The organism is Curtobacterium sp. PhB130 (assembly GCF_003755165.1).
Classification (GTDB): domain Bacteria; phylum Actinomycetota; class Actinomycetes; order Actinomycetales; family Microbacteriaceae; genus Curtobacterium.
In genome coordinates this window covers 56,293-169,030 of the sequence record NZ_RKII01000007.1, presented here as the reverse complement: position 1 = coordinate 169,030, position 112,738 = coordinate 56,293, and the positions used below count along the sequence as shown (strand labels likewise).

Below are 112,738 nucleotides of genomic sequence, written 5' to 3'. Positions count from 1 at the left end.
GGGCGACCGACCTCGGCTGGCACGTCACGGTCGAGCGGATCGGCTGACCGGCTCTGCAGCGGCGGCTGCGGCCGGGGTCACGGCCGGACCCGTGCCAGCCCCATCGGCAACGCCGCGCGCCCGCCGCCGGAGCATCCCCGACGCCAGCGCGATCCCGAGCAGGATCACCACGCCGCCGACCGGCTCGTTCCACCGCACCCGCTCGCCGAGCACCAGCACGCCGAGCACCACGCCCACCACGGGCGTCAGGTACGTCACGGTGGACGCCCGCGCCGCGCCCCATGCCTGCACGAGCCCGGTGTTCCACGCGTAGGCCAGCCCCGTTCCGAGGCACCCGAGCGCGACCATCGCGGCCACGATCCTCCAGTCCAGGTGCACGGCGCCGGTCGCCGTGAACGGCGCGACCAGCAGCATCAGCCCCGCACCCAGCGTGAGCTGGACGGTCGTCAGCGTGATCGCGTCGTACCCGCTGCCGGCGACGAACCGGCGCATGTAGGCCAGGCCGAACCCGTAGCAGGCGGTCATCCCGATCAGCGCGACCTGCCCGGGCACGGTCGCGAGGACCGCGGGGTCGCCGACGAGGCTCCACGGCCCGACCAGGACGAGCACGCCGAGGATCCCGATGAGGACGCCGGCGAGCTGCCGTCCACGCAGTCGCTCCGCCGGTAGCAGCAGGGGCAGCGCGAGCAGCACCATGATCGGCGTGGTCGCGTTGTAGATGCTCGCGAGGCCGCTCGGCACGGTCTGCTCGGCCCACGCGACGAGGGACGACGGCACCGCGTTGAGGAACACCGCGACGACGAGCAGGTGCCCCCACAGCCGGATCGACCGCGGCCACCGGCGACGCGTCACGAGCAGGATCGCGACGAGCGTGAGGGCGCCGAGGAGCACCCGGCCGAGCGCGACCTGCTGCGGGGAGAGCCCCTCGAGGCCGATCTTCATGAAGAGGAAGCTCGATCCCCAGGTGAGCGCGACGAGCACGAACAGGATGCCGTTCATGCCGCTAGTGTCGAGGCAGCGAACCGCATGAGGCAAACGCATCTGCTTCATGCGCTCATGAGGAGATCACATGCCCGTCACGATCGCGCAGCTCCGCGCCCTGGTCACCACCGTCGACCGCGGGTCGTTCACGCTCGCCGCATCGGCACTCGGGGTCGGCCAGTCCGCCGTCTCGCACGCCGTCGCCGGGCTGGAACGCGAGGTCGGCGGTGCCGTCCTCCGCCGTGGCGGCGTCGCCGCACCGACTCCCCTCGGGGAACGCCTGTTGCCGCACGCCCGCAGCGTGCTCGCCTCCGTCGACAGCCTGGAGGCCGTGGTCCGGCCCGGCACGGCGCGCGGCACCGTGCGCCTCGCCGCCGTCCCCACCGTCTGCCAGGGCCTGCTGCCGCGGCTCCGCGAGCTCTGGGCGGTGACGCTGCCCGACGTCGACGTGCAGGTCTACGAGGGCGACGACGACGAGATGCCGGAGTGGCTGGAGGCCGGCACCGTGGACGCCGCCGTGCTGGTCGACCCCGCGACGATGCCGGACGGGTCGGTGGTCGTCGCGCGGGACGAGATGGCCGCGGTCGTCCGCCGCGACCACCCGCTCGCCGAGGCCACTGCGCTGACGCTCGACGACCTGCACGAGGACGGCCTCGTCGCGGGCGGTGGCGGGTGCGAGTACCAGATCGAGCGGATGCACGAGCTCGCCGGGCAGCCCTTCCGGTACGCGCACCGGGTCCGGGAGATGAGCACGATGTTCGGCATGATCCAGCGGGGCGAGGGCGTCTCGATCGTGCCGACGCTCGGCCGCGTGATGCTGCCGCCGGACCTCGTGATGGTGCCGACGCTCCCCCGGCTCGAGCGCACGCTGGTGCTCAGCGGCCCGTCGTCCCGCCCGTGGAACCCGCTCACGCAGGCCCTCGTCGACGCGGTCTGACGCGGCGCGGAGGGTGCGTCGGCAGGATGGGGTGATGGCCGAGACGCACGTGAAGACCTTCACCGACCCGAACGAGGCCGCGGCCGAAGCCGCCGGCCTGGAGTGGCTCGCCGAAGCCGAGGAGCACGGCGGGACCCGGATCGCACGGGTCCTCGGACGCCCCCGCCCCACCGTGCTCGACCTCGAGCTGATCTCCGACGGCTCGCCGACGAAGCCCCAGGCGGAGCGCTTCGGTCGGTCGCTCGCGCACACACACGCGGCGGGAGCGTCGCACTGGGGAGCGCCGCCGCCCGGGTTCCCCGCGGTCGGACCGCTCCGGATGGGCCGCTCGCGCACCCCCTTCGTCAGCGCGGCAGACGCCCCCGCCACCTGGGGCGCGTTCTTCGCCGAGTACCGGATCCGCGACTTCGTCCGCCGCATCGTGGACACCGGCGGGTTCGACACGGCCGAGGCCGCCGTGTTCGACCGCGTCGCCGACCGGGTCGAGGACGGCACGCTCGGCTCCGCGCAGCCCGCACTCGTCGGCGACGGACCGGCGCGGCTGCACGGCGACCTGTGGGCGGGCAACGTGCTGTGGCCGACCGACGCCTCGGAGCCGACGGGCGCGGTGCTCATCGACGCGACACCGCACGGCGGGCACGCGGAGACGGACCTGGCGCTGCTCGCGCTGTTCGGGCTCCCGCGCCTCGAGACGGTGCTGGCGGCGTACGACGCCGAGTCCCGGTTGGCGTCCGGGTGGCAGGAGCGCGTCGAGCTGCACCAGCTGGCCCCGCTGCTCCTGCACGTGCTGCTGTTCGGCGGCTCGTACACGGGGGCAGCGCTGCACGCCGCCCGCCGCTACGCCTGACGGGCCCCGCGGCCGCACCGCCGCCCGCCCGCCGCTCCGCGCGCCGCAGTCCTTAGACGCGCCACAGGGAGCACATGGCGGCGTTCGGGGAACACCCCGGATGCTCACGGACATGACCACGTACCCGATTCCCGTGACCGATCGAGGCGACCGTGCGCACTCGGGTGCGCCGACCCGTCGCCGAGCCGCCGCGCGGCTCTTCCTCGGCGAACGCGAGGACGCCCGCTGGCTCCGGCCGGCGTTCTGGCTGCTCCTCGTCGTCACCGCCGTCGTGTACCTCTGGAACCTCAGCGAGTCCGGGTACGCCAACAGCTTCTACGCCGCCGCCGTCCAGGCCGGCACGAAGTCGTGGGAGGCCTTCTTCTTCGGCTCCCTCGACTCGTCGAACTTCATCACGGTCGACAAGCCGCCGGCATCGCTGTGGGTGATGGTCATCTCCGCCCGGCTGTTCGGCTTCTCGAGCTTCAGCCTCCTGCTCCCCCAGGCGCTGATGGCCGTGGGTTCGGTCGCGCTGGTCTGGGGCACGGTGCGGCGCACGCTCGTCCGGCTCGGCTCGAGCACCGCGAACGTCGGTGCCCTGCTCGCCGGGTTCGTCGTCGCGGCGACCCCGGCTGCGGCGCTGATGTTCCGGTTCGACAACCCGGACGCACTCCTCGTGCTGCTGATGACCGCGGGCGCGTACTGCACGGTGCGGGCGCTCCCGAGGGGCAGCTGGAAGTGGATCGCCCTCGCCGGTGTCGCCCTCGGCTTCGCGTTCCTGACGAAGATGCTGCAGGGACTGCTGGTCCTGCCGGCGTTCGGCATCGTGTACCTCATCGCGGCGCGCACGACCTGGCCGAAGCGCATCGTCGGCCTCCTGATCGCGGCGGGGTCGCTCGTCGTCGGTGCCGGCTGGTGGGTCCTCGCCGTGGCGCTCTGGCCCGCGGACGCCCGGCCTTACATCGGCGGCTCGACGAACAACACCGTCCTCGATCTCGTCTTCGGGTACAACGGCCTCGGCCGGATCTTCGGCGGCTCGGGCAACGGCGGCGGCGCGACCGGCGGCACCGCCGGGTCGTCGTTCGGCGGGTCGACCGGCCTGGACCGGTTGTTCTCCTCGGAGATGGGCCTCGAGATCTCGTGGCTGCTGCCCGCGGCACTCGTCGCGCTCGTGCTCGGCCTGGTCGTCGTCGGGCGTCGGAAGCTCTCCGACCCGGTGCGCGCGGGCCTCGTCCTCTGGGGCGGCTGGCTCATCGTCACCGGGCTCGTGTTCTCCTACATGTCCGGCACGATCCACCCGTACTACACGGTCGCGCTCACCCCGGCGATCGCGGGACTCGTCGGGACCGGTGGCGCCCTGCTCTGGCACGCCCGGGACCGGATGCGAGGCCGGATGGGCCTCGCCGCGATGATCGGCGTCACGGCGTTCTGGGGCTGGTGCCTGCTCAACGAGAACCCGACGTGGCTGCCGTGGCTCCGCTGGGTGATGCTCGCCGGCGGCCTGCTCTCCGCGATCGCCGTCATCGTCGGCAGCGTCCCGTCGCTCCGGAAGCTCGTCGCCGTGGGCGTCCTCGCCGGCACGCTCTTCGGGCTCACCGGCACCACCGCCTACGCCGTCGCCACGACCACCGTCGCGCACACCGGCTCCATCCCGAGCGTCGGTCCGTCGGGGTCGTCCGGTTCCGGGATGGGTGGCGGCGGCATGCCGGGAGGCTCGGGTGGACCCGGCGGGACCGCCCCCGGTTCCGACACCGACGGCTCCGACAGCACCGGTTCCGACAGCGCCGGACCGCCGGCCCTGCCGGACGGGACGTCCGATGCGGAGTCGGGGACGGGCCTCCCGGCCGGTGGTGACGCGACCGGTGGCGGTGGCGAGAGCGCCTCGACGTCGTCAGCGCTCGCGAAGCTGCTCGAGGCGACGGACACGAAGTGGGCCGCAGCGGTGGACGGATCGCAGTCCGCCGCGCAGCTGGAGCTCGACACCGACACCGCCGTGATGGCGATCGGCGGTTGGTCGAGTGACCCGACGCCGACCCTCGCCGAGTTCGAGGCGGACGTCGCAGCTGGTGACATCAGCTACTACATCTCCTCCGGGACGGGTGGCGGGATGGCCGGCGGATCATCAACGGCCTCGGCCATCTCGGCGTGGGTCGCGGCGAACTACAGTGCGACGACCGTCGGCGGGCAGACCGTCTACGACCTGTCGAGCGGTGAGTAGGCTCGGCCCCGATGGCCGACCGACCGCTGCAGCGCACCGACGGGACACCCGTCCGTGCCCTCGTCGTCGATGACGAGCACGCCCTGGCCGATGCCGTCCGCCTCGCGTTCGAGGCGGACGGCTGGGTCGTGCGTGCCGTGCACCGGGGACGGGACGTCCTGTTCGCGGCCCGGGAGTTCCAGCCCGACGTGATCGTGCTCGACGTGATGCTGCCGGACATCGACGGGTTCGAGGTGCTCGACCGGCTCCGCGATGCCCGCGACGACGTCCGGGTGCTGTTCCTCACCGCACGGGACTCCTCCGAGGACCGGCTCGCCGGACTCACCCGTGGCGGCGACGACTACCTCACGAAGCCCTTCGGCGTCGCCGAGCTGCTGGTGCGGGCGCGGATCCTGGCGCGGACCTCCGCCAGGGTCGCATCGACCGCCGCCGCGGGGATCGCCGTCGGCGACCTCGTGCTCGACGAGGACTCGCGCACCGTGACCCGTGCCGGGGACGCCATCGAGCTGACCCCCACGGAGTTCGAGCTGCTGCGCTACCTGGCGCGGAACGCGAACCGGGTGCTGTCGCGGGAGAACATCCTGACGAACGTGTGGGGGATGGACTTCGGGTCGTCGTCGAACCTCGTCGACATGTACGTGTCGTACCTGCGGCGGAAGGTCGACGCCGGGCGGTCGCCGCTCGTGCAGACCGTGCGCGGTGCCGGGTACGTGCTGCGGCCGGTCGCGTGAACGGATCTGGGGCGCGGCGGGTGCCTGGCGCTCGTCGGGTGCCATCGCTCCGGTGGCGGATCGTCGGGGCGGTGGCGCTGCTGCTCGTCCTGACCAACGTCGTCGTCGGGGTCGTCACCGTCGTGGCGTACCGGGGGTACCTGGTCGACCGGCTCGACGCGGAGCTCTCGACGGCGGCGAACCGGACGCTCGGGCCGGGTGACGGGACGCCGCCGGGCGCTCCCTCGGGTTCGTCTGGTTCGTCTGGTTCCGCTGCGGACCGGCCTGACCCCTCGAACGCGTTCATCGGGGCGCCGGGGCAGGCCGCCGGGACCGTCGTCGCGATCTACCGGGACGGCTCATCGGTGCTCGCCGGGTACACCGACGCGACGGGCGAGCAGCACGGCCTGACCTCGGCGCAGAAGTCGACGCTGGCGGCGGTGGACAGCGACGGGGTTCCCGTGACGGTCACGCTCGGCTCGCTCGGCAGCTACCGTGCGCAGGCGATCGGCTCGGACGGCGACGTCTACGTCACGGCGCTGCCACTCGGCGACCTCCGCGCCTCCATCGTCCGGCTGGTGGCCGTGATCGGCAGTGTGACCCTCGTCGGGCTGCTGGTCGCGGTCTGGGCCGGCGCGATGCTCGTCCGCCGGTCCCTGCGGCCGCTGGAACACGTCGCCGCGGTGGCGTCGAGCGTGACCTCGCTCGACCTCGAGCGCGGCGACACCGACATCCCCGTCCGGGTCGCGTCCGCCGACCTCACTCGGAACCGCGAGGTCGGGGCCGTCGGATCCGCACTCAACCGGCTGCTCGGGCACGTGGCCCGTGCGCTCACCGTCCGTCGCGACGCGGAGGCCGGGATGCGGACGTTCATCGCCGATGCCTCGCACGAGCTCCGGACGCCGATCGCCACCGTCCGGGCGTACGCCGAGCTGTCCTCCGCCTCCGACGACGTCGACGCCCTGCACCAGAACGTCGACCGGATCCAGCGCGAGGCCGTCCGGATGGGGTCCCTCGTCGACGAGCTCCTGCTGCTCGCCCGGTTGGACACGGCCGCCGCCCCCGTCCCCGCATCGGACCCGGTGGACCTGACGTCCGTCGTGGTCGAGGCGACGATGGACGCCCGCGCCACCGCACCCGAGCACCGGTGGACGCTGCAGGTCGACAACGAGCCGATCGTCGTCACCGGGGACGAGGTGCAACTGCGCCGCGTGGTGACGAACCTGCTCGCGAACGCCCGGACGCACACACCCGCCGGCACCGCCGTCGTGGTGTCCCTGCAGCGGGTGGCCGACGAGGTCCGCTTCGTGGTGACGAACGACGGGCCACCCATCCCCGCGGACGCGCTGCCGACCCTCTTCGACCGGTTCACCCGGGGCGAGGCGTCGCGGTCCCGGGAGCACGGGACGAGCGGCCTCGGGCTCGCGATCGTCCGCGCGGTCGTCGAGTCGCACGGCGGCGCGGTGCGCGTGGCATCCGAGCCGGGACGGACGGCGTTCACGGTGTCGTTGCCCGGGTCGCGCCCCGATGCACTGTCGCTTTCGCCGACCTCTTCCCGCGATCCACACCCTCGGACGAACTGATATGTAGTGTGGGAAGCGACTTCGGAGGTGCGGCCTGGACGAGCATCACGGGCCCCGGCGGCTCATCCTCATCGACGAGTCGAAAGCGCGTGACTACCTGCTGGCGACCACTGCGATCGACCCGACGTCCATCGGGATCGCTCGGAAGACCATCCGCGGGCTCGTGCTCCCCGGCCAGAACCGTCTGCACATGACCAAGGAGAGCGAGAGTCGCCGACGCCTCATCCTCGACCGGATCGGGACGCTCCCCCTCGACACGCTGATCTACCGCGCACCGAAGGACGGTCGGAGCGAAGTCGAACGTCGCGCGCAGTGCATCGACGCGCTCGTGACGGACCTCGCTGCTGCTCCGGCGTCATTGCTCTGCTTCGAGCGCGACGAGACACTGGTCGCGCGGGATCGACGACGTGTCGTCGAAGCGTCGCATCGGATCCGCCAACCGATCGAGCACCGGCACGCATCGGCGACGGACGAGCCACTGCTCGCCATCCCGGATGCCCTCGCCTGGGCTTGGGCCCGAGGCGGTCCGTGGCGACGACGGTGTCGTGGGACATCTGAACGCCGACCGTCGGTCTGATCCGAGGTGAGAAAGCGCAAGACCCGAGCGCCCAACCGTCCGGATGGGTCTCGGGTCCACTTCTCGAAGCTCAACGCAACGAGCAATGCCGAGCGTAGCAGCGCGGCATGTGACACACCACCCCGCGCTGGCGGGGTTCTTACCGGCGGCACAGGACGCTGCATCGGTCCCCGCAGGCCCGCTGCCGAGCATCAGCGGTATGACGGAGACGAACCAGACCCTCGACATCGACATCGTCGTCCCCTGCTACAACGAGCAGGACACGCTGGCAGCGCACGTCCGACGCCTGCACACGTTCTGCCGGACGTCGCTGCACCACACCTGGCGCATCACGATCGCCGACAACGCCTCGACGGACGACACCGCGCGGATCGCCGACGACCTCGCCGCGATGCTCGACGGCGTCGACGCGGTACACCTCCCCGAGAAGGGTCGGGGTCGGGCACTCAAGGCCGTCTGGGGCGCGTCCGAGGCGCACGTGCTCGTCTACGTCGACGAGGACCTGTCCACGGACCTCGCCGCGCTCGAGCCCCTCGTGGCCCCGCTGCTGTCCGGACACTCGGACCTGGCGATCGGCACCCGCCTGGCGGACTCGGCGCGGGTGGTGCGCGGCGGGAAGCGCGAGTTCATCTCCCGCTCGTACAACCTGCTGCTCCGGACCACGATGGGCGTCTCGTTCTCCGACGCACAGTGCGGCTTCAAGGCGATCACGCGCGAGGTGGCCGAGCACGTGCTGCCGCTCTGCGAGGACGACGCGTGGTTCTTCGACACCGAGCTGCTCGTCCTGGCCGAGCACGCCGGCCTCCGTGTCCACGAGGTCCCCGTGGACTGGGTGGACGACGTCAACTCGTCCGTGCAGATCCGGGCGACCGCGACGGAGGACCTGAAGGGCATGTGGCGGGTCTCCCGGGGTCTCGCGACCGGACGCGTCCCCGTCAGCGACGTCTACGACGCGATCGGGCGTCGGCCGTTCACACCGCCCCACGTCGGGATCGTCGGGCAGGTGCTGCGCTTCGGCGCGATCGGTGTCGCATCGACGGTCGCGTTCGCCCTGCTCTACGCACTGTTCCGTCCGACGATCGGTGCGCAGACGGCGGACTTCCTCGCGCTGCTGCTCACCGCGATCGGGAACACAGCGCTGAACCGCCGCTTCACGTTCGGGGTGCGCGGGCGGGCCGGCGCGGGGCGGCACCACGTGCAGGGCCTCGTCGTGTTCGGGATCGCGTGGGCGATCACCTCCGGGTCGCTCGTGGTGCTGCACGCCGCGGACCCGGGGTCGTCCCACGGGGCGGAGATCGCCGTGCTCACCGCGGCGAACCTGGTCGCCACCCTGGTCCGTTTCGTGCTGTTCAAGGCGTGGGTGTTCCGGGCCCGGCGTCGCCCGGAGATCATCCGCGCGGGCACCACCCCCGCTGCCGAGGCGAGCAGCGAGGCCGTCACCGAGGTGCTCCCGGTCACGGACACCGCGTCGCGCTGAGGACGCCGCGGGACGTTGAGGACGCCCGCGTACCGTGAGGATCCCGAGACCCCCTGCGAAGGAGCAGCACATGACCGACACGAGCACACCGGACCCGGACGGTACCGAGAAGGCGGACGGCCTCGGCAAGGACGGCACGATCCCGAACGACCCGGACGGAGTCGCCGCCGGCATCACCGACGAGGACTCGCACTTCAACCCCGAAGAGGACGAGGGCGCCGAGTAGCGCAGCACGACGGAAACCGATCCGAACCGCGAACGACCGCGGTGCGGATCGGTTTCCGTTGTTCGGCGCCGAACCGCACCACCGCACCGTCCGGGCGGGATGTTGCGCGCGCGGTATACCGCGCCGTAGCATCGCCTCACCGCACCACAACCCCACAGGGCCCGACTGCCACCACCGGTCTGCCCGCGGCGAGCGCTCCACCGTTGCAGCCTCCGTCGTCCGCTGCCGGCACTCGCTCCACTGGACCCGCTCGTGAACCCCTCCCCCTTCGGTCTCTACGACCCTGCCCGCGAATCCTCCGACTGCGGCGTCGGCTTCATCACCCGTCTCGACGGGACGCCGAGCCACGACGTCATCCGCAAGGGCGACGAAGCGCTCTGTGCGATCCCGCACCGCGGCGGCAAGTCGGCCGAGGGCGTCGGCGACGGCGCGGGTGTGAGCATCGACCTGTCGGTGGAGTTCTTCAGCGCGATCACCGGCGAGGAGCTGCGCGCCGGCCACTTCGGCGTCGCCAACTGCTTCGTGCCGAGCACCCCCGCCGAGCGCGCGGACGCCGTTCGCACCGTCACCGACGCCATCGAGCACGAGGGCTTCGAGCTCCTCCTGGTCCGCGACGTCCCGGTCGACCACACCGTCGCGCGTCCCGAGGCCGAGCAGTACCAGCTCCCCATCGTGCAGTGGGTCTTCCGCGCGCCGGAGGACTGGACCCGGCAGGACGTCGACGCCGCCGCGAACCGCGCCCTGCTCGCCGTCGAGTCGGTCTCCTACGGCCAGGCAGCCGAGCAGCACGCCGAGCACGCCGCCCTGTACCCGCTGTCCCTCAGCGCCCGCACCCAGATCCTCAAGGGCCGCCTGAACTCCGGCGAGGTCATCGGCTACTTCACGGACCTCCGCGACCCGCGGCACTCGGTGCGGACGCTCTACTTCCACACCCGCTTCTCGACGAACACCGAGCCGCACCCGACGATGGCGCAGCCGTTCCGCCTGATGGCGCACAACGGCGAGCTGAACACGGACCGGAAGAACCGGCTGTCGGACGAGGCCCTCGCGCAGGCCCGCACGCGCAGCATCGTGCGTCCTCCCGGGCAGTCCGACTCCAGCCGCCTCGACCAGACCCTGCAGAGCCGGGTGTTCGACGACGGTCTGGAGATCGTCGAGGCCGTGGTGTCGCTGATGCCGCCGGCGTGGGAGAACGACCACACCCTGACCGACGACGTCCGCGCGATGCTCGAGTACTTCTCCCTGTACGAGGAGAAGAACGACGGACCGGCGGCCGTGATCTTCAGCGACGGCGACGTCGTCGGCGCGCGCCTGGACCGGCTCGGCCTGCGTCCGCTGCGCTCCGTGCAGACCGACGAGTACCTGATGGTGTCGTCCGAGGCCGGCCAGGTCACCGTCCCGGACGCCGAGGTCACGCACCGCGGCCGCATCGAGGCCGGCGGCATGCTCGTCGTCGACCACCGCACCGGCTCGCTGATGCGCACCGGCGAGGTCCTGGAGATGCTCGCCGCCCGCCGGGACTACGGCACGCTGCTCGAGGCTGCCCGGGTGAACCTCGACGACCTCCCCGCGCCCGCGTACGACCGCACCACGTCGACCCTCGGCTACGACGGCGACCTGTCGCTGCAGGGCCGCTACGTGGCGTACTCGCTGAACCAGGAGAGCTTCCGGTTCATGCTCGACCCGATGCTCCAGAACGGGTCGGAGCGGATCTCGGCGATGGGCTACGGCAACGCCATCAACGCGCTCAGCGACACCGAGGGCGGCATGGCGAAGTACTTCTCGCAGCGCTTCGCCCAGGTCACGAACCCGCCACTCGACTCCATCCGCGAGGCCGACGGCATGAGCATGCGGGTCGCACTCGGTGCCAAGCCGGACGGCACCGGCACCGCGACCCGGCAGCTCGTCGTGCAGTCCCCGGTCCTCGGGCACCTCGACATGGTCCGCCTGCGCGACCAGGACATCGTGCCGCTGGAGCGCTTCGACATGCTCTACGTGCCGGTGCTCGGCGACGAGCAGGCGAACGCGGACGCGATGCGGTCCGCCGTCGACGCCCTGAGCAGCGCGGTGGAGCGGTTCGCGAAGGAGACCGGTGGCATCGCCGTGCTCTCCGACCGTGCCGTCTCGTCGACGCACGCGGCCCTGCCGGTGATCCTCGCCGTGGCCGCCGTGAACCAGCGCCTCATCGAGACCGGCTTGCGACTGCGGGTCTCCGTGGTCGCCGAGAGCGGCCAGCTGCCCTCGTCGCACCACGTCGCGACGGCGCTCGGCTTCGGTGCCGCGGCGGTCTACAGCCTCTCCGCGCGGCTCCGTGCCGAGGAGAAGTACCCCGCTGCTGCGGCTCCGGCCGGTGAGTACACCGCGACCGACCAGGCGCTCGCGAAGTTCCGGAAGGCGGCGGAGAAGGCCCTCGCCAAGACCATGGGCCGCGTCGGTCTCTGCACCGCGGAGAGCTACATCGGCGGCGAGTTCTTCGAGCCGAACTACCTCGACACCCGTGACGACCTGTTCGCGACGGTGTTCCCGCACATGGACGCCCCGGTCGGCGGTGTCGGCTTCGCCCGCATCGCGCAGGCGGCGACGGATTGGCACGAGCGCGCCCGGTCGGTACAGGGCGACGCACAGGTGCCGCTCCTCGGCCTGTTCAAGGAGCGCTCGGACGGTGCCGGGCACTCGTTCGGTGTCGCGAGCGTCCGCGGCTTCGGCGGCATGACCGAGGAACGGCCGACCTTCGAGCGCTCCGGCGACTCCGAGGCGCTCCGGCTCCTGACGCTCGGCCAGCTCGACGACGCCTTCGGCATCACGGACGCGGCGTACCGGAACACCGGCTACGACCGCCTCAGTGAGTCCGAGATCGACGACTTCCGCATCACGCCCGGCTACCGGACGTTCCTGCAGACCACGCACGACGAGCGGTCCCGCCGTCCGTCCGCGCTCCGTGACGTGCTCGCGCTGCCGGCGGACGTCACGGGCATCGACACGGCGGAGGACTTCGCCCGCGAGCTCGGCCGGTTCTCCCTGACGGGCAACAGCAGCGTCACGGTGCGCGGGCTGCTCGGCTCGCGTCCGTCTGCTGACGACGAGCAGCCGGGAGGCCCGGAGCGGTTCCGTCTGCAGCTCACGTCGACGGGGTCGCTCGGCACCGAGCGCCACACGGCCCTCGCACACGGGCTCGGCCTGCTCTTCCCCGGCCAGGTGGACGTCGACGCCGTCGACGCCGACCAGGTGACGCTCCGCGCCACCGGCTTCGCCGCGGACCTGCTCGCCCTGCTCGAGAGCGCCCCGGAGAGCGTCGGACTCGACGAGGTCCAGCCGGCCCACGAGATCACCCGCACGTTGGCATCGGGCGCGATGAGCCACGGCGCGCTCGTCGCCACCGCGCACGAGGCGGTGGCGCACGGCACGAACATGGTCGGCGGCATGTCGAACAGCGGCGAGGGCGGCGAGCACCACTCCCGCTACGGCACGATCCGCGGTTCCCGCATCAAGCAGTTCGCCTCGGGCCGGTTCGGCATCTGGGCGGGCTACCTCGCCGACCCGATGCTCGAGGAACTCGAGATCAAGATCGGCCAGGGCGCGAAGCCCGGCGAGGGCGGCCAGCTGCCCGCGCCGAAGGTCACCGTGGACATCGCCGCGGCCCGTGGTGGCACGCCAGGCGTCGAGCTCATCTCCCCGCCGCCGCACCACGACACGTACTCCATCGAGGACCTCGCGCAGCTCATCCACGACTGCAAGGCCGCCCGCGTCCGGGTGATCGTGAAGCTGGTGTCCTCCGAGGGCATCGGCACCATCGCCGTGGGTGTCGCGAAGGCCGGCGCCGACGTCATCAACGTCGCCGGGAACACCGGCGGCACCGGCGCCGCGGCGGTCACGAGCCTGAAGTACGCGGGCCGGTCCGCGGAGATCGGCGTGGCCGAGGTGCACCAGGCCCTCGTCGCGAACGGCCTCCGGCAGAAGGTCACGCTCCGCTGCTCCGGCGCGCACCAGACCGGCTCGGACGTCGTCACGAGCGCGCTGCTCGGCGGCGACTCGTTCGAGTTCGGCACGACCGCGCTGATGATGCTCGGCTGCGTGATGGCGAAGAACTGCAACGTGAAGTGCCCGGCGGGCCTCACCACGAACGCCGAGGCGTTCGAGGGCGACCCCCGCGCGCTCGCGCAGTACCTGCTGAACATCGCGCACGACGTCCGGCAGATCCTCGCCCGCCTCGGCCTGCGCTCCCTGCGCGAGGCCCGCGGGCGCACGGACCTCCTGCAGCTCCTCGACCACCCGGCGAGCGTCGGGCGGCTCGACGTCCGGAACCTGCTCGCGCGGGTGCCGGAGAAGATCGTCACCGACCCGGAGTACCTCGAGAAGGACTTCCGGACCGACGACGCCCTCATCGAGCAGGTCCGCGCCGCGCTCCTGACGCGCCACGAGCACACCCTCACCATCGACGGCGTGCACCTCGGCAACGCGGACAAGTCCGTCGGCGGCCAGTTCGGCATCGACGTCGAGCGCATCCTCAACCACGAGCTCCGCGACGCGTCGTTCGACGACGTGCCCGCGGTCACGACCGACGACCGCGGTCGCCGCCGTCTGGTCGACGGCGCGGTGACGATCCGCACCAGCGGTTCGGCCGGCCAGTCCTACGGCGTCTTCAACAACGACGGTGTCCTGCTCGAGCACACCGGCACCGCGAACGACGGTGTCGGCAAGAGCCAGAGCGGCGGTCGCATCGTGGTCCGCGCGCCCGGTGGCGGCAGCGCCGTCCGCGGCGGCAACGTCCTGATCGGCAACTTCGCGCTGTTCGGCGCGACCGGTGGCCGCACGTTCGTCGAGGGCGAGGCGGGCGACCGCTTCGCCGTCCGGAACTCGGGTGCGACCGCGGTCGTCGAGGGTGTCGGCGACTTCGGCTGCGAGTACATGACGGGCGGCGCGGTGTTCAACCTCGGCGGCTTCGGCAAGGGCCTCGGCAACGGCATGTCCGGCGGGTTCCTCTACCAGTACGACCCGTCCGGCCAGGTCGCGGAGCGTGCCAGCACCGACTCGCTCCTCGTCTTCCCGGTCACCGACACGACGCGGGGCGCCTTCCACGAGGACGCCGCACGGCTGCTCCTCGAGTGGCACCTCGAGGCCACCGGCTCCGAGCTCGCGGGCCGCCTGCTCGCGGACTGGGACACGACCCGGACGCACGTCTTCGTCGGGATGCCCCGCGCGCTCCTGCTCACCCAGGACGCCGAGGCGATCCTCGCCGCAGCGACCCGCAACGAGCTCCTCGACGAGCTGGCCACCTCGACCGCGACCGACAAGCTCCGCGCGTTCAAGGTCGACTACCGCGACCGCCGCACGGTGCTCGACGGCCGCGCCCCGGCGCTCGGCGACCAGGGCGACGACATGTTCTCGCTCCTGTCCTCGTACACGGTGCTCGGCGTCGCCCAGGACCTCGCCCTCGAGCGGGTCCCCGGTGCGACGAGCCCGAACGACCCCCGCGTGGCCGAGGCCGTGAAGAACCTCGTGCTCACCGAGGACTTCTTCGTGAAGCAGCGCGTGGTGAAGTACCTCCGCGGCACCCTCGAGCGGTTCACCGACGACGAGCTCGCGACCCTCATCGCGATCAAGCGCCTCGACGACTACAAGCGTGCGCTCACGCAGCGGAACAACCGCAGCATGGACGCACCCGGAACGACCGGCTGGATCATGCACCAGAACGCCAAGAACGACGGTCGCGTCCGCGCGGCCCGCTTCGACGAGCTGCTCGCGACCGCGGCGCTCGAGGACATCGCCGGCCGTGCACCGCAGGCGCCCGTCGAGGCGGTGACCGCGTGAGCCTCCTGCCCCCGACCGGTTCGCTGATCCCGGTCGACGCCCCGTTCTCCGCCGCGCAGGAGTCCTGGCTCGCCGGGTTCATCGCGGGCATCGCCGCCGCGGGCAAGAAGTCCGCCGCACCGGCACCGACGACGACGATCGACGTGCTGTTCGGCACCCAGACGGGCAACGCGGAGTTCCTCGCGGACCAGCTCGTCGCCGGCGCGAAGGCCCGCGGGCTCGGCGGGCGGACCACCGCGCTCGACGACGTCTCCCCCGAGCAGCTCGCCGGGATGTCGCACGTGCTCGTCGTCACCTCGACGTACGGCGAGGGCGAGATGCCCGACAACGCCGGTCTGTTCTGGGACGCGGTCCAGGCGAGCACGGTGCCGCGCCTGGAGGGCCTGCAGTACGCCGTCCTCGGGCTCGGCGACACGAGCTACGACGAGTTCTGCCAGGCCGGCAAGCTCATCGACACCCGCTTCGAGCAGCTCGGCGCGACCCGCGTGCACGAGCGTGTGGACTGCGACGTCGACTTCGAGGACCCCGCTGCGCTCTGGACCGCAGCCGTCCTCGACCGCATCGCCGCGGAGACCGGCGCCCAGCCGGGCGGGACCCAGGCTGGCGGAGCCGGCCCCACGACCACCGCAGCCGACGGGGCGGGCGCGAGCCGTGCCTCCCGGCCGGGTTCCCAGTGGAACAAGCGCAACCCGTACCGTGCCCGCCTGGTGGAGAACCGGCTGCTCTCCGACCCGCGCAGCGCGAAGGAGATCCGGCACTACGAGTTCGACCTCGGCGACAGCGGCATCACGTACGCGGCCGGCGACGCCCTCGCCGTCGTGCCCCTGAACGACGGCGGACTCGTCACCGAACTACTGACGCACCTCGGTGCCACCGGCGACGAGGTGTTCGACGGCGTCGCGGTGCGCGAGCTGCTGCGCACCGACCGCGAGATCCGGACGCCGTCGAAGGACCTCATCGCGGACCTGGTCCAGCGCGCCCCGTCGAGCGAGCTCGCCGCGGTCGTCGCGCACGGTGACAAGCACGAGCTGGACCGGTGGCTGTGGGGTCGGGACGTCCTCGACCTGCTCCGCGACGCCGGGTCCACCGCACCGGGACTCGACGAGCTGCTGCCGTTCCTCCGGCCGCTGCAGGCGCGGCAGTACTCGATCTCCTCGAGCCCGCTCGCGCACCCGGACCGCATCCACCTCACGATCGCGTCGGTGCGGTACGGCGACGTGAACCGCCGGCACTCCGGCGTCGCGTCGACGCACCTGGCGGACCGCGTCGAGGTCGGTGACGAGGTCGGGATCTACCTGCAGCCGAACGCCGCGTTCAGCGTGCCGGCCGACGACGACGCGCCGCTGATCATGGTCGGCCCCGGCACCGGCATCGCGCCGTTCCGCGGGTTCCTGCACGAGCGTGCTTCCCGCGGGGCCGCCGGGCACAACTGGTTGTTCTTCGGCGACCAGCACCGCGACACCGACTTCGTCTACCGCGACGAGCTCACCGAGCTGCAGGAGTCCGGGGTGCTCACCCGCCTCGACCTGGCGTTCTCGCGCGACCAGGCGGAGAAGGTCTACGTGCAGACGCGGATGCGCGAGCAGTCGGCGGAGCTCTACCGGTGGCTCGAGGCCGGCGCGACCTTCACGGTGTGCGGCGACGCGTCCCGGATGGCGAAGGACGTCGAGTCGGCGCTCCTCGCGGTGATCGCCGAGCAGCGCGGCGCGGGCGACGACGACGCTGCGGAGTACCTGGCGGACATGCGCCGCGCGAAGCGCTACGTGCGCGACGTGTACTGAGCGGGCGCGGCGGCGCCCGTCCCACCGTGTCCGGGACCTCGCACGGTGCGCGTTCTGTCCCGGCGGACGCCGTCCCGCCGTGTGGAACCCGAATCCTCGGGCGGGGCGGCGTCCTGAGACCGCACGGAGTGTGCGAGAGCCCCCTGATCCGGGTCTCTCGAACCCACGTGGCGCCCTGAGCCGACGTGGGGAAGCACGCCGAACGGTCTCTGGACAATGTACGGGAAGTGCACACCCTCCCGGTACCCGTTGACCGAGGTACTACGCCGTGCTATGTATTCGCGTTCGCGGCGTTCGCGTTGGCGGCGTTCGTGTTCGCGCCCGGAGTGACCGCACGCGACCACGGGGAGTCCTCGCCGACGCTGGTGTCCGGCGGCTCCGGCGTCAGGACGAGACCCGATCCCGAGGCCGCCGAGGCGTACAGCTGGTCGAGCCACGACCGGTTGATCGAGGGGATCCGGCCGCCGGCGAACTTGAAGTGCAGGCTGGCGTTCGGGTGCAGCCAGACGCTGCTCCGGCCGTCTCCGTGCGTCGCGTCGTCCTTCCACGAGAACAGGAAACGGTGGTCGCGACGGAGCATGTTCACGATGACGACCTGCAGGTGCGTCAGGGCGCGGTCGTCGATGTGGAGGTCGAGTGCCTCCCCGGCGTAGATGAGCTGGCCCATGCGTCTGTCTACTCCGTCCGGCCGCGTGCGGACCGCGACCACACCGGACGGGAGGCGCGGGGCACGACCGCCCCGCGCGTCACGCCGTCGGGGAGGTCGGCTCGTAGTGCCGTGCGCCGCCGAGCACGCCGGCGAACCGGAACGGGGCCGCCGTGACGCGCGGGCGCTCGGTGTCCTCACTCGTCGCCGCACCGGCCGCGTGCAGCTCCCGGTACTCCGCCACGGTCAGCGGGACGCGCGCGTCGAGGTCGGCGCGGACGGCACCGTCCCGACGGTGGTTCCGGTAGTCGTCCCGCACGACGCCGGTGATGAGCTCACCGACGCTGCCCGAGCCGTAGCTGAACATCCCGATGCGCGCCCCGGCCAGGTCGTCGTCGAGGTCGAGGAGGGCCGCGAGGGCGATCCAGAGCGACGCCGTGTACGTGTTGCCGACCTGGCGGTTGTAGGTGAAGCCGGTCACGAGCTCGGTCTCGTCGAACTCCGCACCGACGTGCTGGGTGAGCTTCCGGTGCGCCTTGAGCGCCATCTTCGTGAAGGGCTGGTGGTGCACGAAACGGTCGATGTCCGCGTACGCGGGACCGCCCCGCGCCGCGAGGTCGTCCCACGCGCCGAGGAACGCGTCCACGTAGGCGCTCACGGACAGGCGTCCGTCGACGAGCGCGGTGGAGCGGTCGTTCGGCCGCCAGAAGTCGTCGACGTCGGCGGTGAAGAGCCCGGCGACCGGCTCGATCTCGATGAGGTCGGGATCGGCGCTCACCAGGATCGCGACCGCGCCGGCGCCCTGCGTCGGCTCGGCGGCGGTGTCGACGTCGTAGCGGGCGACGTCGGCGGCGATGACGAGCACGCGCTCCCGGGGATCGCGCGCGACGATGCCGAGTGCGAGCTGGAGCGCGGCCGTCCCGCCGTAGCAGGCCTGCTTCAGCTCGACCGTGCGGACGTTCTGCGGGAGCCCGAGGAGCCCGTGCACGAAGACGCCGGCGGCCTTGGACTGGTCGATGCCCGACTCGGTCGCGAAGAGCACCGTGCGGATGCCCTCGACGCCGTGCCGGTCCACGACCTGCTTCGCCGCTGCGGCGCCCATCGTGACGATGTCCTCGTCAGGAGCGGGCACGCTGAAGGCGTCCTGCCCGATGCCGACGTGGTACTTCGCCGGGTCCACCCCGAGCTGCACCGCGAGGTCGTCGAGCTCGAGCACGTGGTGCCCGGTCGCGACCGCGATGTCGTGGATGCCGATGCCGGTCATGCTGCGTCGCCCTTCTTGCCGCCGCGCTCCATGGCGACGTGTGCCGCCATCAGCTCGCCGGGGTTCGTCTGCGCGGCGAGCAGGGACAGCTCACCGCAGAGGACCGTCGCGGCGCAGAGTGCCGCCAGTCGACGGGCGTTCGCGCCGGGCTCGCGGTCCTCACGGCAGCCGAGACGCACCAGGGCGTCCTCGACGACGGGCAGGTCGTTGCCCTTGCCGTTGCCGACCGTGCCGACGATGAGGTGCGGCAGCGAGCACGAGAAGTACAGGTCGTCGCCACGGGCTTCGGCGAACGTGATGCCCTGCGAGCCCTCGACGATGTTCGCGGCGTCCTGCCCGGTGGCCAGGTAGAAGCCGAGGAGCATGTTCGCGTAGTGCGCGTTCGCCGAGCGGAGTGCCCCGGCGATCGTGGACCCGACCAGGTTCTTCGCGGTGTTCAGGTCGACGATGCGCTCGGTCGAGGACTTGAGGAACCGCTCGACGACCATGCCGGGCAGGACGATCTCGGCGATGGTGTTCCGCCCGCGGCCACGGATGCCGTTCACCGCGGTGGCCTTCTTGTCGGAGCAGAAGTTCCCGGAGATCGACACGTAGGACAGCTCCGGCTCCCACGCCAGGATCGTCGGCAACAGCGTGTCAGCGGCCTGCGTCACCATGTTGTGGCCCGAGGCGTCGCCCGTGGTGAACGCGAAGCGCAGGAACAGCAGGTCCCCGACGATCTCCGGGTGCACCTCGATGAGCTTGGCGAACCGGCTCTGCCCGACGACGACCTGCTCGAGCTCGGCCTGGCGCGCAAGGATCCGACCCGTGGCCATGTGCGCAGCAGCAGCGCTCGAGGCCCGCACGACGACCGACCGGGTCATCCGCTCGTCGACCACCGTCGCGACGATGCCGCCCTCGACCATGCGCGAGATGCGGGCACCGCGGCCGACGGATGGCCACAGCGGCGATTCGTACGTGGCGAGCGGGACTTCGTGCTCGCCCTCGACCGCGTTGCCGCTGACCCGGAGCGGACCGACCCACCGGGTCGGGATCGGGGTCTGCGTGATCGTCTTGTCGTTCATTTCGCAGTGCTCATTCGATGGGGCCTTCCGGGGGTTGCACGGCGATGGTGAGGTGCCGGATGTCGTGTGCCTCCCACTCGCGGAGGATCCCGGCGGAGTCGCTCTCCGCGGGGACGAGCGCGATGCCGCAGTCGCCGCCACCGGCGCCCGACGGCTTCGCCGCCCCGCCGGCGCGCTCGACGACGTCGCACAGGGTGGTGAGCCGTTCGGTCTCGATGACCGACCCGACGGAGTCACCGAGACGCTGCATCAGCCCGCGGGCGCGCCGCAGGGCGTCCAGGGTGCGTTCGGTGTCGCCGGTCTGGAGGCCCGTGGTCAGGTCGTCGACGCAGGCCCGGCTGTCGTCGAGGAACGTCGCGTACCCGCCGTTGCGGTGCCGCCGCACCACGCCCACGAGCTTCGTGGTGGACGCCGGCGAACCGGTCCAGCCGACGAGCAGGCGCAGGTGCTCCGGCGCCGGGAGTCGCTGGACGTCGAATCCCTCCCACGCGGCCGCGTCGTGCAGGACGTCCGACACGGTGCGGTCGTCGAGCTGCGCCGCGAGGTGCTCGCGGTCCGGCGCGCTGTACCGCAGCCAGCCGCCGAAGGTGCTCGCCGCGAGGTCCCCGCCGGACGCCCGGGGGTTCACCCGGATCGTCGCGAGGAGCGCCACCTGGAAGCGCTGGCGCTGCGAGAGGCCGAGCCCGTAGAAGCGGTCGAGCGCCCCGACGGTGGCGACCGTGACGGCGGCGGAGGAGCCGAGCCCGAACTTCCGCCCGCTGGCGTCGTCGAGCTGGCTGGAGATCCGGAGGTCGTGGAACCGCGGCTCGATGCCGAGCTCGGCGCGGAGCTTCTCGACGAGGTCGATCGTCGCCATCACGTAGTCGTACGGGTGGTGCTCGCGGTCGAGGGCCAGGCCGTCCTCCGCGCGGGTCCACGTCAGCGGCAGGTGCCCGTACTCCTCGGAGTGCACGCTGCCGGCACCGTGGCCCTCGGCGACGCGGGCCGTGATGGCGCGGTCGAGCGCGATGATCACGGACGGCTGCCCCGGTTCGACGACGGCGTACTCCCCCGCGACGAACAATTTGCCGTGGGCACGGAACTCGATCACTCGGCGGACTCCTTCTGGTCGGGGTGCTGGTGCTCCCCCGTTCCTTCGGAGCGGATCACGCGCGCGGCTGGTCCGGTGTCCGTGCTGGTGCTCGCTCTCGCCTGCTCGCCTTCGGAGCGGATCACGCGGGCGGCTGGTCCGGTGCCGGACTCGATGACGTCGCCCAGGTGCGCGAGCGCGGTGGCCGCGGCGCTGCGGTCTTCGGGCTTCGTGAGGACGACGACGTTCGGCCCGGCGTCGGCGGTCGCGTACGCCTCGAGCCCGGCGGCGCGGAGTTCCGCGACGGCGTCGAACACCGCCACGCTCCGGGCGGTCAGGTAGCGGATCGGCGGGAACGCGCCCTCGATCGTGGCGTGCATCCGGAGCGCGTTGCTCTCGGTGAGTTCGCCGATGCGCGTGAAGTCCCCGGCGGCGCAGGCGACGAGCATGTCGCCGACGGTCTCGGTCGTGGAGGACACCCACGCCGGGTAGAAGGGCGAGGTCGCGATGGTGCGGCGCATCGCCTCGCGGGAGCCGATCGCCTTCGGGCCGTCGTTGATCGTCACGACGACCATGGCCATCGGCGGCGCCGGGATCGTCTCGGCGTAGGAGCCGTGGTCGTCGCCGGCGTGCCACACCGACACCCCGCCGGGGATGGACCGCGTGGCCGACCCCGAACCGCGCCGCGCGAGCCGGCTGAGGTCACGCTCGGACAGGTCGAGCCCGTAGGCCGCGGCCGCGGCGGTGGCCAGCGCCGCGAAGCCCGACGCGCTGGACGCCAGGCCGGCACCTGTCGGCACCGTGTTCGTCGACTCCACGCGCGCACGCGCATCGGACCCTGCCAGCCGCCGGACGATGTCGAGGAACCGTTCGACGCGGGTGAGCGCACCGTCCTCGACGACGTGACCGTTCAGGACGAACGCATCCCGCGCCTCCCGGCCGTCGACCAGCGTCACGGAGGTGGTCGTCGGGAAGACGTCGAGGCCCATCGAGACGCTGCCCGTCGCGGGCAGCGCGAGGTCGGCGTCCGCCTTGCCCCAGTACTTCACGAGCGCGATGTTGGGGTGCGCGACGGCGGTGGCTGTGCTCAAGCGCGGTCTCCGATCCGAGTGGTCCAGGTGGCGGTGGCACCGGCGTCGCGCAGTGCGACGGCGATGCGTTCCGCGTGCTCGCCGTCGGCGGCGAGTGCGAGGACACAACCGCCCCGACCACCGCCGGTGAGCTTCGCGCCCAGGGCGTCCGCGCTGCGTGCGGCGCCGACGAGCCGGTCGAGGTCGTCACTCGACACGTCGAGGGAGATGAGCAGTTCGTGCGCGGCGTCCATCGTGGCACCGAGTGCCTGGGCGTCGCCGTCGACGAGTGTCCCCCGGGCCCGCCTGGCCAGGGCGCCGATCTGCGCGACGACCGCGTCGACGTTCTCCGGGTCGCGGTCGTGGTGCTCGCGGACGGCGGCCACGGCTTCGCGCGTGTGCCCGGGGACGCCGGTGTCGGCGACGACGAAGACGAACTCGCCGGTGAGCTCGACGGGCTCGATGCGGCCGCCCTCGAACCAGACCGGGACGTCGGCGACGACCCCGCGTGCGTCGAGTCCGGACGGGCGGCCGTGCGCGACGCGCTCGCACTCCTGGATGAGCTCGTGGTGGGTCTCGACGTCGAGCGTGACGCCGAGGGCGTCGGCGACCGCAGCAGTGACGGCGGCGGCGACCGCGGCGCTCGAGCCCATTCCCCTGGCGGTGGGGACGTCGCTGTCGACACGGACGTGGAAGTGCTGGTCGGTGGAGCCGAGGTGCCGGAGCGTCGCGGTGACGGCCGTGACCGTCGGCATCACGGCGGCGGGGGCGAGGTCGAGGGGGCCGGTGTGCACCGTGGACTCGAGGCGGTGACCGTGCCCAGATGCGCTGATCGGGGTGACCGTCGCGGTGACGCGGACGTCGTTCACCGGCAGCACGAGCGCGGGTGCGCCGTACACCACGGCGTGCTCGCCGATCAAGATCGTCTTGCCGTGGGACGACGAGGTACCGACTCGGTTGGTCGCTGATCGTGCCGTGGCTGGGTGGTTGCTGGTCATCGTTGGTGAGGCCAGCCTAACCGGCTCGCTGCGGACCCGCTCAGCCGAGACGCTTCCGGACCTGCTCGCCCGAGGCGCTTCCGTCCCGCTCAGCCGAGGCGCTTCCGTCGCCGGTCGGCCGTGGCGATGACCACCGCGACGACGAGCGCGCCGAGCACGAGCGCCGCGCCGCCGATCCAGACGGCGGTCCCGACGCCGAGCGCGGCACCGAGCAGGGCCAGGGTCACGCCGTTGCCGGTGCGGAGCCCGCTGCCGAACATGTTGTAGACGCCGACGACCCGGCCGCGCTGTTCGACGGGGGCGCGGAGCTGCACCACGGCCTGGCCGATCGAGGTGCTCGCCATGTTCGCGACCCCGCCGAGGAACAGCACGATCACCGCGACGGCGAAGCTGCCGGTGAGGGCGACGGCCGCGGTGGTCGCGCCGAAGAGCATCGTCGTCACGATCACCACGCGGGTGTTCGGCTTCAGGGCACCGGTGGCCTCGAGGAGGAAGCCGCCGAGGACCCCGCCGGCACCGTTGGCGAAGAGGAGCACCCCGTACCCGAGGCCGGCGCTGCCCGCGCCGAGGGCGTCTGCGAACGACGGGATCGACACCTGCAGGGACCCGCCGACGCAGAGTGCGACGAGCCCGGCGAGGACGATCATCGCGACGAGCACCCGGTCGTTCCCGACGTCGCGGAGCGTGCGGAAGCCGTCGACGATCGTCAGTCGCGCCCTGTGGACGTAGCCGCTCCGGGTGTGGCCGGTGTACGGCGTCCGGAGCATCAGGAACGTCATCGGCAGGTAGAAGAGCACGTTCGCGAAGATCCCCCACGTCGACCCGAGGCCGAGCAGCAGCGCCGACCCGACGACCGGCCCGGCCAGCACCCCGAGGCTCCGGAACGTGGCGTTCATCCGCACGGCGCCGGGCAGCTCCGCCGGCTCCGCGTAGTCGTGCAGGAGCAGCTGCTCCGCCGGGGCCCAGAGCGCGCCGGCGCAGCCGTGCAGGACGAGGAGCACGCACGCTTCCCACACCTGCAGGGTGCCGGTGAGGAACAGCACGCCCCAGCAGACCGAGACGAGCATGAACAGGCCCTGCGCGATCTGGATGAGCCGGCGGCAGTCGTACTTCTCCGCGAGCCCGCCGAACCACACGGACAGCAGCAGGAACGGCAGCCAGTGGCTGATGACCTCGAAGCCGACCAGGGCCGGCGAGTGGAACTCCTGCCAGAGCACCCAGTAGGTGATGACGTGCTCGATGTTGTCGCCCATCATCGACAGCCCGGCGCTGAAGAGGTACGGGCGGGAGTGCCGGTCGCGGAGCGCCGCGAACCGGCGGGGAGCGACGGCGACGGGGGCGTCGGCGGTCATTCCAGAACGGTACCAACTGCCGGACACCTAGGCTGGCCGGATGCGTTCGTTCGAGTCCGGCGTCCACGACGTCGACGGCGTCCCCGTGTTCCACCGCCGCCGGGCCGCCGCGGTGCCCGACGCGCCGCGCGTCGTGCTCCTGCACGGCGGGGTGTCCGACGGCCGGGTGTTCGACGACCTCGCCGCGGCGCTCCCCGAGACGCTCGAGGTCTGGACGTACGACCGGCGAGGCCACGGCCGGACACCCGACACCGACGCCCCGCTCGGGTTCGACGACATGGTCGCCGAGGCCGCCACGCTCATCACCGACCGCATCGGTGCACCCGTCCACGTCGTCGGGCACAGCGACGGCGCGAACACCGCGCTCCTGCTCGCGGTCAGGCACCCGGCGCTCGTCGCCTCGGTCACCGCCTTCTCGGGCAACCTCGACCCGTCCGGGTACGTCGAGGGCACCGTGACCGTGGACGACCTCGACGCGGCGATCGGGGACGACTGGGCCACGATCGCACCGCACGACCGGGCGTACTTCCGGACCGTGGCGGCGAAGACGATCGAGCTGTGGCTCACAGAGCCCCGGATGACGACCGACGACGTCGCCAGGATCTCCGCGCCGGTGCTCGTCGCCGTGGGGGCGCGTGACGTCATCCGGCCCGAGCACACCCGCGCGATCGCGGAGGCGATCCCGGGAGCGCGACTGGTTGTCGTCCCGGACACCGGCCACATGCTCGTCGCGGACGAGGCCGCTGCCTGCGCCGCCCTCGTCGAGGAGACGGTCGCCCGCGCGCGCTGACACCGCCGCGATCGGTTGTGCACAACTGAGTTGCGTGCGATGCTTGAGGCATGCCGGTGACCGACGAGATGGTGTGCTTCTCCCTCTACGCGGCGACCCGCGCCACCACCCAGGCGTACCGCACGATGCTCGAGCCGTGGGGGCTGACGTACCCGCAGTACCTCGTCCTCGTGACCCTCTGGGTCGAGGGCGACCAGACCGTCTCCGGCCTCGGCGACCACCTGCAGCTCGACTCCGGCACCCTGTCGCCCCTGCTCCGCCGCATGGAGCAGTCCGACCTGGTCCGCCGTGAGCGCCGCAGCACCGACGAGCGCGTCGTCACCGTGACGATCGGCGAGCGCGGGCGTTCCCTGCGCGCCGAGCTCGCGGACATCCCCGCGCGGATCGCCGCCGGCACCGGTCTGCCCGACGCCGACGCGGCAGCAGAACTCATCGCGACCCTGCAGCGTCTGACCGAGACGATGCACGCAGCAGCGCAGCCAGCCGGCAGCACCCCCGCAGCACGCAGCTGACCAACGAAGCCCCACGAAGGAAGGAACACCATGGACGTCCTCTACACCGCCGAGGCACTCTCCACCGGCGCCGGCCGCGACGGCCGCGTCGCCACCAGCACCGGATCGTTCGAGCTCGACCTCGCGATCCCGAAGGAGATGGGCGGCTCCGGCAACGGCACCAACCCCGAGCAGCTCTTCGCCGCCGGGTACGCCGCGTGCTTCCACTCCGCACTGCAGGGCGTCGCCCGCGCGAAGAAGGTCAAGATCGACGAGTCGTCCGTCGGCGGCCGCGTCCAGATCGGCCCGAACGGTGAGGGCGGCTACCAGCTCGCCGTGCTGCTCGAGGTCGTCCTGCCCGGCATCGAGCACGACGAGGCCCAGGCGCTCGCAGACGCCGCGCACCAGGTGTGCCCCTACTCGAACGCGACGCGCGGCAACATCGACGTCACGATCACCGTCTCGGAGGACTAGTCCATGACCGACACCACCCCCACCACCATGCGCGCCGTCGTCCACGACACCTTCGCAGAGCCGGCCGAGGTCCTGCACGTCGAGGAGCGCCCGGTCCCCACGCCCGGCGCCGGCGAGGTCCTGGTCCGCACGGTCCTCTCCCCCATCCACAACCACGACCTCTGGACCGTCCGCGGCACGTACGGCTTCAAGCCGGAGCTGCCCGCCGCGTCGGGCACCGAGGCGCTCGGCGTCGTCGAGGCCCTCGGTGAGGGCGTCACGAACCTGCGGGTCGGCCAGCGCGTCGCCGGCGGCGCCTTCGGCGTCTGGGCCGAGTACTACACCGCGAACGCCGCCGGGCTGGTCCCGGTGCCGGACGCGATGACCGACGAGGCCGCCAGCCAGCTCGTCTCGATGCCGTTCAGCGCGATCAGCCTGCTGCACTCGCTCGACCTGCAGGAGGGCGACTGGCTCATCCAGAACGCCGCGAACGGTGCCGTCGGCCGCATGGTCGCCCAGCTCGGCGCGGCCCGCGGGATCAACGTCATCGGCCTGGTGCGTCGCGCCGCCGGTGTCGAGGAGCTCCGCGGCCAGGGCATCGAGCGCATCGTCGCCACCGACGCCGAGGACTGGAAGGACCAGGTCACCGCGATCACCGGTGGCGCCCCGATCGTCGCCGGCGTCGAGTCCGTCGGCGGGAAGGCCGCCGGCGACATCGCGTCCGTCCTGGGCGAGAACGCGACGCTCGTCGTCTTCGGCGCGATGGCCTCACCGACGCTCGAGATCCCGTCCGGCAAGGTCATCTTCGGCCAGCTGACCGTGAAGGGCTTCTGGGGCAGCGTGGTCTCCAAGACCATGCCGTCCGAGACGAAGCAGCAGCTGTTCGGCGAGCTCATCACGCGGGTCCTCGACGGCTCGCTGACGCTCCCCGTCGCCGAGACCTTCGCGTTCGAGGACGTCCAGGACGCGGTCCGCGCCTCGGACACCGCCGGCCGGGTCGGCAAGGTCCTGTTGCGCCCGTAGCGCGACCAGAAGACGGACGGGAGGCCCGGTGCCAGCTGGCACCGGGCCTCCCGTCTGCGTCTCAGCGCGTCAGCGACGCGCCTTCTTCTGCGGGACCGTGAAGATGTTGCCGGTGGTGACGCCCTCTTCGACGTCCTCGAGCGTGCGGCCACGGCTCTCCGGGACGAACTTCCAGATGAAGAGCAGAGCCAGGACACCGACGGCCGCGAAGCCGAAGAAGGTGCCGGTGATGCCCGTCGCCGCGACGATCGTCGGGAAGAACAGCCCGAGCAGCGCGTTCGCGATCCAGAGGCAGAACACCGAGATGCCCATGCCGAGCGCACGGATCTGGGTCGGGAAGATCTCGGAGAGCAGCACCCACACGGCGATGTTGAGGAACGTCTGCATGGAGCCGACGAACGCGACGACCAGGAACAGGATCACCCACGGGCGTGCGGGGTTGCCGTCGGGCAGTGCCATCGAAGCGATGCCGATCAGGAAGTGGCACACCGTCGTCAGCGAGAACCCGATGATCAGGGTGGTCCGCCGGTTGATCTTCTCCATGTTGGTGATCGCGATCACGCCACCGACGACGGCGATGACGCCGGGTGCGATGTTGGCGATGAGCGCTGCAGAGGCCTGGAAGCCGGACTCGATGAGCACCGTCTGGCCGTAGTACATGATCGAGTTGATGCCGGTGAGCTGCTGCGCGACGCCGAGACCGGCGCCGATGAGCACGATGCGGATCAGCCACTTGTTGCCGAGCATGGTGCGCCAGCCGCTCTGCCGCTGGACGTTCGCCTCGAACTCGTTCGTCCGCTTGATGTCGTCGAGCTCGGCACTCGCCCGCTCCGACGACCGGACCTGCTGCAGCACCGCGAGGGCCTCGTCGTTGCGGCCCTTCGACGCGAGCCACCGGGGCGATTCCGGCACCCGGAGCATGCCGACGAACAGCGCGATCGCGGGCAGGGCGCAGACGGCGAGCATGACGCGCCAGACGCCGTTGCCCTCGCCCCAGATGGTCCCGATGAACGCGTTCACCACGAACGCCGCGAGCTGACCGATGACGATCATGAGCTCGTTGCGCCCGGACAGTGAACCGCGGATCTCGTAGGGGGCGAGTTCGGCGAGGAACACCGGCACGACGGTCGATGCACCACCGACCGCCAGGCCGAGGAGCACGCGGCCGACCACCATCACGCCGAAGACCGGGGCGAACACGCAGGTCAGGGTGCCGACGAAGAAGACCACGGCGAGCGCGATGATCGTCTTGCGACGACCCCAGCCGTCCGCGATGCGACCGCCGAGCATCGCGCCGATCGCGGCCCCGAACAGCAGCGAGCTGGTGACGATGCCCTCGGTGAGGTTCGTCAGGCCGAGCTCCTGCTTCATGGGCAGGAGCGCGCCGTTGATCACGCCGGTGTCGTACCCGAAGAGCAGGCCGCCGAACGTGGCCACCAGGGCGAGCACGCCGAGACGGCGGCGGTAGGGGCCGGTGCCGAGCGGGGGGAGCGTCGTACTCGGGGATGTCGGCTTGATGTCGACCATCGGGTGACTCCTTCGTCAGAGATCTTGCGTCATCGCTGGTCCGATCGTAGCCGCACTTTGTCCTGTCAACCACACATTCTCATGTCAGACGTAATGGATCGGTCCAACAAAAGTCCCGATCAGCGATCACTCGCGAGACTGCTGCTCCCCCAGAACGTCCCCGAGCGACGACATCTCGGCACCGTGGTCGGTGTACCGGCGGACCGTACGACGCGCGGCCGTCCGGGCGGCACCGCTCAGCGCCTGGTTGCGGCGGGCGGCATCGGCCACGCGGCCGGCGTGCCCAGCCGTCGACAGCAGGACGTTCGCCAGCGCACGGCCCGCACCACGATCGGGAACACCCGCGACCGACCACGCCGCACGGACCTGCTCGTCCGGGGAGACCCCGCGGCGCGTGCCCATCCGGTGCCAGTCGGACAGCGCGCCCTCGGTGCGCTCGGCAGCGCGCTCCGACTCGTCCACGCGGCTGTGGTCCTGCGGGGCCGACGCTGCGGCATCCGCACGATCCCGTGCGGCGGTGTCGTCACCGCCGGCGGCGGCGATGCGGGCGGCGTGCGCGGCCGCGGCGGCTGCGAGGATCTCGGACCTGTCCATGGGACGACGGTACCGCCGACGGCCGACGCTGCCGGTCCCGGGGCCTCGCCGGGGGCGGGCCGGCGGGGCGGGTGTGGCGCCGCCCAGTTCCCGAGACGCCGCTCTCCCGTCGAGACGCCGCCGAACTGGGCGGCGTCTCGGGAACTCGGAGGCGTCTCGCGAACTCGGAGGCGTCTCGGGAACTCGGAAACGTCTCGGGAACTCGGAGGCGTCTCGGGTGCTCGGCGGCGTCTCGGGCGCGGGCTCGGGGCTCGCCCCGGGTCAGGCCACGTGGGCGGCGAGCACGTCCTCGACCGTGGTCCACGCGTGCGGGCCGTACCGGTCGTTGTCCACGTGGTGCAGCTCGGCCTCGCCGCTGAACATGCTCACGAAGTACTGCATCCCCTGCCACGCCGGGAACGGCTCGTCGGTCTCCTTCGACAGGCGGCGCCCGACCCTGGCCATCGCCGAGAGCGTCCCGGCGGTCCCCGCCCACTGCAGCCGGAACGGCTTCCCGGTCAGCCGGGACATCGTGTCCGCGACGCTCCGGGCGGTGACGCGGTCCCCCGCGACCTCGACGACGCGCGGCGCCGCGGGGTCGAGCGCCACCAGGGCCGTCACCCGTGCGACGTCGTCCTTCGTCGTGAAGTCGAGCACCTGGTCGGCCGACGACCAGAACAGCACACGCTGCCGGTCGAACAGGATCATCGGCGCCTGCCCCGTGAGCATGTCCGTGAACGCGCCGTTCAGCACCGAGGTCGCACGGATCGGTGCCGCGTCGAGATCGGCGGCGAACTCGCGGCGGAGCTCGAAGTTGCGGTTCGAGCCCGGGGTGATCGACCGGTAGTCGGCGGCGTAGTCCGACGGGACGAAGCGCTGCACGCCGGCGTCGACCGCGGCGGCGAGGAGCGCCCGCTGCGCGTCGACGATCACCCCGCGGGTGCCACTGACCGCGGAGACGACGACCTCGACGCCGTCGAGGGCCCGTCGGAGCGCTTCCGGGTCGTCGTACGCCGCGGTGACCACCTCGACCCGGTCGTCCAGGTCGGCGCTGCTGCTGCCCCTGGTGAGTGCGCGCACGTGGACGTCGTGATCGAGCAGGGCGGAGACGATGCGGCTCCCGAGGTCACCGGTGGCGCCGGCGACGAGGACGGTTGTGGTCATGCACCCGAGCGTACGGACGGGCGGCGGCGCGTCCCTCAGCCGGCCAGGCGGCGCAGGCCCTCGTCGATGGAGACGGACGGCGCCCACTGCAGGTCGCGGCGGGTCCGGCGCTGGTCGAACCAGTGCGAGGTGGACAGCTGCTCGGCCAGGAACCGGGTCATCGGCGGCTCGTCGGCACCCGGGCGCACCCGCCACACGGCCTCGACGAGGGACCCCGCCGTCCGTGCCACCCCGGCCGGGACGTGCCACCGCGGCGTCGGCACCCCGGACGCCCGGCAGATCCCGTCGAGCAGGTCGGCGACCGGCCGGGGCTCGCCGTTCGTGACCACGTAGGCGTTCCCGTGCACCCCGTCGTCGGCAGCGTGCGCGAGTGCGGCGACCATGGCGGACGCGGCATTGTCCACGTAGCAGGAGTCGATCAGCGCGGCGCCCGAGTCGAGCAGCGGGAGACGACCACGACGGGCACGGTCGACGATCCGCCCGACGAGCTGCGTGTCCCCGGGTCCCCACACCAGGTGCGGCCGGACGGCGACGACCGCGAAGCCCGGGGCGTCGGCGTCGAGCGCCAGCAGCTCGGCGGCGGCCTTGGTGCGGGCGTAGTCGCCGCGAGCCCCGTCGGGTGACGCGGGTGATGCGCCGGCACCGGCGATCGACGAGCCGGTGTGCGCCACGGACGGCGACGACACGAACACGAACCGGGACACCCCGGCGTCGCGGGCCGCAGCGACCAGGGACCGCGTCCCGTCGACGTTCACGCGGACGAAGTCGGCGGGGTCCCCCGCGAGCGACACCTTCGCCGCGAGGTGCACGACGGCCTCGACACCGTCGACCGCGGAACGCACGGCAGCGGCGTCCGTCATGGTCCCGAGCACGTCGGTGACCCCTGGCACGCCGGACGGCCGGCGCTGGAACGTCCGGACATCATGCCCGGCGTCCCGCACGGCAGCGGCCACGGCGCGGCCGAGGAACCCGCTGGCACCGGTGACGAGCACGCGCAGACCACTCACGGGCGGGTCATCCGTCCGCCGCCGAGCACCGACGACGCCCACCGTGACAGCCGGGCACGGTCGACCTTGGAGTTGTGCCGGATGTCGGTGGGCAGCACGGGCACGACGAGCACCGCGGCGACGGGCACCCCCGCTGCGGCACGGACCGCGGCCGCGAGCGCGGTGGGCGCGAGTCCGGGACGGCGCACGGGCGGGACGGTCTCGGCGACCACCACGACCTGCTGGGTGCCGACCGGACCGATGCCGGCGACGCCGACACGACCGACGTCCCGCAGCTGCTCGACACGCTGCTCCGGGCCGACCGGGGTGAGCACACCGGACGGCGTGGTGATCACGTGCTGCAGACGGCCCTCGACCCAGAGCTGCCCCGAGGTGTCGAGGTGCCCCACGTCCCCGGTGCGGTGCCCGCGCGGGTCGTCGAGTCCGAGGCGCGAAGCCCGGCTCGTCCGCCAGAGCCGGTCGTACCGGTCTCGGACGTGCGGTGCGGCGACGACGATCTCGCCGGTGACGTCCGGGTCGTCCGTGAGCGCGCCCGTCGGCCGGCCGGCCGCGTCGAGCGGCGCGATCCGGACCTGCACGGAGGCGGCGGGGCGACCGACGCAGACACCGCCGGCGGCATCGGAAGCGGAAACGGCCGCGCGGATCCCGTCCAGGTCGACGTCCGTCATGAGCAGGCCCTCGGTCATCCCGTAGGGCGTGTGCGCGCTCGCGTTCGGCATCAGGTCGGTGGCGGCGGTCAGCAGCGCGGCCGAGACCGGCGCCCCCGCGGACAGGAACAGGCGCACCCGCGACAGGGCCGCCCGGTCCGCGGCCGTCAGGTCACCGGCGGTCGCGACGACGTTCGCCAGCGCGGCCGGCGAGAGGAACACGACCGTGGCATCGGCGGCCGAGACCGACGCGGCGACCGCACGGGCCGTGAGGGTCCGCGGGGCGGTCACGTCCATGTCCGGCGCGACGGATCGCGCGCCGAGCGCCGGTCCGAGCAGCGCGAACGGTGCGAACCCGGCCACGAGGCCGGTCCCGATGCCGACGTCGTACTGCGCCGAGAGCACGTCGCGGACCGCGCCGAGCTGGCCGTGCGTGTACACGACGCCCTTCGCCGGCCCGGTGGAGCCGGACGTGAAGAGGACGGCTGCCGGGCTGTCCGACGACGGCGCAACCGGCAGCACGGCTCCGGCCGCCAGTCGCCGTGCACCCCGACGGGCCACCGACGCGAGCGTGTGCTCGACACGGAGCGCCGCACGAGCGGGTGCGGGCAGCGCGAGGGTCGCGATCCGACGACCGGGCCACCCGAGTGCGCGCGCCGCGGCGAGGCCCGGCAGCGCGCCGATGATCCAGTCCGGCCGGGCACCCTTCACGGCGCGCGTCAGGCCGCGGAGCCCGAGTCCCGCATCCGCCACGACGACGGTCGCGCCGATCCGCACGCAGGCGTAGAGCGCCGCGGTCAGGTCCGCACCCGGGGTGACGAGCAACGAGACGCGGTCGCCGTGCCGCACACCGATGTCGACCAGTCCGGCAGCGACCTCGTCGATCCGCCGGGCGAGCAGCCGCCAGCTGATCGTGCGGGTCCCACCAGGGGCCGCCATCTCGACGAGCGCGGGCTCGTCGGAGTCGCGCAGCTCGTCGAGTGCGGCCCAGAGCGGGCGGCTCGCGTCGTCCTTGCCTCCGGAGACCGACGGGAGGCTCGGCTCGACACCGACGCGCGCGTGGCCGTCCGGCAGGCGGTCGCCCAGCCAGTCGAACACGGTCCCGGCGACGTCGGCGTCCTCCGGCAGCAGGTGACCGGCGCCCTCGAAGCGGTGCACGTCCGCCTGCGGGAGCCGTTCGGTGAGGTCGTCGAGGTACCGCTCGAGGAACACCGGGTCGCGCGGGCCCCAGAGCAGGAGCGCCGGGACGTCGAGCGCCGCGACGCCGGTGGAGATCCGGTCGAGTTCGGGCGCGCTGGCGTGCGCGGCGTCCACGGGGATGTCCGCCACGAAGCCGCCGATGCCGCCGCGACGGGCAGCACCCCGGTACGGCGCACGGAAGGCGTCGGCCACGGGGCGGTCGAGCTTCGGGTGCGCGATGGCCAGGGTCGTCTCGAGGAACGCCGGGGTGACGACGGTCGCGCGGCCGAGCATGCCCGGGCGGAGGGCGAGCCGGAGCGGTGCCGGGATGGGGGCGTCGTCGGGCTGGTGCACGGCGGTGTTGCACGTCGCGACGCCGACGACCAGTTCCGGGTGGTCCACGGCCCAGCCCAGGGACACCACACCGCCCCAGTCGTGCCCGAGGGTGACGACGGGTCCGGTGAGCCCGAGTTCGTCGGTCAGGGCGCCGAGGTCCGCGACGCGCTGCGGCAGCCCCCGCTGGAGGCCGGTGCGCTCCGAGAAGCCCATGTCGAGCTGGTCGACCGCGATCACGCGCCAGGCGGGACCGCCGGCGGCCGCGACCTCGAGCGAGGTGCGGAGCACCGACCGCCACAGGTACGACCACGTCGGGTTGCCGTGCACGCACAGCAGCGTGCCGACCGGTTCGACGCCGAGCGCGGCCAGGGACCCGGCCGTGTCGAGGAGGTGCCAGGTGCGCTCGTGGTGATCCGAGCCTCCCGGTAGATCAGCTGGCACCGTGACCAGACGCGACCACGCGGGGTCGAGTCCGGGCAGCGAGGGCGGCTGCGTCGCCGGAGCAGTGCTCGCGGCGACGCGGGGCAGCCCGGCTGTCACCAGCGGAGTTCCATCATCGCCGTGTTGATGCCGGAGCCGACGCCCCCGAGGAACACCCGGTCGCCGGGGCGGATCGCGCCGCGGGCGACCTCGTCCGCAAGGGTGATCGGGATCGACGCCGGACCGACGTTGCCGAAGCGCTGGTACGTGGTCGGGACCTTGTCGCGCGGGACACCGATCGCCTCGACGAAGGCGTTCGTGTGCACGTCGGAGACCTGGTGCAGGACGTAGCGGTCCATGTCGGCCCAGTCGAAGTGCGAGCGGGCTTCGTTCCAGGCGGCGACGACGAGCTCCATGCCGCCCTTGAGCAGCATCTTGGCATCCGTGAACATGCCGTCCACGCTGCCGACGCACAGGTCGTACCACTGGGTCGCCGCGCGGGTGACGCCGCCGACGATCCGGTGTCCACCCGGGTGCATGTCCGCCGGGCCGAGCACGGCCGCGGCAGCGCCGGAACCGAGCGTCAGGCTCGCGAACTCGCTCATGAAGTCCTTGCGGTTCCGGCCGCCCTGGTTCAGGCGCTCGATCGTGTTGAGCTGCACCTGGTCGGCGTCCTCACCGTCGACGACGAGGGCGTACTTGATCTGACCGGAGTCGATCATCCCCGCGGCGACGCTCATCGCGTTGACGAACCCGAGGCACGCGTTCGCGATGTCGAAGTTGATCGCGGAGGACGGCAGCCCGAGCCCGTGGTGCAGCCGCACGGCCACCGAGGGCTCGAGGTGCGGACGGGTCACCGACGTGTTGATGAGGAGGCCGACGTCCTCGGGCTTGATGCCCGCTTCGGCCATCGCCCGGCGTCCGGCATCGATGGCGGCGTCCTGGAAGGACTGCCCCTCGCCCCAGTTCCGGCGTTCCTTGACGCCCGCCACGCGCTCGAGGAGACCCATGGGCAGACGCAGGCGTCGGAGGACGCCGCGGAGCTTCTCCTCGATGTCCGCAGAGGTCGTCACACGCTCCGCCACGGTGGTCGCCACCGAGAGCAGTGCGACGTTGTCGTGCCTGGCCGTCGCGTTGCCGGGGCGCTCCGGTTCGCTGCTCGTCGCCTGGTCGACCGGCCGTTCCGTCATGATCGTCACCGATACATACTTCCGCATTCGCGCTGGATGCGCGATCCGGATGCGCTGTGTGGCGGGGGACGGATGTCTCGCACACCCTCGGGCGGTCGGTCCACGCGCCCTCGATGGGCCATCGGACACAGTCTGGTCACGGCGATCCGAGCGTGACGAACCGTCGGCTACGATCCCGGACGGAGGGGGAATCGTGCACAGAGGGATCGTTGTCGGCCTGGTGGCGGTGGTGGCCGTCGGGCTCACCGGGTGCTCGTTGTTGCGTGGAGACGACGGCGGCGTCCCCGCCCCGTCCCGGACCCCGAGCGTCAGCGCCTCTCCGACCCCGACCGCCTCGGCGACCCCCGCCGGCCAGAGCGAGGCCGAGCTGCTGCAGGAGTCCGCGTCGCCCCGGCCACCGACCGCCGAACCCACGCAGGCGTCCCTGCCCGCCCCCACGATCACGACGATCCCGGCGGGGACCGTCGTCGCCCAGGGTGACGTCGCGTCGCCGAAGGGCAGCATCCACTTCCACTACCGCGTCGTCGCCGGCAAGAACGACCGGTTCGTCGTGGAGTACTCCGGCTTCACCTCGACGCTGCCCGTGCCGGTGTCCGCCACGTTCCTCGAGAAGGCCCCGCAGGTCGGGGACGGCCTGACGTACCTCGGCATCGGCGATGACCAGCTCGGCGGACCGACGACGGCCGCGCCCGCTGCCGTGTCCGTCCCGATCGACGACGCCGGGTACGACCCCTCGTGGCTCGGCGCCCTGGTGACCTACTCGTCGGCGACCGGGGACGACCCGTCGCTGCCGGTCGAGATCGGGAACGGCAAGGTCCTCGCGGTGAACCCGGTGCGGTGGTCGGTGCCCGCCCGCACCACGAACGTGCACCCGGTCGACCACGGTGCCGCCGCGAACGCGACCGGCTCGGTGTCCGCGAAGACGACCGCTGGTGCGCCGGGGTCGTACGTCGTGGCGCCGGACGACCTCATCGCCGACGTCGCGGCCCGCTTCGGGATCTCGGTCGAGACGCTGATCTGGCTGAACCCGTCGATGCGCGTGTACGGCAACCTGCAGTACCTCTACGAGGGCACCACGCTCAACCTGGACCCCGTGCGGCGCTGACGCCGCCCGGTGTGCTCCCGGAACGGGACAGTGCCCGGCCGTTTCCCGGCCGGGCACTGTCGGTTCCGCGATGCGTCGCGCTACTTGCGCAGCTCGAGGTACTTCGCGATGAGCGCCTTCGTGGACGAGTCCTGCGACTCGAGCACGTCCCGGTCACCGTCGACCGCCGGAGCGATCTGCAGCGCGAGCTGCTTGCCGAGCTCCACACCCCACTGGTCGAACGAGTCGATGCCCCAGATGGTGCCCTCGGTGAAGACGATGTGCTCGTACAGCGCGATGAGCTGCCCGACGACGCTCGGGGTGAGCGCCGGCGCCAGGATCGACGTCGACGGCTTGTTGCCCGTGAAGGTGCGCGCCGCGACGATCGCCTCGTCGGTGGTGCCCTCCGCACGGACCTCGTCAGCGGTCTTGCCGAACGCCAGCGCCTTGGTCTGCGCGAAGAAGTTCGCGAGGAACAGGTTGTGGACGTCCTGGCCGGGCTCGACCGCCTTGCCGTCGCCGGTCTCGTCCTTGAGCGGACGGGCCGGGTTCGCGACCGCGATGAAGTCGGCCGGGATCAGGCGGGTGCCCTGGTGGATGAGCTGGTAGAACGCGTGCTGGCCGTTCGTGCCGGGCTCGCCCCAGAAGACCTCACCGGTGTCCGTCGTGACGGGCGAGCCGTCCCAGCGGACGCGCTTGCCGTTCGACTCCATGGTGAGCTGCTGCAGGTACGCGGCGAAGCGGTGCAGGTACTGCGTGTACGGCAGGACCGCATGGCTCTGCGCACCGAGGAAGTTCGAGTACCAGACGTTGAACAGCCCCATCAGGACGGGGACGTTCTGCGCGAGCGGGGTGGTGCGCATGTGCTCGTCGATGGTGTGGAAGCCGGCGAGGAAGTCCTGCCAGTTGTCCTTGCCGATGGCGATGATGACCGAGGTGCCGATCGCGGAGTCGACCGAGTAGCGGCCGCCCACCCAGTCCCAGAACCCGAACGCGTTCTCCGGGTCGATGCCGAACGCGGCGACCTTGTCGAGCGCGGTCGAGACGGCGACGAAGTGCTTCGCGACGGCGTCGTTCTTCTCGTCGTCGCCGGCGTCGGTCAGGCCGAGCTTCTCCCAGAGCCACTGGCGCGCCAGGCGGGCGTTCGTCAGGGTCTCCAGCGTGCCGAAGGTCTTCGACGCGACGATGAACAGCGTGGTCTCGGGGTCGAGGTCCACGGTCTTCTCGTAGATGTCCGTCGGGTCGATGTTCGACACGAAGCGGGCTTCGATGCCGGCCTGCACGTACGGCTTGAGGGCTTCGTAGACCATGACCGGGCCGAGGTCCGAGCCACCGATGCCGATGTTCACGACGGTCTCGATGCGCTTGCCGGTGACGCCCTTCCACTCGCCCGAACGGACCTTGTCCGCGAACGCGTAGACCTTGTCGAGCGTGGCGTGCACGTCGGCGTCGACGTCCTGGCCGTCGACCACGAACGGCGCGGCCGGGGTGAGGTCGCCGCCCTTCGGACGACGGAGCGCGGTGTGGAGGACCGCGCGGTCCTCGGTCGGGTTGACGTGCTCGCCGGAGATCATCGCCTGGTAGCGCTCGGCGACGCCGGTGTCCTCGGCGACCTTGAGGAGCGCCGCGAGGATCTCCTCGGTCACGAGGCCCTTCGACAGGTCGACGGTGAGGTCGCCCGCCTGGAACGTGTACTTCGCGGCCCGCTCGGGGTCGGCGTCGAACCATCCGCGGAGGTCAGGGGAGAAGCCGTCGGCGATGCCGGCGAGCTGCTTCCAACCCTCGGTCGATGTGGGGTCGACGGGTGCGGTTTCGGTCACTTCGGTCCTCCTGAACGCCTGAGCTGAACTGGTCCGCGGACCTCCGCAACGCTGCGACGCGGGCCGCATCCGAGCGTAGTGCGCTCGGAGGGAGCGCGCGCACAGGGCGACCAGACCTGTTGAGGAGGCAGGGCTGTGGACGGGAGGCTCGGCTCGGGTGAGCCGGTCGGCTCACGTGAGCAGGGCCTCCAGGACGTCCGCGAGGGGAGCGTCCGCCGCCGCCGCCCGCCAGGACCGACCAGCCCACAGGTGCAACGACTGCGCATCACCAGCGGCCGCCGCCGCGGTCCGGATCGGCTTCGTCAGGTGGTGGAGTGCCGGGTAGCCGAGCGGTGCGTCGTCGTGGTCGCGGACGAAGCGGTTGACGAGCGCACGTGCCGGGCGCCCGGTGAACGCGCGGGTCAGAGCGGTGCGGTCGAAGACCGGGTCGGCGAGCGCCGCGCGGTGCGTCGCTCCGGTCCCGGCCTCGACGGTCCGGAGCACCAGCGTGCCGATCATGGCGGCGTCGGCTCCCGCGAGCCGGACGGCCTCGACGTCGTCCGCGCCGGCGATCCCGCCGGCCGCGATCACGGGCAGCGTGGTCGCCGACCGGACGTCGCGGACGAGCTCGGGCAGGGGTTGCCAGAGCGGAGCTGCGGCGGGGTCGAGCACGGCGGAGTGGCCGCCGGCCGCCTCGCCCTGCACGACGAGCACGTCGATGCCCCGTTCCGCTGCGGCGGCCGCCTCTGCCGGGGTGGTGACCGACTGCATCGTGACGGTGCCGCGCTTCCGGAACTCGGCGACGAGCGCTGCGTCCGGGAGCCCGAACGTGAACGACACCACCGCGACCGGGTCGTCGAGGAGCAGCGCGACCTTGTCGCCCCACGCGTCGTCGTCCTCGCGCTTGTCCGGGAGCGCGGGTCCCTCGGCCTCGAGCACCGAGCGGTAGGCGTCGTAGTCGGCGTCGCTGATCGGCACCGGGTTCGGCGCGAACAGGTTGACGCCGAAGCGGTCGGTGCGCGTCCGGACCTCGGCGATCTCCGCGGCGAGCTCCTCGGCGCTCCGGTACCCCGCGGCGAGCTGCGCGAAGGCCCCGAACCGGGCGGCGGCGATCACCAGGGTGGGCGTCGTCGGGCCGCCCGCCATCGGCGCGACGTGGACGGGGCGGCTCTGGCGGAGGGGTTCGGGGAGCTGGCTCACCCCTCGATCCTGCACCGTCACTGCTCGGGCAGCGGCTCCTTCGGGAGCTTCCGGAGCTTCGCGCGGCGCTTCCGGCGCTCCGGGATCATCGAGCGCATCTCCTCGAGCTTGCCGAAGCAGAGCAGACGGTCCCCCGGCTCGAGCGCGACCCCGCTGCGGGGGTTCGGGATGACGTCGGCGCCGCGGTGCAGCGTGAGGACCGTGATGTCGCGGTCCCAGAGGCCGGACTCCTTGATCGTCTTGCCGACGAGGTCCGCGTTGGTGTGCACGAGGAGCTCGGCGACCCCGTAGCCCGTCGAGACGGACAGGCGTTGCCGGACGTCGATCTCCGGGAACGCGACCTGGTTCGCGATGAAGTCGATGATCGCGCCGGCGATGTCGAGGCCCGTCGCACGCTCGATGCCCTCGAGCCCCGGGGAGGAGTTGACCTCCATCACGAGCGGACCGTCGTTGCCCTCGAGCATGTCCACGCCGGCCACCCGGAGGCCCATGATCTGCGCCGAACGGACCGCCGCCTCTTCGTACTCGGGCGTCAGCGTGACCTGCTCCACCGTGCCGCCGCGGTGCACGTTCGAGCGGAACTCGTCGCCGCTGGCGCTCCGGCGCATCGCCGCGACGACCCGGTCGCCGACGACGAGCGCGCGGATGTCCTTGCCGCGGCTCTCCGAGATGAAGGCCTGGATGAGGACGTTCTGCTTCGTGGAGTGCAGGGTCTCCACGATCGACTCGGCGACCTTCGCCTCGGGTGCGAGGATCACGCCGATGCCCTGGGTGCCCTCGAGGAGCTTGATGACGACAGGTGCGCCGCCGACCCGCTCGATCGCACCGCGGACGTCAGCGCGGCCGGCCACGAACGTCGTCGCCGGCATGCCGATGTCGTGGCGGGACAGGATCTGGTTCGCCCGGAGCTTGTCGCGCGAGTTCGTGATGCCGTTCGCGGTGTTCGGCGTGTAGACGTCCATCTGCTCGAACTGCCGGACCACCGCGGTGCCGTAGTAGGTGATCGAGTTCCCGATGCGCGGCAGGATCGCGTCGTAGTCGGAGAGCAGCTTGCCGCGGTACTGCAGGTCGGGCGCGTCCCCGGTGAGGTCGATCGCGAACCGCAGCGTGTTCAGGACCTTCACGTCGTGGCCGCGGTCGAGCGCGGCGGCCCGGAGCCGCTGCGTGGAGTACGCCTGCGGGGCGCGCGACAGGATGGCGAGTTTCATCGGTGAGCTCCGCGGGGGTCGGGGACGCTCCATCCTGACATCCCGCGGGCGCCGCGCGCTGCGCGGGCGCCGCGCGCTGCGCGGGCGCCGCGCGCTGCGCCGGCGCTGCGCCGCCTGCCAGGATGGGCGCATGTCCGGAGACAAGACCGCCAGGCGCACGCCGATCGTGACGGGGTGGCGCGAGTGGGCGGCGCTGCCGGACCTCGACATCCCCTGGATCAAGGTCAAGCTCGACACCGGCGCCCGGACCTCGGCGCTCCACGCGTTCGACCTGCAGGAGCTCCCCGGTGACCGGGTCCGGTTCTCTGTGCACCCCTGGCAGGAGTCCGACACCGACCCGTCGACCGTCGAGTGCGACGTCCACGACCGCCGGGTCATCCGGAGCTCGTCGGGCCACACGCAGGAGCGGATCGTCGTGCTCACCGCGATCGAGCTCGCCGGACGGACGGTCCAGGCCGAGGTGACGCTGAGCAACCGCGACCAGATGGGGTTCCGGATGCTCATCGGCCGCGAGGCCCTGCGGCAGGGGTTCGTCGTCGACCCCGCGCGGTCGTTCCTCGCCGGGCGGGCGCCGAAGGAGATCCGGCGGCGGAACCGCGGGCGGAGCTGACACCGCCACCAAGATGGTCACGGGTCGATCACGAGGTGTCAGGATCCGGTCGTCCCCGACACTTCTGAGGTGAGAGGGGGCACCGTGGACAAGACCAACGATGCCGACGCCGCACTCGCGCGGCGGATGGCACTCGGCGACACCGGAGCGCTGGCAGTGGCGTTCGACCGGTTCGCGCCGACGCTGACGCGCTACGCCTGGGCGCTGGCGGGGAGCAAACAGGACGTGGAAGAGCTCGTGCAGGACACGTTCCTGACGCTCTGGCAGCGGGCTTCGACGATCGATCTGGCGACCGGGTCGCTCGTGCCCTGGCTGCTCGTCGTCTGCCGGAACCACGCCAGGAACCAGGCGCGCCGCATCGCGAAGAACGCCGGCGACGAACTCCCTCCGGAACTCGCAGCGCCAGCCGGGGCTGACGATGCCCGCGAGCGCCTCCGGTGGGTCCGCGACGAGATCGCCGCGTTGCCGCCGGTCGACCGCAGGATCTGCGAACTCTGCCTCCTCGAGGGGCACTCCTACTCAGAAGCCGCCACGATGCTCGGACTGAGCGTCGGTGCGGTCACCCAGCGAGTGTCCCGTTCGCGGGCTCGGCTGAAGAAGGCGGTGACGCACGATGAACACTGAACCTCCCGAGGGAGACGACCTGCAGCGCATGCTCGTCTCGATGAAGCACGAGGTGCTCACGCGAGTGGACCGACAGCGGCCGCTCCCGAGACGACGGGGACGACACGTCGGCATCGTGATCGGCGTCATCGCGGTGCTCGGCATCGGCGTGGGCAGCGGCGCGGTGGCGCTCGGGCTCGTGCCGCAGCCGTTCGAGGCCGCGGCACCGGCGCCGAGTTCGACGCCGACCGAGCCGCCGGCTCCGAGCACGCCGGCTGCGGCGCCGATCGAGAACTCCCCGAGCGTGACGCCGACTCCGGCCTCGACGAACACCGACGGTGTCCTGCCGACCGACTGTCGGGCGCTCGTGCCGACGTCCGACTACGACCGGCTGTTCAACGCGACGCCGCTCCGTGACCCCGCAGGCACCGCCTGGGGCGATGCACGCATCGGGCCGACGCCGTCCATGTGGTGCGTCTGGATGGACCCGAGAGCGGACGTCAGTGGTCTCGACATCGCGATCGGGCAGGCGGACGCAGCGGAGCTGAGGGAGTACGAGGCGGACCTCACGCACGAGGGCTACGCCTGCTCCGACCGGGACGACGGACGCATCTGCCAGATGACGCGCCCTGCCGACCCGTACCCGGTGGACACCACACTGACGTTCTTCGCCAGGGGTTCCACCTGGGTGGACATCAGCCAGACCAACTTCCCGACCGACGGCCTGCTGCGGGCGGTCGAGCAGCAGGTCTGGGGCTGACCACGTGTGCGCCTGCCCCGACCGGCCTCGGGGGCGGTCAGGTCACGCGGACAGTGGCGGCGGTCCGTCTGCTCGCGGGTCGGCGGTCGCGCCGAGCACCGACCGGACCACGGTGAGCTGGTCGCTCACGACGTCGGCCATCCGTCGGCCGCGGGGATCGGTCAGCCACTCCTCGAGCGCCAGGTGGAAGAGCATCACGGTCGTCTCGGCGAGGACGGCCGCCTCGGTCGGGCTGCTCCCCCGCGCCGCGAACCCGTCACGCACGGCCTGTGCCAGGTCGGCCCGCTTCCGGGCGTCCCGCTCGCGCAACGACTCGTCGGACGCGATCACCCGGCGGAGTGCCAGCACCTGGTCGCGCCGCCCTTCGAACCGCTCCTCCGCGAGCTGCCGGAGTCCCTGGACGACGATGTCGAGCGGATCGAGGCCCGCCGGGGCGGCGGCGAGCATGGTCCGGGCGAGGTCGGGGATCTCCCGCCCCGCGAAGATCACCTCGCGCTTGTCGGCGAAGTGCCGGAAGAAGGTGCGCGTCGTCAGGCCGGCGCGTTCGGTGATCTGCGGCACGGTCGTCGCGGCGAAGCCCTGCTCGGCGAAGAGCTCGAACGCGGCGCGTTCCAGTCGGCCTCGGGCATCGGGACTCCATCGCACGGATTCCACCCTAAGTGATGACACGACGTGTCGTCATGGTGTACTCCTGGTCAAGTGATGACACGTCGTGTCATCACCGAAGACGAGTGGAGCGACGATGACGACAGTGTGGATCCTCGGCGGCACGGGCCGGACCGGTCGCGCCGTGAGCGAGGTGCTCACGGCGCGGGGGCTCGACGTGGTGCTCGTCGGGCGGGACGCCGGGCGCCTGCGGGCCGCGACCCCGCCGGGTGCGCGGGCGATGGTCCTGACGTCGGCCGAGGTCCCCGCCGCCGTCCGCCGCGACCGCCCGCGCGTCGTGCTCAACACCGTCGGGCCGTTCGCGGGCACCGCCGACCCGGTCGTGGACGCCTGCCTCGACGCCGGTGCGGACTACGTCGACCTGGCGAACGACATGGCGGCCGTTCCCGCGCTCCTCTCCCGGAACGCGGAGGCGGTCGCAGCCGGTCGCACCCTGGTGACCGGTGCGGGCTTCGGCGTCACGGGTACCGAGAGCGTCGTGGCGCGCCTCACCGCGACGCGATCGGACGCGCCGCTGCGGGTTCGCGTCGACATGGTGCCCTCGCTCGCGCTCCAGGCCGGACAGGTCGGTGAAGCACTTGCCGGGACGATCGTCGAGGGGCTCCCCGGAGTCCCCGGCGGCGGACGGTTCCAGGGTCGCCTCTACCTGGGCGGGCAGCTGCGCCCGACCCGCATCGGCGGCATGGTCCAGCGACTCGTGACCCCGGACGGCGACGTCGTCACCACCGCCGCGATGCCGCTCGGGGAACTCGTCGCCGCACAGCGTGCCAGCGGGGCGCCGGACGTGCTCGCGGCGTCGAGCGAAGCGCCGTCGGGACGGCTGGTCGGGCTCCTCCCGCTCGGCACCTCGATCCTGGTGTTCGCACCGGTCCGACGCCTCGCCGGTCGGCTGCTCGCTCGGGTCCGGTTCCCGGACCGCCCCGCACCGCGGACGCACTCGTGGGGGCACGCGCGGGTCACGTGGACGGACGGCTCCGTGACCCGTGGGTGGCTCGCCCTGCCGGAAGCGCAGCAGGCGACGGTGGCGATCGCCGCCGAGGTCGTCCGGCGACTCGCGGACGACGAGGGCCGGCCGGGCGCCTGGACCCCGGCGGCGCTCTTCGGTCCCGAGCTCGCGGAGTCCGTCGGCGGACGCTACGTGGACCAGGTCCACGCATGAACGCGGCCCTCTGGACCACCCGGCGAGGACGGCCCACGGTGGGGCCTGCGCCGGTCCCCCGCGCCGGAGCCGGCGAGGTCGTCGTGCGCACTGCCGCCGTCGCGGTGAACCCGGTCGACGCGATCACCGGGCTCTTCCGCCGCGTCGTGACCCCCTGGCTGCGGTACCCCGCCGTCCTCGGCTCCGACGTCGCCGGGACCGTCGTCGAGGTCGGCCACGGGGTCACCCGCTTCGCCGTGGGCGACCGGGTGCTCGGCCATGCTGCCGGGCAGGAGCGGCACCGGAACAGCGCTGCCGAAGGGGCCTTCCAGCAGCACGTCCTGCTCCTCGAGCAGCTCTGCACGCCGTTGCCGGCAGACATGGCGTTCGAGCAGGCAGCCGTCCTGCCGCTCGGCCTGTCGACGGCCGCCGCTGGACTCTTCGAACCCGACCAGCTCGGCCTGCCGCTCCCGGGCAGGGGCGACGGCGACGGCGACGACCAGCAGGACCGCGACTCGCGCGCCGAGGTCGTCCTCGTCTGGGGAGCGTCGACGAGCGTCGGGTGCAACGCCGTCCAGCTCGCACACGCCGCGGGCTTCGCCGTGATCGGCACCGCGTCGCCGCACAACCACGAGCTCGTGCGCTCCCTCGGCGCGGAGCAGGTGTTCGACTACCGGAACCCCCGTGCCGACGCGCAGATCGTCCCAGCGCTGGCCGGGCGCCGGCTGGCGGGCACGGTCGCGATCGGCGCGGGCTCCCTCACGCGGACGCTCGGCGTCGTCCGCGCAGCATCCGGCAGCGGACGGCTCGCCTCCGCCTACCCGACGCCCGTCACCACGGTGCGGGGGCTCCTCGCCCGGCGTCACGGCGTGCGCGTGTCGGCGATCTGGGGCGGCCGTCCCACCGAGAGCCCGGTCGGTCCCGCGATCTACGCCGACTTCCTGCCGGCAGCCCTGGCCGAGGGGCGTTACCGGGCCGCTCCGGAGGCGTCGGTGGTCGGGACCGGCCTCGCGGCGATCCCGGGCGCACTCGACGAACTCGGCCGCGGGGTCTCCGCGAAGAAGCTGGTGGTCCGGATCGAGTGACGGGGAGCGGTCGGCTTCAGCGGTACCGCTCGACCATCGGGCACGCGAACGGGTCCGCCGCCGCGAGCCCGACCTCGTTCAGGTAGCGCACCACGATCGCGTACGAGCGCACCATCGTCGTCTCGGTGAACGGCACGCCCTGCGTGGCGCAGTACTCCCGCACGATCACGCGTGCCGCCCGGAGGTTGGGCCGCGCCATGTTCGGGAAGAGGTGGTGCTCCACCTGGTGGTTCAGCCCGCCCATGAAGTACTCGACCCAGACGCCGCCGGTGATGTCCCGGGACGTCAGGACCTGCCGTGAGAAGAAGTCCACCCGCTGCCCCGGCTCGATGATCGGCATGCCCTTGTGGTTCGGGGCGAAGGCGATCCCCATGCAGAACCCGAACACGGCGAGCTGCACCCCGACGAAAGCGAACGCCATGCCGAGCGGCAGGAACCAGAACACGGCGCCGAGGTAGAGCACGAAGCGTGCGAAGAACACCGAGCCCTCGGCCCAGCGCCGCTTGACGCCCTTGCCGCTCGTGTAGGTGCGGATCGACTGCCAGTGCAGGTTCGCACCCTCGACCAGCAGCATCGGGAAGAACGCGTACCCCTGCACGCGCACGAGCACGCGGAGGAAGCCGGTGCGACTGGCGGCGTCCTCGGGGCGGAAGGAGATCGCGTCGAACGAGATGTCCGGGTCCTTGCCGACGGTGTTCGGGTTCGCGTGGTGCCGGGTGTGCTTGTTCGTCCACCACGCGTAGCTGACGCCGGTCAGGAAGGTGCCGACGTACCGAGCGGCCCGGTCGTTCCAGTGGTGCGAGGCGAAGACCTGCCGGTGCGCCGCCTCGTGCGCGAGGAAGGCGAACTGCGTGAAGACCAGCCCGAGCACGGCCGCGACGATGAGCTGCCACCATGCGTCGCCGAGCACCGCGAACGCCGTTCCCGCGAGCACGAGCAGCCCGGTCAGGACGCCGATGAGCCCCCAGTACCAGCCGGTCCGGCGTCGGAGGAGCCCTTCCGCCTTGATCCGTGCGAGGAGCGCCGAGTAGCTCGACGTCCCGGAACTGCCGGCGCGGGGCCCGGTCGTGATGTACCCGCTCATGGTGTTCCTCCCGGATCGGCGGCGTTGCCGTGACCGGGGTCCAGGGTCACTCCCGGCTCACGGTACGCCGCCATCCTGGAGACCACGGTGTGGTCAGGACAGCTCGAGTCGCCGTTCGATCACCGCACGGGCCACGTCGACCAGGGGCTCCCGGTTCGCCCGGGCGTACTGCCGGATCATGGCGAAGGCGTCCTCCATGTCCACCTGGTGCGTGTGCGACACGAAGCCCTTCGCCTGCTCGATGAGGACCCGGCTGTCCAGCGCCCGCTGGAGTTGCTCCTGCGCCAGGGTCGCGTGCTGCAGGGTCCGCTGCTGCAGGATGCTGATCGTCGCGACGTCGGTGAGTGCCTGCGCGGCGAGGGCGTCCTCCGGGTTCAGCGCCCCCTCGGTCTCGCGGAACAGGTTGAGCGACCCGAGCGTGGTCTCGCGCAGCCGCATCGGGATCGCGTGTACCGATGCGTACCCGGACTCCTCGGACGCCTTCGCGAACGTCGGCCAGCGTCGCCGCATCTCCTCCGGGTTCCGCACCGAGACGGCGTGCCCGGTGGCGAAGCACTCCACACAGGGGCCCTCGCCCGCGTTCAGCTGCAGGAGTCCGACGAAGCTCGACCGTTCGCTCGTCGACGCGAGCACCTCGAGTTCCTGCTCCTTGTTGACCAGGAGGATGCCGGCCGCGGACGCGTCGAAGAGGTCGACGGCGGTCTCGACGAGGTGCTGCAGCAGGTCGAGGACGTCGTAGTCGTCGACCAGTGTGTCGGTGAGCGCCACGAAGGTCTCGACGAGGCGGTGCTCGCGTGTCGCTGCCATGGTGTGCTCCCTAGTGCTCGGACCCGAGGTCGATGCGCCGATCGATGACGTCGGCTGCGACGTCACGGAGGGTCCGTTCGGTCGCGAAGGCGTGTGCTTGCAAGACCAGCAGCGCGTCCGCGACACCGAGGTCGAGCTGGGCGGCGACCATCCCGGTCGCCTGGTGGACCTCGCGCCGCGAGTACCGTCCGGCCCCCATGTCGGCTCGTCCGTCTGCCGCTGCGGCGAGGATCGCGTCGCGGAGGACCCGGCGGGCCGCGATCTCGGTCAGGGCGACCGCGCCGCGGACCTGATCCACGGTGAGCACGTGGCCACGATCCACGGAGAGGTCGACGGCGCCGACGGGGATCGTGCCCACGCGCATCGGGAACGAGAACACGGCCCCGACCCCGGCACGCAGGAACTCGTCGAGCGCTGCCGGCCACCGCGTGGTCGGAGTCGCGGCCAGGTCGGGCTCGAGCACCGGGCGGCCGATGGTGAGGGCTTCCCAGCAGGGCCCCTCACCGAGGTCGAGCTGGATCTCGTCCACGCGTTCCGCGACGACGTCGCTCGCGCAGACGGTGCTCGAGCCGAGGGGGACGCCGAGGGTCGAGACGCCGACGCCGGACACGTCGAAGACGGCGAGGAACGGTGGACACAGGTCGGCTCCGTCGGGGGCCGCCTGCATGGCGCTCGCGGCGGCGGTGAACTCGCTCATGACGTGTTCCTCCGTCCGTCGCCCTCAGGCTACGCGCGACTACCGTGGTCGGCATGAGCGCCGGAACCGCGACCGCGACCCGCCCCGCCACCGGCTGGTCCCTCGTCGCCGCGACGTACGTGTTCGCCGTCGTGATGATCGGGACCACCATCCCGACGCCGCTCTACCCGACGTACGAATCCCGCTTCGGCTTCGGCAGCACCACCACCACCGTGCTGTTCGCGGTCTACGCCGGGGGTGTGATCCTCGCGCTCGTCCTCGGCGGGCGCCTGTCCGACGCGGTCGGTCGCCGTCCGATGCTCTTCGCCGGCATCGTGTTCTCGCTGGCGTCGGCCGTGGTGTTCGCGATCGGGACCGCGGAGTGGATGCTCTTCGTCGCGCGGGTCCTGTCCGGACTGTCCGCGGGCATCTTCACCGCGACCGGCACCGTCGCCGTGCTCGAGAACGCCCCCGAGCAGCGCAGGGGCCTCGCGAGCGCGCTGGCCACCGCGGCGAACATCGGCGGGCTCGGCCTCGGCATGCTGCTCGCGGGTGCGGTCGCGACGGTGACGCCGTGGCCCCTCCGTGCGCCGTACGTCGTGCACGCCGTGCTCCTCGTCATCGCGGGCGTCGCGCTGCTCGCCGTGCGGGACTCCGTGACGCCGGACCGCTCCCGCATCCGGCTGCAGTTGCCGGGCATCCCGCCGGAGAGCCGCGGGGTCTTCGCCGCGTCGGCAGTCGGCGCGGTGGTCGGGTTCGCAGTGTGCGGCCTGTACTCCTCGGTCGCGCCGAACTTCATGGGCAAGGTCCTCGGCGTCGAATCGCCGTTCGTGGTCGGGGTGGTCGTGTTCGCGCTGTTCGGGGCATCGGCCGCGGCGCAGATCGTGCTGCGGGGCCTCGCCGACCGCACCCTGATCGTGATCGGCGCGCTCGCCCTGGCAGCGGGCATGGGCGTGCTGGTCTGGTCGCTCCTCGCCACGTCGCTGGCGCTCCTCGTCGGGTCCTCGATCCTCGCCGGGATCGGCCAGGGGCTGCTGTTCATGACCGGGCTCCGTGCGATCACCGGTGCGACCGACCCGTCGCGCCGGACCGAGGCGACGACGTCCTACTTCGTCCTCGCCTACCTCTCGATCTCGATCCCGGCAATCGGCGCTGGTCTCCTCGCCGCGGGGATCGGGCTCGTCGCCGCCGGGGTCGCCTTCGCCCTCGTCGTCGCCGTCGTCTCGCTCATCGGCCTGACGGCCGCGCGCCGCTTCACCGCCTGACCCCGCCTGCTCTGGACGTCCCCACCCACCGGCCTGGAGGCTCGGCACCAGCCCGGCCCGAGCCTCCCGTCCGGCACCCACGCGCGTTCCTTCCCATCGCGCGCCGACGGGAAAGGCGAAACGCGCGTAGGAGGTCGAAAGGAACGACCTCCTACGCGCGATTCGACTGCCCACGCGCGATTCGACCCCCTACGCGCGGGACCGCCTACGCGCGATTCGACCTCCTACGCGCGGGACCCCCGACGCGCGGGACCGCCACGCGCTCCGTCAGCTGCGACCCGTGAGCAGCGCGCGCAGTGCGTCGTCGAGCGGCCGGGCGATCTCGTCCTCCGACGCCGTGGCCAGCGGCTCCACCCGGGTCGAGGTCCGCAGCATCGTCATCCCGAGCACCACGGACAGCGCGATCTCGGCGCGGAGCAGGAGTTCGTCGGTGACCGATCCGCCGACCACGGTCGCGAGCCGTTCTGCGTAGCGGCGGAGCGTCTCGCGGCGGATCGCGTCCGCACCATCGTCCCCCGAGGACCGCACGAGCAGCATGAGCTGCATCGAGTCCTCGTCGGAGGGCGACCGCACGATGTGCCCGATCAGGTCGCCGAGCGCCCGGTCGAGCCCGACGGCACGGGGCGCGGACGACTCCTCGGCACCGAGATCCTGCACCACCCGGTCGAGGCACGCGCGGAACAACCCCTCCTTCGACACGAAGTACCGGTTGATCAGGGCCACGTTGACCCCGGCGTCCGCGGCGATGTCGCGCACGGTGGTCGCCCGGTACCCGTCGAAGGCGAAGCGTCGCCTGGCGGCCTGCACGAGGAGCATGCGTGTGGCCTCGGCGTCCTTGCTCATGGCCGAAGCGTACCGGCTCGCTCCTCGATGTAAGCAAGTGTTGACATCGCGCCGGAACCGCGTACCCTCGTCAAGTCAGCAACTGTTTACATCGAAGCGGAGCACGATGACCACCACCACGGAGAACCCCCGCACGGGTTCCCACCCGACGACCGACGGTCGCCGTCCGAACAGCACGGCGATCATCGTCTACCTGTCCCTGGGTGGCCTGTCGTTCGCGGTCCTGCAGTCCCTCGTGGCCCCGGCCCTGTCGACCATCGGCAAGGACCTCGGCGTCACCACGAGCGCCGCGAGCTGGGTGCTCACCGCCTACCTGCTGTCCGCCTCGGTGCTGACCCCGATCCTCGGCCGCCTCGGCGACATGATCGGCAAGCGCAAGGTCCTCATCGTCGTGCTCTCGATCCTGCTCGTCGGGGCCGTGCTCGCCGCGCTCGCACCGAACCTCGGCACGCTCATCGTCGCCCGCGCGCTCCAGGGCGCCGCCGGTGCGGTGATGCCGCTCTCCATCGGCATCGTCCGCGACGAACTCCCGAAGGAGAAGGTCAGCGTCACGATCGGCCTGCTCTCCGCGATCTTCGGCATCGGCGCCGGTGTCGGCATCGTCGCCGCCGGTCCGATCGTCGAGCACCTGTCGTGGCACTGGCTGTTCTGGCTCCCCGCCGTCCTCGTCGTCATCGCCCTGCTCGGCGCGATCTTCGGCATGCCCGAGTCCCCGGTGCGCAAGCCCGGACGCCTCGACATGCTCGGGACGTTCGTCCTCGCGATCTCGCTCGTGTCGATCCTCCTCGCGATCAGCGAGGGCGAGACCTGGGGCTGGGGCGACGGCAAGACCATCGGCCTGCTGATCCTCGGCGGCGTCGCGCTCATCGCCTTCGTGTTCGTCGAGCTCCGTGTCGCCGAACCCCTCATCGACGTGCGGCTCTTCGCGGTCCGCGGCGTCTGGACCGCCCACGTCGTCGCGCTCGTCTTCGGTTTCGCGATGTTCGGCACCTTCGTGCTCGTCCCGACGCTCCTGCAGCTCCCCACCGCGGTCGGCTACGGCTTCGGCAAGGACGTCACCCAGGCCGGGCTCTTCCTGCTGCCGACCGTCATCATGATGATCATCGCGGGTCCGATCGCCGGCATCCTCGTCCGCAAGGTCGGGCCGAAGCCGCCGATGCTCATCGGCGGCGTCGCGATCGTCGCCGCGTTCCTGCTGCCGGCCATCGCCCACGGCGAGCTGTGGCAGGTCGTCGTCTCCGGCATCCTGACCGGCATCGGCATCGGCATGGCACTCGCGGCCTGCTCGAACGCGATCATCGAAAGCGTCCCGGCGAACCAGACCGGTGAGGCCATCAGCGCCAACACCGTTGTCCGGACCATCGGCTCGAGCGTCGGCACCGCGGTCATCGCGGCGCTCATCACCTCGCACAGCACCCCGCAGGGCCTGCCCACCGACGACGCGTTCACGATCGGCTTCTGGGCCTGCACGGGCGTCGCCGTCCTGGCGGTCCTCGCCGCGCTCGTCGCGCCGTCGATGCGCGCCCGTCGCGCAGCAGCGGTCGCGTCCGGAGTGACCGACTTCGACGAGGTCACGAAGTAGGGTCCGACCGACCCGTCAGCCTGGAGGCCCGCCCCGCGTCATCGACGCCGGGCGGGCCTCCGTGCATGATCGGGTCCACGGACGTCGGCAGGTTCGGCGAGACGGCGTCCGGAGGAGCACGATGGGCGGCACCGAACCCAGGAGATGGTGCGCCATGCAGTTCCTCGTGTCCGTGATCGACGACGGCCAGGCCTCGGCCTCCCGCAGGACCGACTCGGCCTCCGCGGCCGAGGAAGCGGCCGTCCAGACCTTCAACGACCGGCTCCGAGCGGACGGGCAGTGGCGCTTCGCCGGAGGTCTCGCCGCGCCGGCCGAGAGCGTCGTGATCGACAGCCGCGGTGACGCCCCGATCGTCACCGAGGGGCCGCTCATCGACGCCGACGAGTACGTCGCCGGGTTCTGGCTGCTCGACCTGCCCGACGTCGACACCGCTCGGTCGATCGCCACCGAGGCATCGGCCGCGTGCAACCGCAAGGTCGAGCTCCGCCAGCTGCTCTGACGACGTTCGGCATCCGCGCGGGCGGCTCCCGGGCGGCTGTCGGGCGGCTACCGGGCTGCTGTCGGGCTGCTACCGCGCGGACAGGCCGAGCAACGCGTTCAGGAAGCCGAACCGTCGACGCTGCCGCACGGGTCGGAACTCGCGCGGCGGCGCGGGGAACGCCACGTCGTGCAGGTTGTTCCGCTTCGAGCCGTCCCAGTTCGCGAAGAGGTAGGCGCTGCCGAGGACCGAGAGACTCCGGACCGGAGCGCGTCGCCAGTCCCCCGCACGCACGAAGTAGCCCGAGTGCCCAGAGTGGATGTTGCGGATCACGGTGTCGACGTCGACGACGCCGGTCTCGGTGATGACGGCGGTGATGCCCGTTCGGTCTCGGGCGACGTACTCGATGATGTGTTCGGCCATGCTGCGCTCATGAATAGCGGTCCACGTCCTGACACCGGGAGGTGAGACCACGCGCAGGACCCTGCCGGAACCCTCGTTGCTTCCACAGCCAGGATACGTCGCAGCCACGCGATGTCCGCCGGGGGTGCGCATGACGGATCGGTCTGCCCTTGACCACAACCTCGGTTGAGGTCGTTGACTCCCTGCATGCGCATCGCCACAGTCACGCTCCCCGCCCGCTCCCTCGACGCCGTCGCCGCGTTCTGGGAACCGCTCGGCGTCCCGCTCACGCGGGATGCCTCGGCAGTCCGGGTCCGCCTCGGGCACACCGAGGTCGTCCACGAGGCCGCGGAGTTCGACGGCACGCACCACCTGGCGTTCACGATCCCCACCGGCACCTTCGACGCCGCGGACCACTGGATCGGTGAGCGTGCGACGGTGCTGACCCGTGACGGCGTCCGGGAGTTCGAGGGACCGGCTGGATGGAACTCGCGGTCCGTGTACTTCGACGGGCCCGACGGACAGGTCCTGGAGTGCATCGAGCGCCGGGACATCGCACCGGGCCACGACGGGCCCTTCAGCGCCGCGAGCATCGTCGGTGTCAGCGAGGTCGGGGTGGTGACCGCGGACGTGCTGGCGACGGTCGCCGAACTGGGGCAGGTCGGGGTCGCCCCGTACGCGGCGCCGCCGTCGCCGTCCTTCGCTGCGGTCGGGGACGTCCACGGGCTGCTGGTCCTCGTCGCGCCCGGCCGGCCGTGGCTGCCGACGACCGACCGGATCGCGGCCGACACCGCGGTCACGGTCGACGGCGGCGTCGGTACCCCGGTGCGGTTGGGGCCCGACAAGCTGCTCCGGTGACCACCGGACGAACGAGAGGCTCGGTGCCAGCTGGCACCGAGCCTCCCGTCATGTGGTCAGGTCTCAGACCGTGACCGACTCGCCGTCGGCCAGCGTCACCAGCTCAGTGCCGGTGAGCTGCCCGGTGAACTGGGCGAAGGAGCCGCGCCCCGCGTCGCTGAGCATGAGGTCGTGGATCTGCACTGCACGGGTCGGGTGCACGGCGCGCACGAAGTCGACCAGCTCGCCGAGCTTCGCCCACGGGCCGGAGGTCGGCGCGAGCAGCGTCTCGACGGCGACGTCGGGCACGAAGTAGGAGTCGCCCGGGTGGTAGACGGCACCGTCGACGACGTAGCCGACGTTGCTCATCAGCGGGATGTCGGCGTGGATGACGGCGTGGTCGCCGCCGACGACCTGCACGGCGAAGCCAGCGGCCTCGAAGGTGTCACCGGGCGCGACCGTGGTGACACGTCCGTCGTGGCCACCGAGCTCGGCGGCGACGCTCGCCGGCGCCCAGACGCGGAGCTCGGGCTGGGCGTCGAGCGCCGCCGTGAGGATCGACGCGTCGAAGTGGTCGGGGTGGTCGTGGGTGACGAGGACCGCGGTCGTGCCGGCCACAAGGTCGGCGGAGTTCGGCGTGTACGCACCCGGGTCGATCACGAGCGAGGTGTCGTCCTTGCTGAGCACGACGGTTGCGTGGGTGTACTTCGTGAGTTCCATGACTCCAAACCATACAGCCGCACTGTACAAATCACTACAGTGAACCTGTACAGTTCCTCGTGTGGACCGATCCCGGACGTTCGACCTCGACGACGCCAACGAGCTCCGGCGCGCCATCGGCGAGACCATCCGCGCGATCCGGCGCTCCGAGACGACACCCGAGGGGCAGATCGAGGTGCTGGGGTTCCTCGCGCGCGACGGGGCGTTCAGCATCGCGGCGCTCGCCCGGCTGCGGCGGGTGCGGCACCAGAGCATGCGGGTGACGGTCGGGGACCTCGAAGCGCAGGGGCTCGTCCGACGCTCCCCCGACCCGGCCGACGCGCGCGGGGTCCTCGTGTCGCTCACGGATGCCGGGCGGGCGATGATCGACGAGTCGCGCACGCGGCGCTCGACCCGCATCCTCACCGCGGCGGAGTCCGCGCTCACGCCCGAGGAGCGTGCGGTGCTCGCGCGTGCGGCGGGGGTGCTCGACAAACTGACGGTGGCGCTGGAGCACGACAGCCAGGAGCGCTCGGTCTGACGTCAGCGGCGCCCGCGGCCCTTCCCCATGACCAGGACCCCGAACAGGACGACGACCGCGACGACCACCACGATGACGACGAACATCCCGGTCCCGTCGGTGGACATCGTGTCCTCGCAGTCCGTGTTCGCGGTCGCACACGACGCGAGGACCAGTGCGCTGATCATGGCTCAGTGAAGCACACGCGTCGGGTGCGTGGGACCGCGGTCGCGGAGGTGGGCCGCTGTCGCGGAGGTGGGCCGCGGACGTGAAACGACACCGCGCCTGTCGTTCGACAACAGCGATGTCGAACTGCTTCCGCGAAACGGCAACGCGTACGCTCCGGACCATGCAGCACGCCGCGGTCGAGGTGCTCCGCGCCTCCCGGTGGGAGCGGATCGCGAACCTCGTGATGGGCGCGGTGCTCGCACTGATGGGGTTGAGTTCGCCGCTGATCTTCCTGGTGCCGGGATCGAGCGCTCGCGTCTTCTGCGTGGTCCTCGGCGCACTGTTCGCCGTCGCGGGGATCACCCTCACCGTCCGCGCCCTCCGCGTGGCGGTCGTCCTGGACACCGACGAACTCCGGTACACCGGCTTCTTCGCCTCGACGACGATCCCGAGGGACGCGATCACCACCGTGCTCGACGACTGCACGGTCGAGTGGCGGAGCCCCGACGGCCGCGAACGACGGACTGCACTCTGGGTCTTCCGCCCGGCCTACGTCGACGACGGGACGAAGTTCGCGCCGTACTGGCGCTGGCGCCGCGCGGGACTGCTGCGCGTCCGCCAGTGGGCCGGTGCCCGAGCGGTGTAGACGAGGCGCATGACGAAGTACCTGATCTCCTTCCCGAGTGGTGCCATGGTCTTCCCGGCGGACGACCTGCAGGCAGTCGCCGATGCCTCGCACGCCGTCGTGCGGGACGCGAAGGCCGCCGGCGTCTGGGTGTTCGGCGGCGGCGTCGACGAGGACGTCCCACCCGTGATGGTGGATGCGGACGGCGGCGTGACCCCCGGCACGTACCCGCAGACGGCCCGGATCGAGGGCGGGTACACCGTGCTCGAGCTGCCCACCCGTGAGGACGCCGTGGCGTGGGCAGCGAAGATCGCCGCAGCGTGCCGGTGCGCGCAGGAGGTCCGGGCGTTCCAGGACGACCCCGAGAGCTGACCGCCGTCGCCCCGCGTACCGTGCACGCCTCGTCCGAGCCGATCCTGCGCACCGCGTCCACGCCCGTTGCCTTCGCCGCGATGGTCAGCGGACTGCCTCGGAGGACTTCCTGAACGGCAGGATCGGCCGCTAGATTGTTGAACAACCCGGCGACGGGTCGCGGCGCCCGGCGACGGGTGGCGGAACAACCCGGCGACGGGTCGCGGAACAACCCGGCGACGACAGGAGTCCTCGTGACGACGATCGACCTCAACAGCGACCTCGGCGAGGGCTACGGCGCCTGGACCATGGGCGACGACACCGCGATGCTCGACGTCGTCTCCAGCGCGAACATCGCCTGCGGCTTCCACGCCGGCGATCCGACGATCATGCTCGCGACGAGCCGCGCCGCGGCCGAGCGGGGTGTCGCCGTCGGAGCACACGTCGCCTACCGTGACCTCGCCGGCTTCGGCCGCCGCCCGGTGTCCGTCACCCCCGACGAGCTGCACGCCGACGTCGTCCACCAGCTCGGCGCGATGCTCGCGACCGCGCACGTCGCCGGTACGCGCATCACGTACGTCAAGCCGCACGGTGCGCTCTACAACACCGCGTGCGCCGACCCCGTCCAGGCCGAAGCCGTCACGCGGGCCGTCGCCGACGTCGACCCGACCCTGGCGGTGCTCGCACTGCCGGGTTCCGAACTCCTGCTCGCCGCCGAGCGCCACGGGCTCCGCGCCGTCAGCGAGGCCTTCGCCGACCGCGCCTACGAACCCGACGGGTCCCTCGTCGCCCGCAGCCGTCCGGGATCCGTCCTGCACGACCCCGATCAGGTCGCCGCCCGGGTGCTGCGCATGGTCACCGATGGCGTCGCGACCGCCGTCGACGGCTCCGAGGTCCAGGTCCGGGCCGACTCGGTCTGCGTGCACGGCGACTCCCCGTCCGCGGTCGCGATGGCGCAGGCGATCTGCACGCTGCTGACCGCGCAGGGCATCACGATCGCGCCGTTCTCGTCATGACCCCCGACGTCCGGACGGCCGGCGGCACCGCGCTCCTCGCCACGTTCGACTCGCTCGAGTCGGTCGTGGCGTTCCGCGCCGGCCTGCCCACCGACGGGCTGCCCGGCGTGGCCGATGTCGTCTCCGGCGCCCGGACCCTGCTGTTCCGCTTCGATCCGTCCCGCACGGACGCCGGTCACCTCCGCGCAGCGCTCGCCACGGTCGCGCCGCTTCCCGCCGCCGACGTCCAGGCCGCCGCCGACCCGATCGTCATCCCCGTCACCTACGACGGCGACGACCTCGACGACGTCGTGTCCGTCACCGGCATGTCCCGTCAGGAGCTCGTCGCCTGGCACACGGGCCAGGTCTGGACGAGCGCGTTCTGCGGCTTCGCCCCCGGCTTCAGCTACCTGACCGGCACCGAGCCGTCGCTCGACCTCCCTCGCCGCGCCACCTCGCGCACGGCCGTCCCGAGCGGCGCCGTCGCACTGGCCGGCGAGTTCAGCGCCGTCTACCCGCGGACCTCCCCCGGCGGCTGGCAACTGATCGGCCGCACCGACGTCCCGATGTGGTCGCTCGACCAGACCCCGCCCGCGCTGGCTCCGGCCGGCACCCGGATCCGGTTCGTCGAGGCCGGCGCATGAGCGCCCTCACCGTCGTGCAGGTCGGCTTCGGCGCCACGACGCAGGACCTCGGGCGGCCCGGGTACAGCGACATGGGCCTGGGCGCGGCCGGCCCAGCCGACCGGGCATCCGCCGCGCTCGCCAACCGCATGGTCGGCAACCGTCCGGAAGCAGCCGTCCTGGAGGCCGTGCTCGGCTCCGTCGCACTCCGTTCCGACGCGCACGTGGTCGCCGCGGTCACCGGGGCCGAGTGCCCGGTCGAGGTCGAGCACGCGGACGGTCGGGTCCGCGGTTGCGCCGCGTACGAGGTCATCGCACTGGAGCCCGGTGACACCCTCAACATCGGCATCCCACCGACGGGGCTCCGCGCCTACCTGGCCGTCCGCGGTGGGTTCGATGTCGACCCGGTGCTCGGCAGCCGCTCGTGGGACTCCCTCGCACAGCTCGGCCCGGCTCCCCTCACGGCCGGCGACGTGCTCCCGGTCGGCACCGCAGCCGACGCGTGGCCGATCGTCGACGCGGTCCCGCCACCGCTCGAGCCGTGGCCGTGGGAGCCCGTCGTCCTCGACGTCACGCCGGGTCCCCGCGACGACTGGTTCACCCCGGAGTGGCGCGAGACCCTCACCGGCCAGGACCACCACGTGAGCGCCGACAGCGACCGCGTCGGCGTGCGCACCGCGGCTGCGACGCCGCTCGTCCGAGCCGTCACGCACGAGCTCCCGAGCGAGGGCGTCGAGACCGGCTCCCTGCAGGTCCCGCCGGACGGCTACCCCGTGCTGTTCCTCGCCGACCACCCGGTGACCGGCGGCTACCCCGTCGTCGCGGTCCTCACCCCCGAGTCCGTCGACCGCGCCGCCCAGCTCCGCCCGGGCGACGTGTTCCGTTTCCGCATCACCCACTGAGACATCACCCACTGAGAAAGGTGCTCCCATGACGACGACCGTGTTCCTCGAGGTCCGGCTCCGCGACGACCTCTCCGCCGAGAGCGTCGAGTCAGCCATCCGCGAGACGCTCGCGCAGACCGCTGCCTTCCCGGGCAACGAGTCACTCGAGGTCCTGATCGACGATGCCGACCTGAACCGGCTCGTGGTCCTCGAGGTCTGGACCTCGACCGACGCGCACGACGCCTACGTCGCGTGGCGGGCGACGCCCGAAGGCCGCGCCGAGGCACTTGCGGCGATCCTCGCCGAGCCACCCGTGACGCGCACCTTCGAGCGGAAGATCACGCTCCCCTGACGAAGCGGGGTCGTCCGCAGCTCAGAGCGCGAGCGCCCAGTCGAGTTGTGGCGTCTCGAAGACGGTCTGGAGCGATTCCCGCTCGTCCGCGCCGATCCCGAGGTCGCGTGCTTCCGCGTCCCACCGGGTGACTGCTCGTGCAGTGCGGCGCACGACTTCGCGTGCTGGTGCTGATCCGAGCCGGAACGCTCCGCTACCTCGGTGCCGGGGTCACTTGAGCGAGGTAGAGGTCGCGGAGGAGCGCGGCTTCTGCGGCGTGGTGGATCAGCTCGTCGACGACGTGCAGGACCAGGGACCGCTTCGAGCTGTCGCCGTACGGCCCGGCAACCGCACCGATCGGCTCGTCAGCCGCGTCACCGAGTCCGCGAGCGAGTTCGACGAACCGGTCGGTCGCCAGCTCCACGGCGGCCAGTGCGGCCGCTGCCGAGGTCGCCGGCGTCAGCATCGGGGCGCCCGCCACGTCAGCACCGAGCCACGCCCAGTTCCGCTCCTCGCCGAGCATCTCCGCGATGTGGTCGAGCCGCCAGCGGATCGTGACCTCGGCGTTCCCCGGGATCGGCTCCCACGCCCACTCGTCGTCGTCCAGGGTGGCCATCCGGTCCGCGAGCCGCTGTGACGCGTACTCCACGAGTTCGACGATGTCGTCCTGTGCGCTGACCATGGTCCATCTTGGCCCCGCAGCGCCGCGCGCGCAGCGTGTTGACCGCGTTGAAGTCAGCCGGTTAGGGTGGACGTAGGACGTCCAACGTCTCGACCCCCAGCCCCTCGGAAGGACAAAGACTCCCGTGACAACCACCCCCGCACTGCCTCCGCTCGCCGGCGTGATCCCGCCCGTCTGCACGCCGCTCACCGCCGACGGTGACGTCGACGTCGCATCGCTCGAACGGCTGGTCGGGCACCTCCTGACCGCCGGGGTCCACGGGCTCTTCCCGCTCGGCTCCACCGGCGAGGTCGCGTTCCTCACCGACGAGCAGCGCCGGCAGGTGGTCGACACCGTCAGCCGAGTCGCCGCGGGACAGGTCCCCGTCGTCGCAGGCGTCATCGACATGACGACACCGCGCGTGCTGCCGCACATCCGGCAGGCCGAATCCGCAGGGGCGGACGCCGTCGTCGTCACGGCGCCGTTCTACACCCGCACGCATCCGGTGGAGATCGCTGCGCACTTCCGGATCATCGCCGCGAGCACCGCGCTGCCGGTCATCGCCTACGACATCCCGGTGTCGGTGCACTCGAAGCTGAGCCCGTCACTGGTCCTGGAACTGGCCGAGGAAGGCGTGCTCGCCGGCATCAAGGACAGCAGTGGCGACGACGCCGGCATCCGCGGTCTGGTCCTCGGCGCGAAGACGTTCACGGATCGCTTCAGCGTCCTCACCGGGTCCGAACTCACGGTCGATGCGGCACTCGCATTCGGCGCGCAGGGTGTGGTGCCCGGATTGGGCAACGTCGACCCCGACGGCTACGTGCGCCTCTGGGATGCCGCACAGGCCGGGGACACCGCGACCGCGGCACGCGAGCAGGAGCGCCTCTTCACGCTCTTCGACCTCGTGAACGCGGGAGACACCGCACGGATGGGACCGGCTTCGTCGGCGCTCGGCGCGTTCAAGGCCGCACTGCACCTCCGCGGGATCATCGACTGCCCGCGAACGGCCGACCCGTACGTGCAGCTCGACGACAGCGAGGTCGACCACGTGCGCGCGCGGCTCGCCGCGGCCGGTCTCCTGTGACCTGAACCGATGCGACTCGCTCGGCTCAGCACACCCGACGGACCCCGGCACGCTCGCTGGGACGCCGACCGATGGCACGAGGTCCCGTCGTTCACCGACCTCCGGCCCACGGGGCGGACCTTCCCGCCCGAGGCCACGCTGCTCGCCCCGGTGGAACCCCGGACCGTCGTCGGCGCTTCCCACCCGGAGGACGACCACGGCGCTCGCCGCGTGCAGGGATGGCTGAAGTCCTCGGCTGGGGTCACCGGCCCCGGCGGAACGATCGAGCGCGCGGCGTGGGCGACGACCGTGGTCGCGGAGGGTGAGCTCGCCGTCGTCATCGGTGCGGAGGCGCACGCGCTCACGAACGAGAACGCACTCGAGCACGTCCTCGGGTTCACCATCGCGAACGACGTGACGACCGTCGCGCCGACAGAGGACGCGGTGTTCTTCGCAGCGAAGGCCGGGACCGGGTACACCCCGCTCGGTCCCTGGATCGAGACCGACGTCGACGACCCCGACGCGCTCGCCATCCGGGTCAGCGTGGAAGGCACCCTCGTCCGGTCCTCGAGCACGGCGGACCTGCCACACACGATCTGCGAGATCCTCGTGGCGATCACCAGGACGATGACCCTGCAGCCCGGTGACGTCGTCCTGACCGGTTCGCCGAGCACCGACGCCGCCCTTCCCGCAGGGACGAGCGTCCAGGTGAGCATCGACCGGATCGGCACCCTCGAGAACGGCGTGGTATGACCCTGATCGGAATCGACATCGGCGGCACGAAGACCGCCGCCGGAATCGTCGCCGAGGACGGATCGGTCCTCGCACGGGCTGCTGCCCCCACGCCCGCGACGCAGGGAGGAGGCGCCGTCATCGGCGTGGTCCAGGCACTCGTCGAACACCTCCTCCCCCAGAGCCCGGACCCCGTCTGCGGCATCGGCGTGGGTTCCGCAGGCGTCGTCGATCCGCGTACCGGGGCCATCCGCGCTGCGACCTCCGCCATCCGGTCCTGGGCCGGGACGGAGCTGCGGACCGAGCTCAGCACCCGCTGCGGTCTCCCGGTGACCGTCCTCAACGACGTCCACGCCCATGCGATCGCGGAGGCGCGGATCGGAGCCGGCGCCGATTCGCGGCGCGTGATGCTGCTGGCCCTCGGAACCGGGATCGGTGGCGCGATCGTCACCGACGGACGTCTGGACACCGGGCGGACCGGGGCGGCCGGCCACTTCGGTCACCTGCCGTCCGCTCAGGCCACGGGCCTGCCCTGCACCTGTGGAGGCACCGGACACCTCGAGGCCGTCGCCTCCGGACCCGCCGTCCTCGAGCAGTACCGTCGCGTGACGCGCGATCCGTCGGTCGTCGACACGAGAGCGGTCTTCGCCCGCGCGGCCGACGGCGACGACGTCGCGACGCGGGTGGTCGACCGTGCCGGCGCCGCCATCGGCGAGGCGATCGGCGGCCTCGTCAACTCCTTCGACCCCGACGTCGTCGTCGTCAGTGGCGGGCTCGCCTACGCGGACCCCACGTGGTTCGACCACATCGCACGAACGGCACGGACCACGATGATCCCGGTCGTGGCGGACTGCCCGATCACCTTGTCGACCCTCGCCGGGGACGCCCCGCTCATCGGCGCCGCTCTGCACCACCGCATCTCGGAGGAGACACCGTGACCCATCGACCACTGCAGGCCCTGGCCGGCGAGCTCGTCGTGTCCTGCCAGGCGTATCCCGGCGAGCCGATGCGGCACCCGGAGACCATGGCGCAACTGGCGGAGTCCGCCGTCGCCGGCGGCGCAGCCGGGATCCGTGCGCAGGGCGTCGCGGACGTCGCCATGATCGCCGAGCGCGTCGACGTACCGTTGATCGGTCTCTGGAAAGTCGGCGCGAACGGGGTGTTCATCACCCCGACCCTGCGGCACGCCCTCGTGATCGCCGGAGCCGGAGCCGACATCGTCGCGATCGACGGCACTCGCCGTGCACGACCGGACGGGCGGACGCTCGCCGAGACCGTGCGGGAGTTCCGGTCGCGCTCGGGCGCGCTCCTCATGGCGGACGTCGGCAGCGTCGAGGACGGCCTCGCGGCCATCGACGCCGGCGTCGACTGCCTGAGCACGACGCTCTGCGGCTACACCGACGAGCGTCCGAAGACCGACGGTCCTGACCTCGAGGTTCTGGCTGCGCTCGCCGCACGATCGCCGCTGCCGGTGATCGCCGAGGGCCGCGTCCACACCCCGGCGCAGGCCGCAGCATGTCGCGCCGCCGGTGCGTACGCGGTGGTCGTCGGCACGGCCATCACGCACCCCGCCACGATCACGGGCTGGTTCGGGGAGGCCGTGCGCGGTCACTGATCGCTCCGCCGACGACGGATGCCCCGGGCCAGTCGGCCCGGGGCATCCGTCGTTCGTGCGTCAGCCGACGCGCTGGACCACCTTCGGGTCGCTGTCCACGATCGACAACCCGCCCTCGCGGGAGAAGTCACCCGCCCACGAAGCGTCCGGATGGATCCACCGCTGCACCCGAGCGGGCACGTTGAACGCCATGAGCAGGATCACCACGGCGGTCAGGGAGAACGAGATCACGGCGAGCGCTGTGCCGAGCGACGAGAACTGAACCGCCAGGCTCGCACCCAGGATCGGCGCGACCGCACCACCGAGCGCACCGACGTTGTACGTGAAGCCGAGACCGGCGGCACGCTGCTCCGTCGGGAAGAACCCGCCGATCCACTTCGGGAGGAGCCCGGCGATGCCCTGTCCGAACACCTGCTGGACGAAGAGGAACAGCCCGAGGACCATCAGCGAGGTTCCGCCCACCGCGAAGAGCGGGAACACCAGGACCTCGGAGAGCAGCAAACTGCCGACGTACGCCCACCGGGTCCCGAGCCAGTCCCCGGTGAACCCCGCGACCCAGCACCCGACCGCGGCCCCGAAGCCGGCGAAGAACAGCGCGTTGCTGACGTGTGCGGCGTCGTAGCCGAGATCAGTGCTGAGGTACGTCGGCAGCAACGACTGGATCGGCCACGAGTACAGGAACGCGGCGAACACCGTGACCGTCACCGCGAGGACCGCTGGCCAGCGGCGTTTCGAGAACTGCACGATGTAGGAGATGAAGACCGCGGCCAGCACTGCCGCTCCTGCCGCGACGGCGAACCCGTTCGGCATGAGCTGCCCGAAGATGAGTGACAACAGCACGATGGCCACCACGGCGCTGATGATGTTGAGCGCGCGGTGCCGGCCGGCGAAGAGCACGCCGAACACGTTCGGCGCCGGCACGTGGTCGTCGGACGTCGATGATGCCGCCGACTTCGCCGCCTTCCAGTCCTCGGACTCCGGAAGTGCGCGGCGGAGCCAGAGCGTGATGGCGATCGGGAGCAGTCCGATGACGAAGAGCGCGCGCCAGCCGAACTCCGGGACGACGAAGCGGTAGACCTGCGCCGCGATGATGGTGCCGATGGAGTAGCCGGAGATCAGGAAGCCGCTGGCCTTGTTCCGCAGGTGCGACGGCCAGGACTCGATCACGTAGGTGGAGCTCGATCCGTACTCCCCCGCCATGCCCATCCCGATGACGAGTCGGGCGGCGAAGAGCACCCAGTAGGAGGGGGCTGCGGCGCAAGCGACCGACCCCAGCGAGAACAGGATGATGCTGACGATCATCGCCGTCTTCCGACCGTAGCGGTCGCCGAGCGCACCGAGGGCCAGCCCGCCGAACCACCTGCTGATGAAGGCCGCGGAGATCAGTGACGCACTCTGCACGGTTCCGAGGTGGAACTCCTTCGCGATCTCGCTGAGGACGAGCGTGATGAGCACGAAGTCGAACCCGTCCAGCAAGTAGCCGAGCCAGGACGCGGTGAACTGTTTCCACTGTTGCCGGGAGATGTCTCGGTACCAGGGACCGGACGGCGCTGTCCGCGCAGGAGACATGGTGTTCCTTCGATCGGGGCCAGTCTGACACCTCGTCAGACGTTGGACGTTGGACGTTGGCTCAGACGGTAACATCGGCAGGAATCCCCCGCAAGGGCTGTGAGGGAGGAAGGCGGACACCATGGCCTCTCGAGTCGTGCAGCAACCGGTCGCGCAGCAGATCGTCGAACTGGTCCGGGAACTCGGCCTCCGCCCGGGCGACGGCATGCCGACGGAACTCGAGCTCATCGAGCGGCTCGGCGTCTCCCGGAACACCGTCCGCGAGGCGATCCGGGAACTCCGCGCGTGGGGCATCGTCGACATCCGCCACGGACACGGGACCTTCGTGGCATCACCCTCGCTGCAAGCGCTCGCCCCGTCGCTCGTCTTCCGCACGCTCGTCGCAGGGCCAGACGGTCTCCTCGCGCTCCGGAACCTGGCTCGCGTGCGCGAGATGCTGGAGACCAGCGCGGTCGTCGAACTCGTCGGCGTGCTCTCGGACGACGACCGAGCGCACCTCACCGACCTCGCCGAGGAGATCGGCGACCCGAAGCTCTCCGCGGATGCCGACCGACGATTCCACCGCGCCCTCTACAGTCACCTCGACAACCCGCTGATCGGACAGCTCGTCGACGTGTTCTGGGATGCGTACCACGAAGCGCACGACCAGCTCGCGGATGTCTCCCCGTACGGACACGACTCGGTGGAGGCACACCGCGCGATCATCCGTGCGGTCGTCGACGGCGATGCCGGTATCGCGCAAGAGGCGATGCGGGCACACTTCCAGGGCATCTACGCCCGCCTGGACGCCTCGACTTCCAAGCTCACGACAGCGTCCGCCTGAGCAGCACGGAGACTCGTCAGCGGGCAGCGCCCTCGCGTGCCTCCATCGCGTCCCAGGCGAAGCTCGCGAGCCAGTGCGTGGAGTAGTACTCCTCGCCGACGCTCGCTTCGAGACCGGACGCCAGCAGACGGTCGGCTGCGTCGTCGAGCAGCCCGACGAGCTCAGCACTGTCCGTGCCCTCGAGTGCGTCGACGATCCGCCGCGCGGAACCGGCGCGGGACAGATCGAGGCCGAAGAGGTGCACCTGCTGCGGGTCGCTCTCGTCGACGACCACGGTGGGGCTCAGGATCGCGTCGCCGGAACGCACCTCGGAGAAGAAGCCGCGGGCCCACGACGCGAACTCCGCCGCTGGCAGGACCGCGCGCATCAGGTCGGCTTCGGCGAAGCCGGCGGAGAGGAAGTCGTGTCCGCTGCGCTCCCACGCGAAGGGCCAGCCGGCGTCGTCGCCGAACCAGTCGCGGGCGGTGCGCTCGATCGTCGCGGCGAGGTCGTCCCGTCCGAGGGACCGAGCCCCGTCGAGCACGAGCAGCAGCCCGAACGCGGAGTTCGAGTGCACCCCGTGCCGGACGGGGTGGGCGGCGCCGGAGACCCATCGGGTGACGAGGTCCTCGAGCACGTCGATGACCGGGGCGAACCCGGGCGCAAGTGCCCGGATCGCGGGGACGTCGGACGTGGAGACCTCGGCCGCGAGCCGCATCAGCCAGGCCCACCCGTAGGGACGCTCGTAGTGCGGGGTCTGTCGGAGGTAGGTCGCCTCGATCGCGAGGTGATCCGCGCTCAGGTGGGCCTGCAGGACGGGGACGAGCCGGGCCTCCAGGCTGGGCGTGAGCCCGAACGCGACCAACCGCGTGGCGAGCCAGTGCATGTGGACCGACGAGTGCCAGTCGTACGAGGTGGCGAACGCCGGGTGGAGCTCGACGGGCAGCGCACGGTCGTCCGGACCGGACGTGGTGTGGTGCGCGGCGTACGGGTACTCGCGGGTGACGTTGTCCGCGGCGACCGCTGCGAAGCGGTCGGCCCAGGCGGCGCGTGCGAGATCAGAATGCGACAAGGTACATGACTCCCATGTTGACGACGAGCAGGATGGCGGCGGTCGGGATCTGCGCCTTGATCGGGCCGTACTTGTCGCGCATCTCGAGGAGCGCGGCCGGCACGAGGTTGAAGTTCGCGGCCATCGGCGTGACGAGGGTGCCGCAGAAGCCGGCGAGCATCCCGATCGCGAAGATCGCAGCGGGGTTGCCGTCGAAGCCCTGGACCAGGACCGGCCAGCCGATCGCGGCGGTCATGATCGGGAAGGCGGCGAACGCGTTGCCCATGATGATCGTGAACAGCGCCATGCCGAGGCAGTAGACGACGACCGCGGCGAGGAGCGAGCCGCCGGGCAGGATCGACTTGATGATCGTCCCGACGGCGTCCCCGACCCCGGCCTGGGTGAAGACGATGCCGAGCGTCGAGAGCATCTGCGGCAGGAGCGCTGCCCAGCCGATGGCCTGCAGGAGCCGGCCGCCTTCACGGATCGGCGTGGCGACCTTCGGCGGACGGAGGATGAACACGGCGACCACCACGGCGAGGACCGAGCCGATGCCGAGGCCGGTCAGTGTCGCACTGCCCTCGGCCAGGAGCGGCTGACCGCCGATCGAGACGAGCGGACCGAGCGTCGCGACGAGCACGGCCACCACCGGGACGACGAGCGCTGGGATGAAGAGGCGGTTGCCGAAGCGGGTGGCGAACGCGGCGCGCTCGTCGGGGGTGGTGGTCGCGAGGACGCTGGTGCTGGCGCCACCGGTGCTCGGTCGCGCGGTCACACCGGTCGGCTCCGCCGGCCCGGTCTCCGCACCGGTGCCGGCGCCCGGGATGCTTGCCACCCGGGTGCGGCTCGGTGCACCGCCCCGCGCCGTCGTCCCGGTGAACCCGAGTCCGGCGAGCGCCACCATCACCAGCACCGCGACGCCGAGCGCCCACGCCGGAGCGGTCTTCGCGGCGACGAACGTGCCGTAGAAGAAGGAGAGGCCGAGGATGCCCCAGAACGCCGCGTTGCCGAGGCGCTTCGCGTGCGTGGTGTCGGTGACGATGAGGACCGCGACGGCGATGAAGAACGCGCCGATGAGCCAGTAGAGCCATTCGCTGGTGATCATGCCGGGGCTCCTGCCGTGGCGGGCTCGCGGACGTCCGCGGCCATCTTGTCGAGCTTCCGGTCGAACAGCAGCAGCCGTGTCCCGTGGACGAGCAGCGCGGCGATGCCCGTCGGGATCGCCCAGAGCGCGAGGTCGATCGGTTCGAGCGCCAGGTCGTACGTGGTGTCGACGAACGTCGTGATCAGGAGGATCGAGCCGACCGCGACGAAGACGTCCTCACCGAAGAACACCCCGACGGTGTCCGACGACGCCGAGTACCCCTTGATCTTCTCCCGCATCCGGTCGTCGAGCCGCCCGTACTTCTTGATCGCGGCACCTTCGGCCATCGGGTACACGAGCGGACGGACGGTCTGCGCCGGCCCACCGATGCTGGTGAGCCCGACCGCCGCGGTGATCTGCCGCACGGCCAGGTACGCCGCCAGGATGCGACCCGTGGTGAGCCGGTCGAGCTTCGCGATGAGCCGCTTCGCCTGGTCCTGCAGGCCGTAGCGCTCGATCAGGCCGATGACCGGCAGCACCAGGGCGAAGGTGGTGACGGACCGGCTGGACGCGAATCCGTTGCCGAACGCGTCGAGGATGCCGACGGGGCCGATCCCGCCGATGGCCGCTGTCACGATGCCCGCGACGGTGACGACGAGGAGCGCGTTGACGCGCAGTGCGAAGCCGACGATGACGACGGCGACGCCGATGAGGACGAACATGCGGGACAGTCTGGACCGCATTGTTCAACAATCACAAGACCCACTCCGGATCTGTAACACGGCGGTCACACGAGGTGCCCTGTGGAGGAGTCGGTCCGCGCTCGTGTCAGGATCGGGGCATGACCCGAACCGTCGGCGGCGCCGAGTCCACCGCGACGCGCCTGCGCACGATGATCGCCGACGGCGACTTCGCCCCGGGCGCGCAGCTGTCCGAGGAGCGGCTGAGCGACCAGCTCGGGGTGTCCCGGAACACCCTGCGTGAGGCGTTCCGGCTGCTCGCGCGGGACCGGCTCGTGGAGCACGTGTTCAACCGCGGCGTGTTCGTCCGGCGGCTGAGCGCATCCGACGTGGCCGACCTCTACGCCGCGCGCCGGGTGCTCGAGGAGGCTGCGGTCCGGGCGTGCACGCCGTCGTCGCCGGCACTCGCGGCTGCGGCCGCGGCGGTCGTCGATGCACGAAGAGCCGCCGCCGCGGACGACTGGCGCGCCGTCGGCACGGCGGACATCCGCTTCCACTCCGAGCTCGTCCGCGCGGTGCCGAGCGAGCGGATCTGGGGGCTGATGGACGGCATGCTCGCGGAGATGCGGCTGGCGTTCCTGACGACCGAGGACCCGGCAGCGTTCCACGCGCAGTTCGTCGACCGGAACGAGGCCATCGTCGCCGCACTGCGGGCCGGCGACGCCGCGGCTGCGTCCGCCCTGCTCGCCGCCTACCTGGACGATGCGGAAGGGACCCTGCGGGCCGCCGCGGCGGAGGACCGCCAGGACTGACCGGCCGTCCGGGTCACGGCTGGTCGGGCACCGCCACGATGCGGTTCTGGTAGGCCCACACCACGGCCTGCAGGCGCGAGCGCACCCCGAGTTTCGGGAGCATCCGCGCCAGGTGCGACTTCACGGTCGAGACCTCGAGCACGAGCTCGGCGGCGATGTCCTCGTTCGACATCCCCTGCGCGAGCAGCAGGAGCACCTCACGCTCCCGGGCCGTCAGGACGCCGTCCGCCCGGTCTCCTGCGACCGGCCGGAGGCTCCGGCGGGACACGAACTCGCGGAGCACCCGCCGCGTGAGGGCCTGGTCGAGGGTGCCGTTGCCAGCGGCCACCTGCCGCACCGCGTCGACGATGGTGTCCGGCTCGGCGTCCTTGAGCAGGAACCCGGACGCGCCGGCCTCGAGCGCGCCGAACACGTAGTCGTCCAGGTCGAACGTCGTCAGCATCAGCACCGGGACCGCCGGGTCCGCGTCCGGCCCGCACAGGATCCGGGCGAGCTCGATCCCGTTCCGCACGGGCATCCGGATGTCCAGACAGGCGACGTCGGGTCGGGTGGAGCGCGCGAGTGCGAGCGCCTCGCCGCCGTCGGCAGCGACGCCGACCACCTCGATGTCGGGCTCCGCGTCGAGGAGCGCAGTGACCCCGGCGCGGACGAGTGGCTGGTCGTCCGCGACCAGGACGCGGATCACGCGACCACCTCGGCACCGTCGGAAGCCCCGTCGGGTGCGGGAGGAGCCTCCCGTCCGAGCGTCAACGTCACCAGCCAGCCGCCGGCGGCGGTGGGACCGGTCTGGAGGCTCGCCCCGACCAGGTCCGCCCGCTCGCGCATCCCCCGCAGTCCGTTGCCGCCCGATGGTGAACTCCCGATCGCCGGGACGACGGCCCGTGCGTTCTCCACCCGGATCACCACACGGGACGGGTCACGGTCGTCGACGACCACGGTGCACGGGGCGGACGGGGCGTGCATGGCAGCGTTGGCGAGTGCCTCCTGGACCGTCCGGTACGCGGCGAGCTGCGCGAGCGGACCGACGCCGTCAGCCAGCGGACGGGCTCCCGGGAGCACGTCGATCCGCACGTCGCTGCGGTACCGGGCACGCTCGACCAGGTCGAGGATGCCGGCGACCGTTTCCACCGCCTGCTCGGCCGGGGTGTCGTCACGGAGCAGCCCGACCAGGCGACGGAGGTCGTCGAGGACGGCGGTGCTCTGCTCGCGGACCTGACGCACCCCCTCGTGCGCCCGTTCCGGCTCGGTGTCGATCTGCCGGTCGATGACGGCCGACATCAGTGCGATGCCGGACAGGTGGTGTGCGGCGATGTCGTGGAGCTCGCGCGCCATCGCCGCACGTTCGCGGGACACGGCGGCGTCGACCAGCGCGTCCCGCTCGCGCCCCACGGCGCTCGCCTCGGCGTTGCGGGCGGCACGGACCTCACGACGTGAGCGGACGAGCAGGGCGACCAGGAGCGGGAACCCGACGGCACCGACGGCCTGCAGGGCACCCTGCCCGGCGGACGCGGCGAGTCCCTGCGCCAGGGGGCCGGGCCCCTCGGCCACGAACACGACGACGGTCTGCCCGACGACGACCAGGGCCGCCGCGCCGATCAGTGTCGGCCAGAGCCGGGCGAGGGGCACGCGGAGGGCCACGAGGACGACGGCGACGACGACCGGCAGGGCGGTCAGGCCGAACAGGCCGGACGACCCGGGCGCGAGCGCGGCGACCACGACCGGCAGCGCCGCGATCGTCAGGAGCGACGTGCGCGGGGCCCGACGGGCGGCGAGCAGGACGGCCGACTGGGCGAGCAGCCCCGCGGCGAGGACGGACCACGCGGTGCCGAACGGCGCCGGGACACTCGCGCCGAGGCCCGCGCCGTCGGGGTCGGCGGCGTCGAGCGGGGGCAGGCCGAGGAGCAGGCCGATCGCGAGGACGGCCGTGCCGACGGCGACGAGGACGTCGAGGCGTCGCTCGCGCGGCTCAGCGGGTGCCATCGTTCGATCCTACGAGGCGGGTCAGCTCGGCGGCTGCGTCACGGTCTCGGTCGCTCCTGCGGACCAGCGCGACGTCGTGGCCGAGGCGTCCTCGGGTGACCACGATGAGCACGACCGCGGCGATCGTGGACATGATCGCGAGCCCCGACAGCGTCGTGCCAGCGGTCATCCCCGGGTACATGTCCGCCCAGAACGTCGAGATCGTGTTGTTCACACCGACGTGCAGCAGCAGCGCGACGGGCAGACTCTGCCCGGTCTTGTTGAAGACCCAGGTCATCACGACGTTGAACGTGATCGTGAAGGCCGCGAAGACGAGCGGCTCGGTCCAGTGCGCGTCCGGCCAGCCGCCCCAGTCGCTGAGGTACAGCGGCATGTGCCAGAGCGCCCAGACCGGCCCGAGGATCGCCGCGGAACCGAGTGCCCCGAACCGGGACTGGAGGCGGGGCAGCGCGAAGTCGCGCCAGCCGGGCTCCTCGGAGAGTCCGGTCGTGAACAGCTGCACGACCAGTCCGGGCACGACGGCCGCGAACGCCAGGGCCGACGGCGCCCGGACGTCCCCGTTCGCGAACGGCAGCCCGGAGAGGATGATCAGGACCGGCACCACGACGAGTGCCAGGGCGTACCAGTACCAGGCGACGCGCCAGCGCCAGAGCCGGCCGACCCAGCGGCGGAGCCCCGGACGGCCGTCGGCGATCGCCGTCACCAGGAACGCGCTGCCGAGCGGGCCGAGGAGTGCTCCGGGCAGGATCCCGGAGAACTGGGCGGTGCCGAGCAGCTCCGGGAAGTGGATGTCCCACACCCCGAGCCCGTGCGGGGACAGGATGTAGGGGATCCAGGCGAGCCAGCTCAGGCCCAGCGCGAGTGTGAAGAACGACGTGAGCGGGCGGCGGGCGACGAGGCCGCGTGCGCCTCCCGCCGGTCGGGGTGCGGTGCCGACGGTGGGCCGGACTTCGGTGGTGTTCGTCATGCCGTCGACGCTAGGGAGCGCCGAACAGCGGGACGACCGACGGAAGGACGCACCTGCCGGAGTTGCATCGAAGGATGCAGGACGACTGTTCCAGGACTGCGTGTTGCACATTTCACACTTCAGCGGCAGGATCGGACCATTACGGCGACGGACGCCGAATCGGGGAGGCAACGATGAAGTCACTGACCAGGAACGAGAAGTGCACGACCGCAGTGGTGGCCGTGCTGACCGCAGGAACATGCGCCTCACTGCTCGGCCCGACTCCGGCCACGGCGGCGTCACCCAGCGAGGCCGATCTTTTGGGGCGCATCGTTCAGCTGGGAGAAGATCCGGGCCCTGGGTGGCGCGGCAGCAGCGCTCGGCGCTGAGCTCATCGGCGTCACCGCCGTCAGACAGAAGTGCTTCTCATGAACCGCTGGAAGTCTGCGATCGTCCTCCTCGGTGGCGCGGCTGCCACGACGGCCGCCTGTCTCTTCGCCGAGCCCGCCCTTGCCGGAATGGTCCTCATGGCAACCGTCTTCTGCGCTGCCTTCACGAAACCGATCATCGGCAACACGCAGGTGCCGGTCAACGCGGGAATCAGCGTTGACGAGGTTCGGCGCTATCGCTTGCAGCATTCCGGGTCCACCATCAGCGAAGCTGCGGCTGCCGTCGCGCGCCGATGACGCTCGTGCGGCGGTGATCGCCGCGGCGGCCGCGGTCCTCCTCGTCAGGGCACCGTCGAGCGTGGGAGCGCCTCGCGAGCCGCTGGCCGCAGCAGCGGCAGCGGCAGCGGGGTGAACTAGCCGTTCACCACGGGCACCGCGGCGCCCCACCCGGACCAGGACCCGTACACGAACCGCACCGGGAGCGCCGCCGCGCGGTCAACCACGTACGCGGTCCTGCCGTCGGCCGACCGCGAGAGCCACAGGTGGAGCGCGGCACTCGTCGGCGTCGCCACCGTGACGAGCTCGATCACGTACTGCCCCGTCGGCACGATGAACTGGGCCGACTGCTCGGAGTCGAGCAGCGTCGAGAACCGTGACGACGCGGTGACGCCCGTCGTCGTGTCGACGACCTTCACGGTCGCGCCGCTCAAGCGCGGGTCGGGCGCACGATCGGCGGAGTTCGCGAAGACCTCGAGGTCGTAGGTGCGGTGCACGTAGTGCGTCGACAGGGTCACACGCGACGCCGTCGACGCACCCTGCTGCTGCACGAGGGTCTTCCAGTGCGCCGGCTCCGCGTCCCGCGAGTCGTACGCCGAGATCGTGTACTGGCCGGAGCCGAGCACGGCGAACTCGTAGCGTCCAGCCGCGTCTGACGTCGTCTGGAAGTCCTGCCACGTGTCGGTCTGGTTCGCGGCCGTCACCGTCTTCCCCGCGAGCGCTCCCGCCGGGCCCACGATCGAGCCGCTCGCCGTGGCGCCGACGCTCAGGGCGAGCGTGGTGCTGGTCGTCCCGCCGGCGACGACGGCGACACCGGTCCGACGAGCGGGAGCCAGCGTCGCGGCTCCCTGCCCCGGGATCGCCCTCGTGGTGACCGTCACGGTCTGCGGACTCGTGATCCCTCCGAGCACGACCCGGCCGCTGGCATCGGTGAACCCGTCGGCGTCGATGCCCTCGATCCCGAGAGCCGCGACCTCCACGCCGGCCACGTTGCGCGGAGTTCCGTCGGCCGTCGTGAGCTGCACGGCGACGGAGCCGACGGTGGCCGGAGCGGCGACCGCAGCCGTCGGCGCCAGCAGGCCGAGCGCGAGCACACCGGCCACCAGGCCGCCCGCAGTGGCGAGTCGCTTCATCACAGGTCCCCGATCCGGGCGGACACGGTGCCCTGCCACATGCGTCGAACAGTGCACCGTCAGCGGTCAGTGCGCACGCCCTCCGCGCGAGCCGGACTCAGCCGCGGAGGAGCGACCCGACCGCGTCCACCACGATCTGCCGACGCCGCGCGGGCACGACCGCCGTGACCAGGGTGTCGAACTCGGGGGTCGTCGCGTCCCAGAACCCGGCGAGGTGGACCACCAGCCCGAGCAGCACGGCCGGGCGGTAGGACCGCGGGAGCACGCCTGCGCGCTGCGCGTGCTCGACGGCCGCGACGGCTTCGGCGTTGCTGCTGACGATCGCCTCGAGCGGCGCATCGGCGGCACGTTCGAGCCGGTACCAGGTCGCGAGCCGCGGCACCCACGGTCGACGGGCGTACGAGTCGAAGAGCCGCCCGGCGTACGCGGGGAGGTCGTCGGTGTCGATCGGCACCTCGGTGAGCGTCTCGGTGACCGTCTGTGTGATGAGCGCGTCGAACAGTCCCTCCTTGCTGCCGAAGTAGTGGAAGATCTGCGCCTTGTTGCTCGACGACGCCGCGGCGATGCGTTCGATCCGGGCACCGGTGAGCCCGACCGCTGCGAACTCGTCACGCGCGGCGAGCAGGAGCTTCGCACGCATGGCGTCGGCAGCGGGGGGCGTGAAGCTGGCCATGGGGACAACGGTATCGACCCGCCGGTGACGGTGGGCGCTCTGGTCGCGACCAGGACCGGACGGGAGGCCCGGTGCCAGCCGGCACCGGGCCTCCCGTCCGCCCCGTCCGCGGTTCAGGGCCTAGTGTTCGAACGTGCGCACCGAACCACGTCACTGGTTCCTCGCCCGCGACGAACGCGGCAACCTCGCCACGGACGTCCACGCCGGCGGGGCCGACGCGCTGCCCTGGTCCGAGGGCAACCTCGTCCGGCCACTGGTCCACGGGGCCCCGTACTTCGAACGCATCCACGCGGAGCTCGCGGCGCTCGCGCCCGGTGACCGTGTCTGGTTCACCGACTGGCGGGGTGACGCCGACGAACGGATGCTGCCCGACGGCCCCACGATCGGCGACCTGCTCGCCGACCGTGCGCGAGCGGGCGTCGAGGTCCGCGGCCTGATCTGGCGCTCCCACGGCGAACGCGTGTCCGCGTCGCTCAGCGCCCGCGCGAACGAGCTGCTCGGCCGGAAGATCAACGATGCCGGCGGCGAGGTGCTGCTCGACCAGCGCGTCCGCGTGTTCGGGTCGCACCACCAGAAGTTCTTCGTCATCCAGCACCGCGACGACCCCTCGCGCGACGTGGCGTTCGTCGGCGGGATCGACCTGTGCCACAGCCGTCGCGACGACGCAGCGCACCAGGGCGATCCGCAACCCGTGTCGATCGACGCCCGGTACGGCAAGCGGCCGGCATGGCACGACGCGTCGATGGAGCTGCGTGGGCCGGTGGTCGCCGACGTCCTGGCGGTCTTCGCCGAACGGTGGGACGACCCGACCCCGCTCGACCGGAGCCTGCCGTACCGGATGCTCCTGCAGCGCCTCACCCGGATGCCGCGTCGCCCGGAACCCCTGCCGGAGCGGACTCCCCCGCCGCCGCCCGCCGGGGACCACGCCGTGCAGCTGCTCCGGACCTACGGGGTGAAGCGACCGCCGTTCCCGTTCGCGCCGGATGGCGAGCGGAGCATCGCGCGAGCGTACGGCAAGGCGTTCAAGGCCGCGGAGTCGCTGATCTACATCGAGGACCAGTACCTCTGGTCGAAGGAGATCGCGACCGGCATCGCCGAGGCCCTCGAACAGAACCGCGACCTCCGCGTGATCGTGCTCGTCCCGCGGTACCCGAACTCCGACGGGGTGCTCGGCGGCCCGCCGGCGCGGTTCGGCCAGATCGAGGCGATGCGCACGCTCCGCCGGACGGCCGCGGACCGTGTCGGCGTCTTCGACCTGGAGCACGAGTCCGGGCGGCCGATCTACATCCACGCGAAGGTGTGCGTCGTCGACGACCAGTGGTCCACCATCGGGTCGGACAACTTCAACCGCCGGTCGTGGACGTCCGACAGTGAACTGACGTGCGCGGTCGTCGACACCTCGCCCGGTGACGGGTCGATGGCTCGGGACCTCCGGCGCCAGCTGTGGGCCGAGCACCTGGCGACCACGCCCGACGACGAACGCTTCGACGGGTCGGGCGCGGAGCTCCTCGCGCTGTGGCGGTCGACGGCGCGCGCACTCGACGACTGGCAGGAGGACGGGCAGCCAGGACCCCGACCGCCGGGACGCATCCGCCACCACGAGCCCGAGCCCGTGTCCGCCTTCCAGCGGCTGTGGGCGCGCCCCGCGGCGGCGTTGGTCGCGGACCCGGACGGGCGCCCGCGCCGTCTCCGCGGGACGAGCCGGTTCTGACGGTGGAGACCCTCGAGACCGAGCGGCTGCGGCTGCGGCCCTGGCGGGTCGAGGACGCCCCGTTCCACCGTCGACTCTGGGCCGAGCGGGATCCGCGCGTCCCCGCGCACCGTCGTCTGACACCCGACGGGCACCCGACCGTCACCGAGCTCGAGGACTGGGTACGCCGCGACGAGCACCTGCCGACACCCGGCTTGCTCGTGGTGGAGCGCACGGACACCGACGAGGCCATCGGGTACTGCGGACTCGTCCCGAACAGCGTCGGCCGGCCCGAGGAGCCCGAGCTGGCGTACGAGTTCCTCCAGCGCTCCTGGCACCACGGGTTCGCGACCGAAGCCGCCGGCGCGGTCGTCGCCCAGGCGCGGCGGATCGGGTACGGGCACCTCGCCTCCACCGTGCGGGAGTGGAACACCGCGTCGCTCCGGGTACTCGAGAAGCTGGGCTTCGTCGACACCGGCGAGCGGGAGGAGGACGCCGTGCACGGGGCGTCGCTGCTGCTGCGGACGACGCTCTGACGACCGTCCGGTCACTCCTGGAACGTCGCGCGGTAGGCGGTCGGTGAGGTCCCGATGATCGCGCCGAAGTGCCGGCGGAGGTTCGTGTCCGAGCGCAACCCGGTGGCCTCGGCGATCCGGGTGACGCTGAGGTCGGTGCGCTCGAGGAGCTCGCGCGCGTGGTCGATGCGGGCACGGAGCACCCACTGCATCGGGGTGATGCCGGTGTCCGCGGTGAAGCGCCGCGAGAACGTCCGGGGTGAGACGTTCGCGCGGCGCGCGAGCGTCGTGAGCGTCAGGTCGTCCTGCAGGTGGTCGAGCGCCCAGGCGCGGGTGGCCGCGAAGACGTCGCCGAGGGGTTCCGGGATGCTGCGGGGGACGTACTGCGCCTGACCGCCGCTCCGGTACGGGGCGCTGACGAGTCGTCGTGCCACGTGGTTCGCGAGCCCGACGCCGTGGTCACGGCGGATGAGGTGGAGGCAGAGGTCGAGGCCGCTCGCGGCTCCGGCGCTCGTGAGGACGTCGCCAGCGTCGACGAAGAGCACGTTCTCGTCGACGTCGACCGCCGGGTACCGCTCACGGAGCACGTGCGTGTAGTGCCAGTGCGTCGTCGCACGACGGCCGTCGAGCAGTCCGGCGGCGGCGAGCGTGAAGGCGCCCGTCGAGATGGCGGCGATCCGGGCACCACGCTCGTGGGCCGTACGCAGCGCGGCGATCACCGCGGGCGGCGTGGTGGTGTCAGCGGGGTTCCGGAACCCGGGGACGAGCACGGTGTCCGCCCACGCGAGGGTCTCGAGGTCGTGGCCCACGGCGTAGGCGAGCCCGTTCCACCCGTCGACGGTGCCGGCCTGTTCCCCGCAGACCCGGACCTCGTACGGCATGCTCGGCCGCTTCGCGAAGACGTGCGCGGCGATCCCGACGTCGAGCGCCTTCGCGCCGTCCAGCACGAGCACGGCCACGCGGTGGTCGCGGACGGAGTTCACGGTGGCGAACCTAGCGCGCATCGAGCACCGGCCGGGACCGCGACGCGACGGCGGTCGCCACCACCAGGACGACCAGGACGACGCCGGCCGCTGCCGCGTACACGGCGCGGTACGGGTCCGGGAAGCCCCCGAGCCCGGCGATGAGCAGCCCCGCCAGGACCGCGCCGACGCGACGGGTGTTCGTGAAGAGCCCGGACGCGAGCCCAGGGCTCGGGAAGACGTCCTGGAAGACGGTCAGCCCGACACCGGCGACCGAGGCGAAGAACCAGGCGTTCAGCGGCTGCAGGGCCAGCAGCTGCCACGGCTCGTGGACCAGCGTCGCGAGTCCGTAATAGACGGCACCGCACGCGCACCCGACGGCGAGCAACGTCCGGGCGGGGACACGCTCGTGGAGCCGCCCCATGACCAGCAGCGCGGGGATCTCGACCAGGGCGGCGGCGCCGAGCACGATCCCCGCCCACACGATCGGCGCGCCGAGGTCCCGGGCGACGAACAGGGTCGCGACGGTGACCGTGGCGATGTTCGTGGCCTGCAACAGCGTGAAGGCGGACACGACCGACCACCGTGACCATCCCCGCAACTGCGCGAGCAGGCTCGGACGGACCGCCTGGTCCTGCTCGGGCACGGGCCCGCGGCGGCGCAGCAGGAGCAGGGCGGTGACGACGTTGACGATGCTGATGCCGGCGAGCAGCAGCAGCGCGGCAGGGGTCCCGGCGAGGCCCGTGCTGAGCGTCGCGAGCGGCGGGCCGACCACCCAGGCGAACGACACGATGGCGCGCGTGCGGATGACCCGGGCCGGCGGTGCACCCTCGTGCCGGAGCTGCGCGAACAGCAGGGTCGACCCGACGCCGGGCGGGCCGCCGAGCACCACGAGCGCGATCACCAGGACGGGCAGCGAGGTCGTGAGGGCGAGTGCGGCGACGAAGCCTGCGCCGGCGAGCGCGCAGAACAGCAGCGGGCGGAGGTAGTCGTGGGTCCGGTCCGCCGTCGCGGGGATCACCAGCGACGCGACGAACCCGCCGACGTTGTAGCAGCCGAGCACCCAGCCGACCTCGGTCGGCGTCGCGCCGGCGAGCGTCACGAGGAGGACGGCGAGCAGCGGGTTCAGGACCGCGAACTGGAGCGCCCAGAACCACGCGGCGGCGGGCCAGAGCAGGCGGCCCGGTGGGCGTTCTCGTTCCATGCAGCCAACCCAACTGCTCCCGCGCGCGGCTCACCAGCAGCAGCCAGGACGGCGGTCGTACAGATCGCGCCAACCGGTTCGCCGCTCAGATCGACGCCTCGGTCCCCCGCACCTTCCCGACCACCACGTCGACGATGCCCGCCAGCAGCGCCGCGGCGACGAAGCCGAGCGAGACACCGAGCCCGAGCGGCAGCCCGTCAGAGTAGTCCCCACGCGACGTCGCCAGCGCCGAGTAGAACACGCTGCCGACCGCCGCGATGCCGATCGCCGACCCGACCCGCGCGCCGACCTGGATGAGCCCGCCCGCCGAGCCGCCCTGCTCGACCGGCACCTCGGACAGGGTGAGGGTCTGGTTCGGCGAGATGGTCAGCCCGGAGCCGATGCCCGCCACGAGCAGCGGCGCCACGAGCCACCACCCGAGGTCGGACCGGAAGTGGTTCGCGACGACCCAGATGACGCCGCCGAGTCCGATGAGCACGAGGACGGTCCCCACGACGATGAGCTGCCGTCCGAAGCGGTGCACGACCCGCCCGCCGACGGTCGACGCGATCCCGGACCCGATCGCGAACGGGACGGAGGCGAGCCCCGCCAGCAGTGCGGAGTAGTGCAGCCCCGACTGCAACGCCAGCGTCAGGACGAAGAACAGTGGGGTGAACCCGGCGAAGTACAGGGTCGCGAGACCGACGCCGAGTGAGAACGACCGGCGCCGGAACAACCCGAGGTCGATGACCGGCTCCTTGGTCCGCTGGTACCGCCGCTCCCACAGCACGAAGCACGCACCGAACACGACGGCGACGACGACGAGCCACCACTTCGCGCCGCCCTTCCACTCCTGGGACTGCACGAACGGCAGCAGCAGGGCCACCACGGCAGCTCCGAGCAGGGCGATGCCCACCGGGTCGAAGTCGTGCTTCCGGCCGCGTTCTGTCCGGGCCGCGGCCGGCAGGAAGCGGAAGGCCAGGACGATCGTGACGAGTCCCACGGGCAGGTTCACGAAGAAGACGAACCGCCACCCGTTCTCGGTCCCGAACGCGGTGATGAGCAGTCCGCCGACGAGCGGACCGATCGCGGTCGCGATCCCCACGGTCGCCCCGAACAGCCCGAACGCGGTGCCACGCTCCTTGCCGCGGAAGAGCTGCTGGATGAGCGCGGTGACCTGCGGGGTGAGCAGCCCGCCGGCGAGACCCTGCACGAGCCGCGCGATCACCAGCACGAGACCGTTCGGCGCGAATCCGCAGAGCGCGCTCGCGAGGGTGAAGAGCCCGACGCCGATGACGAACATGCGTCGGCGGCCGGAGGCGTCGCCGAGCCGCCCGCCGGGGACGAGCAGCAGGCCGAAGGACAGCGCGTAGCCGGAGAGGATCCACTGCACGGCCTCGGGCGAGGCGCCGGGGAGTCCGCTCGAGATCGACTGGAGCGCGACGTTGACGATCGACACGTCGAGGAGCACGATGCCGCCGCCGAGCAGGCAGACGACGAGGGCCTTCCAGCGGTTCGGGTCCGGTTGGTCGCCGGCGTCCACCGGGGAGCGGTCCGGCTGGTCGCCGGCGTCCTCCGCTCGGCGGTCCGGCCCGGACGGCGCGTCGGTACGTGCCGCGTGGTGTGCAGAGTGGTGCTCGACGGCGGGGTCGGCGTCGGGCTCGGCGGGTTTGCGGTGTTCGGCTGCCATGACGCTGTCACGCTAGGCTCGGCGCCTGTCCGGTCGGGGTACAGGCGCCGGAGCTTGGTCGAGACCCGCGGCTGACCACGAGTGCAGCGCGGACGCTGCCGAGCTCAGCGAGCCGAGCGCGACGGCTCGACCGCGGTGCCGACGCGGTGCGGGAAGTGGAACCGCACGGCGAGTCCGGCGAGCGCAGCGGCAGCGATGATCGCACCGCCGAGCAGCAGCGGACCGGCGTAGCCGCCGACCAGCAGCGGGCGGGACAGCACCGGGCCGAGGATCTGCCCGACGGCGTACCCGGTGGTCAGGAGCGCCACGGCCCGCGGGACCTGGAGGTGGGCGCCGAGGGCGAGTGCGAGCGAGCTGATGCCGACGAAGGTGCCACCGAAGAGCGCGGCCGAGACCAGGGCACTCGCGCTCCCGGGCAGCACGCCGGTCAGGGCCACGCCGACGGCCTGCACACCGAGTGCGACGGTGAGGAGCGTCGGTCGGCTCCACCGGCGGCCGAGCGCGGTCCAGAGCGCGGCCCCGGGCATCGCCGCCAGGCCGACGACGACCCATGCTCCGTCCCCGGTCCACGCGGGGCCGCTCTGCCCGATCGCCGCGACGAGGAACGTCCCGGCGATGATGTAGCCGATGCCCTCGAAGCCGTAGCTGATCACGAGCGCGGCGAACCGGTGCCCCGTCGGCGGGAGCTCGTCACCGTCGGACGTCCGTCCCTCGGCTGTGGCCACCGCGGGTGGCAAACCCCACGCGACGACGGTGAGGAGCGCCGCGAGCGCCGCTGCGATGAACCACGCCGTCTGCCAGGTGGACGTCGCCCGCACGACCAGGACGACGATGCCGGAGAGCGCGATGCCGGTGCCGATGCCGCCGAACCCCCAGCCGACGAAGTGCGGTCCGACCGCTCGCAGGCGGGAGATCATCGCCGAGGTGGCGGCGATGAACACCAACGCGCTGGTGAGTCCGGCGACGAACCGGAGCACCGACCACCACGCCACGTCCGACACCGCGGGCATGAGTGCGAGCGTCGCCACGGTGAGGAGCATCGCGACCCGCATCACCCGCTGGGACCGGACGAGGACCGGGATGCCGATCCCGAGCAGCGCTCCGAGCAGGTACCCGACGTAGTTGACCGTGGCGAGGCCTGCGCCGTCGCTGACGGACAGCCCGGCTTGGGTCTGCATGAGCGGCAGGATCGGCGTGAAGACGAACCGGGCGATGCCGGTGCTCGCTGCCAGGGCAGCAGCCCCCTGGAGGGCGATCACCCCGGGCGAGCCGACGCGCAGCGACGGGAGGGCGATGGTGTGGGTGGCGGTGATGGCCATGGTGTTCCCGTCGGTCGGTGGTCCGGTGTCGCAGCGTTCCCGGCTGCAGCAGTGACGCTACGAGCGGCCGAGCGGGAGCGGAATTGCCGGAGACGGCGGACTTATGCTTGGCGGTCATGGACGTCGAACTGCGCCACCTGCGGGCGTTCCTGATGGTCGGCCGGCACCTGTCCTTCACCCGTGCGGCGGAGCAGCTGTTCGTGACACAGCCGGCCCTGACCCGGACGATCAAGCAACTCGAGGACCTCCTCGAGACACGGCTCCTCGACCGGGACACCCGGCGTGTGGGGCTGACGGAAGCGGGCGCGCGGTTCTTCGAGCAGGCGCAGTCGGCGGTCGCGGCCGTCGACCGGGCCGTGTCGTCGGTGGTGGCGCCGACCCCGCTGCGCCTGGCCTTCACCTGGCTGCTGCCGACACCATGGGCGCAGGACGCCATCGCGGAGTACGAGCGGATGGGCGAGGGGTCGGTGTCGCTCGTCCGGACCGATGAACCCGTCGACGCGCTCCTCCGTGGGGACGTCGACGTCGCGGTCCTCCGGGAACCCCGTGCCGTCCCGGAGCAGGTCCGCGTGGTCCCGCTCTTCCACGAGGAGCGGGTGCTGATCTGCTCGGCGAGGTCCGGCATCCCGGTCGACCGCCCGGTCCCGTGGGGCGACCTCCGACACCACCCGTTCGTGTTCAACGCGGTCACCGGGACGGTCGGGCCGTGGTCATGGCCGGACGGGGACGGTCCGACGACGTTCGTGGAGACGGCGAACTACGACGAGTGGCTGGAGTCGATCGCCGCGGGCCGGGGTGTGAGCGCGGTGTCGGCCATCGCGGCGCAGCGCACCATCCACCCTGCGATCCGGTTCGTGCCGTTCGCGGACGCACCGCCGAGCTCGGTGTCGATCGCGTTCGTCCCGGGTGATCGGGACCCGGTCAAGCGCCGGTTCGTGGGCGCCGCCACCGCTGTCCTCGCCTCGACGGAGCAGCGATAACCAATCGGTCTACTAGTGTGCTACGGTCATGCCATGCCCACCGAGACCGACTCCCGCCAGGCCATCCTGGACGCCGGACAGCGCACCATCGCGCACAAGGGCTGGGCCGCCGTCGGTCTGAACGAACTCCTCGCGGAAGCCGGCGTTCCGCGGGGGTCCTTCTACTACTACTTCAAGTCGAAGGACGTCTTCGGTGAAGCGATGATGCAGGAGTACTTCCGCGAGTACCTCGCCGACATGGACGAGATCTTCGAGCGACAGGACCTCCCCGCGGCCGATCGACTGCTGCGGTACTGGCAGCAGTGGCGGGAGACGCAGAGCCTCGACGACTGCCAGGGCAAGTGCCTCGCGGTCAAGCTCGGCGCCGAGGTGTCCGACCTCTCCGAACCGATGCGGATCGCCCTCAAGGACGGCACGACCGCGATCATCGAACGCATCACCCGGATGATCACCGCGGGACAGACGGACGGCTCACTCGCCGCGGACATCGATGCCGAGAGCACCGCACAGACGCTCTACGACCTCTGGCTGGGCGCGAGCGTGATGGCGAAGATCCACCGCAACACTGCTGCGATGGACAACGCGTACGGCATCACCACGCAGATCCTGCACTGACCAACTGACTCCCCCGGTTCACCGGGGTCCAGCTCCACCTCCAGATAACTGACCGGTCTACTAACGAAGGACGGCTCCCATGAAGATCCTGATGGTCCTCACCTCGCACGACGAACTCGGCACCACCGGCCGCAAGACCGGCTTCTGGCTCGAAGAACTCGCCGCGCCCTACTACCGCTTCATCGAGGCAGGCGCCGAGATCGTCCTCGCCTCCCCGAAGGGTGGCCAGCCCCCGCTGGACCCGGTGAGCAATGCGCCGGCCAACCAGACCGACCACACTCGCCGCTTCGAGCAGGACGCCGTCGCGACCCGAGCGCTCGCACACACCGTCCGTCTGGACAGCGTGGACCTGGCCGACTTCGACACGGTCTTCTACCCGGGCGGGCACGGACCGCTCTGGGACCTCGCCGAGGACCAGGACTCCGTGACCCTGATCCAGGACACCCTCCGTGCGGGCAAGCCGATCGCGCTGGTCTGCCACGCACCCGGCGTCCTCCGTCACGTCACGAACGAGGACGGCACCCCGCTCGTGCAGGGCCGCCGTGTCACCGGGTTCACCGACTCGGAGGAGGAGGGCGTCGGCCTGACCGACATCGTGCCCTTCCTGGTGGAGGACGAGCTCGTCCGTCTCGGCGGCGACTACAGCAAGATCGGCGACTGGCAGCCCTACGTGGTCGAGGACGGCCTGCTCATCACCGGCCAGAACCCGGCGTCGTCCGCGTCCGCCGCGGACGCGCTGCTCGCGAAGCTCGGGGCGCTGACCGCATGAGCGCCTACGTCGTGATGATCCGGGAGTCGCTCCGCGACCAGGACGAGTTCGCCACGTACACGACCGCCGCTCGAGCTGCCCGCGCCGGGCACCCGATCACGCCGGTGATCGGGTACGGCGAGGTCACCACGCTGGAAGGAGCTCCCGTCGACGGCATCCTCGTCAACGAGTTCCCGACCGTGCAGGACGCCCTCGACTGGTACCACAGCCCGGCGTACCAGGCCGCGCTGCCGCACCGGCACGCCGCCGCCGACTACCGGGTGCTGATCGTCCCCGGCGTCGAGCGCTGACCCGGGTCACGGCGCCGCTGCACAACCGACAGCAGCCCGAACCACGCAAGTCCGTGGTTCGGGCTGTTCTCTGTTGTGCGGAACGGCACGGAGCGTGTCCGGGTGAGCAGGGACGTCACGCGACCACGTTCCGGACGGGAGGCCCGGTGCCAGCCGGCACCGGGCCTCCCGTCCCGCAGTGGGCCAGCCGACTACTGCCGGCCGCGCTCACCGTCGTCACCCCAGCGCTGGTGGTGCGCCCGATCCGTCACGCTCCACCGCACCAGCTGACCGATCGCCTGCGGCGCTCCGTCCGCATCCGGGACGAACACGGAGGTCGTCCCGTAGAGGACGCCGTTCCGCAACTCGATGGCACCCGGCGAGGTGACGGCGATCCGTTGCGTCACCCGGCCGCTCCACGGCGAGACCACCGAGACCTGACCGGTCCCGGCCGCTCCGCCGAACAGTTCGGCGACGAGGACGGTCCCGGACCGCTGGTCGACGGCGAGGTCCGTCGCTCCGACGAAGCCCGTCGCGACCCGCTGCACCGCGCCGTTCGACGGGGTGACCCGGTACACGCTGCCGCGGGCGCCGAGGCTGGCGTCCTCCGGCCCACCGGGCAGGGTCGACACGTAGAGCGCGCCGTCCGGTCCGCTCTCCACGTCGGTCGGGACCGGCTCGAACGAGTACGGGTACCCGACCGAGCAGGCGGGCAGACCGGCCTCCGCGGCGAGCGCAGCGGTCACCGTGACCGGAGGCTGCGCCGGCAGCACCGCGACGGTCGAGACCCGGCCGTCGTAACCCACGCGGACGATGTCGTTCCCGCCGGCGTCCGCGACGTAGACACCGTCACGGAGTGCGAGCGAGGCGTACGGGTGCGAGTCGACGATCCCCCGGTAGGTGGCCGGGCCCGCCTGCCCCGCGGGGTCGACCTGGGCGGCGCACGACGCCGGCAGGCCACGGAAGCCGTAGCGGTTGACACGGTCGGGGTTCCGCGACGCCTCGTACGCATGCAGGTCGGCCAGCTGGACGGCGGCGCTGCCGGCTCGGAGCGCCATCAACTTCGCGACGCCGTTCGGCTGGTCGTTCTCGGCGTAGTAGACGGTGTCGCGGCGCGAGGACACGGCACCGATCTCGAGGCCGGGCGTCGCGGAGGCGAGCGTCGTGCTGGTCCCGCCGGGGCTGACCCGGTTGAGCTGGCCCGCGAAGTTCTGCGACACGACGGCGTTGCCCTGCCGGTCGATGTCGAGGCTGAGGGGCGTGACGAGACCGCTCGCGAGCGTGGTCGGGGCACTGAAGCCGAGGGCGGGGGCGTCGCCGTGGCGGCCCCCTGCCTGGGCTGGCGCGGCGATCGCGACGGACGCCAGGGCGGCCGCGGCGATCGCGCTGCAGAGCAGCACTTTCTTCATGGAGAGTTCCTTCTGTCGGGTTCCGCATCGGAACGACAGGGTCGGGCACGGGTCGGGCTGAGGTACGGGACCGGGCACCGCGCCTGTGCGGCGGCCCTGTCACGTCCGGCTCGGCAGAGCCCCGTCGACGGCTGAAACCTACGACCGTCGCCCGTGCCTGCGTGTCCGTTCAGGACGCCTTGCGGTCTTCCGCGCAACTTCGGCGGCATCGCGCATCGTCCGCCCGTTCCCCTTGCGCTCTGGCGCCCCGACCGCATTCCGGTGCAGCCGATGATGCCCTTTCGGGAAGTTCTCCTGCTCATACGTATGAACGACGAGAATCGCGTACGGTCATCCGTATTACCTCACCGACGAGGTCCACAGCCCCGGAGCAGCCCCCATGCCAGCACCCCACGCACGCGTCACCCAGCGCATGATCGCCGACATCGCCGGCGTGAGTCAGTCGACCGTGTCGCTGGTGCTCAACGGCAAGGCGGACGAGACCCGGCGGATCCCCGCAGCGACCCGGGACCGCGTGCTCGACGTCATCCGCGAGACCACCTACGTCGCGAACCCGGTGGCCCGGAGCCTGGTCGGTGCGACCAACGACCTGATCGGCGTCTTCACGTACGAGCCGGCGTTCCCGAACCGCTCGTCGGACTTCTACACGCCGCTGCTCACCGGCATCGAGAGCGCCGCGGAGCAGGTCACAGCGGACCTGCTCGTGTTCACGAGCACCCCCGTCGTGAACGGCAGGCGGCGGCTGTTCCACGAGTCCAACCGCCTGCGGCTCGCGGACGGCTGCATCCTGCTCGGCCGCGAGATGGACGCCGACGAGCTCGAACGGCTGCTGGACACGGACTACCCGTTCGTGGCGATCGGCCGTCGCGATGCGGCCGGCGGACGGGTGCCCTACATCGGCGTGGACTACGCCGCCGCCACACGGGCGCTCGTCCAGCGTGCGCTCGACCTCGGCCACACCCGGTTCGGTCTGCTGCGCCTGGCACTCGGCGCCGAGTCGTCCCGCGACCGGCACACCGGCATCGTCGACGCGCTCACCGGAGCCGGGCTCGACACGGCGGACGCGCTGGTCGAGACCACGGTGACCGACCACCGGACGGTCGCCGATGCGTGGGAGGCGATCCGGGCCTCCAGTCCGACCGTCGTCCTCGTCGAGGACCCGGACGACGGCGAGGAACTGCTCGACCTGCTCGCCGCCACCGGCCACGACGTCCCCGCCGACCTCTCCGTGATCGTGCTCGGCGAGCACACCCGCCACCGTGACCGCGGGACCGACGCCACGCGGCTCAGCGCGCCGCGCACCGAACTCGGCGCACGCGCCGTCGCCGCGCTCACCGAGCGCATCGCCGCAGCCCAACGCGGCGACGCGCCACCTCCGGTGCAGGAGCTGCTCGCATGCACGCTCGTCGCCGGGACCACGCTCGGACCGCCACCGCGCTGACCCGACCGACCGCACCCCCGCACGCTCCCCAACCGCCCCCCACGTCCCCCATCCGTCAGGAGTCGCTCCACCATGCCCGGAACCACCCCAACCACGACCGGCGACACCGCCGTCGACCTCATCAGCACGGACGTCGTCATCGTCGGCGGCGGCCTCGGCGGTGTCGCCGCCGCGATCGCCGTGTGCCGCGCCGGCCGCCGCGCCGTCCTCACCGAGGAGACGGACTGGCTCGGCGGACAGCTGACCAGCCAGGCCGTGCCGCCGGACGAGCACCCGTGGGTCGAGCAGTTCGGCGTCACCCGGAGCTACCGGGCACTGCGGGACGGCATCCGCGACCACTACCGCCGCGTCTACCCGCTCCGCGCCGAGGCGGCCGCGCTCCCCGACCTGAACCCCGGCGCCGGCCGCGTGAGCAAGCTCTGCCACGAGCCGCGCGTCGCCCTCGCGGTGATCGAGGAGATGCTCCAGCCGTACCGCACCGCCGGACTCCTGACGGTCCTGCTCGACCACCGTCCGGTCGCCGCGACGACGGACGGCGACCGCGTCACGAGCGTCACGGTCGAGCGTGCGGACGGCCGCCGGACCGAGCTGCGCGGCACGTTCGTGCTCGACGCCACCGAGACGGGCGAGGTCCTGCCGCTCGCCGGGGTCGAGCACGTCGTCGGCGCCGAGTCGCGCGACGAGCACGGCGAGCCGCACGCACCGGAGGTCGCGGACCCGGCGAACCAGCAGGGCATCACGTTCTGCTTCGCCGTGTCGCACCACGAGGGCGAGGACCACACGATCGAGCGCCCCGAGATGTACGACTTCTGGCGCGCGTACCAGCCGGACTTCTGGCCGGCGCCGCTCATCGGGTTCCTCGCGCCCGATCCCCGCACGCTCGAGGCGCACCCGCGGACCTTCGAGCCGAACCCGGACACCGACCCCCTCGCCGTCAGCGCCGACCAGAGCGCCGACGCGGGCGACAAGGAACTCTGGGGATTCCGGCGGATCGTCGCACGGAAGCTCTTCACCGAGGGGGCGTTCGAGTCGGACATCTGCCTCGTGAACTGGCCACTCAACGACTACTGGCTGAAGCCGGTGATCGGCACCTCGGGCGACGCCGATGCCGACGCCGAGACCACGAGGCAGGCGCTGCACGAGGCACGACAGCTCTCGCTCTCGGTCCTGTACTGGCTGCAGACCGACGCCCCCCGGCCGGACGGCGGCGCGGGCTTCCCCGGGCTCCGACTGCGCGGCGACGTCACCGGCAGCGAGGACGGCCTGGCCAAGGTCGCCTACATCCGCGAGTCCCGGCGGATCCGCGCGGTGACGACCATCGTCGAGCAGGACGTCTCCGCCGAGGTCGTCGGGGTGACCGGCCGGACGCGCTACCGCGACTCGGTCGGCGTCGGCAGCTACCGCCTGGACCTGCACCCGTCGACCGGTGGCGACAACTACGTCGACATCGCGAGCGTCCCGTTCGAGATCCCCCTCGGCGCCCTCGTCCCCCAGCGCGTCACGAACCTGCTGCCGGCGGGCAAGGACATCGGCACCACCCACATCACCAACGGCTGCTACCGACTGCACCCCGTCGAGTGGAACGTCGGCGAGGTCGCCGGCGCACTCGCCGCGCACTGCATCGCAACCGGCTCCACCCCGCAGGCCGTCCAGGCCGATGACTCCCGGTTCGCCACCTTCGCCGCAGATCTCGACCGCGACGGGGTCGAACGGCGCTGGCCCGCGGTCCAGGGCTACTGACACTCCCTCCTCACCCGAAAGGTCACAACGACGTGAAACCCAACGCACTGCGCATCGGCATCGACGTCGGTGGCACGTTCACCGACGCGGTCGCCATCGACGCCGCCACCCTGCAGCTCATCGGCCAGGCCAAGGTCCCGACCAGCCACGACCATCCCGACGGCGTCGCCCACGGCATCGTCGAGGCGCTGCACCAGCTCCTCGAACGGATCGGCCGCTCCGCCGAGGACGTCGTGTTCCTGGCGCACGGCACCACCCAGGCGACGAATGCCCTGCTCGAGGGCGACGTCGACCCGGTCGGCCTCATCGGCGTCGGGACCGGGCCGGCCGGGTTCTTCGCGAAGCGGCTCCGGCGGCTCGCGAAGATCGAGATCGCGGACGGCAAGAAGCTCCCCGTCGCGTACGAGCACGTGCCCCGCGCCGACGACGACCGGCACGTCGACGGGGTCCTCGACCGCTTCGAGCAGGCGGGCATCCGCTCGGTCGTCGTCACCGAACCGTTCTCCGTCGACGACCCCGTCGGTGAGGAACGCATCACCGAACGGGCGCGCGACCGCGGGTTCCTCGTGACCGCGACCCACGACATCAGCTCGCTCTACGGGCTCAGCAAGCGGACGCGGACCGCCGTGCTCAACGCGGTCATCCTGCCGCGGATGTTCGCGACGGCGGACCTGGTGCAGTCGAGCATCGACGCGGCCGGGATCACCGCACCGCTGATGGTGATGCGGTGCGACGGCGGCGTGATGTCGCTCGACGAGATGCGCCGCCGCCCGCTGCTCACCGTGCTGTCCGGCCCGGCGGCAGGCGTCGCCGGGGCACTCATGCAGGAGAAGCTCTCCGACGGCGTCTTCCTCGAGACCGGCGGGACCTCCACCGACATCTCGGTCATCCGCCGCGGCAAGGTCGCGGTGCAGTACACCGAGTTCGGTGGCAGCTCGACGTACCTGTCGGCGCTCGACGTCCGCACCGTCGGCGTCGGCGGCGGATCCATGGTCCGCATCCGGGCGGGAGGCTCGGCGCAGGTCACGCACGTCGGCCCGCGCAGCGCGCACATCGCGGGGCTCCCCTACGCGTGCTTCGCGACGCTCGCCGACCTGGACGGCGCCACGCTGTCCACGGTCGCGCCGGTCGACGGGGACCCGGCCGACCACGTCGTCGTCGACGCCGCCGGTGGCCGCTTCGCGATCACGATGACGTGCGCGGCCAACGCCATCGGCCTGGTGCCGGAGTCCGACTACGCGCACGCCGACCGGGCGGTCGCACGTGCCGCCCTGGCGCCGCTCGCGAACGCGCTCGGCACGGACGTCGACGGTGCCGCACGCGCCGTCCTCGACGCCGGGGTCGCCCCGGTCCGCGCGGTCGTCGAACGCATGGTCGAGGACTACCGGATCCCCGAGGAGACCGTGCAGCTCGTCGGCGGTGGCGGTGGTGCCGCCTCGGTGACGCCCCACGCCGGGGAACGCTCGGGCAAGCCCTGGCGGATCGCCGACCACAGCGAGGTGATCAGCCCGATCGGCGTCGCGCTCGCACTCATCCGCGAGCAGGTCGAGCGGGTGATCCCCGGCGCCACCGACGAGCAGATCCTGGCGGTCCGCCGCGAGGCCGAACAGGCGGTGATCAGCCAGGGTGCCGCTCCGGCCGAGGTGTCCGTCGACGTCACCGTCGACCCGCAGTCGAACACCGTCCGTGCCGTCGCCACGGGGGCGACCGAGCTCCGCACGCAGGACCGCACGGCGCGACTCACCGAGGACGACCTCCGTGCCGTCGCCGCCGGCAGCCTCGGCGTCGACGCGCGGGCACTGACCGTCCTCGCGTCGACCGACAGCCACGTCGTGTTCGGCGCCCCGGAGGAACGTCGGTTCCTCCGGAAGCCGAAGCACCCCGTCCGGGTCCTCGACCGCGACGGCGTCATCCGCTTCGCGTCGGGCGATGCCCGGGTGGACCAGACCACGGCGGGCGCCGGTGCCGAGGCCATCCCCCGGCTCATCAGCGAGCACACCTCCTACGGCGACGGGGGATCCCGTGCACCAGCGCTCCAGCTGCTCGTCGGGCCGCGGATCGCCGACCTGTCCGGAGTGCTCGACGAGTCGCAGCTCGTGTCGCTCGCGCGCACCGAGGTCGAGGGGCACGACCGGGCCGAGTCGCTCGTCGCCGTGCTCGAGGTCCGGTCGTGAACGTCGTGGACGTCGTGGCGGAGGCCGCGGCGTTGCGCGCGCTCGAGGACGTGGACGACGTCGAGCTCGGCGCACGGCTGCTCCGTGGCGTGCCGACGAACGAGTCCCGCAGCGACGAGGAGCTGCTGCGGCACGCGACACGGGCGACCGCGTTCGGCGCCGAGCTTGCGGGCTCGGCGCCGGGCGGTTCGGCCTCGTCGGCCGGTTCGCCCTCGCCGGCCGGTCCGCCCTCGCCGGAGATCGTCGAGCACGAGGGTGGTCTCGAGGCTGCGCTGCTCGCCCAGTACGACGCCCGCCACCACCGGATCGACCTGTTCACCGACTCGATCGCGTTCTGCGAGCAGCTCGTCGACGACCTCGGGTGGCGACACCTGTTCCCCGTCGGCTCGGTGCGCGCCGCCGCCGTCGAGCACGAACGGGCGCACCACCTCGTCACGGCCGACCGCTCCCGTGGCCTCCGTGCGGCGCTCGACCACGAGGTGTTCCGCCTCGGCCGGTTCCGTCGGCTGGCGTACATCGCCGGCGCGGACGAGGTGGCCGCGCACGCGTTCGCCACCAGGAGCCTCGGACTCACCCGGTCCCCGCTCCTCCTCACCCGAGCGGCGACGGCCGCGATCCGGACGCGCAACGATGCGCGGGCCGCTTCGAACCCGAAGGAGAACTGACCAATGGGCATCGCAATCATCGTCATCATGGCGATCGGGGTCGCCCTGATCCTCACCGGCAAACTCCCCACGGCGTTCGCCCTCGTGCTGCTCGCGGTGGCGATCGCCCTCGCCGGTGGCGCCTCGTTCGTCGGCGCAGAGAACAGCGTGCTGACCACGGTCATCCAGAACGGCGCGATCACCCTCGCGTCCACGATGGTGGCCATCCTGCTCGGCTCCTGGCTCGGGTCGCTGATGCGGGACACCGCGATCGCGGCGACCCTGGTCCGCAAGACCGTCGAGTTCGGCGGCGACCGTCCCGTCGTGATCGCGCTCGGAGTGCTCGTCATCTCCGCGCTCTGCGGCGCGGTGACCGGTTCCGCTCCCGCCGCCCTGCTCGCCGGGGTCATCGGGATCCCCGCGATGATCGCGGTCGGCGTCCCGAAGGTCACCGCGGCCGGGACCATCCTGATGGGCATCGGCGCCGGCGTGCCGTTCGAGCTGCCGGTCTGGCAGTTCTTCTCGACCGCCCTGCACCTCCCCATCCCGCAGGTGCGGTCGTTCATGATCCTGCTGTTCCCGTTCGCCGCCGCAGCAGCGGTCGCGTACGTCATCGTCGAGACCCGGCGACGCGGAACCGTGCACGCCTGGTCCCTGGCAGCCCCGGCCGACGGGACACGTGTCGTGGTGAGCCGACGTCGACGCCTGGGCGACGCGCCGTGGTTCGCGCTGCTGACCCCGCTCGTCCCGATCGTCCTGGCACTCGTCCTGCAGGTGCCGATCATCCCGTCGCTGCTCGCCGGCGTGCTGTTCGCCGTCGTCACGACGACCCGGCCCGGCCTCTGGGGAACCACGATGCTGCGTTCGCTCTACGACGGGTTCAAGGTCGCCGCCCCGCCGATCACGCTGTTCATCGCGATCGGCATGCTCCTCGCCGCCGTCGGGCTGCCGGGATCGGTCGCCGCACTCCGACCGATCGTCGAGGCCGTCGCCCCGACGAACATCTGGCTCTACGTCATCGTGTTCTCGGTGCTCGTCCCACTGTGCCTGTACCGCGGGCCGCTCAACATCTTCGGACTCGGGGCGGGGATCGCCGGTGCGATGACCGCGATCGGCTTCTACTCGCCGATGGCCGTCCTCGGGCTGATGACCTCGTACAACCAGGTGTTCGGCGTCGCCGACCCCACGAGCACCCAGACCGTGTGGGCGTCCCAGTACGCGGGGGTCTCGCCGCAGGCCGTGATGGTCCGGGTGCTGCCGTACGTCTGGGTCGTGGCGATCGCGGGCATCGTCCTGTCGGCGGTCAAGTACCTCTGACGACGGGCACTCGAAGGGCCCCGGCCCCGCGCACTCGCTGTGCCGACGACGTGCCCGCGGGCGGCCGATCTGGTCAGGGTGACGGATCGGCCGCTCGTCGCCGGCGCACGACGACGAACGCGGTCGCACCGGCCGCCGCCGCGCTTGCCGCCGCTCCGATCCCGATACCGAGCGCGGTGCCGGCTCCCCCTGGTCCGTGATCTGTCGAGACGGCAGCCGGGCTCACCGTCGACGTGGGAGCCACGACGGCGGGCACGGGTGTCGCGGACGGCGTCGGGGTGGGATCGGCGCAGCTGACCGGGATCGATGCGGACACCGGGTCGAGCGCGGTGCCCGCGGGGTAGGTGCCGAACGCCGTCGCCCCCTCCTGCGTGAGGGTGGCGGCAGCGGCGTCGAGCACGACGGTCCCCGCGGCCGGGTCGACGGGGTGTGCGGTGAGGTCGAGCGTCGCGAACGACACGTCGAGTTCGTCGATCGCAGCACCGTCCTGGGTGGTACCGCGGACGTCGAGGTGCAGCATCGCCGAGGTCGGTCCGGTGACCTCGATCATGGGGTCGGCGATCGTCGTGTCGAGGATCCCGCCGTGCCCCGTGAAGCGCACGGACCCCGTCCACCCGACGGTGCCCGCACCGGAGACGTCGGTGGTGCCCGAGCCGCCGGACCACCCGAACGACGGCGTCGTGTAGGTGGCGCCGTCGGCCGTCGTCCAGCTCCCCTTCGCGATGGATCCGCTGATGTACGACCGGAACGACTCCTTGAAGCCCCAGGTCAGGGTGGCTTCTGCGACCGTGCAGCCCGGGGTCGTCGTCGCTGCGGACGCCGAGGACACCCCGAGGGCCGGGACGGCCGCGGCGAGCGCCACGACCGTCCCGGCCAGCCCGAGCGTCAGGGCATCACGCACTGGCGACCGCCGCCGTGTCGCGGAGGTGACGGCGCCGACGCGCGACCAGCATCGCGATGCCGAGGGCGAGGAGCACGGCGGCGACGCCGGCCGGACCGGAGACGTCGGTGCCGGTGAACGCCAACTGCGGGTCGGTGGTGCCGTCGCAGGCCGTCGCACCGCCGGTCGGCAGGCTGAACGACACGGGGTCGAGCGCGGTGCCGGCGGAGTAGAAGCCGGAGAACGCAGTCGCTCCGGTGGCGGTCAGCGTGGCGGGGACCCCCTGCCAGCTCGTGCCGCTCCGCGTGCCGCCGTCGAGGTCGAGCGTCGCGATCGCGGCCTGCGCCAGACGCACGTCCGCTCCGCCGTCGAGCGCCGTGCTCGTGACGTCCGCGACGAGGGTCGCGGTGCCCGGGCCGGAGAGCCGCACCGTCGGGTTGCTGAGGGTGACGTCCATCAGGCCGTTGTGCCCGGTGAACTCGACACCGCCCGTCCAACCCACGCGCCCGGTGGTCGCCGCGGTGTTGAGCGCACCGGTGCCACCGGACCAGGTCCAACCGCCGCCGGTCGCGCTGACCCCGTGCAGGGCGATGGCCCCCTTGGCGATCGAGCCGGTCGTGTAGTTCCGGAAGCTCTCCTTGAAGCCCCAGGTGAGGGAGGCACCAGACACCGTGTTCGCGGTGCACGTCGCGCCGGCCGCGGCGTTCGAGCCCGCTGCACCCGTGCCGGCGTCGGTGTCGCCGGCAGCGGGGACCTCGACGACCGGCGTGGTCGGGTCGGTCGTGCCGGGGTCGGCAACGGCCGCGTCGTACCCGAAGGAGACGGGGTCGATCGCCTGACCGCGGTACTGCACCCAGCCGTCGGGTCCGAGCGTGTCGGAGAAGTTCCCGGCGACGTCCGTCCAGGTGTTCTGTGCCGCGGCCACCCGGAGCAGCTGCGCGGACGTCCTGGTGGTCGGGCCCGTCCCGAGGTCCGCGACGGTGACCCGCGCCGTGTCGCCGAGCCCGGCGGTGTCCGAGGTGGAGACCGCGGCGGTCAGTGTGGAGGCACCGGAGGCGTCGGTCACGATCCACGGGTCGCGCAGGGCGATGTCGAAGCCGTGCGCCGCGCTGACGAAGTCGACGGCCCCGGAGTAGCGGATGGTCCCGATTCCCGTGGCCGGGTCGAAGTCGCCGCCCTCGGCCTGCGGGAACACGAAGCGGTCACCGGAGATCGTCGCGCCGTCGGACACCGTGGTGGTGCCGTGCGCGATGGTGGCGAGGTAGGAGCGCCACGAGCTCTTGAACCCCCAGGCGAGGTTGCCGGAGAGCGACGCGTCGCCGCCGCCGGCGCCAGGGAGGCCAGGGTCGGTGCCGGGCTGCTCGGGGTCGGGACCGGGCTGCTCGGGGTCGGTACCGGGCTCGGAGGACGCGCCGGTCCAATTGACCTCGACGGGCGACGGCGCCTTCTCCGCGTTCTTCGTCGCGGTCGCGGTGCCGTGGTAGAAGGCACGGACGGCGCTCGGGACGCGCATCACGAACGCGTTGGACCAGGCGTCGGTACGGGTCGTGTCCCACGTGCCCGCTGCGGTCGTGCCGTCGAAGGCGAGCGGAGCCGACAGTGTGCCGTCCGCGGTGAGGTCGGGCAGCGATGCACCGGCGACCCGCGCGACGACCGTCCGGACCGGGGCGTCGTCGTTGTCGGTCGACGTGCCGCTCCGGACGCCGGCGCTCCACGCACCGGTCCCGTCGGCGGCGATCGACAGGATCGGGTCGACGAGCTCGACCCACTGCCCCGCGGTGGGGAAGTACGCGGTGTAGGCGGCGACGCGGATCGCGCCGGTGAACGCGACCGTGGCGCACGAGGTGTCGACCGACGCCACACCGTTCGAGAGCACGAAGTCCTGACCGTCCACCGCGACGTCGTCGCCGGTCGCGGTCTTGGTCCACTCGCTGCTGTACGCCGACCAGTCCCACGTGGCGGAGAGGCCGTCGACCGTCGTGGCGCCGGAGCCCGTCGTGCAGGTGGTCGGCTCGGAGACGTCGACGACGCCGTAGCTCGCCGCGGCGCCGCCACGGCCGGACAGGACGCCCGAGGACGCGGCGTACGTGGTGTCGCCCGCGTACGCGGCGGAGAGCGAGTGGCCACCGGCGCCGAGCGCGCCGGTCCAGGCGGCCGTGCCGTCGGTGCCCAGCGGGACGGTGCCCAGGGTGGTGGGCGAGGCGCTGCCGGCCGGGGTGTCGGTGAAGGTGACGGATCCCGTCGGGGAAGCCGTGCCTCCCGTCACGGTCGCGGTCACGGTGGTCGGCGTGCCGGCGGTGACCGGTGCTGCCGGCCCCGCGGTCACGGTGGTGGTGCTGGTCTCGGCGCCCGGAGTCGGCGTGCTGCCGCCGTCGCCGGGCGTGTCGTCGCCGTCGCCCGGCTCCTCCGTCACCAGTTCGCGGTCGACCGTGATGGTCACGGGGTCGAGGGCGCTGCCCACCGCGCGCTGCTCCGGCGCGGTGTCGCTCGCGGATGCGAACCGTGCGAAGACCTGCGCGCCCTGGTCGGTGATCGCCGCCGGGGCCGCCGTCCAGGTCACGGTGTCGTCCGTCGAGGACCGCTGTGCCGCGCCGAGGTCGATGGTGGCGAACGTCCGCTCCGCCTTCGCCGTGGTCGGCAACGCCGGGTCGAGGTCGTGCGACGATCCCGCGGTGACGGCGGAGAGCGTCGCGGTGTCGCCGTCGATGCTGACCGTCGGGGACTCGAGGTACACGTAGTTGCCCGCGCTCACGCCGACCTGCTGTGCGCCGGTCATGTACCCGATGCGCACCGCACCGGAGAACCGCAGGGTGCCCGTCCCGGTCGCGTCGTCGTAGCCGCTGCCGTCACCGGTGGCCAGCGGCCAGCTGGCCGTCGCCCCGTCGAACGCCGCCGGAGCGGTGGCGTTCCGGTAGTTCGCGAAGATCGTGCTGTACGAGGTGTCGATGCCCCAGCTGAGCGATCCTGCCGTCGCGGGCGACTCCGCTGCCGTCGCGGGCGCTGCGCCGGTCAGCGCAGCACCTCCTGCGACGAGCGCTGCGAGTGCCATGGCGACGACGGACCGCGTTCGGGTGCGCGTCGTGATCACGGGGTCGTTGCTCCTGGTTCGTCCGCCGGCACTGCCGGCTGCTTGCCGCCGGCGGTGCAGCCGGGGCGGCCCGGCAGAGCCGGACCTGTCGGAGCTGACAGTATTAGGTTCACCTAACCAAGGCAAGCCTTACCTTAGTCAGGCAGGGCGGACGCCAGGATTCGAGAGCGCGGACCGCGTCACGGGGCGTACACCGCACGGGCCAGCGCGTCGAGCACCGCCGGCGTGCGCGGACCGAAGCTCAGGATCTGCCCGCCGGCCATGTCGACGAACCGTCGGTGCTCCCCGGCCGGGGTGAGCCCGACCGCGGGCTTCGCCTCGAGCAGCCCGTCCACACCCCCGACGGACTCCAGCCCGCCGGTCATCACGAGGTACACGTCCGCGTCTGCGGCGACGAGGGCCTCGTCCGTCATCGGGCGGGCACCGTCCCAGCCGATCTCCGCCGCGACGTCGACGCCGCCGAGGGCCGTCGCGAGCGCGTCCGCGCCGGTGCCCTCGCCGAGCAGGTAGTAGACGCCGCTCGTCCCGCGCAGGTACAGGAAGGCGATCCGGAGCGGCCGGCTCGATGCCCGATCGGCGAGTGCCGCGACGTCGCGCCCCGTCGCGGCGATCCGCTCGGCCAGCTCCGTGGCCAGTGACGCACCCGCCGCGGGCACCCCGAGGGCGGCAGCGGTCTGTCGTGCGAGCTCCGCAGCACCGTCGGGGCTCGGCTCGTTCTCGACGTAGACCACGGTGACGCCGGACTGCCGGAGCTGCTCGACGACGTCGGTCGGACCGATGGTGCCGTCCGTCAGCACGACGTCCGGTTCGAGCGACAGCACGGCCTCGGCGTTGATCGAGTGCCCGTCCTGCGTGACGACGGGGAGCTTCCGGACACTCGAGAAGGTGCTCGACACGTCACGCCCGACCAGGTGGTCGCCGAGGCCGAGCCCCACGACCGTGGCGGCGAGCGACCCGGACACGTCGAGCGCGAGCACTCGGTCGGTGTGCGTCACGGTCTGCTCCGAGTCGCCGCCGAGGTCGTGCGACGTCACCGTCGCCGGCAGCTGCGCGCCCCCGGGTTCGACGAGTGGTTCGACGTCGTCGCGCTCGAGCCGTGCGGTGCTCGGTCCGATCAGGTCGACGGCGTCGGTCCCCGGCCGGAGCGCGGAGATCGGCTGCTCGGCCGCGGCGGAGCCCGAGGCCACCGAAGTGGCCTCCCCACCACCAGAGCACCCGACCAGGGCGGCGACGAGGACGATCGGGAGTGCGACGACGAACGGACTTCTCCTCATGTGAGGTAAGGCTAGCCTTAGTTGGCGCTACACTGCGAACCGATGCTGCAGCGAACCGCCTCCGTCCCACGCACACGCGTCCGACCCGGTCGGATCACGCTCGCGACCCTCGTGCTCGTCGCCCTGCTCGTCGTCTCGGCCGTCCTGGCAGCAGCCGTCGGGCAGTACCCGGTCCCCGCCGGCGAGGTCGTGCCGGGGATCCTGCGCACCCTGCACCTCGCTCCGGCTGACCCCGCGCACCTGCTCGCCGATCGCGTCCTCACCGGCGTCCGTCTCCCCCGGGTGGCGCTCGCCGTCCTGGTCGGCGCCGCACTCGCCGCCGCGGGCACGCTCATGCAGGCGGTGTTCGCGAACCCCCTCGCCGACCCCTCCGTCGTCGGCGTGTCCTCCGGCGCCGCGCTCGGCGCCTCGTTCGGTGTCGTCTCCGGCGTCGCGACCGTCGGTACCTGGACCACCCCGGCGCTGGCGTTCTGCACCGGTCTCGCCACGACGCTCGCGGTGTACCTGCTCTCCCGCTCCGGCGGCCGGACCGAGGTCGTCACGCTCGTCCTGACCGGCATCGCGGTGAACGCGTTCGCGGGAGCGGGGATCGCGCTCATGACCTTCCTCGCCGACCAGCAGGCCCGCGAGCAGATCGTCTTCTGGCAGCTCGGCAGCGTCAACGGCGCGCTCTGGTCCGAGGTGCTCGTCGCCCTGCCCGTGATCGCGATCGGTCTCGCCGGGTCCGTCACGCTCACCCGCTCGCTCGACCTCCTCGCACTCGGCGAGCGCCCGGCGCGCCACCTCGGCGTCGACGTCGAGCGACTGCGGGTCGTCGCCATCGTGCTCGTCGCACTGCTCGTCGGCATCGGCGTGGCGTTCACGGGCATCGTCGCCTTCGTCGGGCTGGTCGTGCCGCACCTCATGCGGATGCTGATCGGTCCGGCGCACGGTCCCCTGCTGCTGACGAGCACCCTCGGCGGTGGCGCACTCGTGCTCGTGGCCGACACCGTCGCGCGCTCGCTCGTCCCGAACGCGGACCTGCCGCTCGGCCTGCTCACCTCGCTCGTCGGCGGGCCGTTCTTCTTCTGGCTGCTCAGGCGGACCCGCCGCCGGTCCGGGGGCTGGGCATGACCCCGGCCGGATCGACGATCGAAGTCGACGCGGTCACCGTCCAGCTCGGCGGACGAACCGTCCTCGGCGGGGTGTCGCTGCGGGTCGAGCCCGGTGAGCTCGTCGCGGTGATCGGACCGAACGGCGCGGGCAAGTCGACCCTGCTCGCGGCACTGTCCGGGGACGTCCCCCTGCAGGCCGGATCCGTCCGGCTCGGCGGCCTGGACGTCGCGTCGAGCCGTCCTCGCGACCTCGCGAGGCTCCGTGCCGTGATGCCCCAGGACCACACGATCGCGTTCCCCTTCCCGGCGGCGGACGTCGTCAGGATGGCCAGGGCACCGTGGGCGCGCACCCCGCACGAGGACGAGGACGACGACGCCGTCACCGCAGCACTCGCCGCAGCGGGGGTGACGCACCTCGCCGACCGCCCGATGCCGTCCCTGTCCGGCGGCGAACGGGCGCGGGTCACGTTCGCGCGGGCTCTCGCGCAGCGCACCGGCACGCTCCTGCTCGACGAGCCGACGGCGTCACTCGACATCGGACACCAGGAGGACGTGCTCACCGAGTCACGACGCCTCGCCGACGACGGGTGGACCGTCGTCGTCGTGCTGCACGACCTGACGCTCGCGGCCGCCTACGCGGACCGGATCGCACTGCTCGCCGACGGGCAACTCGTCGCCGTCGGCGAGCCCGACGAGGTCCTGACCGCGGACCGGGTCTCAGCGGTCTACGCACACCCGGTCGTCGTCGTCGCCGACCCGCTGACCGGAGCGGTCCTCGTCGTCCCGGACCGCCGTGGGCGCGTGCGCCGCTGACGGGAGGCCCGGTGCCAGCTGGCACCGGGCCTCCCGTCCGTCATGTGCCCACCGTGCGCCCACTCAGGGGTCCGGGGTGTCCCATCCCGTCGGCAACACCAGCGCTCGGCCGGCCCCGGACGACGGCCTGCGGTCTTCCCAGTGCCCGACGGAGTCGATGAACCGCCGCGGGTCAGCGGCGATCCGCTCCCCCGTCCGGCGGGCCGCCGCGAGGTCCTGCTCGCGGAGGTACTCGGTCCCGACAGCCGCTGCGGCCTCGTCCTCGTCCTTCCAGGTGACCTCGAAGTCCGGTGCGATCAGCAGGTCGAGGTGCCAGTCGACCGCGACGACACCGTGCTGGTCCACCCGCTTCTCGGATTCCAGGTTCACGTACCAGCCGGTGAACACCCCGTCGGCATCCCAGAAGTGCAGGACCTGCCAACGCTCGCGGTACGGGATCACCCGGAGCACGCTGCCGCCGCTCCACGTCCGACGGCCCGTCCCGAGCGCTTGCCGGAACCGGGCCTCCAGCGGGACCGTCCGGGGGTCGGCACCGTCGGACGTCGCCCAGTAGGCGATCTCCGACCCGACCGGCAACCACCCCACCAGCCGTTCGGGCGCGGACTCGACGAGTCGGATCGGGAAGGCCGCTTGCAGCCGACCGTCCGGGTAGCGGTACCGCAGGAGTGTCGTGCCCAGGTCCATGGACGCGAGCCTAGGAGGTCAGGTCCACGTGCGGCTCAGCGCGCGCGGTGTGCGTAGAGGTCCCGGAGCAGCGCGATCTCGGCGCCGTGGTGCAGGATCTCCTGGTTCTCCCACCACACCATGGACGGGAGCGTCTCCTCGGCGTCGCTGCCGTACGGGTAGCTGCTCAGACCGGTCCGGTCGTGATCGGACTCGTCGACCGACAGCAGCGCCCGACGCCAGGCGGCTGCGGCGTCGCGGAACTGCTCGATGGCTCCGGCAGCGTCCCCTCGTGACTCCCAGCGCGTGCGGTCGAACGTCCGGTCGCCCCCGAGGTGGCTCGCACGGCCGGCCAGGGTCTCGGAGAGGTGGTCGAGCCGCCAGGCGATCGTCGTGATCGGCGGCGGCCACGGGCTCTCGGGGGCACCGTCGCGTCCCCACTCCCCGGCGCCGATGAGCTTCACCGCACCCCGACCGGGACCGTCGGTGCGCCTGCGTACCGACCAGCACGCGTCCACCGGCTCCCAGCGGTACTCGTCGTCCGTCAGCGGCGGCACCTCGACCTCGCGGCCGTCACCCGAGTCGCTCGACGGCCCCGCCAGGCGCGTGAGGAGTCGCTCCGTCGCGAAGTCGTACTGTTCGAGCAGCGGCTCGAGACGCTGGTTCGTGGCCATGGCGTGGAGCCTACGGGTCCGCTCGCCCGGCAGGGCATGCTGGACGGCATGACGACCACGACGGAACTGCGAGCCCGCGTCCAGGACGACCTGACCCGCCTCGGCGAGCAGCACGGCGTCCCCGGCGCGGCGGTGGCGTTCTCGCTGGGGACCGATGTGGTCGAGGCGACCCACGGGGTCCTCAACACCCGGACGGGCACCCCGGTCACCCCTGACTCGCTCTTCCAGATCCAGTCCATCACGAAGGTGTTCACGGCGACGCTCGTCATGCAGCTCGTCGACGACGGGCTCGTCGAGCTCGACGAACCCGTCCGCTCGTCCCTACCGGAGTTCCGGACCGCCGACGAGGCAGCCAGCGCGAGGATCACCGTCCGGCACCTCCTGACCCACACCGGGGGCTTCGAGGGAGACCTCTGGCAGCCCACCACCTCGGGCCCCGACGCGCTCGACCGGTTCGTCCGCGACCTCGTGAGCCAGGCCGCGCAGCACAGCGCGCCGGGCGAGCGGTGGTCGTACTGCAACGCGGGCTACGGCACCCTCGGACGGCTGGTCGAGACCACGCGCGGGCTGCCGTACGAGCAGGCACTCCGGCGGTACCTGCTCGAGCCGCTGGGCATCGAGCAGGTGGCGTTCTCCGCGAGCCAGGCCCTGGCGTACAGCACCGCGATCGGCCACGTCCACCGGACGGACACCGGTCCGGACACCGTCTCGGACGCCGCCTCGGACACCGTCTCGCACACCGACGAGCTCGGACCGTCCCGCGAGTGGGCCCTCATGCCGCCGTCGAACCCGGCCGCCGGCAACCAGCTCGCCATGTCCGCGCGGGGCCTCCTCGCCCTGGGGCAGCTCTTCCTGTCCCACGGGGTGACCCCGACCGGTCAGCGGCTGCTCTCGGAGACCTCGGTCGCGATGATGCTCCGTCCCGAGGTGCCACTCCGGGGTGTCGGCTCCGTGCCGTCGTACCAGTCGCTGGGCTGGGCCCTGCTCCGGCCGGGCATCGCCGAGCACGGCGGCGGAGCCCCCGGTGTGGCCACCCAGCTGGCCATCGCACCCGACCGGTCGGTGGCCGCCGCCGTCGTCACCAACGCGGACGTCGGCGGGCGGCTCGCCCGTGACCTGCTGGACCCGTTGTTCGCCGAGTTCGCCGACATCGCTCCGGCAACGACAGCGCCCGTGCCGAGCCCCGCACGCCGCGTCACCGACGCGACGCCGTACACCGGTCGCTACGCCACCAGGCAGACCGAGTCCGAGGTCACCCACGATGCAGACGGACGGCTCTGGCTCGCCGAGGAACCGGTGCGCGAGGGCGCTGCCATGTACCGCACGGCCGGGGCGTCGCCGACTGCCACGAGGAACGAGCTCCGCCCGATCGAGCGGGACACCTTCGGGATCATCGGCGCCGACGGCACGCTCAGCGGCACGGTCGACTTCGTCGACCCCGACCGCCACGGCCGGTTCCGGCTCCTCGCCAAGGGTCGGGTGGCCGAGCGGCGGTCCTGAACGCGGCCCGGCACCGCATCCGGACAGGAGGCTCGGGTCGCGCCTGGCAGGCTGGTCCGGTGCACACCACCCTGGACTCCACGACCGACGTCGTCACCGACATCCGCTTCCCCGAGGGGAACCGCTGGCACGACGGTCGGCTCTGGTACTCGGACATGCACACCGGCGAGGTCTTCTCGATCGATCCGGCATCGGACGCCGGCCCGCGTCTCGAGACCACGGTCGACGGGCAGTCCTCGGGGCTCGGGTGGCTCGCCGACGGTCGCCTGATCGTCAGCTCGATGGAGTCGCGCACCGTCGTGGCGGTCGCAGCTGACGGAGCCACGTCGGTGTTCGCCGACCTGTCCGGGGTCGAGTCGTCGCTCCTCAACGACCTGGTCGTCGACACCGTGACCGGACGGACCTACATCGGCGCCTTCGGCTACGACCTGTACGGCGGCGAGGAGCTCCGCCCCGGACCGCTCTACGTCATCGACCAGGACGGCTCCTCCCGCCTCGCCGCCGACGGCCTGGTGTTCCCGAACAGCGCGAACGTGCTCCCCGGCACCCGGACACTCGTCGTCAGCGAGACCTGGGGTGGCCGCCTCACCGCGTTCGACATCGAGCAGGACGGGTCGCTGACCGGGCGACGGGAGTGGGCGGCGCTGCCGGACGGCGTGACGCCCGACGGCAGCACCGTCGACAGCGAGGGTGCGATCTGGGTCTGCTCGGTCGACACCGGCGAGTTCCTCCGCGTCGTCGAGGGCGGCGAGGTCACGGACCGCATCGACGCTCCGGGCCGGCGCGCGATCGACTGCGCGCTCGGCGGCCCGGACGGCCGGACGCTCTACCTGGCGACGGCGGACAGCTACGACCCGGCGACGACGGCGCAGACCCGTGCCGGGCGCATCAGCGCGGTGCGGGTGGCGGTCCCCGGCGCCTGACCCCGGCGCGAGGCGTCGCGCCAGCGCGAACGCCGGCGCGAACGCCGGCGGGGGCTAGACCGGGGCCAACGGCGTCCGCTCGCCGACCGGCAGCTCGACCCGCACGGTGTCGCCCGCGCGCACCGTGCCCCCGGCGACCACGACCCCCATCACCCCGCCCTTGCGCTCGACCGAACCGTCCTGCGCACGCCCGAGGACCGCGCGCAGCAGCCCGGGCTCGAACCCGTTGATCTGCTGGCACGGGTTCCGCAAGCCCGTGACCCGGACACACGCATCGGCCCCGATGTGCAGCAACGCCCCCGTCGGCAGGCCGAGCAGGTCGATGCCACGGGTCGTGATGTTCTCGCCCATCTGTCCCGGAGCGACGTCGAACCCGGCGTCCGCCACCTCGTCGAACAGCTCGGCGTGCAGCAGGTGCACCTGCCGCAGGTTCGGTTGGGAGGGGTCGCGGGCAACGCGGGACCGGTGCTGGACGGTCGTTCCGGCGTGGGCGTCACCGTCGATGCCCCACCCCTCGATGAGGACGACGTGGTCCACCACCGGCTTGCTGAAGCGATGGGTACCGTCCGTGCTGACCGCGACGACGTGGGGCTGGTCCTCCGAGTTCGTGCTCACGGCACCAGCGTCGCCGAACGGCCGCGTCCGGACCAGCATCGGCACGGACACGACCCGCACGGATCACGCCAACGGGCTCGCGATCGGCGAAACGTTGCGCGCGCCGGTCGACAAGCCGCGCGGACGATGTCGAACGCGCACGATTCCGCCGGAAATGGGCAAGATTCCGTCCGCCGCTTTTCCCTAGGCTCATGGCAAGCACGTACCCGCCGCACCGCAGCGGCCGACCCGATGACGGGAGGTTCGACATGTCGCAGTTCGTCCAGAGGTTCACGCAGGACGCCATCGTCGGAGAGCCCGAGGTCGTCGAGGACCGCCTGGACGTGCGCGATGTCGCCGAACTCCCCGCGTGGCGGCGTCTGAAGGACGCCGTCGAGTCGTTCCGTGCGTTGCAGACGGAGAACGGCTCGATACCGGACCGATCGGCCCACCCGGCCGCGTCCGCACACATGGCCACGATCCTCCCGGCCGTTGCCGAACTGGCACCGCACTTTCCGCACGATGCGGCGTACCTCGCTGCGTTGCAGCGCGATTTCGCGCAGTGGGAAGCGCAGGGATTCGGTGTTCCCGACTTCCTCGATTCGCTGAACGCCTTCCAGCCGCAACAGCACCGTGTCGACGGACTCGGCCACCTCGTGGTGTTCCCGATGGTCACGCAGAACGGCAGTTCCTCGCGCCTGGTCGAGGCCGTCCTGGTCGAGGTCATCTGGCCGGAGTTCATCGCGGACCTCGAAGCCGGCGACTACGGCAACACGCTGTTCGTCGCACTGCGCTTCGTCGATTTCACCCCGGGCTACGACACGAACTCCGCGGTGCTGTTCCCCGAGACCGTCGCGATGCGGGAGATCCCGGCATTCACATGGGGTGCGATCTTCCAGGACCGCGAAGCCGCTCGGTACCGCAGGGTGGTCCGCGCCGCAGCCGAGATCACCAAGCTCGAACTCCCGGACGAAGCCGCGGCGATGCTCGACGATCAAGAACTCACGGAGCGGGTCTTCGTGATGTGGGACATCATCCACGACCGCTCCCACATGCGCGGCGATCTGCCGTTCGACCCGTTCATGATCAAGCAGCGGATGCCGTTCTTCCTCTACTCGCTGGAAGAGCTGCGCTGTGACCTCACCGCATTCCGCGAGTCGGTGCGCCTGGAGCGCGAACTGTCGGCGAGACCGGACGAGGAACTGTCGGACGCGGATCAGGCAATTCGGGACCATGCCCGCCTGGTGCAGTACGCCGTCGTCTTCGACCGCATCTTCCGCTTCGCCATCACCGGCAGCCGCGTCCGGAACTACGACGGGCTCGGGGGTCAGCTGCTCTTCGCGTGGATGCACCAGCACGACGTCCTGCACTGGACGGACACGCAACTCACCATCGACTGGGCGGAGGTGCCGGACGTGATCATCGCACTCAGCGACCAGATCAACGAGCTGTACCGACGCTCGATCGACCGGCCGAAATCGGCGCACTGGCTCGCCGCGTACGAGATGCTGACCCGCACGCTCACCCCGCACCCGGCTTCGAGATGGGCCCGTGGCCTCCCGGAGGAAACGCTCGCCGGAATGCCGAAGGGATACACCGACGCGGTGCTGGACGACGAGTTCCCGCTCTCGATGTTCTACGAGGCGCTCAACAAGAAGATGGCTGCGGTCATCGCGTCGACGGCCGGCATCACCGGCATCTCGTCCCCGGACGATTCCGCTCCCGCAGAGGAAGCCGCCGCGTGACCGACGGTGTGGCCAGCCGCCTGGTGCTGATCGCGGGAGCGACCAGCGCCAGCGGCGCGGCGGTCGCGCGGGCACTCACCGCCGCCGGTGCGGCCGTCGTCGCGGTCGGCACCAGATCCGACGCACTGGAGGCCCTGCACGCGTCCGTCCCGGGCGTCACCACCCACGCGTGCGACCTCTCGGACCTCGGCGCGGTCACCGCGCTGGCGTCCGCCGTCCACACGCAGGGCCGCCTCGACGGACTGATCCACCTGGTCGGCGGCTGGCGCGGCGGCGGCGGCCTCGCCGGCCAGTCCGACGAGGACTGGGACTTCTTCGACCGCGGCTTCCGCACCCTCCGGAACACGACCAGGGTCTTCCACGACGACCTCGTCGCGTCCCCGGCCGGGCGGCTCGCGATCGTCTCGTCCACCGCGGTCGACTCCCCCACTGCGGGCGGCGCGAACTACGCCGCCGCGAAGGCTGCCGCCGACGCCTGGGTCCGTGCCGTGGCCCAGGGGTTCCGGAAGGACGCGCCGTCCTCCGCCGCGGCCGCGATCTTCGTCGTCCGCGCACTCGCCGGCCTGGAGGAACGGCTCGGCGACGAGGTCGTCCGGCTGTGGTCGGCCTCGCCCGCCGACGTGAACGGCGCCCGCCTCCCCCTCTCCCTGTCGACCCGCTCCCTGCCGACCCGCTCCCTAGGATGAATCAGTGACTCTCCAGCTCCACGACCTCGACCTTCGGGGCTTCGCCTCCGACAACTACGCCGGCGTCCACCCCGAGATCCTCGACGCGATCGCCGCGGCCAACCAGGGCCACCAGATCGCCTACGGCGAGGACGTCTACACGGCGCGACTCAACGAGGTCATCCACGAACACTTCGGGACCCAGGCCCAGGCGTTCCCGGTGTTCAACGGCACCGGCGCGAACGTCGTCGGGCTGCAGTCGATGCTGCCGCGGTGGGGCGCCGTCGTGTGCACCTCGACCGCGCACATCCACACCGACGAGGCCGGGGCCCCCGAGCGTGTCGGCGGCCTGAAGCTGCTCACCGTCGACGCGCCGGACGGCAAGCTCACGCCCGACCTGATCGACAAGGAGGCGTGGGGTTGGGGCGACGAGCACCGCGCCCAGCCGCTCGTCGTGTCGATCACCCAGACCACCGAGCTCGGCACGGCGTACACCGTGGAGGAGATCCGGGCGATCGCGGACCACATCCACCCGCTCGGCATGACGCTGCACATGGACGGCGCCCGCATCTCGAACGCTGCCGCGACGCTCGGGCTCCCGCTCCGCGACTTCACCACCGACGCCGGCGTCGACGTGCTGAGCTTCGGCGGGACGAAGAACGGCATGCTCTACGGCGAAGCGATCGTCGTGCTGAACCCCGCCGCGTCGGAGGGCCTGCACTACCTCCGCAAGATGAACATGCAACTCTCGTCGAAGATGCGGTTCGTGTCAGCGCAGCTCATCGCGCTGCTGACCGACGACCTCTACCTCCGTTCCGCTTCGCACGCGAACGCCATGGCGCAGCGGCTCCGCGGCGCGCTCGAGGCCGGGATCGCCGACGGCAGCATCCAGGGCGTCGCGTTCAGCCAGGAGACCCAGGCGAACGGGGTGTTCGCGACGCTGCCCGCCGGGGTGGCCGATCGGCTGCGGGAACACTTCCGGTTCTACGACTGGGACGCATCGCGGAACGAGGTGCGGTGGATGTGCTCGTTCGACACCTCGGAGCAGGACATCGACGCGTTCGTGGCGGCGTTGGCGCGGGAGCTCGTCCCGGCCTGACCCAACGTATGATCTCGTGTGATCTCCGAGCACCCCGTACCCAGTGGCATCGCCGCCGAGGACCTGATCGTCACGCTCCGCGTCCTCGAGCAGATGACCGAGATCGAGGAGACGCACCCCGACTTCGTGCGCGTTCGCCAGGCGACGGCGAAGATGTTCAAGGCCGTGAAGCGGGCACACCGGCTCGAGAAGCGAGCGGTCATCGCCGAGGCCGACCGCCTGGTGATCGCCGCCACCGCGACCGGCGCGGCGGATCGCATCGACGACGAGACCCGCGGCGTCCCGATCAGCAGCTCCACAGCTGCCTCCACCGCCGGCACCCTGCTGAAGTCACGCCCGTGCTACATGTGCAAACAGCACTACACGGTCGTCGACGCGTTCTACCACCAGCTCTGCCCCTCGTGCGCTGCGATGAGCCACGCCAAGCGTGACGCCCGGACCGACCTGACGGGCAAGCGGGCGCTGCTCACCGGCGGTCGCGCGAAGATCGGCATGTACATCGCGCTCCGACTGCTGCGCGACGGCGCCCACACCACCATCACGACGCGCTTCCCCCGGGACGCGGTGCGCCGGTTCACGAGCCTGCCCGACTCCGCGGACTGGATCTCGCGCCTCAAGGTGGTCGGCATCGACCTGCGCGACCCCGCACAGGTCATCGGCCTCGCCGAGGACGTCGCCGCGGCCGGCCCCCTCGACATCCTGATCAACAACGCCACCCAGACCGTGCGCCGGTCCCCCGGCGCGTACCAGCCCCTCGTCGACGCCGAACTCGCGCCGCTCCCCGACGGGCCGCTCCCCGAGCTCGTGACCTTCGGACACACGAACGACCAGCACCCGCAGGCACTCGCCCGCTCGGTCACGGCGCACCCCATCCTCGCGGCCGCTGCCGCACGCGCCGACGAACTCACCGAGCAGGCCATGGCCCCTGGTTCGAGCTCGCTCGAACGGCTCGCGATGGGCACCGCGATCGATGCCGGTGGCCTCGTGCCCGACCTGGACGACGTGAACTCCTGGACGCAGCACGTCAACGAGGTCGACCCCCTCGAGATGCTCGAGGTCCAGCTGGCCAACACCACGGCGCCGTTCATCCTGATCTCGAAGCTCCGCCCAGCGATGGCGGCGAGCGCCGCGCCCCGCACCTACGTCGTGAACGTGAGCGCCATGGAGGGCGTCTTCGGTCGGGCCTACAAGGGACCGGGGCACCCCCACACGAACATGGCGAAGGCGGCGGTCAACATGCTCACGCGCACGAGCGCGCAGGAGATGTTCGAGACCGACCGCATCCTGATGACGAGCGTCGACACCGGGTGGATCACCGACGAGCGACCCCACCCGACGAAGGTCCGCCTGGCGGAGGAGGGCTTCCATGCGCCGCTCGACCTCGTCGACGGGGCCGCCCGGGTCTACGACCCGATCGTGCGCGGCGAAGCGGGCGACGACCTGTTCGGCGTCTTCATGAAGGACTACAAGCCCAGCTCGTGGTGAGCAGCGGTCGCGAGCGAGACGCGGTCGCGCCGAAGCAGCGATGTCCTCACCCGAGCGGCTCGACGCCGTACCCGCTGACCACTGCCCGCAGCTCTTCGAGGTACGTCTGCGCCTGCACGGTGAGCGGGACCGAAGCGTGGGCGATCCACCCGATCTCGATGCGCTCGTCGACGTCGAGGGGGATGGCGACGATCTCAGGGTCGAGGTCGTCGCTGATGAGCCCGGTCGAGATCGTGTACCCGCCGAGGCCGATCATGAGGTTGAAGATCGTCGCCCGGTCCGAGACGCGGATCTCCCGCTTGCTGGACATCGTCGACAGGATCTCCTCGGACAGGTAGAAGGAGTTGTTCGCGCCCTGGTCGAAGGTCAGCCGAGGCAGGTCCGCGAGGTCGGCGAGGGTCGCCCGCTTCCGTGACGCGAGCGGGTTCCGCCGGGCCACGAAGATGTGCGGCTCCGCGACGAACAGCGGTGTGAACATGACCCCGGCGTCCCGCAGCAGCTTCCCGAGGACCTGCCGGTTGAAGTCGTTGCGGTAGAGGATGCCGACCTCGCTCCGCAGCGTGCGCACGTCCTCGATGATGTCCCACGTGCGCGTCTCACGGAGCGAGAACTCGTACTCGTCCGCCGCCGCTCCTTCGACCATCCGGACGAATGCCTCCACCGCGAACGAGTAGTGCTGCGCGGACACCCCGAGCAGACGACGCGACGGCTGCCCTCCGACGTACCGCTGCTCGAGGAGGGAGACCTGCTCGACCACCTGTCGGGCGTACCCGAGGAACTCGACACCGTCGACGGTGAGGACGACACCCCGCGCCGAACGCACGAAGAGCGCCCGGCCGATCCGAGCCTCCAGGTCCTTCATCGCTGCGGACAGCGTCGGCTGCGCGACGTACAGGAGATCGGCGGCCGCGCTGATCGAGCCCTCTGTCGCGACCTCGATGAAGTAGCGGAGCTGCTGCAGGGTGATGTCGTTCGAGACGCGGGCCATAGGCGGAGGCTATACCAGCGCATAGCGTCTGGGGATTACCCGATGGCCCCTGATTCCCGGCATCATCGAGGTACCCCCTTCCCCAGTGCTCACGGGCGCTCGACGTACGGATTGCCGACCATGGCGAACGACCTCACCTTCAGCATCACCAGGACCCGCTTCGACGAGGACTACTCGCCCGCGGACAGCTCCCGGCTGACCACGAACTTCGCCAACCTGGCGCGCGGCGAGCACCGTCAGCAGAACCTCCGCAGCGCGCTCGCCATGATCGACCGTCGCTGCAACGACCTGGCGGTGGGCAATCCGGACGGCGACCGCTACCGCACCGAGCTCGACATCGTCTCGGTCACGGCGCACTTCGTCGACGGAAGCGAGGACGGTGAGTTCCCCCTGCTCGAGACGCTCGACGTCGCGATCCTCGATCAGCACACCGGGGAACGCCACCAGGGCATCCTGGGCAACAACTTCTCGTCGTACCTCCGCGACTACGACTTCGCGGTCCTGCTGCCGTCGCTCGACAAGAGCGCCGGCCTCCCTTCCGACTTCGGGCACCTGCACGGGCAGCTCTTCCAGCGCTTCCTGGAGTCGGACGCCTTCCGCTCGAACTTCGACCTGGAGCCCGTCGTCTGCATCAGCGTCTCGACGAGCCAGACCTACCGGCAGTCCGAGTACGTCCACCCGGTCCTCGGCGCCGAGTACCTGCACGAGCACTCCTCGCTCACCGACGACTACTTCGGTCGGATGGGGATGCAGGTGCGTTACTTCATGCCTGCCGGCGGGAAGGCGCCTCTGGCGTTCTACACGCGCGGCGACCTGGTCAGCGACTACTCGGACCTGGCGCTCATCGGCACGATCAGCACCATGGAGACCTTCCAGCGGATCTACCGGCCGGAGATCTACAACGCGAACACGGCCGCGCCGAGCACCTATCGCCCGAGCCTTGCGCACACCGACTACTCCACGCCCGATGTCTCCTACGACCGCGAGGAACGGAGCCGCCTCGCGATCACCCAGGGCCGCTACACCGAGGAGCACCTCGTGAAGCCGCACCGGGCACTGCTCGAGCGGTGGGCCGCCGCCGGCGCCGCCGTCCCTTCGCTCTGACCGACACCCCACTCGACAGGAATCCCATCCGCATGAGCACTCTCCTGCCCACTTCGATCGTCGGCAGCCTGCCGAAACCGTCCTGGCTCGCCGAGCCCGAGAAGCTCTGGTCCCCCTGGCAGCTGGAAGGCGCAGCGCTCACCGAGGGCAAGCAGGACGCACTCCGGGCGGCCGTCCACGAGCAGGAGCGGCACGGCATCGACATCGTCAGCGACGGCGAGCAGACCCGCCAGCACTTCGTCACGACGTTCATCGAGCACCTGGACGGCGTCGACCTCGAGCGCAAGGAAACCGTCCGGATCCGTGACCGGTACGACGCGGCCGTCCCCACCGTCGTCGGTGCCGTGAGCCGCCGGGCGCCGGTGTTCGTGGAGGACGCTGCATTCCTCCGCGCGCAGACCGACCGCCCGATCAAGTGGGCGCTCCCCGGCCCGATGACGATGATCGACACCCTCTCCGACCAGCACTACAAGAGCCGCGAGAAGCTGGCGTGGGAGTTCGCCACGATCCTGAACCAGGAGGCACGCGAACTCGAAGCCGCCGGCGTCGACATCATCCAGTTCGACGAGCCCGCCTTCACCGTCTTCCACGACGAGGTGCAGGACTGGGGCGTGGCCGCGCTCGAACGTGCTGCGGAGGGCCTCCGCGCCGAGACCGCTGTGCACATCTGTTACGGCTACGGCATCGAGGCGAACAACAACTGGAAGGCAACGCTCGGGGCGGAGTGGCGCCAGTACGAGCAGTCGTTCCCGCTGCTGCAGCAGTCGTCGATCGACATCGTCTCGCTGGAGTGCATCCACTCCCACGTGCCGCTCGAGCTCGTCGAGCTCATCCGCGGGAAGAAGGTCATGCTCGGGGCGATCGACGTCGCGACCGAGACCGTGGAGACGCCCGAGGAGGTCGCCGAGGTGCTGCGTCGGGCCCTCGAGTTCGTCGACGCGGACAAGCTCATCCCCAGCTCCAACTGCGGCATGGCTCCGCTGGCGCGGGGTGCTGCGCTGGACAAGCTCGGCGCGCTGTCCGCCGGGGCGGACATCGTGCGGGCAGAGCTCGTCGGCGCCGCAGTCCCGTCGGCACACTGACCACTGCGAGACACCACGGCGGCTCTCTTCCGGAAGGAGTAGAGCCGCCGTTCGCGTTGCGTCCGCCCCGTGCGCGGCTCTCGATCCGGCCTGGAGGCGCGGCTTCTGTCCGGCCGACAGGTCGCGTTGGTACTGGTGTCACCTCCACCGCCCCGCTCGTGCCGCACCTCCTGC

108 protein-coding genes (1 of these 108 cut by a window edge) are annotated in these 112,738 nt (G+C 71.8%); 60 read left to right on the top strand and 48 right to left on the bottom strand.

Features of this window, described 5'->3' with window-relative positions; genetic code table 11:
• Window positions 1–47: the final stretch of a zeta toxin family protein gene (locus EDF24_RS06630; RefSeq protein ID WP_123701704.1), read on the top strand. The gene continues 814 nt to the left of window position 1, outside the view; only the last 47 of its 861 coding nucleotides appear in the window; the start codon falls outside the window, past its left edge; the stop codon is at window positions 45–47.
• Here the strand turns inward: EDF24_RS06630 and EDF24_RS06625 are convergent.
• Window positions 25–999, bottom strand: coding sequence for a DMT family transporter (locus tag EDF24_RS06625; protein ID WP_123701702.1), 975 nt, complete (start codon window positions 997–999; stop codon window positions 25–27). The genes EDF24_RS06630 and EDF24_RS06625 overlap by 23 nt on opposite strands.
• Before the next feature lie 70 nt (window positions 1,000–1,069).
• On the opposite strand from EDF24_RS06625, the gene EDF24_RS06620 reads away from it, so the two are divergent.
• The 10 genes from EDF24_RS06620 to EDF24_RS06580 all read left to right on the top strand — a co-directional run bounded on the left by EDF24_RS06620 (window position 1,070) and on the right by EDF24_RS06580 (window position 17,124).
• Window positions 1,070–1,918 (top strand): LysR family transcriptional regulator, encoded by an 849-nt coding sequence (locus tag EDF24_RS06620; protein WP_123701700.1) that lies wholly within the window; start codon window positions 1,070–1,072, stop codon window positions 1,916–1,918.
• Window positions 1,919–1,952: 34 nt separating this feature from the next.
• A complete protein-coding gene (locus tag EDF24_RS06615; RefSeq protein WP_123701698.1) occupies window positions 1,953–2,765 on the top strand; it encodes a fructosamine kinase family protein in 813 nt (270 codons plus the stop codon).
• Window positions 2,766–2,898: 133 nt separating this feature from the next.
• Window positions 2,899–4,962, top strand: a complete 2,064-nt coding sequence (locus EDF24_RS06610) for a glycosyltransferase family 39 protein (RefSeq protein ID WP_260233374.1) — start codon at window positions 2,899–2,901, stop codon at window positions 4,960–4,962.
• Between the two features lie 11 nt (window positions 4,963–4,973).
• On the top strand, window positions 4,974–5,693 hold the full coding sequence (locus EDF24_RS06605) for a response regulator transcription factor (protein ID WP_123701694.1): 720 nt from the start codon (window positions 4,974–4,976) through the stop codon (window positions 5,691–5,693).
• A gap of 38 nt (window positions 5,694–5,731) precedes the next feature.
• Window positions 5,732–7,255 carry a cell wall metabolism sensor histidine kinase WalK gene (locus EDF24_RS06600; RefSeq protein WP_123701692.1) on the top strand — a complete coding sequence of 508 codons (1,524 nt, stop codon included), beginning with the start codon at window positions 5,732–5,734 and terminating at the stop codon, window positions 7,253–7,255.
• Window positions 7,256–7,445: 190 nt separating this feature from the next.
• Window positions 7,446–7,832, top strand: a complete 387-nt coding sequence (locus EDF24_RS06595) for a hypothetical protein (RefSeq protein ID WP_148070819.1) — start codon at window positions 7,446–7,448, stop codon at window positions 7,830–7,832.
• A 199-nt stretch (window positions 7,833–8,031) separates the two neighbouring features.
• On the top strand, window positions 8,032–9,309 hold the full coding sequence (locus tag EDF24_RS06590) for a bifunctional glycosyltransferase family 2/GtrA family protein (protein ID WP_123701688.1): 1,278 nt from the start codon (window positions 8,032–8,034) through the stop codon (window positions 9,307–9,309).
• A gap of 70 nt (window positions 9,310–9,379) precedes the next feature.
• Complete coding sequence (locus tag EDF24_RS19100) at window positions 9,380–9,535, top strand: hypothetical protein (protein ID WP_165931413.1); 156 nt, start codon at window positions 9,380–9,382, stop codon at window positions 9,533–9,535.
• 252 nt (window positions 9,536–9,787) lie between these two features.
• The gene (locus EDF24_RS06585) at window positions 9,788–15,343 is read left to right on the top strand and encodes a glutamate synthase-related protein (protein ID WP_123701686.1); all 5,556 of its coding nucleotides are present in this window, start codon (window positions 9,788–9,790) and stop codon (window positions 15,341–15,343) included.
• A complete protein-coding gene (locus EDF24_RS06580; protein ID WP_123701684.1) occupies window positions 15,340–17,124 on the top strand; it encodes a sulfite reductase subunit alpha in 1,785 nt (594 codons plus the stop codon). The genes EDF24_RS06585 and EDF24_RS06580 overlap by 4 nt, the downstream gene beginning before the upstream one ends.
• 271 nt (window positions 17,125–17,395) lie before the next feature.
• On the opposite strand, the gene EDF24_RS06575 is transcribed toward EDF24_RS06580, so the two are convergent.
• The 7 genes from EDF24_RS06575 to EDF24_RS06545 form a co-directional block, all read right to left on the bottom strand.
• Window positions 17,396–17,791, bottom strand: a complete 396-nt coding sequence (locus tag EDF24_RS06575; RefSeq protein WP_123701682.1) for an ATP-dependent DNA ligase — start codon at window positions 17,789–17,791, stop codon at window positions 17,396–17,398.
• A 79-nt stretch (window positions 17,792–17,870) separates the two neighbouring features.
• Complete coding sequence (locus EDF24_RS06570; RefSeq protein ID WP_123701681.1) at window positions 17,871–19,034, bottom strand: hydroxymethylglutaryl-CoA synthase; 1,164 nt, start codon at window positions 19,032–19,034, stop codon at window positions 17,871–17,873.
• Window positions 19,031–20,098, bottom strand: a complete 1,068-nt coding sequence (locus tag EDF24_RS06565) for a hydroxymethylglutaryl-CoA reductase (RefSeq protein WP_123655839.1) — start codon at window positions 20,096–20,098, stop codon at window positions 19,031–19,033. Before EDF24_RS06565 ends, EDF24_RS06570 begins: the two co-directional genes overlap by 4 nt.
• Before the next feature lie 10 nt (window positions 20,099–20,108).
• Window positions 20,109–21,188, bottom strand: coding sequence for a phosphomevalonate kinase (locus EDF24_RS06560; protein WP_123655840.1), 1,080 nt, complete (start codon window positions 21,186–21,188; stop codon window positions 20,109–20,111).
• Window positions 21,185–22,258, bottom strand: coding sequence for a diphosphomevalonate decarboxylase (mvaD, locus tag EDF24_RS06555; protein WP_123701679.1), 1,074 nt, complete (start codon window positions 22,256–22,258; stop codon window positions 21,185–21,187). Before mvaD ends, EDF24_RS06560 begins: the two co-directional genes overlap by 4 nt.
• Complete coding sequence (mvk, locus tag EDF24_RS06550; protein WP_123701677.1) at window positions 22,255–23,235, bottom strand: mevalonate kinase; 981 nt, start codon at window positions 23,233–23,235, stop codon at window positions 22,255–22,257. The genes mvaD and mvk overlap by 4 nt, the downstream gene beginning before the upstream one ends.
• Before the next feature lie 89 nt (window positions 23,236–23,324).
• On the bottom strand, window positions 23,325–24,587 hold the full coding sequence (locus EDF24_RS06545) for an MFS transporter (protein ID WP_123655843.1): 1,263 nt from the start codon (window positions 24,585–24,587) through the stop codon (window positions 23,325–23,327).
• A gap of 40 nt (window positions 24,588–24,627) precedes the next feature.
• Between EDF24_RS06545 and EDF24_RS06540 the strand changes: the two genes are divergently transcribed.
• The 4 genes from EDF24_RS06540 to EDF24_RS06525 are packed head-to-tail and all read left to right on the top strand — an operon-like array spanning window position 24,628 to window position 27,344.
• Entirely contained in the window at window positions 24,628–25,377 is a 750-nt protein-coding gene (locus EDF24_RS06540) for an alpha/beta fold hydrolase (protein ID WP_123701675.1), read from the top strand.
• 50 nt (window positions 25,378–25,427) lie between these two features.
• Window positions 25,428–25,889 carry a MarR family winged helix-turn-helix transcriptional regulator gene (locus tag EDF24_RS06535; protein ID WP_185017450.1) on the top strand — a complete coding sequence of 154 codons (462 nt, stop codon included), beginning with the start codon at window positions 25,428–25,430 and terminating at the stop codon, window positions 25,887–25,889.
• Window positions 25,890–25,919: 30 nt separating this feature from the next.
• A complete protein-coding gene (locus tag EDF24_RS06530) occupies window positions 25,920–26,342 on the top strand; it encodes an organic hydroperoxide resistance protein (RefSeq protein ID WP_123701673.1) in 423 nt (140 codons plus the stop codon).
• Between the two features lie 27 nt (window positions 26,343–26,369).
• Window positions 26,370–27,344 (top strand): zinc-binding dehydrogenase, encoded by a 975-nt coding sequence (locus tag EDF24_RS06525; protein ID WP_165931430.1) that lies wholly within the window; start codon window positions 26,370–26,372, stop codon window positions 27,342–27,344.
• 69 nt (window positions 27,345–27,413) lie between these two features.
• On the opposite strand, the gene EDF24_RS06520 is transcribed toward EDF24_RS06525, so the two are convergent.
• The 6 genes from EDF24_RS06520 to EDF24_RS06495 all read right to left on the bottom strand — a co-directional run bounded on the left by EDF24_RS06520 (window position 27,414) and on the right by EDF24_RS06495 (window position 35,387).
• Window positions 27,414–28,871 (bottom strand): sugar porter family MFS transporter, encoded by a 1,458-nt coding sequence (locus EDF24_RS06520; protein ID WP_123655847.1) that lies wholly within the window; start codon window positions 28,869–28,871, stop codon window positions 27,414–27,416.
• A 126-nt stretch (window positions 28,872–28,997) separates the two neighbouring features.
• A complete protein-coding gene (locus EDF24_RS06515) occupies window positions 28,998–29,465 on the bottom strand; it encodes a hypothetical protein (RefSeq protein ID WP_123655848.1) in 468 nt (155 codons plus the stop codon).
• 261 nt (window positions 29,466–29,726) lie between these two features.
• Window positions 29,727–30,608 carry an NmrA family NAD(P)-binding protein gene (locus EDF24_RS06510; RefSeq protein WP_123701669.1) on the bottom strand — a complete coding sequence of 294 codons (882 nt, stop codon included), beginning with the start codon at window positions 30,606–30,608 and terminating at the stop codon, window positions 29,727–29,729.
• A gap of 35 nt (window positions 30,609–30,643) precedes the next feature.
• Window positions 30,644–31,606 carry an NAD-dependent epimerase/dehydratase family protein gene (locus EDF24_RS06505; RefSeq protein WP_123702573.1) on the bottom strand — a complete coding sequence of 321 codons (963 nt, stop codon included), beginning with the start codon at window positions 31,604–31,606 and terminating at the stop codon, window positions 30,644–30,646.
• A 5-nt stretch (window positions 31,607–31,611) separates the two neighbouring features.
• Window positions 31,612–34,317, bottom strand: coding sequence for an alpha/beta fold hydrolase (locus tag EDF24_RS06500; RefSeq protein ID WP_260233373.1), 2,706 nt, complete (start codon window positions 34,315–34,317; stop codon window positions 31,612–31,614).
• Window positions 34,314–35,387, bottom strand: a complete 1,074-nt coding sequence (locus EDF24_RS06495) for a 3-oxoacyl-ACP synthase III (protein ID WP_123656018.1) — start codon at window positions 35,385–35,387, stop codon at window positions 34,314–34,316. The genes EDF24_RS06500 and EDF24_RS06495 overlap by 4 nt, the downstream gene beginning before the upstream one ends.
• A gap of 193 nt (window positions 35,388–35,580) precedes the next feature.
• Here EDF24_RS06495 and EDF24_RS06490 point away from each other — a divergent pair, with 193 nt between their 5' ends.
• The gene (locus EDF24_RS06490) at window positions 35,581–36,492 is read left to right on the top strand and encodes a LysM domain-containing protein (RefSeq protein ID WP_243698263.1); all 912 of its coding nucleotides are present in this window, start codon (window positions 35,581–35,583) and stop codon (window positions 36,490–36,492) included.
• A gap of 80 nt (window positions 36,493–36,572) precedes the next feature.
• On the opposite strand, the gene pgi is transcribed toward EDF24_RS06490, so the two are convergent.
• The 3 genes from pgi to rimK form a co-directional block, all read right to left on the bottom strand.
• The gene (gene pgi, locus EDF24_RS06485; protein WP_260233372.1) at window positions 36,573–38,291 is read right to left on the bottom strand and encodes a glucose-6-phosphate isomerase; all 1,719 of its coding nucleotides are present in this window, start codon (window positions 38,289–38,291) and stop codon (window positions 36,573–36,575) included.
• Between the two features lie 171 nt (window positions 38,292–38,462).
• Window positions 38,463–39,470, bottom strand: coding sequence for a nitronate monooxygenase (locus EDF24_RS06480; protein WP_260233371.1), 1,008 nt, complete (start codon window positions 39,468–39,470; stop codon window positions 38,463–38,465).
• A gap of 17 nt (window positions 39,471–39,487) precedes the next feature.
• A complete protein-coding gene (gene rimK, locus EDF24_RS06475; protein ID WP_123655851.1) occupies window positions 39,488–40,678 on the bottom strand; it encodes a 30S ribosomal protein S6--L-glutamate ligase in 1,191 nt (396 codons plus the stop codon).
• Between the two features lie 130 nt (window positions 40,679–40,808).
• On the opposite strand from rimK, the gene EDF24_RS06470 reads away from it, so the two are divergent.
• From EDF24_RS06470 to EDF24_RS06460, 3 genes are all read left to right on the top strand, one after another.
• Window positions 40,809–41,288, top strand: a complete 480-nt coding sequence (locus EDF24_RS06470; protein ID WP_123655852.1) for a RimK/LysX family protein — start codon at window positions 40,809–40,811, stop codon at window positions 41,286–41,288.
• An 84-nt stretch (window positions 41,289–41,372) separates the two neighbouring features.
• Window positions 41,373–41,912 carry an RNA polymerase sigma factor gene (locus EDF24_RS06465; protein WP_243698266.1) on the top strand — a complete coding sequence of 180 codons (540 nt, stop codon included), beginning with the start codon at window positions 41,373–41,375 and terminating at the stop codon, window positions 41,910–41,912.
• Window positions 41,902–42,651 (top strand): hypothetical protein, encoded by a 750-nt coding sequence (locus EDF24_RS06460; protein ID WP_123655853.1) that lies wholly within the window; start codon window positions 41,902–41,904, stop codon window positions 42,649–42,651. Before EDF24_RS06465 ends, EDF24_RS06460 begins: the two co-directional genes overlap by 11 nt.
• A gap of 42 nt (window positions 42,652–42,693) precedes the next feature.
• Here EDF24_RS06460 and EDF24_RS06455 read toward each other — a convergent pair whose 3' ends face one another.
• Window positions 42,694–43,296, bottom strand: a complete 603-nt coding sequence (locus EDF24_RS06455; protein WP_123702563.1) for a TetR/AcrR family transcriptional regulator — start codon at window positions 43,294–43,296, stop codon at window positions 42,694–42,696.
• A gap of 97 nt (window positions 43,297–43,393) precedes the next feature.
• Between EDF24_RS06455 and EDF24_RS06450 the strand changes: the two genes are divergently transcribed.
• Window positions 43,394–44,476 carry a saccharopine dehydrogenase NADP-binding domain-containing protein gene (locus EDF24_RS06450; protein WP_123701666.1) on the top strand — a complete coding sequence of 361 codons (1,083 nt, stop codon included), beginning with the start codon at window positions 43,394–43,396 and terminating at the stop codon, window positions 44,474–44,476.
• The gene (locus tag EDF24_RS06445; RefSeq protein WP_123701663.1) at window positions 44,473–45,540 is read left to right on the top strand and encodes a zinc-binding alcohol dehydrogenase family protein; all 1,068 of its coding nucleotides are present in this window, start codon (window positions 44,473–44,475) and stop codon (window positions 45,538–45,540) included. The genes EDF24_RS06450 and EDF24_RS06445 overlap by 4 nt, the downstream gene beginning before the upstream one ends.
• A 16-nt stretch (window positions 45,541–45,556) precedes the next feature.
• On the opposite strand, the gene EDF24_RS06440 is transcribed toward EDF24_RS06445, so the two are convergent.
• From EDF24_RS06440 to EDF24_RS06430, 3 genes are all read right to left on the bottom strand, one after another.
• Window positions 45,557–46,624 (bottom strand): acyl-CoA desaturase, encoded by a 1,068-nt coding sequence (locus tag EDF24_RS06440; protein ID WP_123701661.1) that lies wholly within the window; start codon window positions 46,622–46,624, stop codon window positions 45,557–45,559.
• Between the two features lie 93 nt (window positions 46,625–46,717).
• Window positions 46,718–47,431 (bottom strand): GAF and ANTAR domain-containing protein, encoded by a 714-nt coding sequence (locus EDF24_RS06435; protein WP_123701659.1) that lies wholly within the window; start codon window positions 47,429–47,431, stop codon window positions 46,718–46,720.
• A gap of 10 nt (window positions 47,432–47,441) precedes the next feature.
• Window positions 47,442–48,128 (bottom strand): GAF and ANTAR domain-containing protein, encoded by a 687-nt coding sequence (locus EDF24_RS06430; RefSeq protein ID WP_123701657.1) that lies wholly within the window; start codon window positions 48,126–48,128, stop codon window positions 47,442–47,444.
• Between the two features lie 53 nt (window positions 48,129–48,181).
• On the opposite strand from EDF24_RS06430, the gene EDF24_RS06425 reads away from it, so the two are divergent.
• A complete protein-coding gene (locus tag EDF24_RS06425; RefSeq protein WP_123701655.1) occupies window positions 48,182–49,372 on the top strand; it encodes an MFS transporter in 1,191 nt (396 codons plus the stop codon).
• Between the two features lie 267 nt (window positions 49,373–49,639).
• Here EDF24_RS06425 and EDF24_RS06420 read toward each other — a convergent pair whose 3' ends face one another.
• Entirely contained in the window at window positions 49,640–50,215 is a 576-nt protein-coding gene (locus EDF24_RS06420) for a TetR/AcrR family transcriptional regulator (RefSeq protein WP_148070818.1), read from the bottom strand.
• A gap of 106 nt (window positions 50,216–50,321) precedes the next feature.
• Between EDF24_RS06420 and EDF24_RS06415 the strand changes: the two genes are divergently transcribed.
• A complete protein-coding gene (locus EDF24_RS06415) occupies window positions 50,322–51,797 on the top strand; it encodes an MFS transporter (RefSeq protein WP_123655861.1) in 1,476 nt (491 codons plus the stop codon).
• Window positions 51,798–51,951: 154 nt separating this feature from the next.
• Window positions 51,952–52,296 (top strand): YciI family protein, encoded by a 345-nt coding sequence (locus EDF24_RS06410; protein WP_123655862.1) that lies wholly within the window; start codon window positions 51,952–51,954, stop codon window positions 52,294–52,296.
• 69 nt (window positions 52,297–52,365) lie between these two features.
• Here the strand turns inward: EDF24_RS06410 and EDF24_RS06405 are convergent, their stop codons facing one another.
• On the bottom strand, window positions 52,366–52,698 hold the full coding sequence (locus EDF24_RS06405; protein WP_123655863.1) for a hypothetical protein: 333 nt from the start codon (window positions 52,696–52,698) through the stop codon (window positions 52,366–52,368).
• Between the two features lie 186 nt (window positions 52,699–52,884).
• On the opposite strand from EDF24_RS06405, the gene EDF24_RS06400 reads away from it, so the two are divergent.
• Complete coding sequence (locus EDF24_RS06400; protein ID WP_123701653.1) at window positions 52,885–53,535, top strand: VOC family protein; 651 nt, start codon at window positions 52,885–52,887, stop codon at window positions 53,533–53,535.
• 63 nt (window positions 53,536–53,598) lie between these two features.
• Here the strand turns inward: EDF24_RS06400 and EDF24_RS06395 are convergent, their stop codons facing one another.
• Complete coding sequence (locus tag EDF24_RS06395) at window positions 53,599–54,234, bottom strand: MBL fold metallo-hydrolase (RefSeq protein WP_123701651.1); 636 nt, start codon at window positions 54,232–54,234, stop codon at window positions 53,599–53,601.
• 61 nt (window positions 54,235–54,295) lie between these two features.
• Here EDF24_RS06395 and EDF24_RS06390 point away from each other — a divergent pair, with 61 nt between their 5' ends.
• Window positions 54,296–54,754, top strand: coding sequence for a MarR family winged helix-turn-helix transcriptional regulator (locus EDF24_RS06390; RefSeq protein WP_123701649.1), 459 nt, complete (start codon window positions 54,296–54,298; stop codon window positions 54,752–54,754).
• 2 nt (window positions 54,755–54,756) lie between these two features.
• Here EDF24_RS06390 and EDF24_RS19095 read toward each other — a convergent pair whose 3' ends face one another.
• The gene (locus EDF24_RS19095) at window positions 54,757–54,921 is read right to left on the bottom strand and encodes a hypothetical protein (RefSeq protein ID WP_185021583.1); all 165 of its coding nucleotides are present in this window, start codon (window positions 54,919–54,921) and stop codon (window positions 54,757–54,759) included.
• Between the two features lie 161 nt (window positions 54,922–55,082).
• Between EDF24_RS19095 and EDF24_RS06385 the strand changes: the two genes are divergently transcribed.
• The 6 genes from EDF24_RS06385 (at window position 55,083) to EDF24_RS06360 (ending at window position 58,731) form a co-directional block, all read left to right on the top strand.
• Window positions 55,083–55,547: a hypothetical protein gene (locus EDF24_RS06385; protein WP_132048263.1), complete on the top strand. Its 465-nt coding sequence runs from the start codon at window positions 55,083–55,085 to the stop codon at window positions 55,545–55,547.
• Between the two features lie 9 nt (window positions 55,548–55,556).
• Window positions 55,557–55,898: a transcription initiation protein gene (locus EDF24_RS06380; protein ID WP_123701645.1), complete on the top strand. Its 342-nt coding sequence runs from the start codon at window positions 55,557–55,559 to the stop codon at window positions 55,896–55,898.
• Between the two features lie 233 nt (window positions 55,899–56,131).
• The gene (locus EDF24_RS06375; RefSeq protein ID WP_123701643.1) at window positions 56,132–56,893 is read left to right on the top strand and encodes a LamB/YcsF family protein; all 762 of its coding nucleotides are present in this window, start codon (window positions 56,132–56,134) and stop codon (window positions 56,891–56,893) included.
• The gene (locus EDF24_RS06370; protein WP_123655870.1) at window positions 56,890–57,516 is read left to right on the top strand and encodes an allophanate hydrolase subunit 1; all 627 of its coding nucleotides are present in this window, start codon (window positions 56,890–56,892) and stop codon (window positions 57,514–57,516) included. The genes EDF24_RS06375 and EDF24_RS06370 overlap by 4 nt, the downstream gene beginning before the upstream one ends.
• Window positions 57,513–58,397, top strand: a complete 885-nt coding sequence (locus tag EDF24_RS06365) for a biotin-dependent carboxyltransferase family protein (protein WP_123701641.1) — start codon at window positions 57,513–57,515, stop codon at window positions 58,395–58,397. The genes EDF24_RS06370 and EDF24_RS06365 overlap by 4 nt, the downstream gene beginning before the upstream one ends.
• 28 nt (window positions 58,398–58,425) lie before the next feature.
• Window positions 58,426–58,731 carry a putative quinol monooxygenase gene (locus tag EDF24_RS06360; RefSeq protein ID WP_123701639.1) on the top strand — a complete coding sequence of 102 codons (306 nt, stop codon included), beginning with the start codon at window positions 58,426–58,428 and terminating at the stop codon, window positions 58,729–58,731.
• A 21-nt stretch (window positions 58,732–58,752) separates the two neighbouring features.
• Here the strand turns inward: EDF24_RS06360 and EDF24_RS19485 are convergent, their stop codons facing one another.
• Together EDF24_RS19485 and EDF24_RS06355 are read right to left on the bottom strand one after the other, a co-directional pair.
• A complete protein-coding gene (locus EDF24_RS19485; RefSeq protein WP_260233370.1) occupies window positions 58,753–58,884 on the bottom strand; it encodes a hypothetical protein in 132 nt (43 codons plus the stop codon).
• A gap of 40 nt (window positions 58,885–58,924) precedes the next feature.
• On the bottom strand, window positions 58,925–59,392 hold the full coding sequence (locus EDF24_RS06355; protein ID WP_123701637.1) for a DinB family protein: 468 nt from the start codon (window positions 59,390–59,392) through the stop codon (window positions 58,925–58,927).
• Window positions 59,393–59,516: 124 nt separating this feature from the next.
• Between EDF24_RS06355 and EDF24_RS06350 the strand changes: the two genes are divergently transcribed.
• Genes EDF24_RS06350 through EDF24_RS06335 form a run of 4 tightly spaced genes read left to right on the top strand, consistent with a single transcriptional unit; the run spans window position 59,517 to window position 62,781 of the window.
• Window positions 59,517–60,455 carry a dihydrodipicolinate synthase family protein gene (locus EDF24_RS06350; RefSeq protein WP_221180766.1) on the top strand — a complete coding sequence of 313 codons (939 nt, stop codon included), beginning with the start codon at window positions 59,517–59,519 and terminating at the stop codon, window positions 60,453–60,455.
• A gap of 9 nt (window positions 60,456–60,464) precedes the next feature.
• Window positions 60,465–61,187, top strand: coding sequence for a fumarylacetoacetate hydrolase family protein (locus EDF24_RS06345; protein WP_123701635.1), 723 nt, complete (start codon window positions 60,465–60,467; stop codon window positions 61,185–61,187).
• Window positions 61,184–62,104 (top strand): ROK family protein, encoded by a 921-nt coding sequence (locus tag EDF24_RS19355; RefSeq protein ID WP_123701633.1) that lies wholly within the window; start codon window positions 61,184–61,186, stop codon window positions 62,102–62,104. The genes EDF24_RS06345 and EDF24_RS19355 overlap by 4 nt, the downstream gene beginning before the upstream one ends.
• Window positions 62,101–62,781, top strand: a complete 681-nt coding sequence (locus EDF24_RS06335) for an N-acetylmannosamine-6-phosphate 2-epimerase (RefSeq protein WP_221181350.1) — start codon at window positions 62,101–62,103, stop codon at window positions 62,779–62,781. Before EDF24_RS19355 ends, EDF24_RS06335 begins: the two co-directional genes overlap by 4 nt.
• 60 nt (window positions 62,782–62,841) lie before the next feature.
• Here EDF24_RS06335 and EDF24_RS06330 read toward each other — a convergent pair whose 3' ends face one another.
• The gene (locus tag EDF24_RS06330) at window positions 62,842–64,350 is read right to left on the bottom strand and encodes an MFS transporter (protein WP_123655877.1); all 1,509 of its coding nucleotides are present in this window, start codon (window positions 64,348–64,350) and stop codon (window positions 62,842–62,844) included.
• A gap of 121 nt (window positions 64,351–64,471) precedes the next feature.
• Here EDF24_RS06330 and EDF24_RS06325 point away from each other — a divergent pair, with 121 nt between their 5' ends.
• Window positions 64,472–65,173 carry a FadR/GntR family transcriptional regulator gene (locus tag EDF24_RS06325; protein WP_123655878.1) on the top strand — a complete coding sequence of 234 codons (702 nt, stop codon included), beginning with the start codon at window positions 64,472–64,474 and terminating at the stop codon, window positions 65,171–65,173.
• Window positions 65,174–65,189: 16 nt separating this feature from the next.
• Here EDF24_RS06325 and EDF24_RS06320 read toward each other — a convergent pair whose 3' ends face one another.
• Genes EDF24_RS06320 through EDF24_RS06310 form a run of 3 tightly spaced genes read right to left on the bottom strand, consistent with a single transcriptional unit; the run spans window position 65,190 to window position 68,009 of the window.
• Complete coding sequence (locus tag EDF24_RS06320) at window positions 65,190–66,224, bottom strand: DUF2891 family protein (protein WP_123701628.1); 1,035 nt, start codon at window positions 66,222–66,224, stop codon at window positions 65,190–65,192.
• Complete coding sequence (locus tag EDF24_RS06315) at window positions 66,211–67,308, bottom strand: DUF979 domain-containing protein (RefSeq protein WP_123655880.1); 1,098 nt, start codon at window positions 67,306–67,308, stop codon at window positions 66,211–66,213. The genes EDF24_RS06320 and EDF24_RS06315 overlap by 14 nt, the downstream gene beginning before the upstream one ends.
• Window positions 67,305–68,009: a DUF969 domain-containing protein gene (locus EDF24_RS06310; protein ID WP_123655881.1), complete on the bottom strand. Its 705-nt coding sequence runs from the start codon at window positions 68,007–68,009 to the stop codon at window positions 67,305–67,307. Before EDF24_RS06310 ends, EDF24_RS06315 begins: the two co-directional genes overlap by 4 nt.
• Window positions 68,010–68,128: 119 nt before the next feature.
• On the opposite strand from EDF24_RS06310, the gene EDF24_RS06305 reads away from it, so the two are divergent.
• Window positions 68,129–68,779, top strand: coding sequence for a GntR family transcriptional regulator (locus EDF24_RS06305; protein WP_123701626.1), 651 nt, complete (start codon window positions 68,129–68,131; stop codon window positions 68,777–68,779).
• Window positions 68,780–68,792: 13 nt separating this feature from the next.
• Here the strand turns inward: EDF24_RS06305 and EDF24_RS06300 are convergent, their stop codons facing one another.
• Genes EDF24_RS06300 through EDF24_RS06290 form a run of 3 tightly spaced genes read right to left on the bottom strand, consistent with a single transcriptional unit; the run spans window position 68,793 to window position 71,726 of the window.
• The gene (locus EDF24_RS06300; protein ID WP_123701624.1) at window positions 68,793–69,464 is read right to left on the bottom strand and encodes a response regulator transcription factor; all 672 of its coding nucleotides are present in this window, start codon (window positions 69,462–69,464) and stop codon (window positions 68,793–68,795) included.
• Window positions 69,461–70,759: a sensor histidine kinase gene (locus EDF24_RS06295; protein WP_123701622.1), complete on the bottom strand. Its 1,299-nt coding sequence runs from the start codon at window positions 70,757–70,759 to the stop codon at window positions 69,461–69,463. The genes EDF24_RS06300 and EDF24_RS06295 overlap by 4 nt, the downstream gene beginning before the upstream one ends.
• Window positions 70,746–71,726, bottom strand: a complete 981-nt coding sequence (locus tag EDF24_RS06290; protein WP_123701620.1) for a type II CAAX endopeptidase family protein — start codon at window positions 71,724–71,726, stop codon at window positions 70,746–70,748. Before EDF24_RS06290 ends, EDF24_RS06295 begins: the two co-directional genes overlap by 14 nt.
• A gap of 407 nt (window positions 71,727–72,133) precedes the next feature.
• Between EDF24_RS06290 and EDF24_RS06285 the strand changes: the two genes are divergently transcribed.
• Complete coding sequence (locus tag EDF24_RS06285) at window positions 72,134–72,391, top strand: hypothetical protein (protein ID WP_148070816.1); 258 nt, start codon at window positions 72,134–72,136, stop codon at window positions 72,389–72,391.
• Between the two features lie 116 nt (window positions 72,392–72,507).
• Here the strand turns inward: EDF24_RS06285 and EDF24_RS06280 are convergent, their stop codons facing one another.
• Both EDF24_RS06280 and EDF24_RS06275 read right to left on the bottom strand, forming a co-directional pair.
• Window positions 72,508–73,503: a hypothetical protein gene (locus EDF24_RS06280; protein WP_123701615.1), complete on the bottom strand. Its 996-nt coding sequence runs from the start codon at window positions 73,501–73,503 to the stop codon at window positions 72,508–72,510.
• A gap of 97 nt (window positions 73,504–73,600) precedes the next feature.
• Entirely contained in the window at window positions 73,601–74,176 is a 576-nt protein-coding gene (locus EDF24_RS06275; RefSeq protein ID WP_123701613.1) for a TetR family transcriptional regulator, read from the bottom strand.
• A gap of 133 nt (window positions 74,177–74,309) precedes the next feature.
• On the opposite strand from EDF24_RS06275, the gene EDF24_RS06270 reads away from it, so the two are divergent.
• Both EDF24_RS06270 and EDF24_RS06265 read left to right on the top strand, forming a co-directional pair.
• Window positions 74,310–75,887, top strand: coding sequence for a phospholipase D-like domain-containing protein (locus tag EDF24_RS06270; RefSeq protein ID WP_123701611.1), 1,578 nt, complete (start codon window positions 74,310–74,312; stop codon window positions 75,885–75,887).
• Between the two features lie 2 nt (window positions 75,888–75,889).
• Window positions 75,890–76,402 carry a GNAT family N-acetyltransferase gene (locus EDF24_RS06265; RefSeq protein WP_123701609.1) on the top strand — a complete coding sequence of 171 codons (513 nt, stop codon included), beginning with the start codon at window positions 75,890–75,892 and terminating at the stop codon, window positions 76,400–76,402.
• 11 nt (window positions 76,403–76,413) lie between these two features.
• Here the strand turns inward: EDF24_RS06265 and EDF24_RS06260 are convergent, their stop codons facing one another.
• From EDF24_RS06260 to EDF24_RS06245, 4 genes are all read right to left on the bottom strand, one after another.
• On the bottom strand, window positions 76,414–77,385 hold the full coding sequence (locus tag EDF24_RS06260) for a GlxA family transcriptional regulator (RefSeq protein WP_123655891.1): 972 nt from the start codon (window positions 77,383–77,385) through the stop codon (window positions 76,414–76,416).
• Complete coding sequence (locus EDF24_RS06255; RefSeq protein ID WP_123701607.1) at window positions 77,375–78,547, bottom strand: MFS transporter; 1,173 nt, start codon at window positions 78,545–78,547, stop codon at window positions 77,375–77,377. The genes EDF24_RS06260 and EDF24_RS06255 overlap by 11 nt, the downstream gene beginning before the upstream one ends.
• Before the next feature lie 85 nt (window positions 78,548–78,632).
• A complete protein-coding gene (locus EDF24_RS06250; RefSeq protein ID WP_123701605.1) occupies window positions 78,633–80,216 on the bottom strand; it encodes an MFS transporter in 1,584 nt (527 codons plus the stop codon).
• Between the two features lie 104 nt (window positions 80,217–80,320).
• Window positions 80,321–81,535: a YbfB/YjiJ family MFS transporter gene (locus tag EDF24_RS06245; protein ID WP_123701603.1), complete on the bottom strand. Its 1,215-nt coding sequence runs from the start codon at window positions 81,533–81,535 to the stop codon at window positions 80,321–80,323.
• A gap of 116 nt (window positions 81,536–81,651) precedes the next feature.
• On the opposite strand from EDF24_RS06245, the gene EDF24_RS06240 reads away from it, so the two are divergent.
• From EDF24_RS06240 to EDF24_RS06225, 4 genes are all read left to right on the top strand, one after another.
• Window positions 81,652–82,515, top strand: a complete 864-nt coding sequence (locus EDF24_RS06240; protein ID WP_221181349.1) for a LysR family transcriptional regulator — start codon at window positions 81,652–81,654, stop codon at window positions 82,513–82,515.
• 33 nt (window positions 82,516–82,548) lie between these two features.
• A complete protein-coding gene (locus tag EDF24_RS06235) occupies window positions 82,549–83,130 on the top strand; it encodes a TetR/AcrR family transcriptional regulator (RefSeq protein ID WP_123701599.1) in 582 nt (193 codons plus the stop codon).
• Window positions 83,131–83,209: 79 nt separating this feature from the next.
• Entirely contained in the window at window positions 83,210–83,899 is a 690-nt protein-coding gene (locus EDF24_RS06230) for a type 1 glutamine amidotransferase domain-containing protein (RefSeq protein ID WP_123701597.1), read from the top strand.
• On the top strand, window positions 83,896–84,189 hold the full coding sequence (locus EDF24_RS06225) for a DUF1330 domain-containing protein (protein ID WP_123655898.1): 294 nt from the start codon (window positions 83,896–83,898) through the stop codon (window positions 84,187–84,189). Before EDF24_RS06230 ends, EDF24_RS06225 begins: the two co-directional genes overlap by 4 nt.
• Before the next feature lie 191 nt (window positions 84,190–84,380).
• On the opposite strand, the gene EDF24_RS06220 is transcribed toward EDF24_RS06225, so the two are convergent.
• Window positions 84,381–85,577, bottom strand: a complete 1,197-nt coding sequence (locus tag EDF24_RS06220; protein WP_123701595.1) for a ScyD/ScyE family protein — start codon at window positions 85,575–85,577, stop codon at window positions 84,381–84,383.
• A 379-nt stretch (window positions 85,578–85,956) separates the two neighbouring features.
• Here EDF24_RS06220 and EDF24_RS06215 point away from each other — a divergent pair, with 379 nt between their 5' ends.
• The 5 genes from EDF24_RS06215 (at window position 85,957) to EDF24_RS06195 (ending at window position 92,893) form a co-directional block, all read left to right on the top strand.
• Window positions 85,957–87,018, top strand: a complete 1,062-nt coding sequence (locus EDF24_RS06215) for a LacI family DNA-binding transcriptional regulator (RefSeq protein ID WP_123655900.1) — start codon at window positions 85,957–85,959, stop codon at window positions 87,016–87,018.
• Between the two features lie 72 nt (window positions 87,019–87,090).
• Entirely contained in the window at window positions 87,091–88,758 is a 1,668-nt protein-coding gene (locus EDF24_RS06210; RefSeq protein ID WP_123701593.1) for an FAD-dependent oxidoreductase, read from the top strand.
• Window positions 88,759–88,790: 32 nt separating this feature from the next.
• Entirely contained in the window at window positions 88,791–90,932 is a 2,142-nt protein-coding gene (locus EDF24_RS06205) for a hydantoinase/oxoprolinase family protein (protein WP_123701591.1), read from the top strand.
• Window positions 90,929–91,597, top strand: coding sequence for a hypothetical protein (locus tag EDF24_RS06200; protein ID WP_123701589.1), 669 nt, complete (start codon window positions 90,929–90,931; stop codon window positions 91,595–91,597). Before EDF24_RS06205 ends, EDF24_RS06200 begins: the two co-directional genes overlap by 4 nt.
• 3 nt (window positions 91,598–91,600) lie before the next feature.
• Window positions 91,601–92,893, top strand: a complete 1,293-nt coding sequence (locus EDF24_RS06195; protein ID WP_123701587.1) for a transporter — start codon at window positions 91,601–91,603, stop codon at window positions 92,891–92,893.
• A gap of 73 nt (window positions 92,894–92,966) precedes the next feature.
• On the opposite strand, the gene EDF24_RS06190 is transcribed toward EDF24_RS06195, so the two are convergent.
• The 3 genes from EDF24_RS06190 to EDF24_RS06180 all read right to left on the bottom strand — a co-directional run bounded on the left by EDF24_RS06190 (window position 92,967) and on the right by EDF24_RS06180 (window position 98,135).
• Entirely contained in the window at window positions 92,967–93,794 is an 828-nt protein-coding gene (locus EDF24_RS06190) for an HtaA domain-containing protein (RefSeq protein WP_185021582.1), read from the bottom strand.
• Window positions 93,787–96,861: an HtaA domain-containing protein gene (locus tag EDF24_RS06185; RefSeq protein ID WP_123701583.1), complete on the bottom strand. Its 3,075-nt coding sequence runs from the start codon at window positions 96,859–96,861 to the stop codon at window positions 93,787–93,789. Before EDF24_RS06185 ends, EDF24_RS06190 begins: the two co-directional genes overlap by 8 nt.
• 179 nt (window positions 96,862–97,040) lie before the next feature.
• Window positions 97,041–98,135, bottom strand: a complete 1,095-nt coding sequence (locus tag EDF24_RS06180) for a hemin ABC transporter substrate-binding protein (protein ID WP_123701581.1) — start codon at window positions 98,133–98,135, stop codon at window positions 97,041–97,043.
• A 42-nt stretch (window positions 98,136–98,177) separates the two neighbouring features.
• Here EDF24_RS06180 and EDF24_RS06175 point away from each other — a divergent pair, with 42 nt between their 5' ends.
• On the top strand, window positions 98,178–99,248 hold the full coding sequence (locus tag EDF24_RS06175; protein ID WP_123701579.1) for an iron ABC transporter permease: 1,071 nt from the start codon (window positions 98,178–98,180) through the stop codon (window positions 99,246–99,248).
• On the top strand, window positions 99,245–100,042 hold the full coding sequence (locus tag EDF24_RS06170) for a heme ABC transporter ATP-binding protein (RefSeq protein ID WP_123701577.1): 798 nt from the start codon (window positions 99,245–99,247) through the stop codon (window positions 100,040–100,042). Before EDF24_RS06175 ends, EDF24_RS06170 begins: the two co-directional genes overlap by 4 nt.
• A 63-nt stretch (window positions 100,043–100,105) precedes the next feature.
• Here EDF24_RS06170 and EDF24_RS06165 read toward each other — a convergent pair whose 3' ends face one another.
• Complete coding sequence (locus EDF24_RS06165) at window positions 100,106–100,726, bottom strand: DUF402 domain-containing protein (RefSeq protein WP_123701574.1); 621 nt, start codon at window positions 100,724–100,726, stop codon at window positions 100,106–100,108.
• A gap of 35 nt (window positions 100,727–100,761) precedes the next feature.
• The gene (locus EDF24_RS06160) at window positions 100,762–101,379 is read right to left on the bottom strand and encodes a DinB family protein (protein ID WP_123701572.1); all 618 of its coding nucleotides are present in this window, start codon (window positions 101,377–101,379) and stop codon (window positions 100,762–100,764) included.
• Between the two features lie 48 nt (window positions 101,380–101,427).
• Here EDF24_RS06160 and EDF24_RS06155 point away from each other — a divergent pair, with 48 nt between their 5' ends.
• Together EDF24_RS06155 and EDF24_RS06150 are read left to right on the top strand one after the other, a co-directional pair.
• Complete coding sequence (locus EDF24_RS06155; RefSeq protein ID WP_185021581.1) at window positions 101,428–102,879, top strand: serine hydrolase; 1,452 nt, start codon at window positions 101,428–101,430, stop codon at window positions 102,877–102,879.
• A gap of 59 nt (window positions 102,880–102,938) precedes the next feature.
• A complete protein-coding gene (locus tag EDF24_RS06150; protein ID WP_185021580.1) occupies window positions 102,939–103,802 on the top strand; it encodes an SMP-30/gluconolactonase/LRE family protein in 864 nt (287 codons plus the stop codon).
• Window positions 103,803–103,856: 54 nt separating this feature from the next.
• Here EDF24_RS06150 and EDF24_RS06145 read toward each other — a convergent pair whose 3' ends face one another.
• Entirely contained in the window at window positions 103,857–104,417 is a 561-nt protein-coding gene (locus EDF24_RS06145) for an MOSC domain-containing protein (RefSeq protein WP_260233369.1), read from the bottom strand.
• A 248-nt stretch (window positions 104,418–104,665) separates the two neighbouring features.
• On the opposite strand from EDF24_RS06145, the gene EDF24_RS06140 reads away from it, so the two are divergent.
• Genes EDF24_RS06140 through EDF24_RS06125 form a run of 4 tightly spaced genes read left to right on the top strand, consistent with a single transcriptional unit; the run spans window position 104,666 to window position 109,390 of the window.
• Window positions 104,666–106,141 (top strand): DUF6421 family protein, encoded by a 1,476-nt coding sequence (locus tag EDF24_RS06140; RefSeq protein ID WP_123701566.1) that lies wholly within the window; start codon window positions 104,666–104,668, stop codon window positions 106,139–106,141.
• Entirely contained in the window at window positions 106,138–106,827 is a 690-nt protein-coding gene (locus EDF24_RS06135) for an SDR family NAD(P)-dependent oxidoreductase (protein ID WP_123701564.1), read from the top strand. The genes EDF24_RS06140 and EDF24_RS06135 overlap by 4 nt, the downstream gene beginning before the upstream one ends.
• A 4-nt stretch (window positions 106,828–106,831) precedes the next feature.
• Window positions 106,832–107,905: a low specificity L-threonine aldolase gene (locus EDF24_RS06130; protein WP_123701562.1), complete on the top strand. Its 1,074-nt coding sequence runs from the start codon at window positions 106,832–106,834 to the stop codon at window positions 107,903–107,905.
• An 18-nt stretch (window positions 107,906–107,923) separates the two neighbouring features.
• On the top strand, window positions 107,924–109,390 hold the full coding sequence (locus EDF24_RS06125) for an SDR family NAD(P)-dependent oxidoreductase (RefSeq protein WP_123701560.1): 1,467 nt from the start codon (window positions 107,924–107,926) through the stop codon (window positions 109,388–109,390).
• 46 nt (window positions 109,391–109,436) lie between these two features.
• Here EDF24_RS06125 and EDF24_RS06120 read toward each other — a convergent pair whose 3' ends face one another.
• On the bottom strand, window positions 109,437–110,378 hold the full coding sequence (locus EDF24_RS06120) for a LysR family transcriptional regulator (RefSeq protein ID WP_123701558.1): 942 nt from the start codon (window positions 110,376–110,378) through the stop codon (window positions 109,437–109,439).
• A gap of 120 nt (window positions 110,379–110,498) precedes the next feature.
• Here EDF24_RS06120 and EDF24_RS06115 point away from each other — a divergent pair, with 120 nt between their 5' ends.
• Both EDF24_RS06115 and EDF24_RS06110 read left to right on the top strand, forming a co-directional pair.
• A complete protein-coding gene (locus EDF24_RS06115; RefSeq protein ID WP_123701556.1) occupies window positions 110,499–111,482 on the top strand; it encodes a putative oxygenase MesX in 984 nt (327 codons plus the stop codon).
• Between the two features lie 32 nt (window positions 111,483–111,514).
• Window positions 111,515–112,564 carry a methionine synthase gene (locus tag EDF24_RS06110; RefSeq protein ID WP_123701554.1) on the top strand — a complete coding sequence of 350 codons (1,050 nt, stop codon included), beginning with the start codon at window positions 111,515–111,517 and terminating at the stop codon, window positions 112,562–112,564.
• Window positions 112,565–112,738: the final 174 nt, after the last annotated feature.

What these genes read in the sequence shown, in the direction of transcription:
- EDF24_RS06625 (WP_123701702.1), bottom strand. Translation starts at nt 999, where the DNA reads ATGAACGGCATCCTGTTCGTGCTCGTCGCGCTCACCTGGGGATCGAGC.
- EDF24_RS06620 (WP_123701700.1), top strand. Translation starts at nt 1,070, where the DNA reads ATGCCCGTCACGATCGCGCAGCTCCGCGCCCTGGTCACCACCGTCGAC.
- EDF24_RS06615 (WP_123701698.1), top strand. Translation starts at nt 1,953, where the DNA reads ATGGCCGAGACGCACGTGAAGACCTTCACCGACCCGAACGAGGCCGCG.
- EDF24_RS06605 (WP_123701694.1), top strand. Translation starts at nt 4,974, where the DNA reads ATGGCCGACCGACCGCTGCAGCGCACCGACGGGACACCCGTCCGTGCC.
- EDF24_RS06595 (WP_148070819.1), top strand. Translation starts at nt 7,446, where the DNA reads ATGACCAAGGAGAGCGAGAGTCGCCGACGCCTCATCCTCGACCGGATC.
- EDF24_RS06590 (WP_123701688.1), top strand. Translation starts at nt 8,032, where the DNA reads ATGACGGAGACGAACCAGACCCTCGACATCGACATCGTCGTCCCCTGC.
- EDF24_RS19100 (WP_165931413.1), top strand. Translation starts at nt 9,380, where the DNA reads ATGACCGACACGAGCACACCGGACCCGGACGGTACCGAGAAGGCGGAC.
- EDF24_RS06575 (WP_123701682.1), bottom strand. Translation starts at nt 17,791, where the DNA reads ATGGGCCAGCTCATCTACGCCGGGGAGGCACTCGACCTCCACATCGAC.
- EDF24_RS06570 (WP_123701681.1), bottom strand. Translation starts at nt 19,034, where the DNA reads ATGACCGGCATCGGCATCCACGACATCGCGGTCGCGACCGGGCACCAC.
- EDF24_RS06565 (WP_123655839.1), bottom strand. Translation starts at nt 20,098, where the DNA reads ATGAACGACAAGACGATCACGCAGACCCCGATCCCGACCCGGTGGGTC.
- mvk (WP_123701677.1), bottom strand. Translation starts at nt 23,235, where the DNA reads ATGACCAGCAACCACCCAGCCACGGCACGATCAGCGACCAACCGAGTC.
- EDF24_RS06545 (WP_123655843.1), bottom strand. Translation starts at nt 24,587, where the DNA reads ATGACCGCCGACGCCCCCGTCGCCGTCGCTCCCCGCCGGTTCGCGGCG.
- EDF24_RS06540 (WP_123701675.1), top strand. Translation starts at nt 24,628, where the DNA reads ATGCGTTCGTTCGAGTCCGGCGTCCACGACGTCGACGGCGTCCCCGTG.
- EDF24_RS06535 (WP_185017450.1), top strand. Translation starts at nt 25,428, where the DNA reads ATGCCGGTGACCGACGAGATGGTGTGCTTCTCCCTCTACGCGGCGACC.
- EDF24_RS06530 (WP_123701673.1), top strand. Translation starts at nt 25,920, where the DNA reads ATGGACGTCCTCTACACCGCCGAGGCACTCTCCACCGGCGCCGGCCGC.
- EDF24_RS06525 (WP_165931430.1), top strand. Translation starts at nt 26,370, where the DNA reads ATGCGCGCCGTCGTCCACGACACCTTCGCAGAGCCGGCCGAGGTCCTG.
- EDF24_RS06520 (WP_123655847.1), bottom strand. Translation starts at nt 28,871, where the DNA reads ATGGTCGACATCAAGCCGACATCCCCGAGTACGACGCTCCCCCCGCTC.
- EDF24_RS06515 (WP_123655848.1), bottom strand. Translation starts at nt 29,465, where the DNA reads ATGGACAGGTCCGAGATCCTCGCAGCCGCCGCGGCCGCGCACGCCGCC.
- EDF24_RS06510 (WP_123701669.1), bottom strand. Translation starts at nt 30,608, where the DNA reads ATGACCACAACCGTCCTCGTCGCCGGCGCCACCGGTGACCTCGGGAGC.
- EDF24_RS06495 (WP_123656018.1), bottom strand. Translation starts at nt 35,387, where the DNA reads ATGACGGAACGGCCGGTCGACCAGGCGACGAGCAGCGAACCGGAGCGC.
- rimK (WP_123655851.1), bottom strand. Translation starts at nt 40,678, where the DNA reads ATGAAACTCGCCATCCTGTCGCGCGCCCCGCAGGCGTACTCCACGCAG.
- EDF24_RS06470 (WP_123655852.1), top strand. Translation starts at nt 40,809, where the DNA reads ATGTCCGGAGACAAGACCGCCAGGCGCACGCCGATCGTGACGGGGTGG.
- EDF24_RS06460 (WP_123655853.1), top strand. Translation starts at nt 41,902, where the DNA reads ATGAACACTGAACCTCCCGAGGGAGACGACCTGCAGCGCATGCTCGTC.
- EDF24_RS06450 (WP_123701666.1), top strand. Translation starts at nt 43,394, where the DNA reads ATGACGACAGTGTGGATCCTCGGCGGCACGGGCCGGACCGGTCGCGCC.
- EDF24_RS06445 (WP_123701663.1), top strand. Translation starts at nt 44,473, where the DNA reads ATGAACGCGGCCCTCTGGACCACCCGGCGAGGACGGCCCACGGTGGGG.
- EDF24_RS06440 (WP_123701661.1), bottom strand. Translation starts at nt 46,624, where the DNA reads ATGAGCGGGTACATCACGACCGGGCCCCGCGCCGGCAGTTCCGGGACG.
- EDF24_RS06435 (WP_123701659.1), bottom strand. Translation starts at nt 47,431, where the DNA reads ATGGCAGCGACACGCGAGCACCGCCTCGTCGAGACCTTCGTGGCGCTC.
- EDF24_RS06430 (WP_123701657.1), bottom strand. Translation starts at nt 48,128, where the DNA reads ATGAGCGAGTTCACCGCCGCCGCGAGCGCCATGCAGGCGGCCCCCGAC.
- EDF24_RS06425 (WP_123701655.1), top strand. Translation starts at nt 48,182, where the DNA reads ATGAGCGCCGGAACCGCGACCGCGACCCGCCCCGCCACCGGCTGGTCC.
- EDF24_RS06420 (WP_148070818.1), bottom strand. Translation starts at nt 50,215, where the DNA reads ATGAGCAAGGACGCCGAGGCCACACGCATGCTCCTCGTGCAGGCCGCC.
- EDF24_RS06415 (WP_123655861.1), top strand. Translation starts at nt 50,322, where the DNA reads ATGACCACCACCACGGAGAACCCCCGCACGGGTTCCCACCCGACGACC.
- EDF24_RS06410 (WP_123655862.1), top strand. Translation starts at nt 51,952, where the DNA reads ATGCAGTTCCTCGTGTCCGTGATCGACGACGGCCAGGCCTCGGCCTCC.
- EDF24_RS06405 (WP_123655863.1), bottom strand. Translation starts at nt 52,698, where the DNA reads ATGGCCGAACACATCATCGAGTACGTCGCCCGAGACCGAACGGGCATC.
- EDF24_RS06400 (WP_123701653.1), top strand. Translation starts at nt 52,885, where the DNA reads ATGCGCATCGCCACAGTCACGCTCCCCGCCCGCTCCCTCGACGCCGTC.
- EDF24_RS06395 (WP_123701651.1), bottom strand. Translation starts at nt 54,234, where the DNA reads ATGGAACTCACGAAGTACACCCACGCAACCGTCGTGCTCAGCAAGGAC.
- EDF24_RS19095 (WP_185021583.1), bottom strand. Translation starts at nt 54,921, where the DNA reads ATGATCAGCGCACTGGTCCTCGCGTCGTGTGCGACCGCGAACACGGAC.
- EDF24_RS06385 (WP_132048263.1), top strand. Translation starts at nt 55,083, where the DNA reads ATGCAGCACGCCGCGGTCGAGGTGCTCCGCGCCTCCCGGTGGGAGCGG.
- EDF24_RS06380 (WP_123701645.1), top strand. Translation starts at nt 55,557, where the DNA reads ATGACGAAGTACCTGATCTCCTTCCCGAGTGGTGCCATGGTCTTCCCG.
- EDF24_RS06370 (WP_123655870.1), top strand. Translation starts at nt 56,890, where the DNA reads ATGACCCCCGACGTCCGGACGGCCGGCGGCACCGCGCTCCTCGCCACG.
- EDF24_RS06365 (WP_123701641.1), top strand. Translation starts at nt 57,513, where the DNA reads ATGAGCGCCCTCACCGTCGTGCAGGTCGGCTTCGGCGCCACGACGCAG.
- EDF24_RS06360 (WP_123701639.1), top strand. Translation starts at nt 58,426, where the DNA reads ATGACGACGACCGTGTTCCTCGAGGTCCGGCTCCGCGACGACCTCTCC.
- EDF24_RS06355 (WP_123701637.1), bottom strand. Translation starts at nt 59,392, where the DNA reads ATGGTCAGCGCACAGGACGACATCGTCGAACTCGTGGAGTACGCGTCA.
- EDF24_RS06345 (WP_123701635.1), top strand. Translation starts at nt 60,465, where the DNA reads ATGCGACTCGCTCGGCTCAGCACACCCGACGGACCCCGGCACGCTCGC.
- EDF24_RS19355 (WP_123701633.1), top strand. Translation starts at nt 61,184, where the DNA reads ATGACCCTGATCGGAATCGACATCGGCGGCACGAAGACCGCCGCCGGA.
- EDF24_RS06330 (WP_123655877.1), bottom strand. Translation starts at nt 64,350, where the DNA reads ATGTCTCCTGCGCGGACAGCGCCGTCCGGTCCCTGGTACCGAGACATC.
- EDF24_RS06325 (WP_123655878.1), top strand. Translation starts at nt 64,472, where the DNA reads ATGGCCTCTCGAGTCGTGCAGCAACCGGTCGCGCAGCAGATCGTCGAA.
- EDF24_RS06315 (WP_123655880.1), bottom strand. Translation starts at nt 67,308, where the DNA reads ATGATCACCAGCGAATGGCTCTACTGGCTCATCGGCGCGTTCTTCATC.
- EDF24_RS06310 (WP_123655881.1), bottom strand. Translation starts at nt 68,009, where the DNA reads ATGTTCGTCCTCATCGGCGTCGCCGTCGTCATCGTCGGCTTCGCACTG.
- EDF24_RS06305 (WP_123701626.1), top strand. Translation starts at nt 68,129, where the DNA reads ATGACCCGAACCGTCGGCGGCGCCGAGTCCACCGCGACGCGCCTGCGC.
- EDF24_RS06295 (WP_123701622.1), bottom strand. Translation starts at nt 70,759, where the DNA reads ATGGCACCCGCTGAGCCGCGCGAGCGACGCCTCGACGTCCTCGTCGCC.
- EDF24_RS06290 (WP_123701620.1), bottom strand. Translation starts at nt 71,726, where the DNA reads ATGACGAACACCACCGAAGTCCGGCCCACCGTCGGCACCGCACCCCGA.
- EDF24_RS06285 (WP_148070816.1), top strand. Translation starts at nt 72,134, where the DNA reads ATGAACCGCTGGAAGTCTGCGATCGTCCTCCTCGGTGGCGCGGCTGCC.
- EDF24_RS06280 (WP_123701615.1), bottom strand. Translation starts at nt 73,503, where the DNA reads ATGAAGCGACTCGCCACTGCGGGCGGCCTGGTGGCCGGTGTGCTCGCG.
- EDF24_RS06275 (WP_123701613.1), bottom strand. Translation starts at nt 74,176, where the DNA reads ATGGCCAGCTTCACGCCCCCCGCTGCCGACGCCATGCGTGCGAAGCTC.
- EDF24_RS06260 (WP_123655891.1), bottom strand. Translation starts at nt 77,385, where the DNA reads ATGCGCGCTAGGTTCGCCACCGTGAACTCCGTCCGCGACCACCGCGTG.
- EDF24_RS06255 (WP_123701607.1), bottom strand. Translation starts at nt 78,547, where the DNA reads ATGGAACGAGAACGCCCACCGGGCCGCCTGCTCTGGCCCGCCGCCGCG.
- EDF24_RS06250 (WP_123701605.1), bottom strand. Translation starts at nt 80,216, where the DNA reads ATGGCAGCCGAACACCGCAAACCCGCCGAGCCCGACGCCGACCCCGCC.
- EDF24_RS06245 (WP_123701603.1), bottom strand. Translation starts at nt 81,535, where the DNA reads ATGGCCATCACCGCCACCCACACCATCGCCCTCCCGTCGCTGCGCGTC.
- EDF24_RS06240 (WP_221181349.1), top strand. Translation starts at nt 81,652, where the DNA reads ATGGACGTCGAACTGCGCCACCTGCGGGCGTTCCTGATGGTCGGCCGG.
- EDF24_RS06235 (WP_123701599.1), top strand. Translation starts at nt 82,549, where the DNA reads ATGCCCACCGAGACCGACTCCCGCCAGGCCATCCTGGACGCCGGACAG.
- EDF24_RS06230 (WP_123701597.1), top strand. Translation starts at nt 83,210, where the DNA reads ATGAAGATCCTGATGGTCCTCACCTCGCACGACGAACTCGGCACCACC.
- EDF24_RS06225 (WP_123655898.1), top strand. Translation starts at nt 83,896, where the DNA reads ATGAGCGCCTACGTCGTGATGATCCGGGAGTCGCTCCGCGACCAGGAC.
- EDF24_RS06220 (WP_123701595.1), bottom strand. Translation starts at nt 85,577, where the DNA reads ATGAAGAAAGTGCTGCTCTGCAGCGCGATCGCCGCGGCCGCCCTGGCG.
- EDF24_RS06215 (WP_123655900.1), top strand. Translation starts at nt 85,957, where the DNA reads ATGCCAGCACCCCACGCACGCGTCACCCAGCGCATGATCGCCGACATC.
- EDF24_RS06210 (WP_123701593.1), top strand. Translation starts at nt 87,091, where the DNA reads ATGCCCGGAACCACCCCAACCACGACCGGCGACACCGCCGTCGACCTC.
- EDF24_RS06195 (WP_123701587.1), top strand. Translation starts at nt 91,601, where the DNA reads ATGGGCATCGCAATCATCGTCATCATGGCGATCGGGGTCGCCCTGATC.
- EDF24_RS06180 (WP_123701581.1), bottom strand. Translation starts at nt 98,135, where the DNA reads ATGAGGAGAAGTCCGTTCGTCGTCGCACTCCCGATCGTCCTCGTCGCC.
- EDF24_RS06175 (WP_123701579.1), top strand. Translation starts at nt 98,178, where the DNA reads ATGCTGCAGCGAACCGCCTCCGTCCCACGCACACGCGTCCGACCCGGT.
- EDF24_RS06170 (WP_123701577.1), top strand. Translation starts at nt 99,245, where the DNA reads ATGACCCCGGCCGGATCGACGATCGAAGTCGACGCGGTCACCGTCCAG.
- EDF24_RS06165 (WP_123701574.1), bottom strand. Translation starts at nt 100,726, where the DNA reads ATGGACCTGGGCACGACACTCCTGCGGTACCGCTACCCGGACGGTCGG.
- EDF24_RS06160 (WP_123701572.1), bottom strand. Translation starts at nt 101,379, where the DNA reads ATGGCCACGAACCAGCGTCTCGAGCCGCTGCTCGAACAGTACGACTTC.
- EDF24_RS06155 (WP_185021581.1), top strand. Translation starts at nt 101,428, where the DNA reads ATGACGACCACGACGGAACTGCGAGCCCGCGTCCAGGACGACCTGACC.
- EDF24_RS06140 (WP_123701566.1), top strand. Translation starts at nt 104,666, where the DNA reads ATGTCGCAGTTCGTCCAGAGGTTCACGCAGGACGCCATCGTCGGAGAG.
- EDF24_RS06120 (WP_123701558.1), bottom strand. Translation starts at nt 110,378, where the DNA reads ATGGCCCGCGTCTCGAACGACATCACCCTGCAGCAGCTCCGCTACTTC.
- EDF24_RS06115 (WP_123701556.1), top strand. Translation starts at nt 110,499, where the DNA reads ATGGCGAACGACCTCACCTTCAGCATCACCAGGACCCGCTTCGACGAG.
- EDF24_RS06110 (WP_123701554.1), top strand. Translation starts at nt 111,515, where the DNA reads ATGAGCACTCTCCTGCCCACTTCGATCGTCGGCAGCCTGCCGAAACCG.